We start from the raw sequence: 81,297 nt of genomic DNA, 5'->3' as shown, positions 1-81,297 counted from the left end.
ACCCAGGAGCAGACCAAGGCTCCCACCTGCACCCAGATGGGTCAGACCACCTACACCGCCACCTTCAATCCGGATTGGGCTGTGGCCCAGACCCTGACCCTGACCGATGTGGAGCCCACCGGCCACGCCTGGGCCAAGACCACCTACACCTGGGCCGAAGACGGCAGCTCCTGCACCGCCTCTCGGGTGTGCGAGAATGACGCCACCCATGAGGAGACCGCCACGGCTGTTATCACCCAGGAGCAGACCAAGGCTCCCACCTGCACCCAGGCCGGCCAGACCACCTACACCGCCACCTTCAGCGAGGATTGGGCTGCCACCCAGACCCTGACCCTGGACAATGTGGCTATGCTGCCTCACAGCTACGGTGAGACCTGGAAGTGGGATACCACCCATCATTTCCACGTCTGTGAAGGTTGCGGTGCGAAAGCCGATGCCGCCACCCACGCCTTCCAGTGGGTCACCGATTCCCAGGCAGGGAAGAAGTACCAGGAGTGTACCATCTGTGGCTACCAGCTCACCCCGGAGCCCTTGCCCACCCCCAGTGTAACTCCTGCACCCACTCCCGCCCCTACCGCTGAGCCCAAGCCTGTTCCTCCCACCGGAGATTCCCATGAAATCCTTCTGTGGGTTGCCTTGCTGGTGCTGTGTGCCGGTGTGTTGCCCATTGTGTATGTGCAAAAGCGCAAAATGAAATAATTTGCTTTCTATCCGGGATGCCACATGCATCCCGGATAGATTTTTTCAAAATTACTTGACAACCTTCCCGGGCGTTGATATAATGTCAGAGCCGCTTTGAATGGGACACAAGTGGAGTTTTCACTCCCTCCCCCGACAGCGAGCCCGTAATAAAGGAAAGGCAGGTGCAAAGTATGCACGCAATCATCGAGACCGGCGGCAAGCAGTACAAGGTGACCGAGGGCGACGTCCTCTACATCGAGAAGCTGGATGCCGAGGCCGGTAGCTCCATCACCTTCGACAAGGTTCTGGCTGTCCTGAATGGCGACAGCGCTACCTTCGGCGCTCCCGTTGTGGAGGGTGCCTCCGTCACCGCCAACGTGGTGAAGAACGGCAAGGGCAAGAAGGTGCTGGTCTTCAAGTACAAGCCCAAGAAGAACTACCGCCGTCGTCAGGGCCATCGTCAGCCCTACACCAAGGTGGAGATCACCAAGGTCAACGCCTAATTAGGAGGCGCAACATGACCACCGTCACATTCCACGAAAGCAATGGCCGCATGGATGGCGTTGTGGTGGATGGACACAGCGGTTACGCCGATGCCGGGTCCGACATCGTCTGCGCCGCCATCTCCTCCACCGTGGGGCTTCTGGAGTGCACCTTGAATGAGGTGCTGGGTCTGGGAGCACCGGTGAAGGTCAAGGAGGAGGAAGCCCACCTTTCGCTGCGGCTTCCCACCGGCCTGAGCGAGGCAAATGAGCACACCAGCCAGAATCTGATGGTTGGATTGATGGTCTATCTCCAAGCTCTGAGCCAGGAATACCCCAAAAATCTCATCGTCCTGCTGGACGATGATGACGAGGACTAAGTCCCCAATCACCTTTTAGAAAGGACGGTAACGACTTATGCTGAAGATCAACATCCAGCTCTTCGCTCACAAGAAGGGCGGCGGCTCCACCAAGAACGGCCGTGACTCCGAGTCCAAGCGCCTGGGCGTGAAGCGTGCCGACGGTCAGTTCGTTCTGGCCGGCAACATTCTGGTTCGTCAGCGCGGCAGCCACATCCACCCCGGCAACAACGTGGGTAAGGGCTCCGACGACACCCTGTTCGCCCTGGTGGACGGCAAGGTGAAGTTCGAGCGCATGGGCAAGGACCGCAAGAAGGTCTCCGTGTACGAGATCGCTCAGTAATGCTGTTAAAACGTCCCGGACATAACCCTTGTCCGGGACGTTTTTTGTAATCGATGGAAATGCGAGCAAAGAAAGCCTCGCAGAGTTCCGCCGCTGTCAGCGGCGGAATAAATTGAAATCCCGTCATTTTCACGGACATGCGCCGGGAAAATGACTCTTCTCATGGGAGATGGGCCGACTTTTCGTTAGAAATCGAGGTCCAGCTCCCATGCAAATCCGGTCGGAAAAGGCCTTCGGCCTTTTTCGGCCCATATTGAATGGAGGTGCCAACCATGGCCAATCAGTTTATTGATACCGCCCGGATTCTGGTGCGGGCCGGGGCGGGAGGCGGCGGCGCCGTGTCCTTCCACCGGGAGAAATACGTGGCCGCTGGCGGTCCCGACGGCGGCGACGGAGGACGGGGCGGCAACGTGGTGCTCACCGTAGACCCCCACATGTCCACCCTCATGGACTTCCGCTACAAGCGCAAGTATGTGGCCGAGACCGGCATGAATGGCAGCGGTAAGCGCTGCACCGGTAAGGACGGGGCAGACCTGGTCATCAAGGTGCCTCGGGGCACCGTGGTGCGGGACGCCGAGACCAAGGAGATCATCTGCGACATGTCCGACGACAAGCCCTTTGTGCTGGCAAAGGGCGGCAAGGGCGGCTGGGGCAACCAGCACTTTGCCACCCCCACCCGTCAGGTGCCCCGCTTTGCGAAAGCTGGCCTGCCGGGACAAGAGCGGGACGTGATTCTGGAGCTGAAGCTGCTGGCCGACGTGGGCCTGGTGGGCTTCCCCAACGTGGGTAAATCCACCCTTTTGAGCGTGGTCACCCGCGCCCAGCCCAAAATTGCCAACTACCACTTCACCACCCTCTTCCCCAACCTGGGCGTGGTGCCCATGGAGGAGGGCCGCTCCTTCGTGCTGGCCGACATCCCCGGCATCATCGAGGGCGCCGCCGAGGGCGCCGGCCTGGGCCACGACTTTTTGCGCCACATTGACCGCTGCCGCCTGCTGATCCACGTGGTGGATGTGTCCGGCAGCGAGGGCCGGGACCCGGTGGAGGACTTCGACACCATCTGCGCCGAGCTGGAGCAGTGGTCCCCCGAACTGGCCAGCCGCAAGATGCTGGTGGCCGCCAACAAGGTGGACGTGATGGAGGACCCCGAGCTGCTGGAGCGGCTGCGGGCCCACGTGGAGGCCAAGGGCTGCCGTCTCTTTGAGATGTCCGCCGCCACCCACCAGGGTACCCGTGAGCTGATGTACGCCGCTGCCGACGAGCTGGCCCATCTGCCCCCCATCCTGGTGTTTGAGCCCACCTATGTGGAGCGTCCCCCCGAGGTGGACACCTCCGCCCCCCTGGAGATTACCCGGGACGACGACGGCACCTGGCTGGTGGACGGGCCTTGGCTGCGTCAGCTCATGGCCAACGTCAACTTCGGCGACTACGAGAGCCGCAACTGGTTCGACAAGCGTCTGCGGGAGGCGGGCGTGTTCGAGCAGATGGAGGCCAAGGGCGTCACCGACGGCGACCTGGTGTGTCTGTACAATCTGGAATTCGAGTATCAGAAGTAAAAAAACACCCTGGAAGCTATGCTTCCAGGGTGTTTTTTCTTTTAATGGGCGTTTTCGTCGATAAATCGGGGTTCCAGCTTGGAATAGACGATTTTCTGACTGGAGTACAGGGAGAACTTTCCGCTAAGGAGGTAACTGAGGGCGCAGGCCAAGGCAAAGAAGAGCAGCCCTTCGCTGCCAAACAGCTCCACACTCAAAAAGATGCTGGCCAGGGGGCAGTTGACCACCCCGCAAAAGAGAGCGATCATGCACACCGCCGCCCCAAAGCCCGGGTCCACCCCCAGCAGGGGCGCCACAGCACAGCCGAAGGTGGCCCCCACAAAGAAGGTGGGCACAATCTCGCCCCCTCGATACCCCGCCCCCAGGGTCAGAGCAGTGAGCAGGAGTTTCAGGGCAAAGGCCCAGGGTACCCGCACGGTACCCTCCACAGCCTGGGCGATGATATGGCCACCCGCGCCATTGTAGTCGCCGCTGCCCTCCAACAGGCTCACGGCCACCACCAGCACGCCGCCCACCACCGCCCGCAGGTAGGGGTTGGGCAGATAGTGGGCATACCAGTGTCCCGTCTGGTGTACCACGGTACAAAACACCATGGCCAGCAGGGCACAGCCCACCCCCAGCGCCCCAATCTGCACCAGGGACAGCACTTCCAGCTCCGGGATGACCGCCAGGGTGTACGCCTCTGGCTCCACCCCCAGCAGCACTGTCACTCCCATGGACACCAGGGCAGTGAGCAGGCAGGGGAACAGGGCAGAGTAGTGGACAATGCCCACGCTCACCACCTCCATGGCAAACACTGTGGCGGTGAGGGGGGTGGAGAACAGGGCGGCAAACAGGCCGCTCATGCCGCACATCACTTCCACGTTCATTTCCCGCTCTCCCAGGTGCAGCCGCTGGCCCACCTGACAGGCGAGACTTCCTCCAATTTGCAGCGCGGCCCCTTCCCGGCCAGCGCTGCCGCCGGTGAGATGGGTGAGCACCGAGCCGATGAAAATCAGGGGCGCCAGCCGCAGGGGCGGCCGCTGGCCGGAGCGGACGCTGGCAATGATCTGGTTGGTGCCGCTGTCGTTTTCCATCCCCGCCCCTTGGTATAGCCCCACAATGATGAGGCCCGCCAGGGGCATACACCACAGCAGCCAGGGGAATTGCCCCCGCCATGCGGTGACCAGGGTGATGGCGTGAGAAAAGGCGGCCCCTGCCGCCCCGCACACCAGTCCCGTTGCCACCGCCAATACGCTCCAATGGACCCAGGCCCGCACCGTGGGCATAGCCCGATCCCAAAATTCCTTCCTATTTTGTGTCATATCCTCCCGCCCTTTTGACTTTGATTGGCACTTTGGATTATATTCTCCCCCCCAGAGGCTGTCAAGGGCGGGGAGAGCCGCAGCTCCCCCCGCCCCGGGTATCATCTCAATTCCGCTGTGGGTCAGCCTCCACGGGTGAAGGTCACCTGGCCCATTTCCTGCTCACTAAAGTCCATGGTCATAGAGTCCCCGTCCAGAGTATAGGGGGTGTACTGGCTGTCTCCAGGCTTGGTATCGGTGGAATCAGAGGTATACAGCTTTTCCTTGTCCGCCCGATACTGGCCCTCTGTCTTGATCTGCTCGGCCACCGTGGAGCTCAGCTGGCCCAGGCTCTCCTTCATCAAGGCGGTAAAGCTTTCCCGATCCATACCCGACTGGGCCAACGCCTCATCCACCGTCATGTTCGTAATGCCCTGGTCTTTGAGCATCTGCTCCATATAGACCATGGTAGCATCCACCGCTTTTTGAATCAGCTGGTCCACGGACTGATCCAACTTCTCCTGGTCCACCGTCAAGGTGTAGGTGTCGTCCTCCCGGAACTCCATCTCCAGGGGGATATAGAAGTTCTCCATCTCCAGCTCATCGGCAATTTCAGGAGCGGTCAGACGCATACCTTCCACAACCTGCTCCATCACATCCACCTGACCAGACCAGGTGCCCACCAATTTCTCCTTGGGGTCGCTGCTGCTGCATCCGGTCAGGGCCAGGATCAGCCCTACGGCCAGAGGCCATACCATCCATCTGTGCTTCATCTTCCATATCTCCTTTCCTTGTCCCGATTCGATGCACCTTGGCGCTATCTTTCTCTCACCATATCACACGTGTACACATCTTTCAAGCAACAGCGAAAATATTGTCCACTTTTTGTTATATTTGACGTAAACTGCGGAGTAAATTTGTCCGTCTTCCCCCATGTAATTCCCATTGCTTCCAGTTTGACCACACTTTTCCTGCCTTGTTTCCCGTCAGATACCGGCCTTTTCCCAGTTTTGTCTCCCAAAGGGTTCCCACGCGGCTGAAAACAAAGAAAGTTTGAAAAATTTTTGACAACCCCCTTCCATTTATCAGAAAGGTGATGTATAATAGCCTTGCGCAAACGCGATCATCCATATTTTATAAGGAGTGATACCAATGAGCATTAAAGTAGGTATTAACGGTTTTGGCCGCATCGGCCGAATGGTTTTCCGCGCCAGCATCAATCATCCCGAGATCGAGATCGTGGGTATCAACGATCTGTGTCCCGCTGATTACCTGGCCTATATGCTGAAGTACGACACCATGCATGGTCACTTCGAGGGCGAGGTTTCCTCCACCGAGACCGGCATCGTTGTCAACGGCAAGGAGATCCCTGTCTTCGCCGAGCGTAACCCCGCTGACATCCCCTGGGGCAAGCTGGAGGCTGAGTACGTTGTGGAGTCCACCGGCCTGTTCCTGACCAAGGAGAAGGCTCAGGCTCACATCGACGCCGGCGCCAAGAAGGTCATCATGTCCGCTCCTTCCAAGGACGACACCCCCATGTTCGTGTGCGGCGTCAACCTGGACGCTTACACCTCCGACATGACCTTCGTGTCCAACGCTTCCTGCACCACCAACTGCCTGGCCCCCATCGCCAAGGTTCTGAACGACAAGTTCGGCATCAAGGACGGCCTGATGACCACCGTGCACTCTGTCACCGCCACCCAGAAGACCGTTGACGGTCCCTCTCTGAAGGATTGGCGCGGCGGTCGTGCTGCTACCGGCAACATCATCCCCTCCTCCACTGGCGCTGCTAAGGCCGTGGGCAAGGTTATCCCCGCTCTGAACGGCAAGCTGACCGGTATGTCCATGCGTGTTCCCACCCTGGACGTGTCCGTGGTTGACCTGACTGTGAACCTGGAGAAGCCCGCCACCTACGCTGAGATCTGCGAGGCCATGAAGGCTGCTTCCGAGGGCGAGCTGAAGGGCGTTCTGGGCTACACCGACGAGGACGTGGTGTCCAGCGACTTCCTGGGCGATTCCCGCACCTCCATCTTCGATGCCAAGGCTGGTATCGCTCTGACCGACACCTTCGTGAAGGTCGTGTCCTGGTACGACAACGAGATGGGTTACTCCAACAAGGTTCTGGAGCTCATCAAGCACATGTACTCCGTGGACCACAAGTAAGAAAACCATTTCAAAAGGGACTTGGCTTACGCCAAGTCCCTTTTTTTATGCTCTCATATGAATTTCTGGAAGGCCACCCTCAGTGGATGACCTCCTCGGCAGGGATGCCTACCCGATGGTGCCGGGTGAGCAGCCAGCCGGCGGTGAGAGCGGTGAAGGGGGCCACGGTGACCAGACCGAAGGAGCCGATCACCGTCTGAATCAGCTCGGCAGCCACGTACTTGTAGTTGAGCATGTGGTCAATGGGAGTCCCCTGGGCCATAAACACCATCAGCAGGGCCACATAGCCCCCGGAATAGGCAAAGAGCAGGGTGGTAGTCATGGTCCCCATGGCGCTGCGCCCCACGTTCAGCCCCGACTTCATGGCCTCTCGCCAGCCCAGGTCCGGCCGCTTTTCCACCACCTCGTGTACCGCCGACGTGATATCCACGCTCAGGTCCATGACCGCCCCGGAGGCCCCAATGAAGATGGAGGCCATAAAGATGCGGGTGAGGTTCAGATCCTGGAACCCGGAGTACAACAGGCTCTCGGAGTAGGCCATTACCGCCCCGTGGATCTTGAACAGGTCGGTGAAGAGGATGCCCAACACACAGGTGACCAAAATCCCCAAAAAGGAGCCGGACACCGCCGCCATGCACCGCCGGTCAAAGCCGTACACCAGGGCGATGATGAGCAGGGTGAGAAACAAGGTGAGGAGCAACCCAATCCAAATGGGGTTCCACCCCTTTAGGTACAGCGGCACCAGCACCTTCCACAAGGTGAGTACCGTCAAGATAAAGGAGGCAATGGCCCGCACCCCGGTGCCTCCGGCAAAGAGAACCAGGAACACCGCAAACGCCGCCGCCAGCACCGCCTCCCAGCCCAGGCGGAAATGATCGCTCATGGTCACGTTGGTGATGGTATCCCCGTCGTGGCTGACCACCACCAACGCCTTGTCCCCAGGCTCATACACCTTGTCTTGCTCCAAAGAGCCGTTGAGCATGTTGACCCCGGTGGCGGTCTGTCCGGCAAAGGCCCCGTCCAACAGTTCCAAGGTGCATCGCTGCTCCCCGGAACGCACCAGACCGGTATCAATAATCATGGAGTTATCCACCTCCACCACTCGGGCGCTGCACCGCACCGCCTCTTGGTACAGCGCCGCCTCCTCAAACCCGGTGGGCAGGAACAAAAGCACCACAATGGCCAGCAGACACACCAGCACCGGGGCATGATAGCGAACATTTTTTCTGGGCAAAGGGGGAAGTTTCATGAATGACAGACTCCTTTTTTCTCAGATGAAGGTACAGCGCAAGCCTCCGCCACATACCGGCGGAGGCTTGCGTGTGGTTGTGGGCAGGTGGGGGAAGGCTTACTTCACGCCCACCAGAGCGGCCATCTTGTCAAAGATGTCCGTGTTGTCGTAGTAGCCGTCGAACTTCTCGGCGCCTGCGCCCTGGGCCAGCACGGCCACGGGCAGACCGGTGTGGCTATAAGAGGTGAAGCTCACGCCTGCTTTGTTGTTGATGATGTGGGTGAGGGTGACGGTGAGGGGCTCGTAGGTGCCGTAGAGCACATACTCCTCCTGCTCATACTCACTGGCTGCCACGCCGTTGATGCTCTTTTCATACGCGGCCTTCAGGGTAGCCAGCTCATAGTCGGTGAGCACCAGCTTGTCGCCCTCCTCGCCCTGAGTCTTCAGGCCGAAGAGCTGCTCCACGTCCTTCATCACGTCGTCAAAGGAGGTCTTGTTCTCCTTGTACTTGGCCACATAGTCGGTGTCAAACTTGGTGAAGGAGACCTTCTGGCTGTCCAGCAGGTCCAGATAAGTGTCGTAGTCGGTACCGGCAAAGCCGATGGTCAGACCGCCGGTCTCGTGGTCGCCGGTGACCAGGATCAGGGTCTCGTCGGCGTGATCCTTGGCAAAGTCAATGGCCACCTGCACCGCATCGGCAAAGGCCATGGTGTCGTGGATGGAGGAGGCGGCGTCGTTGGCGTGGCAGGCCCAGTCGATCTTGCCGCCCTCGCACATCATAAAGAAGCCCTCGTCGTTGTCCAACACCTCGATGCCCTTCTCCACATAGTCGGCCAGAGAGAGCATGTCGTCGGTGCGGTCCAGCTCGTAGGTCATGCCTCCGTCGCTGGTGACGTTCTCGTCCACGATGAACACCTTTTCGTTCTCGCTGGTGATGGCCTCCACCTCGGCCTTGGTGTCCGCCAGGGTGTAACCGGCGTTCTCCACCAGGTCATACAGGTTCTCCTGGTCCCCCTCGGGGCCATCGGGCTGACCGAAACCAGCGCCAGCGAAGTAGTCAAAGCCGGACTCCAGCAGGTCCAGGCCAATCTCGTAGTAGTCATTGCGGCTGGCCTGGTGGGCGTAGAAGGCGGCGGGGGTGGCGTGGTTGATGGTCACGGAAGAAATGACACCCACCTTCCAGCCCAGCTGGTCCTTCACCTTCTCGGCAATGGTCTCATAGGACTGAGAACCGGTCTCGTCCATGTTGATGGTGCCGGAATAGGTCTTATGGCCGGTGGAAATGGAAGTGGCAGTGGAAGCGGAGTCGGGGCAGAAGCTGTTGGAGTCGTAGGTCACGGCGGAACCGGACACATCAAAGTTCATGAAGTTCAGGTACTCGGGACCGTCCAGAATGGCGCCCTGGTTGTCGTCCAGGCTGGGCTCAGCCTGATGATAGTCCTCGTCTTGCAAAGCGCCCAGATAGTCGGCGGTGGACTGAATCTGAGGATAGCTCATACCGTCGCCAATGAAGAGGAACACATACTTGGGCGTGGTGCCCTCCTGGTTGACATGCTGGCTGGGCTGATTCTCGTTCTGGTTGGCGGTGGGAGCGGAGCAGCCGGCCAGAGCGCCCATCAGAGTGGCGCCGGCCAGAAGTCCGGCAGCAATTTGCTTGCGTTTCATGGTGGAGATCTTCCTTTCTCACAATCATTTCTCAATTCAAATCATGGCTATGGATGCCGAGGCTCATGATACCCAAAATGATACCGCCTCTTCCACCAGAAATCCGTAAAAATTGTGGGATTGGTTTCATTTTTCTGTAAGAGAACCGTAAAACGCCTGGACAAATCCAAAGATTTATCCAGGCGTTTCTCTATTTTTGTGGGAAATAACCACCCATATGATATGAAATGCTTATGCCAAGCTGTGCTCCTCCAACCACACCATCAGGGTGGGCTGGCCCTTCCGAATGCGGCGGGTGCGCACCTGGAACAGCACCAGGGTGAGGATAGTGAACACCACCAGCCACACCGCCAGATACGCCAAACATCCGGTGATGTCCGGGCCACCGGCAATGGCGCTGCGGAAGGCCCGCACCGTATAGGTGAAGGGCACCCAGCCGTTGAGGGCGGGGACAAAGGAGCCGGACAGCTCCAGGGGATAGGTGCCCACCGAGCCGGAGAGCTGGAGCACCATAAAGATGAGCATCAAGAAGCTGCCCACCTTGCCCAACAGGCAGGTAAAGAAGTACATCACCGACATGAAGGTCACTGCCGCCACCAGGGCCACCAGCACCGTGCGGCCCCAGTCCACCGGCTGGAAGCCGTTGAACAGGTGGAGGCTGCCCAGCATCACCAGGGCCTCCAGGATGGCCACGGTATACAGCACCGAGGCCTTGCTGCGCCACCAGGCAAAGCCGCTTTTCAGCTCGCCGCTGTACTGGGTCAGGGGGTACATCAGACTAAAGGCGATACATCCCACCCACAGGGCCACCGACATCATGTAGGGGGCCATGGCGTGGCCGTTGTTGGCCACCTGGGTGAGCTGGCTCTCCTGGGTCTCCACCGGGGCGGCCATCTGGTCGGCTACGGCGTTTCCCGTGTTGGTGTCGGCTATCTCCTGAGCACCGTCCGCCAGCTTGTCCTGGAGGGTAGCGGCTCCATCCTCCAGGGCCTTCGCCCCGTCGGTGAGGGTCTGGGCCCCCTGGTGGAGCTGTCCGGCGGCGTCCTGAATCTGACCCGCGCCCTGGTTGAGGGCGTCCATTCCTTCCGTCAGCTGGGCCTTGTTGTCCATGAGCTGGTCGGCCCCGTCCACCAAAGTCTGCGTGCCCTGGTGCAGCTTCTGGGCCCCTTGATACAGCCCGTCCACCCCCTGGGTGAGGGCGGGAAGCTGGCCCTGCATCTGGGTGACCCCCTGGGCCAACGTCTCACTGCCCTGAGCCAAGGTGTTCAACCCCTGTTGCAACTGGGCCGCGCCAGCGCGGAGAGGTGCAGTACCCTGCTCTTTCAGCTGACCAGCCCCCTGGGCGGCCTGGGTGATGCCCTGGGTGAGGGCGGGGGCCTGCTGGCTGAGCTGCTCCAGCCCCTGAGACAGCTGGGTGGCACCCTGGCTGAGCTGGCCCACTAGGGCTTGGAGCTGCTCCCCACTCACCTGGCCGCTCTGGATGGCCAGAGACAGCCCTTGCAGGCCCTGTTCCAGCTGCTTGGCCCCATCCGCCAACGCCTGGGCGTTTTGGGGCAGGGCTTGGGTCTGGCTTTGCAGCTGGTTGAGGCCCTCCAAGAGAGCATTCAGGCTCTCATCCACCTGGGCGGCTCCCTGGGCCAGGGTTCCGCTGCTGTTTGCCGCCTGTCCGGCCCCCTGAGCCAAACTCTGGGCCCCCTGGTTTAACTGCTCCACCCCCTGGGTGAGGGGCTGGGTGGCCTGCTGGAGCTGGCCCAAACCGTCCTCCAGCTGGGCAGCGCCGTCGTTGAGGGCCCCGCTGCCCTGTGCTACCTGGGTCACGCCTGCCAGATAGTCCCCCAGGCCCTGGGACAGCCGCTGAGAGCCATCCACAAAGGTGAGGGAGCTGTCCGACAGCTGCGCCAGGTAATCGGTGAGGGACTGGGCTCCCTGGGTGAGGGTGTGGGCACCGTCCGCCAGCTCTCCGCCGCCGTCGGCGGCCTGGGTCATGCCGTCCCCGATCTCGCCGATCTGTTCCAGCATGGTGGTAGCGTAGGTGCGGGTCACTTCCTCCCGCACCCCCAGCTCCATCTCCTTCATGGCGCTCTCACTGAGCTTGGAGGCGATGTAGTTGGTGCCGGGGTTGGTCTCATACTTCAGCTCCATGGTCTGGGGCTGGTCCTGGGTAATGGAAGAAGCCCGCTGGGAGAAGTCCTCCGGGATGGTGATGACCATGTAATAGGTGCCGTCCTCCAGCCCCTTCTGGGCCTCCTCCTGGCCCACAAAGTGGAAGTCCAGAGAAGGCTCCTCTTTCAGGTTATCCACCAGGGACTGGCCCACCTCATAGGTAGTGCCCTCCACCGTTACCGGCTGGTCCAAATTCACCACCGCCACCGGCAAATGCTCCACACTGCCGTAGGGGTCCCACATGGAGCCCAAAAACAGGGTGGTGTAGATGGTGGGGATGGCCACAATGGCAATCATCACCACCAACAACAAGGGGTTGTGTAGCAGCCGCTTCCATTCTTCTCGTTTCAACGTCGAACCCTTCCTTCCAGGTTGCTAGACACTATGTCTAGGAATCATCGTGGTGTTGTATTTTTTTACGAGGAGCATTATACTGGAGGGGACAGGACAACGCAACCGACAATCTGTCGTCGGTCTGTCTACTAATCAACACAGTGACGACAGATTGTCCATTGTTCAAAAAAGCTTTACAAACCAGGAGGACGGAACATGGAGCGAACACCAGACCGCCGGGTACGGCGCACCCGGGCCCTGCTGCGCCAGGGGCTGGCCCAGCTGATGGGGGAGAAGAGCGTCAACGAGGTGACGGTCACCGAGCTGGTGGATTTGGTGGACATCAACCGCTCCACCTTCTACCTCCACTACCGGGACATTCCCCACATGCTGGAGTGTGTGGAGCAGGAGTTATACGACGAAATCTTCCACGCCATGGAGGCCACCCTCACCGGACGGTTTGAGGGGGGAAACCTGGCCTTTTTGGAGGATGTGTTTGCCATTCTCTTTGCCAACCGGGACATCTGTGCCGCCCTGCTGGGCCCTCGGGGGGACATTGGCTTTCTCCACCGCATTGAGGAGATGCTCTCCCAGTACATTCTCACCCCCTTGCAGCGCACCCAGCCGGATGTGGCCTACCGCTACACCTTCTGCGTAGCCGGGGGCATGGGCCTCATCAAAGACTGGCTGTCCCGGGGCTGCCCCGAGTCGCCCCAGGACATGGCAGGCCGCACCGCCGCCCTCATCGCCGGGGTGACACACAGATAAAAAAATCCGGGAAATCTTACGATTTCCCGGATTTTTTATTTATTGGGAATTTATTCGCCAAGCACAGTGGCACAGCGAGCGCACAGCTGGTTGTGGCCGTGGTCGGTACCAATGCTGGTGTCATGGTTCCAGCAGCGGGGGCACTTGGCGCCCTCGGCCAGGGAGACGGCCACGGTGAGGCCCTCGAACTCCTCGCCCTGGTAGCCAGTGCCTTCGCCCTGGGCCACGGTGACCTGGGAGACGATGCACAGGGTGGCCAGATCGGCCTCGGAGAGGTTCATGGCCTGGAACTGCTCGAAGGCGGCAGCGGTGAAGGTGAGGGACAGAGCGGCGTCGGTGCTCTTCTTGATGCCCTGCTCGCTTCTGGCCAGCTCCAGAGCCTTGTTCACGTCGTCCCGCAGGGCGATGATGCGGTTCCACTTCTCGTCCTCGGCCTCGGTCATGGCGTAGGCGGGGTTGAGGTTGGGGATGTCGTTGAACAGCACGCACTCGGTGTCGTCGCTGTCAGCGTGGGGCATGGCACACCAGATCTCCTGGCTGGTGAAGGCCAGGATGGGGGCCAGCAGCCGGGTCATACCGTCCACGATGATATACAGGGCGGTCTGAGCGGAGCGGCGGCCTGCCTCATCACCACAGTACAGGCGGTCCTTGATGATATCCAGGTAGAAGTTGGACATCTCCACCACGCAGAAGTTGTAGATGGCACGGTAGGCGGCGTGGAACTCGTAGCGCTCATAGGCGGCGCGGCAAGCACCCACCAGGTTGTTGAACTGGTGCACGGCCCAGCGGTCCAGCTCCATCATGTTCTCCACGGCCACGGGGGCGTTGGGGTCGAAGCCGGCCAGGTTGCCCAGCATGTAGCGGGCGGTGTTGCGGATCTTCAGGTAGGCCTGGGACAGCTGCTTCAAAATCTCGGGGGAGATGCGCATGTCCTGGGTGTAGTCGGCGGAGGCCACCCACAGACGCAGCATGTCGGCGCCGTAGTCCTTGATGACCTCGTCGGGGGACACGGCATTGCCCAGAGACTTGTGCATGGCCTTGCCCTCGCCGTCCACGGTCCAGCCGTGGGTGATAATCTGCTTGTAGGGAGCCACGCCCTTGGCGGCAATGGAGGTGAGCATGGAGGACTGGAACCAACCACGGTACTGGTCGCCGCCCTCCAGGTACACGTCGGCGGGGAAGGTCAGCTCGGGACGCTCATCCAGCACAGCGGCGTGGGTGGAGCCGGAGTCGAACCACACGTCCATGATGTCGGACTCCTTGGAGAAGTGGACGCCACCGCAGTGGGGGCACTTCAGGCCCAGACCCTCCACCAGCTCGTCGGCGGTCTTTTCAAACCAGATGTTAGAGCCGTGCTCACGGAACAGCTCAGAGACACGCTGGATGGTCTCGGGGGTCACAATGTCGGCCCCGCACTGGTCGCAGTAGAAGATGGGGATGGGCACGCCCCACTTGCGCTGACGGGAGATGCACCAGTCGTTGCGCTCGCTGATCATAGAGGTCATGCGGTCCTTGCCCCAGGAGGGGTGCCAGGAGATGTGGTCGCAGCTCTCCACGGCGGTGTCCTTGATGGCGTCCACGGAGCAGAACCACTGCTCGGTGGCACGGTAGATGATGGGGTTCTTGCAGCGCCAGCAGTGGGGGTAGGAGTGGACGATGTTCTCCTTGGCCAGCAGGAAGCCCTCGGCCTCCAGGTCAGCCACCACCAGGTCGTTGCCCTTGGCGTAGAACTGGCCGTTGTACCGCTCGTCGGTCATGACGCCCTTGGCGTTGACGGGCACGGGGGTGCCGATGTGGGTCTTACCAGCCTGGTCGTAGGCCTTGCAGATGTTAAAGTCGTCGGCGCCGAAGCCGGGGGCGGTGTGGACGCAGCCGGTACCGGCGTCCAGGGTGACGTGGTCGCCGCAGAGGATGACGCTCTCCCGGTCGAAGAGGGGGTGCTTGGCGGTCATCAGCTCGAAGTCACTGCCCTTAAAGGTGGCCAGCACGGTGCAGGCAGCCTGATCCAGGCCAGCGGCCTTGCACACGGACTCCACCAGGCCCTCGGCCAGGATATACACCTCGCCGTTGGGGGCCTGGAGCAGCACGTAGTCGAAGTCGGGGTTGACGGAAATGGCATAGTTGCCGGGGATGGTCCAGGGGGTGGTGGTCCAAATGACGAAGTAGGTCTTGCTCAGGTCAGTGACGGAAGCCAGCTTGCCCTGGTCGTCCTTCACGGGGAACTTCACGAAGATGGTGGTGCAGGGGTCGTCGGCGTACTCGATCTCCGCCTCGGCCAGAGCGGTCTGGTCGTGGGGGCACCAGTACACGGGCTTCATCCCCTTGTAAATGTAGCCCTTCTCCGCCATCTTGCCGAAAATCTCCACCTGCTTGGCCTCAAACACAGGGCTAAGGGTGAGGTAGGGGTTCTCCCAGTCGCCGATGACGCCCAGGCGCTGGAACTCGCTGCGCTGGATGTCCACGAAGTTGAGGGCGAAGTCCCGGCACTTGTCCCGGAACTCGGAGTCAGTGAGCTCATCCCGCTTGATCTTCTTGTCCTTCAAAATGGCGGACTCGATGGGCAGGCCGTGGGTGTCCCAGCCGGGGACATAGGGGGCCTGGAAGCCGGTCATGTTCTTGTAGCGGATGATGATATCCTTCAAAATCTTGTTCAGGGCGGTGCCGATGTGAATGTGGCCGTTGGCGTAGGGAGGGCCGTCGTGGAGGACAAACTTGGGCTTGCCCTCGTTCTTCTTCATCAGCTTGTGATAGGTCTCCACCTCCCACTTGCCGTTAAGCAGCTCGGGCTCACGCTTGGGCAGCCCAGCCCGCATGGGGAAGTCGGTCTGGGGGAGGTGTACGGTCTTGTTGTAATCCATGGTGGGATTCCTCCTGTATTTGAGTTTTTGGGGACAAAAAACACCTTTGTCCCTCTGAAATGAGAGACAAAGGTGTGAAAAACCTCTGCGGTACCACTCTCGTTGCCTGTGCCTGCGCACAGACCCCTCGATGGGTCACATTAACGGAGACCAACCCGGCAAAGCCTACTAAGGCGCACCTTGCGCCCGTTGGGTTTGCAGCTCCCAGGTGATATTCCCCAAGGCCCGCCCTGCCGCTGTTCCACCATACCAGCAGCTCTCTGGTGGGGGGTGAGTTGGGTACTCGTCCTGTTCCACGCATTTAACCTCTATATCTTATCCAGTTGGCAGGGGTTTGTCAACTGTTTTTCCGGCAAAAATCCGGTTTGCACACTCCACAAAAAAGGCTTTTTCTTATCTTCTGGCCTCGTAGGCAAACCAGCCCTTGCGCTCCAGCTTGCGGGTAATGGTCCAGCCGTTTTGCTCCAGAGCCGCTGCCACTTCCTCCGCCCGGGAGTCAATGATGCCCGAGCACAGGAACACCCCGTCGGGGGTCAAAAAGCGATGGGCCACGGCGGACAGAGGGATGATGACATCCGCCACGATGTTGGCCAGCACCACCTGGTTCTGGCCGGGGCGCAGCTGATCGCCGAACTTCTGGTCAGCCAAGACATTGCCCGCCAGCACGGTGAGCCGGTCCTTGCCAATGCCGTTCATGGCGGCGTTTTCATAGGCCACATCCACCGCCTTGGGGTCAATGTCCACCCCCACGGCGTGCTCTGCCCCCAGTCCCAGGGCGGCAATGGCCAAAATGCCGGAGCCACAGCCCAGGTCCAGCAGCTTCTCGCCGCCGTGGATGTGGTTCTCCATGAGCTCCAGGCACAGCTGGGTGGTGGGGTGGGAGCCGGTGCCAAAGGTGAGGCCGGGGTTCAGGTACAAAGGCACCCGGCCGTCGGGGATGGGCTGACCCTTCATCCACTCGGGGACGATGTACACCCGCTGGCCTACCGGGATGGGCTGATAGTACTTCTGCCAGGAGGTGGCCCAGTCCTCCTCCCGCAGGGAGACGGTCTGGGGCTCGTACTGCTCCAGGCCCCGGAGGGCGGCTCTCATCTGGGCCTCGCCCTCTTCATTGTCCGGCACATAGAACTTCACCCGGCTGGCCCCCTTCATATGGCGGGCCAAATCCTCGTCCACATAGTCCCAATACTGGCGGTTTTGCTCCAAAAACTTGAGAAACTCTCCCTCTTCCTCCACCACCAAGCCAGTCATGCCGTTGCTGGTGAGGGTGTCGCACACCTGGTCGATGACCTTGGCGGGGACGGGGAGGGTCACTTCCAACCAACGCTCGCTCATCCTGCGTTCTCTCCTTTGCTTCTCAGTTCCCGCAGGGTGACCTCGAAGGCCTCCTGCTGGTGGGGCAGCACCGGCAGCGTCTCCGGCACCTCAGCCCCCGCACAGGTCAGAACCCGGCGCAGCACCTCATGGGCCAGGGCGGGGTTCTTCACCAGCACGGGGCCGGTGAGGTGGGTGGCCATCAGGTTGCCGCTGAGGTACCCCTCGGGGCCACGCTGGCAGTCGTTGCCGAAGCCCATTTCCAAACTCTCAAACATGGGGCTGGACACCCCGGCAGTGAGAGAGCACTTGTTCATAAAGCCCACCACAGGGGAGTATCCCGGCGGGGTGTTGGCAATCACGTCGTGGGGGGTGCGCTGGCGGGTCTCAATGGTGGTAAACTCGGTGAGACCCAGGCCTTCCCACACCTTACCCTGGGTGTCGGTGATGGACTGGCCCAGCACCTCCATGGCGTTTCCGGTAAACAGCACCACAGCGCCTCGGTCCAGGGCCCCTTTCAGCCCGTCCACCTGGGGACGCAGCACCTCCAAGGCAAACTTCTGTCCCCGCTCGGTGCCGCAGCCCATGTAGATGAGGTGAGCCTCCGACAGGTCGGGGGTCTCCCCGGCCACGATTTCCACCTCATGGCCCAACTCCTGGGCCATGCGCTGCAACATCACCAGGTTGGCGTACTCCCCATACAGGCTCATGCGCTGGGGACACAGATGCACAAATTGTAGTTTCATCCCTCTCACCCCTTACTTGTCTTCCAGTTCCACCCGGTCCAGTACCTTGTCCCGGTCGGAGAAGCAGGTGACCACGTACAAATCCTCGTCCCCACTGCCCTCCAGCAGCTCCACCGCCTGGTGGATGTTGGCCGACAGCACCAGCTTGTCCTGGGGCACCGAGGAACACTCAAAGCGCAGAGCCAGGTCGTGGACGTACCGTCCCGCCAGCACCACCCGCTGCACATGGGGGGCGGAGAGCTGGTCGAAGTCAATGTCCCACAGCCAGCTGGTCTCTCCGGTAAAATACTTGCGGGAGATGGAGTCCACCACCACCAGCACGGAACAGGGGGTGCCCAAATCCCGGATGTAGCGCAGATTGGTGTCGTAGGCCACAGAATTTTCGTGCTTACTGGTGAGCAACGTGCCCTTGTGGTGGCCCAGGGTGAAGCGCACCATGCGGCCATTCTTCAAAATGTAGTTGTTGATGACCCCGGCGGCGGTACCCTTGTCCACCCCGATCATGCGGCAGGCGGACCAGGCGGCCAGGATGTTGTACACGTTGTAAATGGAGCGGAAGGCCAGCTGAATGGGGGTGTCCCCGTCCAGCACCAGCTGTCCCGCCTCCAGGTCCAGGCCCGTCACCGCAAAGTCGGGGTGGGGCCGGTGGTGGTCGCACTGGGTGCAGTGGTAGTGGCCGATGTGGTTGTAGTGGTACAGCTCATACTCCATGGGCGCGCCGCAGGCAGGGCAGAAGGCCCCGTCGTTATACATGCCGTGGTGCTCACGGGTGGCCCCGGGCCAGGCCTCCAGCCCGAACCACTTCACCGGGTTGCCCTGGTGGGCAAAGCAAGCCACCAGGGGGTCGTCGGCGTTGAGCACCAGAGTGGTGGAGGGGTGAATGGCGGGGAGGATGGCGTCATACACCCACTGGGGGTGTCCGTTGCGGGTGAGCTGGTCCCGGTACAGGTTGGTGATGACAAAGTGGGTGGGGTGGAACCAGTGGAAGGTGTGGCGGGCGTACCGCTCGTCGCTCTCCAACAGGAGCACGTCCCCCCGCACCCGGCCAGACAGATCGCACTGGGACAGGATGAGGGTGGTGACACCTTCAATCTGGTTGGAGCCCTCGGCGTTGTACACCACGTTCTTCCCCGCGGCCTTCAAAATGGCGGCAATCATCTCCACTGTGGAGGTCTTGCCGTTGGAGCCGGTGACGGCGATGACGTAGGGGGGCAGCTTCACCCGGCCCAGCACATCGGGGCACACCTTCAGGGCAAATTGTCCCGGCAGGGAGGAGCCCCGGCCCAGCATCTTGCCCACCACGCGCATGAGTTTACACAAAATGATGGCTAAAAATCGTCTCATGGTACCAGCCTCTTTTCTCAGTTTGACGGGTTATGGCCCCGGTCCAGCCAGATCATCAAGGCGGTTAGATCCGCCGGACTCACGCCGCTGATGCGCCCCGCCTGGCCCAGGTTCAAGGGCTGAATCTGGCTCAGCTTTTGCCTGGCCTCCAGGCGCAGGCCCTGAATGGCGTTGTAGTCGGTGTCGGTGGGAATGGCCCGGCGCTCCAGCTTGGCCATGTCGGCCACCTGCCGCATCTGCCGCTCAATGTATCCCTGATATTTCACCGAGATTTCCACTTGCTGTGCAATTTCGGTGGAAATCTGGGGACGCTCCGGGTCAAAGGGGGTGAGGTCGGTGTACGTCACCCGTGGACGGCGGAGGAGATCCGCCAACCGGGCCCCGTGGGGACAGGGTGGCTCGCCCCGGGTGGCCAGCATGTCATCCAGCGCTTGGGAAGGGGCGGCTCCCGTATGTTCCAGCCGCTTGGCCTCCCGCTCCACCGCCTTGTATTTCTCCTCCACTTGCCGCATCCGCGCCTCGCTCACCAGCCCCACCCGGTGGCCCAGGTGGCACAGACGCTGGTCGGCGTTGTCCTGGCGGTGGAGCAGGCGATACTCGGTGCGGGAGGTCATCATGCGGTAGGGCTCTTCGGTGCCCTTGGTGACCAGGTCGTCAATCAAGACCCCGATGTACCCGTCTCCCCGGGTGAGAATGAGGGGCGGCTCCCCTTTCAGCTTCAATGCGGCGTTGATGCCCGCAATGAGGCCCTGGGCGGCGGCCTCCTCGTAGCCGGAGGAGCCGTTGAACTGGCCCGCGCCGTACAGCCCCGGCACCCCCTTAAACTCCAGGGTGGGCAGCAGCTGGGTGGGGTCCACGCAGTCGTACTCGATGGCGTAAGCGGGGCGGGTCATCTCCGCCTCCTCCAGCCCCGGGATGGTGTGGAGCATCTCCACCTGCACCTGCTCGGGCAGGGAGGAGGAAAAGCCCTGGATGTACAGCTCCTCGGTGTTCAGGCCCATGGGCTCAATGAACAGCTGGTGGCGGGTTTTCTCGGGGAATCGCTCCACTTTGGTCTCAATGGAGGGACAATAGCGGGGGCCTACCCCTTCAATGGTACCGTCAAACAGGGGGGATTGGTCCCAGTTGGCCCGAATGATGTCGTGGGTGTGCTCATTGGTGTAGGTGAGGTAGCACACCGCCTGGTTTTTTGGCGGCTCCTGGGTGGTAAAGGAGAAGGGCACCACTTCCTGGTCCCCCTCTTGCAGTTCCATGGGGGAGAAATCCACACTGCGGCGGTGGACCCGGGGGGGCGTGCCAGTCTTAAACCGGCGCAGGCGCAGCCCCAGCCGCTCCAGACAGCTGGACAGGGACTGGGCGGCGGCCATGCCGTCAGGCCCCGAGTCCCGCACCACAGGGCCCACAATGGTGCGTCCCTTCAAATAGGTGCCGCTGGCGATGATGGCAGCTTTCACCTCATAGGTGGCCCCGGTCTCGGTGACCACGGCAGACACCGCGCCGGTATCGTCGGTGAGAATGTCCACAATCTCCCCCTGCTTCACCCACAGGTTGGACTGGCACTCCAGGGTGTGCTTGCACACCTCCTGGTATCGCCGCCGGTCCGCCTGGGCCCGCAGAGACCACACCGCGGGGCCTTTGCCCCGGTTGAGCATCCGGTATTGGATGCAGGCGGCGTCGGCGGCTTTGGCCATTTCGCCCCCCAATGCGTCAATTTCCCGCACCAGGTGGCCCTTGCCCGTGCCGCCGATGGCGGGGTTACAGGGCATGTTGCCCACGGCGTCCAGATTGATGGTAAAGCACAGGGTGCGAAGGCCCAGCCGGGCGGCGGCGAGAGCCGCCTCGACACCGGCGTGGCCCGCCCCAATGACGGCAATATCAAATTGTCCTGCTTGATAGGGCATAAAAACAAGTCCTTTTGTGTCTATATTTCAGGGTTTGGCCACCAGTTCCACCACCGAAATCTCGGGCAGGTTGAACAGCCGGAACCCGGGGATGGGGGTGGTGTTGTTGCCCACCCCACGGGTGGCGTACAAGGTGCTCTCCCCCAGGGTGTACACCCCGGCGGTCCAGGTGGGGAAGAGGTCACCCCCCGAGCCAAACACCCCGTCGGTGAAGGGCAGGCGCACCAGCCCGCCGTGGGCGTGGCCGGACAGCACCAGGGCGTAGCCACAGGCGGCGTATCGGTCAAAGTAGTTGTTGCGGTGGGCCAGGAGCAGGGTGCACAGGCCCGGATGGTCCTGTTGAATCTCCTCATACAGCTCCTGGGGCGTCTTCTGGTCGGCGTAGCCGTTGGCATCGTCCACCCCGGCCAGCACCACCTGGTCCCCATTCCGCTCCAGCACCACGTACTGGTTGGACAGCACCGTCACCCCGTTTTCGGCCAAAAGCGCCTTGGTCTGGCGAATATCCCCCACCGCCCACTCGTGGTTTCCGGTGACGAAGTAGGTGGGGGCGATGGCGGACAGGCCCCGGGCCAGGGCGGGGAGGGTGCCCCGCTGGCTGGCCTGGTCGATGATGTCCCCGGTGAGGGCGATGAGTTCCGGGCTCTGGGCGGCAATCTGCTCCAGCAGGTCCCGGTGGTTTTCCCCGTACTGGTGGCCGTGGAGGTCGGACAGGTGCACCACCCGCATCCCCTCAAAGCCCTGGGGCAGGCCGGAGACAGGCACCTGGGTGTGGGTCACCTCCAGCCCCCAAAACTGCCAGTTGAGGAAGGCGGCGCCCCCTAAAATACACGCGGTGACCCCCAGGGCAGCGCCCAGGGCACGCAGTGGTTTTTTAATCTTCATCGTGGAGGTAGTAGGGCCGCATCAGGCTGCGGTGCTCGGTGGAGTCCTTCTGGCGGTTGGAGCGGGGCGCGGCCTCGATGGGGCGGGGCCGATCGTTGCCCCGGGAGCGGCGGCGCTTGCCGGACAGAGAGGGGGGCAGGATGGAGGGTTTCTCCCCCTTGTGCTTCTTGCCGCCCTTGCCCTCCTGGGCTTTGGGAGGCTGGGGCTCCTTCTTGGGCTTTTCCTGCTTGGGCTGCTCCTTCCGGGGTTTCTCCTGCTTGGCAGGCTGCTCCTTCCGGCCCTTGCGCTCCCGCTGCGGCCTCTCGCTGCGGGGCGGCTGGACGGGACGGCGGGGGGCCAGCAGCCGGGCAGTGGCGTCCATAATCACGTCCGAATCCAGGGGATTGGGCTTGTAGAAGTCGGTCTCGGGCATGGCGGGCTGCTGGGGCAGGGTGTCAGACAGCTTGCCCTGGCGCACGCCACGCTTGTGGTGGTGGGGCTCCTCGGGAATGGGGGCCGGGGCAGGCTGAGGGGCCTTTTCCCGGCGGGGCTTCTCCTTCCGGGGCTTTTCCTGCTTGGGCTTGTCGGCCTTGGCGGGCTTCTCCGGCTTGGGAGGCTGCTCCGCTTTGGCGGCCTTCTCTGCCTTCTGGGCCTGGGCCTCCTCCTGCCGCTGACGGCGGCGGTCCCGGGCGGCCTGACGGGCCTCGGCGTCCTCGGCGCTGATGATGCGGCCATTCTTGTCCCGCTTGGGGGCCTCCAGGTTCACCATGGGGAAGGGGTGGTCCTCCACCACGGGGATGGGACGGCCCAACAGCTTCTCAATGGCCTTCAAGTCCGACTTCTCATCGAACTGGCAGAAGGACACGGCGGTGCCGGAATGCCCCGCCCGGCCGGTGCGGCCAATGCGGTGGACATAGGTCTCGGGTACGTCAGGGAGGTTGTAGTTGAACACCCAGGACAGCTCGTCGATGTCGATGCCCCTCGCGGCGATGTCGGTGGCCACCAGCACCTGAACCTTCCCCGCCTTGAAATCGTTGAGGGCCTGGACCCGGGCGGTCTGGCTCTTGTTGCCGTGGATGGCGGCGGCGGGGATTCCCTGGGCGTTTAAGTCCTTGGCAATGCGGTTGGCCCCGTGCTTGGTGCGGCAAAACACCAGGGCAGAGGTGATGTTCCAGGTCTGAATGAGGTGGCACAGCAGCTTGGTCTTGTTGTTCTTGTCCACATAAAACAGCTTTTGACCGATGACCTCCACCGGGGAGGACACCGGGTCCACCTCCACCCGGGCGTAGTTGTGCAGCAGGGCATTGACCAGCTCCATGACCTCAGGGGGCATGGTGGCGGAGAAAAACAGGGTCTGCTTCTTCTGGGGCAGCACCTTCAAAACCCGGCGCACATCGTGGATGAAGCCCATGTCCAGCATGCGGTCGGCCTCATCCAGCACGAAAATCTCAATGTGGCTCAGGTCCACAAGCCCCTGGCCGTGGAGGTCCAGCAGGCGGCCCGGAGTGGCCACCAGAATGTCCAGGCCCTTTTTGATTTTATCCACCTGAGGCTGCTGGCCCACGCCGCCGAAGATGACGGCGCTACGCAGGGGCAGGTGCTTGCCGTAGGCCACGATGGACTCCTGGATTTGCAGGGCCAGCTCCCGGGTGGGGGTGAGGATCAGGGCGCGAATGACCCGGGGATTGGGGATTTTCTTGGACAGGCGCTGTAAAATGGGGGTGGAGAAGGCACAGGTCTTGCCAGTGCCCGTCTGGGCGCAGCCCAGCACGTCCTGTCCGGTAAGGGCGGGGGGGATGGCCCCTTGCTGGATGGGAGTGGGGGCGGTATACTCCTGCTCTGCCAGGGCCTTCAAAATGGGGTCTATGAGACCCAGTTGTTTGAAATTCATGGTATCGTTCCTTTACTGATATTGGGTCAAAGCCTGTTTCACGGCTTCCACCGTCTCCGCCAGGCTCTGGTTATGCACGGGGACGGTGAGATGGGCGCACGTCTCGTAGAGAGGGGTACGGTAGGCGTAGACGTCGGCCAGGGTCTGGCCGGGTTGGAGGGCAATGCCGCGGGTGGCCATGTTGTGGATGCGCCCTTCCACTTCCTCCAAAGTCAGCTGCAAATACACCACCGTGCCTAAATTGCGCATATGTTCGATGGCCCGCCGGCGGCAGATACAGCTGCCGCCGGGGGCAATGACGGTGTGGCGGCACTGCACCGAGGCGATGGCATCCGCCTCCGCGTCCAAAAACCAGTCCACACCATGGGTGTCCAACAGTTCTTGCAGCAGCGCCCCCTGCTGCTGCTGAAGGAGCAGATCCACATCCAAAAAGTCGTAGCCCAGGGCCTTGGCCAGCACCACGCCCACGCTGCTCTTGCCCGAACCGGGCATACCAATTAAGATGATGTTGTCCATCCTCGTCACATCCCATACGCACCCCGGTTCTCTCCTGGAAAACCGGGAAAATTTGCCCATGATAAGACAGATTATTATATCAGATTTCCAGGTCAAAAGGCAAGGGGAAAGCCCCACGGGCTTTCCCCTTGTTTCGTTCCTCTTTTTCGTCACTGTGTTGGCGCATGATAAAAATGAACCGTTTTTTGGTGGCCAAATTGAATTTCGCCAGGGTCTTAACCTGAACCACCGCAGAAAATGATAGGTCCGATTGGTTTACTCCTTCAGTTCAATGAGAACATATGCCTCGTCTGCCCGAATGGTGTGATAGAGGTTATCCACCACCACAGGCAAATCCTTCTCCGTCAGGTCCAGCTCCGTGTCCCATCCGGCCCAGGTCATGTGCTCCTCCAACCCATAAAAATAGGCAAACAGGTAGCTGTTCCACCCCACACCCCCGCCAAAGGGCACGGGCACCAGTCGCTTGAGCATCTGATAGTCTTGGGGCATGTGGTCAAAGACGGGGGCATACCCGATGGTACCGGACACCTGCACCGTTTTCCGAGTGTCTCCCTCCAGCACATGGGCCTCCGTCAGGTCGTCAATGGCCTGCTCAATGCGAAACTCGGTATAGTTCTTTTGCAGAGTCAGGGTATTGCCGTAGGTGAAGGCAAAGACAAAGAAAATCCAGGCCAATCCCACACTCACCAGCTTACACCAGTAGGCCCGCGGAGTGGTAACGGTAAACACAGCCACCAAAGCCAGCCAGACCCCGAATCCATACATGGCCCGGGGCGCATACAACGCCTCTTCCAGCACCGGGTACAGGCCAAAGCTGCACAGCAGGCCCAACCCCAGCGCCACCACGGACACCGCCGCTGCTCCCACCTTGTTGCGAGAGGAGTCCCGCACCTGCACATAGAGGAAGGCCACGCACAGCGCCAGGATCACCAGCAGCCATTCCCGACGAAAATCTGTGAAAATGAGGTGGAAATACGTACAAAAACTCTCCACAGTGTGGGGGATGAGCTGGGGCAGGGCGGGGATGCCGCCGGAGACGTACTCCTCCGTCACTCGCATGAGAAACACCCGGAACACCACCAGGCCCACACCGTACCCGGCCACAGAAAAGCCTACAAATCGGAATATATCGCCCAACTTCTCCCCATGGTGCCACCGCCGCATGGCCAGGAAGATGACAAACATGGGAAAAATCCCGGTGGCGGGCTGGTAGGTGGTACACACCACCAAAATACCTGCCACGCTCCCCAGTAGGTAGAGCCTCCAATCTTTCCGGCACAGCAGCAGCGGACACACACCCGCCAGCACGGACAGGGCCATATAGGGGGCGTCGTACTTATAGGAAAAGCACTCCAGAAAGTAGGGGGACAGGCCCATGGGCAGAACCGCCGCATACTCCCACACCGTAAGCGTCTCTCGGCCCGTCACCACCCGCACCGCCGCTACCCCTGCCACGGCCAGAATCAGGGCCGCCAGCAGCTGGGGCAGAGGGGAGATGTCGTTGAGATACCGCCCCGTGTGGAGAAAGGTGGAGAGCAAATTGGAGATGTAGCGACTGAAATTGTCCCACCCCTGATAGCCAAAGGTGATGCGCCCCATGTCGTCAATGTAGTTGAAATCCGCGCGCAGAATGGCGCTGATTCCCAAGATGTACACCAGGGCCAGCAGCCCCACCGGAAGCAGCCACATCCGCCCCTCTTGTTTCCCCCGTTGTATCATCTTTCGGCTCAGCTCCGCAAGGCTCCACTGTTTCACACAATTTCCTCCCTAACAACAAACCTTCCCTTTTGGGATGTTTTTTCATTATACCCAATTCACAGCTGTGCATCAACCTGGAATTCCCTCAACCATGAGGGGGCTTTTGCCACCATTTGCCTGGGGGCTATGGTTGAACCCGACCCTCTTTTCTGGTATAATAGCCGCAAAACGGCTATTATACCAGAATTTTAATTGCCGTTTTTCTCGCCCCTTGCGGGGCAACCGAAAAAACATGGCATAATACCATTCCGGCGTTGCCGTCATGGTATCATAAAGCTGTAACATCGTTTCCACAGGAGGACCACACACATGGCAGACAAGAAGGTGGTATTGGGGCTTTCCGGCGGGGTGGATTCCGCCGTGGCGGCCCAGCGGCTCATGGATCAGGGATATGAGGTCCACGGGCTGTATCTGGACATCGGCTTGGGCGGAGAACAGTCCGCCCGGGACAATGCCGCCAAATTGGGTATTCCCCTCACCGTGCGCTCCATCCAGCAGGAGCTGGAGGAGCATGTGTGCACCCCCTTTGCCCAGGACTACCTCTCCGGCCGCACCCCCATTCCCTGCGCGCGGTGCAACCGGGCGGTGAAGTTCCCCGCGCTCCTGGCCTTTGCCGACGAAATCGGCGCCCGGTATGTGGCCACCGGCCACTACGCCCGCATCGGCGTGGGTACCGACGGCGGCCCCATTTTGCTGCGGGGGACCTCTTCCAATGACCAGTCCTATATGCTCTCCCGGCTCACCCGGGACACCCTGGAGCGCATTGTCTTCCCCCTGGGGGACGCCCCCAAGGAGCAGACCCGGCAGGAGGCCCAGGCCTCCCAGCTGCCGGCGGCCTCCCGCCCCGACTCCATGGAGATCTGCTTCATCCCCGACGACGACTACGCCGCCTGGCTGGACGCCCGGGGCGGCACCCCCCCGCCGGGCAACTTCGTGGATGCGCAGGGCAATGTGCTGGGCACCCACAAGGGGTTTCACCACTACACCATTGGACAGCGCCGTGGGCTGGGGGTCTCCTCCTCCGGGCGGCTGTTTGTCACCGAAATCCGCCCCCACACCAATGAGGTGGTGCTCTCCCACGGGGAAGGCCTTCACGCTTCCCTGGTGCACACCGAAGATTTGAACTGGCTGGCGGAAGAGCCTCTCACCCAGCCCTTGCAGGTGGAGGTGCGGCTGCGCCACTCCCGCCACCAGGACCCCGCCACCCTCATTCCCCTGGGGGATGGCCGGGTGGACATCCACATGGAACGGCCCGCCCGAGCCCCCACCCCGGGCCAGCTGGCGGTGTTTTACCGCGGTGACCAGGTGCTGGGAAGCGGGTGGATTGTATGAAGATTTCCCCCATTTGCGGCAACACCTATGTCCTGGAGGGTCACAGCTTTACGGGGCTGTACCAGCTGGATGACCGCCGGTGCATTCTCATCGACGCCGGGGACATCACCGAGCGGCAGGACCTGATGGACACCCTGGATGGGGCGGGTCTCACCCCGGTGGGGGTGATGAGTACCCACGTGCATTTGGACCACTCCATCAACAACGCCGCCCTGCGTGCCCGGTACGGCTGCCAAGTGGCAGTGCCCGCCGGAGAGGTGGACACCTGCCGTACGATTCTGGGGCTGAAAGCCTATTTCTACACCTACTCCCCCCACATGATCCGGGACTACCAGGGGGACATGCTGTGTGACGTGGACGTCCCCATCCCCTATGAGGATGGAACCTTCCACGTTTGCGGCGTCCCCTTCCACATCCTCCACACCCCCGGTCACTCCCTGGACCATGTATGTATCACCACCCCCGATGGGGTGTGTTTTGTGGGAGATGCGGTGTTCTCCGACGAAGGGTTGGATTTAAAACTGCCCTACAGCCTGGATTGCGCCCAGATGATGGCCAGCGCCCAGCGCCTGCGGGGCACCGGTCACACCGCCTATGTCATGGCTCACCGGGGGGTACATGCCCAGGTAGAGCCCCTCATTGATGCCACCTGTGCCCTCATCCAGAGTCGGGCCGACGAGGTGGCTGCCCTGGTGGACGCCCCCATGACCCTGACCCAGCTGTGGCAAAAGGTCAACGCCCACCACACCCTGCTCTCCAGCCGGGTGGAGCGGGTGCCCCTCATGGAGCGCAACCTGCGGGGGCTGGTGGAGCTGCTCATTGACCAGGGAAAGCTGGCCTATGAAGCCCGGGATGGAATGCTGTATATCACACCCAAGGAGGAGCTATGAAACCGGATTGTCTGGTGATCTGCGGCCCCACCGCCTCAGGGAAAACCGCCCTGGCGGTGGCTCTGGCCCAGCGTTTGAACGGAGAAGTGGTGTCGGCAGACTCCATGCAGGTCTACCGGAGCATGGACATCGGCACCGCCAAACCCACCAAAGAAGAGATGCAGGGGGTGCCCCACCACATGCTGGATGTGGCAGACCCCTGGGAAAACTACTCGGTGAGCCGGTATGTCACCGACGCCATTCCCGTCATGGACGATATTCTCGCTCGGGGCAAGCTGCCCATTGTGGCGGGAGGCACAGGTCTGTACATCGACCACCTCATGGCAGGGCGGCAGTTTGCCCCCTTTGACCCCCACGCCGCCCAGGTGCGAGAGCAGCTGCAGCAGCAGGCCCGGGAAGAAGGGCTGGAGCCACTGCGGGAAAAACTGGCCCAGGTGGATCCCCAAGCCGCCCAGCGGCTGCACCCCAACGACGAAAAGCGCATCATCCGGGCCTTGGAGGTGTACCTCACCACGGGAAAGACCATCACCCAGCACAACCTGGAGTCCCAGGCCATTCCCCCCCGGTACCATCCCCTCACCATTGGGCTGGACTTTGAAGCGCGGCCCAACTTGTGGAAGCGCATCGACCAGCGGGTGGATGTGATGATGGAGCAGGGGCTGGAGGAGGAGGTGCGGCGGCTGCTGGAGAGGGGCATTCCCCCCACCTGCACCGCCATGCAGGCCATTGGCTACAAGGAAATTGCGGCCGCTTTGCAGCAGGGCCGCCCCGCATGGGAGGGAGCGGAAGAAGTGAAGCTGCGCTCCCGGCAGTACGCCAAGCGGCAGCTGACCTGGTTCCGCCGCAACCCCAACACCCACTGGATTCGCTGGGGAGAAACCCCAGATTTTTCCCACGCTGTCGACCGTTCGACAGAACTCGCCCACACCCATGGCTTACAATAACTCCACTCAGGGTCAGGCTCAGCCCGACCCCGAAAAAGAAAAGGAGTGCATAGCCATGAGTTTTACCGCAGTCGCCGTGGGCAAGCAGCCCAATGTCCAGGACAGTGTTCTGTCCACCCTTCGCCGTACCGCCGCTCGAGTCACCGTGTTTTTGGTCAACGGGTTCCAGCTGCGGGGTGTCATCACCGCCTATGACCCCTATGTGGTGGTGTTGGTCACCGACGGCAAACAGCAAGTCATTTATAAACACGCCATTTCCACCATCACACCGGAAAAAGCGGTAAATATGGAAGAATGACCCCAAGACGGGGGCGTGTTCCAACCCCATGGGAACATACCATTCCATCGGCGAGAGTAGATTGTGAGAAATTTTGTGTCAGAAACAGGCGCAGCTTTGCAGAAATACTTTGTGTATCTCGGGAAGATGCAACGCATTTCTGGCGCAAAAGAGCCATAACATGCCGCGGCCGAGGGAAAGGGCAGGTTCCCCACACAAAAGAGGAATGATTCTATGAAAGAGAGTACATTGGTCAACAAAGTCATCATCGGCGCCATGTTTGTGGCCATCATCGCCTATTTCGCCGTTTATCTGGTGCGGGGCTTTCAGGACGATCTGGTCACCACCACCGCCTACACCTATTCGGTGGACGTGGGCACCGAGGCCACCGCTTTGCTGGTGCGCAATGAACAGGTCATCTCCGCCACGGGAGAATATGTGGATATTCTCCTGGAAGAGGGGGAAAAGGTGGCCAAAGGCGGGGAAATCGCCCTGATTCACGCCAGCAAAGACTCCCTGGAGACCCGACAGACCATCCAGTCCCTGGAGGCGGAAATCCAGCAGCTGGAGTACTCTCTGTCCACGGGCACCCAGTCCACCAACTCCTCCAAGCTGGACGAGGCGGTGATCAACTCCATGGTGTCCATCCGTTCTCTGGCCGCCTCCGGCGACTTGTCCACCCTGGAGGATTCCGCGCTGCATCTGCGCACCATGGTGTTCCAGCGGGACTACAGCTACGGCAACACCGAAGCGGCCACCCAGATTCGCCAGCTCATTCAGGACAAGCAAAACCAGCTCAACACCCTCACCGCCTCTCTCAGCCAGGTCTCCCAGACCATTACCGCCCCCGTCTCCGGCTCGTTCTCCGGAGAAGTGGACGGGTATGAGAGCCTCATCACCCCCAACATGCTCTCCTCCCTCACCATCGCCCAGCTCACTGACCTGTTGGAGCAGGATGTGCCCGACCCTCAGCCCGCCTTGGGCAAGGTCATCACCGGTTCCACCTGGTATCTGGCCACTGTGGTGGATCAGCCCTCGGTGTCCGGTCTGCTGGAGGGAAAAACCTACAAAATTTCCTTCTCCAATGATTACTATGGCACCATTTCCATGAAATTGGAGCGTCTGGTGTCTGATGAGGAGCAGACCATGGCCATTTTCTCCACCAAAGAGCACTTGGCCGACACCACCCTGCTGCGGGAGCAGACGGTGGACATCATTGCCCAGCAGATTGAAGGCATCCGCATCCCTCGTCAGGCCCTGCGAGTGGTCACCGAGACGGTCACCGACGACAACGGCAACGAAAGCCAGGTCAATACATACGGGGTGTACACCGTGGTGGGCACCCAGGCCGAGTGGCAGGAGGTGCGTGTGCTCCACAGCGACGACTCCTTCTATCTGGTGGAGCCGGTGGATGACACCGCTTCCGCCCGTCTGCGTGCCGGGGACGAGATCATCCTCAACACCACCCACATTACCGACGGGATGGTGGTGCGCTCATGAGTATTTCCACAAATTTAGCCCACGTTGTGGAAAACATCCGCCGAGCTGCCTGGGAAGCCGGACGGACCCCGGAGGAGATCACCCTGGTGGCCGCCACCAAGACCCAGAGTGACGACGTGATTCGACAGGCCATCGCCGCAGGGGTGACGGTGTGCGGGGAAAACCGGGTGCAGGAGCTGCTCTCCCACTGGGAGACAGGAGCCTATGAAGGGGCTCAGGTCCACTTCATTGGCCACTTGCAGACCAACAAGGTGAAATACCTCATGGGCAAAGTGGATCTCATCCACTCCGTGTCCTCCCAAAAGCTGCTGTTGGAGATCGACAAGCAGGCGGGAAAGGCGGGACTGGTGCAGGACATTTTGCTGGAGGTAAACCTGGCCCAGGAGCCCTCCAAATCCGGCTTTTTCCTCCCCGAAGTGCTGCCCGCCGCCCAGCTGTGTACCCAGCTTTCCCATGTGCGGTTGCGGGGTCTGATGTGCATTCCCCCGGCGGTGCAGGAGCCTTCTGAAAATTTACCGTTTTTTCATAAGTTGAAGGCTCTTGCTGTTGACATAAAGGGGAAAATGGGAGATAATAAGACAGATATGACGATACTGTCCATGGGGATGAGCAACGATTACCCCGCTGCCATAGCCGCTGGCGCCACCCACGTCCGGGTTGGCACCGCCATCTTTGGCCCTCGTGCGCCCATTTCCAACTCATTTTGATACATACATATAGAAGGGAGTTCTCACCCATGAGTTTTCTGGATGAACTGAAGCGTTTGGCCCGTCCCTACGAGGACGAAGAGGATGATGAGTACGAGGAGGATTTCGCCCCCGTCAACAACACTACCACCGCCGCCCCCAGCGAGCCCACCACCCGGGTCAGCGAAGCTGAGCGCCGCAATAAAGTGGTGAACATTCATACCACCACCCAGTTGCAGGTGGTGCTGGTCAAGCCCGAGCGGTTTGAAAATGCCTCTGAAATTGCCGACCACCTGCGGGAGAAGCGCACCGTTGTGCTCAACCTGGAGCAGACCGACAAGACCGTCGCCCGCCGTCTGATTGACTTCCTCTCCGGCGTGACCTACGCCAACGAGGGCACCATCAAGAAGGTGTCCATGGCCACCTACATCATGACTCCCTACAACGTAGAGATTCTGGGTGACCTCATCGACGAGCTGGAAAACAACGGGCTGTACTTCTAAGAAATAGACAACAAAGGGGACTTGCACAATGATGACTCCGCAGGAAGTAGCCAGCCATGTCTTTGCCAAAGCAACCTTCGGCGGCTACAATATGACCATGGTGGATGAGTTTCTCGATCAGCTCACCGAGGACTATACCGCCCTTTACAACGACAACACCATCTTGAAGAATAAACTCAAGGTGCTTTCCGACTCCATCGAGGAGTACCGGGCCACCGACGTGGCCATGCGTAAGACCCTGCTGGCCGCCCAGCAGATGGCCGAGTCCATGGTCAGCGACGCGGAGAAGAAAAAGACTCAGATGGAGAAGGACGCCACCGAGTCTGCCCAGGCCCGGAAGTCTCAGCTCCAGTCTGAGATCGCCGCCGAGGAGTTCCGCCTCAAGCAGGCCCAGGAGGCCACCGCCGCCTACGTCAAGAAGCTCTACACCCTCCACCAGGAGGAGATGGAGTGTCTGGCCCGCCTGGGTCAGATGGTGCCTCCCGAGGTGCTAGAGACCGCTGCAGCGGAGGAGCCCGCAGAGGAGCCGGTGGTGGACGAGCCCACCCAGGCGGTGGACACCCAGGCCGTGGCCGCTGCCGCCGCTCAGGCGCCCGCCTATGACCCCGTGGACGATCTGGATTTGGATGCCACCCGCCGCTTTGAAGATCTTCAGTTCGGCAAGGACTACCAGATCCGCTAAATCAGGTATAAAAACCCGTGAACCGAAGGCTTAATAGTGACAAGTAACTATTTTGTCGCAGAGAACGGTGTGACCCGAAGGTCACGCCGTTTTTCTGCGTTCATAGGTTGTTTGTGTGATGATAGGCTCGGAAATAACGGGAATATCCACATCGTCCACGAAATTGAAGTAAATCTTCACTTTCTGCGTCCGCTTGCCGCCAGACTTATCCGGAGCATAAACGACGATCTTTTTGATGTACTCGTTCACGATGGTCTGTGTCAGTTCCTCCACATCCACATATTTCTGTGTCAGGGCGATAAAGGCATCCAGACCGTCATTCATTTCTTCCCGCTGTTCCACCCATTCTTCCGTTACTTCAATTTCGAGCTTTAACCGTTCCTGTTCGGCTTCATAGTCCGCAGACATCTTTCTGTATCTGTCCTGATTGAGATTTCCAAGAACATAGTCCTCGTACAGCCGGGAGATGATGACATCCAGATCGGCAAGGCGTTTCTTTGCCTGTTCCAGCTTCTTTTTGTCATCCCGGATGCTGCGCTCCTGGTCAGTCCTGCGGCATTGCAGCCATTCCTCCTGAAAACCGTCCACATCGCTTCGGATATACACATTGACTGCCCGGATGCGTTCCAGAACGATTTCACGGAGCACATCTTCCCGGATATAGTGGGCAGTACAAGTACCACGGTTGCTCTTGTAGTTGTTGCAGACGTAGTGATCCTGCTTGCCCTCAAAGCTTTTGCTTGTGGCAAAGTGGAGCTTGCCGCCGCAATCGGCACAAAACAGAAGCCCGGAGAACAATCCCTGCCGTTCCGCTTTTGCGGGGCGGCGTTTGTTTTTCCTCAGTTCCTGCACCCTGTCAAACTGTGCCTGAGATACAATCGCTTCCTGTGTGTCCGGCAGATAAAACATATTCTCCGGCTCATTAGGAATCCGCTTTTTCAGCTTGTAGGACTTGGAATAAGTCTTGAAGTTGCAGGTACAGCCTGTGTACTCCTGCCGTTCCAAAATCCCTACAATGGACTGGTTGCCCCAGTGGTACGGTCTTTCCGGCATCGGCTTTTTCTTTCGCTTGGCATACAGAGCTTTTGCGGTCAGAATCTGCTTTTCTTCCAGAATCCTTGCAATCTGCTCCGGGCCTTTGCCGTCAATGCAAAGGTCGAAGATGAGCTTGACTACCGGAGCCGCTTCTTCATCCAGAATCCAGTGATCCTTGTCCTCCGGGTCACAGCGGTATCCGTAGGGCGGTTTGCCCATGTGCTTCCCACTGGTTCCTCTCTGCCGCAAACTGACACGGACTTTCTTGCTGGTATCACGGGGATACCACTCGTTGAACAGATTACGGATTGCGGCGAAGCCCTCGCTGTCTCCCCGGTTACTGTCCACACCGTCATTTACGGCGATAAAGCGGACATCGTAGCTCGGAAAGATAATATCCGTATATTGTCCAACAGTCAGATAGTCACGACCAAATCGGCTGAGGTCTTTGACCAGCCAGCAGCCCACAAGCCCCTGCTTGACAAGTTCAAAACCTTCCTGCACACCGGGACGATTGAAGTTCGTCCCGGTATAACCGTCATCCACCAGAATTTTCAGGTTTGTATACCCGTGGTCACGGGCATATCGGGTTAAATACTCTCGCTGATTTGCGATACTGTTACTCTCTCCATCTTGGGCATCCTCATTGCTCAAACGACAGTAGAGAATGGTAATTTTCTGCTGATCCAACATAATATCCTCCTTCGGTTGTTGGTCAGCCGACAGTACCGTTGTGCATACTGGAATTATATCATGCTTTTGTGTCGCCGTCATTAACAAATCACCCCCTTGTCAGAAAAAAAGAGCCGTTTTACCTTGTCGGCAAGCGGCTCATTCCCGGCACATTCTGTTTCAATCACATACCATGTGTTCCCGATCTTGCGCTCAATGGTCTCACGGAAAGAAGACTGTGCCGCTTCCCAATGTCTGCGGCATTCTTCCAGAAAATCAATGGGTGGCTCGAAAATCGGGTCGAAGCAGGAGTAAATATCAATATAGCCAATGGCATCATTGATTTCTTCCATCGGGGCATCTTCCATAATCATCTTGTTAATTTCCTCTACGGTTTTATTCATGGGCAAAAAGTTCCTTTCTTAAATTTCCATATCCCGTCCTCGCTTGCGGGCAGGCTGCTTGTGTTCCTGTGTTTCCTTTCCTCTACTGAGGACAACATCAAGAAACGCCCGAACCCTTTCGGATGCGATTTCCAATGCATCCAGATAGGGCTGAGCTTTCTTTTTGAGTTCCAAATATTTTTCGTTCAGGGCTTCAAAGCGGCGCTTCCAAACGGATGCACTCTTTTCTGCCTGTTCGTATTTTTGCTTGTATTTCAACTTTTCCGCTTTCTCTGCGAAGCTGCTGACTGCATAATCCTTTAGGATGCGGCACTCATCCGGTGTCAGCGTGATATTGTTGCCGAATGTGGCTTTCTTGCCCATCGCTTCAATATCTTGCACTGTCAGGGCAGTTGCCCTTGCTGCCTTTGTTTCCTTTTGCAGAGCTTCCAGTTTCTTTTTTTGTTTTTCAGCGGCAACCCTGGTATTCTCCAAGGATTGTTCCGCATCGGCAACCTGTGCGGTGACTGCTTCCAACCGCTGCTGTTCTGCCTGTACCTTGAACTGCGTCACCGTCAGATGTTCCTCGGTGCTGCCACGCTCTCCACGCTCCACATCGGTATAACCGGCGTTTCGCATGAAATTAAAAAAGTCATCCTGCAACACGCTGTAGGATGACCTTAAAATCTTTTTTCCTTTTTCATTGAGTTTGGGATTGCCGTCCTCGTCAAGCACCGGCTTGGAATCCCACTTCTTACTTCGGCTGACTTGTGTGATCGTTTCCTTTACTGTTCCCCGGAGGGATTCATCCTTACACCGCTTCGACCAAAGGATCTGCTTTTCCACCACCGGGATATAAACCACGTGGAGATGGTAATGGTACACATCCTCGCCCAGAGCTTCCGACATTGCCCGGTTACGCTCATCGGCGTGCATCACAGCAGAGAGGATATACTGCTCACCGCCTACGATCTCCACGGCGGCTTTATAGGCATCGGCATAAAACTGTTTTGCAAATTCATAGCCTCCGTGGTTGTAGAAGTAAGCAGAGTTTACATCAAAAACCAACTCGCCGTATTTGATGGCATCCGGTTTCAGGCCTCTGGTGGAGATCACGCCATCCTGTTCCATTTGCTCAAACATTTTCACATAATCATCGGTGGGAGTCTTGAAGTGAACATTCAGCGGAGTGCGTTCCGGCACAATGTCTTGATTGCTGTAACTGTCCTTTTCTCGCTCATTGTGTTCCTGTATTTTTGCCACATCGTCCGGTGTCGGTAAATCCTGATTCCGGGCTACGGTGCGGTCTATTCCATCATTTCTTGCCATAGATTTTTTGTCCTTTCCTTGAGATTTGCAGACAGCGGGGAGCTACGGAGAGGCACTTTTTCAAAGTGTAATAACCCACTATAACACTTTCATCCATACGGGCTGCAAAGTGCCGTGGGCTCTCCGAGGGCTCTCCCGAGGGGGAGTGCGGTTGCTGCGGCAACCTCTGCTGACCAAGGCGAAAATGTCTGTAACTTTTCCCATGGTCAGCCCGTCTGCATGAAGCTGTTCCGGCGAACTTCCTCTTGCAGACGGTGGTAGTGAAAACCGTATCTTTCACTGCCATCCATAGGCAGCACTGCGGTGCGCCTATGGGGACGGGAGATGCGAGGGGCTGTCGCCGGGGCATCACTTCTCCCGTCTTTGCTGCCATACGATGTCGTATCCCAGCACATCGGCAAGCTCCAATACTTCCTTGTATCGGATGCTTTCCCGCTGTAATTTTGCGGACAGGTTGGAAACGCTATCGCTCCAACCGTACTCGTCCGAGAGCAGGTCAACTACTTCCTGCATAGTCATTCCGGCACGGATGATCTGTGCCTTGATTTCGTTGCGTACATTCATATTGAAAATTCCTCCATAATTTTGCTTTGCAATTCGGTACAAAGGATACTCCCCAAAGCGGAGCAGATGCACCGAACAGTGAAAATTCCGCTTTCCCCAAAATCGCTTTATTTTTGTGAGTGCGATACTCTGTCCATATAGGCATATATCCCACTTTACTGTTCCGTAGGGTTTGGTCTGGAACAGTGAAAACACCTACTGTTCCGTGAACCGGGTGCATGGTTTGGAGAAGCACGGTTTGGTGAAATGGTTTCGTCCTATGGTCAAAAACTTTGCTGTTTCCACTGCCATTGATTTTCAATGCCCGAAAACAGGTCAGTTCTGAGCGCTGATTGTTCCCATAAATAGAGAACAATGGGTAAAATGCTGCGTACATACGTACCAAAAGGAACGGCGAGAATTAGTCCTGCCATTCCTCCGGTACGTACGTACATGGCGAAACGTCGTAAAACCCGTTTATATTAGGTCGTGCCACAGCTTCCACACCCATGAATCCCCATACCCGCCGTCCAGCAGAGTTGGTGATGTTGTTGCAATGCTCCAAATTAAATTTTAGTGGTAGTATAAAAATAGTACAAAGTAAAGATGCCATGCAGACCTAAATCATGTATGATAGGAAAGATGATGAGAAGGAGGAAGTATAGGCATGGCAAAGGGTAGCAGATACGATCAACAGTTTAAAGAGAATGCAGTGAGGTATCGGTTGGATCATCCAGAACTCTCACTTCAGAAAGCAGCTGAGAATCTGGGCGTCAGTGATTCCGCTCTCAAGACATGGCTCCGAGCCGCCAGAGAGCACGAAGGGAACGTACCAACACGGGGATCTGGAAATTATTCCAGCGATGAGGCGAAAGAGATCGCCCGTCTCCAGCGGGAACTAAGGGATACAAAGGATGCACTTGAAATTCTAAAAAAAGCCATCAGTATCCTGGGAAAATGACAGAGGCTGTTTATACTGCCACAGCGGAGTATATCATAGAAATGGAGCAGCGTCCGGTGAAGCACCGTGTCTCTGTCAGCGGGGTACTGAAACAGCTTGGTGTTTCACGATCCGGTTATAATGCATGGAAAAAAAGAGGCCCGTCTGTCACGGAAAAACACCGCGGGGAGATCAAACAGAAAATCCGAAAAATCTATGAGGATTCCCACCAGAACTATGGAGCCCCGAAGATCACAATGGAATTGTGGAAAAACGGCGAAAAGATCGCAGTGAAAACTGTTGCGAATTACATGCGTCAGATGGGAATCAAAGCCCAATGGGTAAAGCCATATATACAAACAACCATAGACTCTGATTTCAGCTCGAGGCTACATAACATTCTGAATGAGCAGTTCAATCCCGATCAGCCAGATGCAGTATGGGTGTCAGATATCACTTATATCTGGACGTTTGACGGCTTTGTATACTTAACCAGCATTATGGATCTGTATTCCCGGAAAATCATCGCATGGGTCTTGAGCGAAACACTGGAAGCATCCCATGTGGTGGAATGTATCGAGAAAGCGAAGAAAATCCGCAGAATAGCACATCCGCTTATCATACATACGGACAGGGGCTGCCAGTATGTATCGGATGCATTCCGTAAAGCAACAGAGGGGATGGTAAACAGCTATTCGAAAAAAGCATATCCATGGGATAATGCGTGTATAGAATCGTTCCATGCATTACTGAAAAGGGAATGGATCAACCGCTTTAAAATTTTTAATTACCGGCATGCATATAAGCTGGTATTCGAATATATAGAAACATTTTATAACACAGTGAGGATACACAGCCATTGTGGATATCTTTCGCCAGATCAGTATGAAGAAGAATACTATGCGGTGTTAGATAAAAGAGCTGAAGCTTTAGCAGGGTAACTTAACACTAAAAAGGGCATATTTAATTTGTACTTTTTCTTGACATAGGACCACATCTTCCGGTGTTTTGGGTGCATAGCGCACTTTCCAATCCTCCAACAGATGCAGATAATCCGTCAGCACCCGGAAGCACATCATTTCATCCTCCCGGAACTGACGGATATAGGGACGCTTCGGCTTGACCATAGCTGCGGTAGTGGGCGGTTTCGGGTCAAGCCCGAAGTCCGCAGCCAGCTTTTGTGCTGCTTCATAACTGCTCAGATCGAACAGACTTGCCACAAGGTCAATTACATCTCCCTTGGCTCCGCAGCCGAAGCAGAAGAAATAATCTTCATTCAGCTTCAAGCTCGGATGCTTGTCATTGTGGAATGGGCAGCAAGCCATACCGTTGCGGTTGACTTTCAGCCCGTAGTGTTCGGCGGCTTGCTTCACGCTGATCGCCGCCTTGATGTTTTCATAGATTGTCATAGAAAAACCTCCGTTCATAATAGTCTGGAAAGCACGAAGCACCCGCCGTGATTGGCAGGTGCTTCGCTCTTTCTACTATGGTTATGACGGATTTTGAAAAAAGCAGGCTAAAAGCAGGACAACCTCATTTCAAAAAACAGGACAACTTATCTGATGATGTAGATTTCTTCACATTTGCATGGTATAATTAGAAAAGTGAAAAAACAGGACAGGAGGGCAAGCATGAATCAAGAACTGATGACATTGGATTTTTGGCAGGATACGGTCATATATGAGGGCAAAATATTTCCTATCGGTACTCTTGCCTGTGATGCGCTGAATGTTCCTGAGGATACCCTCGCAAGAATGAACGAGCAATGCGTGAAAATCAATCTGCTGCTTGGAATGTTAAACGCCGGACAGGATGCTTCTGCACTCTTTCCTATGGCAAAGGAAGCTGCGTTGACAATGGTGGATATTCTCAGTAAAACTCCGCCGTTCTCCTACATGGACATAGTAAAGCACCGGGAACGGATAGAAAAAGTCTTTACTGCTGACAATGCGCTGAAATATGTGGAGTTTGCCATAAAAGCCGTAGCCAATTCCTTGCAGTTTGAAGAAGTCCCGAACTATGCCGATGCAATCATGCTCCAACGCTATACTGCTGTATTCGGGCATCTGGCGTATTCCCTTGAAGAATATCAAACGGCAATGCTTGATTTTGCGGAAAAATCAGATGCTAACGAAGCAGACCGCACCGCAGAGGGCTTTGCAAAGATGTTCGGCAGCTATTTCCCGCCAAAGTTCTCTATCACGGAGGGCAATGCCTGGATGTCTACCCTGAACAATTCCGTTCAGTATGTATCGGTCATCCGTCCCGGTGAAAAAGTCGCAAAACTGGTCAAGCGGATGCACTATGTTTCCTTTGTGGGGATGTTCCGGTCTGATCTCTTTGAGGGTTTGTGTGTCGGTCATGCACCCAAGAAATGCAAAATCTGTGGAAAGTGGTTTCTGACCACTAACGCAAGACACACCAAATACTGCGGCGGCTATGCACCGGGGGACAAGTTGCACCGCACCTGTCGGCAGATCGGCAATCTGAAAGGCAGAGAACAGCGGGAGCTTACAGACGATCATCCGGTTATCCAGATATACGAAAAGCGGCTGAATACCATAAACCGCTATATCAAGCGTGGCAAACTGGACGATGACGTAGCGGAGATTATGAAAAAACTGGCGAAAGATAAGATGCTCCGGGCAAAAAGCAATGTCGCTTATGCCAAGGGAACTTATGAAAAAGAGATGGAACAGGCTGCTTTGAAGAAAGAAGCCCTAAAGAGAATTTGAAGTTTATGTATAGAAAGGCTGATATAATTAGATGTGGATTTATATTGTTGGAGGTGCGGTATTCTTTTTTGTAGTGTACCTTATTGTGCAGAGAATACGCTGTAGTATTGCTGAGGAAAAAAGCAAAGAAAGACTTTCCGCTTACGGGGCAGAAACAGTTAATTTAGAGTACGGAAATATAAGCTTTGTTGATAGGGGTAAAGGGGAAAGCATATTGTCCATACACGGTATTTTTGGTGGATATGACCAAGCATATGATACCTGCAAAGATTTTTCCTCTGATTATAGAATTATTGCTCCATCGAGATTTGGTTATTTAGGTAGTGATATTTTAGGAAATGGAACACCTGCAGAACAAGCAACAGCATATGTAAGTCTGTTAGATAAATTGGGGATTGAAAAAGTGTATCTGTTGGCAACATCGGCAGGTGGAAGTGTGGCTATACGTTTTGCTTTGGATTATCCAGAAAGAACAAAAGGTCTGATTTTATATTGTTCTGCTATGCCGCTTACAGAAAAGCCTGACAAATATTTAAAATATGCAGGTCCACCTCCTTTCTTATGCAATAGCTTTACAATGTTTCTTCTTAGCCCGTTATTTAAGTTGATTATGGGCATGGAACCATCTACAATTTACGATATGCTTCCTGTTGGTGATAGAAAAGATGGTGTGGTATTGGATGCTTCTGTAACCAATATTGATATGGCGAAAAAATATGAAGATTATCACATCGAAGAGTTACAAGTGCCGACATTAGTTTTTCACGCAAAAGACGATAAATTGGCAAACTATGCTGATACAGAAAAGGCAGTTAAAAGGTTTGCAAATTGTACGTTTATTTCATTTGAAAACGGCGGACATTTAATGGAAGGACATGAGAAAGAAATTAAGAAAGCTGTTTCAAATTTTACAGGAATTCAATAAATTGTAGGAGCACGAAACTTTCAGTAAGCCGGTGTGTTTAACTGTGAGACGAATTTGAATTTATAAGGAGTAATACAATGAAGAAATTGGGGAAAATTTTATTTAAGATACTTAAATGGATATTTATCATACTTGTTTGCATCTTTGTACTTTTTCTGATTGTTCGATTTATAGGGCAGAGGATTTATAGCAGTACACCTGAAGGTGGCATAAATGAAGAAATGTATGTAGATATAAATGGCACAAAACAGTGGATAAGTATTTACGGACAGGATAAGGACAATCCCGTTTTATTATATCTGCATGGCGGGCCGGGTTCGTCTACAAGTCTTTATGACTATGCTTTCACAAGAAAGTGGTCTGATGTGTATACAGTTGTTACATGGGATCAGAGAAATTGCGGAAAAAGCTACTCTTCTGAGCAAAATGATACTACACTGACCTACGACCTGATGATGAGCGATGGCGTAGAAATGACAAAATACCTCTTAGACTATCTTGGTAAGGATAAGATAACCTTGCTTGGTCATTCTTGGGGAACATATTTCGGTAGTAACCTTGTCCTTGAATATCCCGAATATTATGAATGTTATATTGGAACGGGACAACTTGTGGACTTTTATCAGAATGAAATTGCCTTTAAGGAGGAAGTACTTAAATGGGTAGAGAACGATGAAGAGGACAAACAGCTTGCTGAAAAATTAATTGTCGGCGATTTTACAGTGGAATATTTTGCTGCAAGAAATACTCTGATGGAAAGATATGGGTATGATATGATGGTTGACGGAACGGATTATAACATAATTGCAGCAGTTATATTTAATCCATACTACTCGCTTGGAGATATTTACAATAACATCACTTCTGATTACAACGTGTATTCGGAATTTTTAGGCTCAAAGGAATTTGAAAAATTCTCATTACTTGGCAAAACGGACTATGAAGTGCCTTTTTATAATATAAACGGCGATAGGGATTATCAAACGAATTTTAGCCTTGCACAGAAGTATTTTGACGAAATAAATGCTCCATACAAGCAGATGTTTATTATGAAAGACACTACACATGGATTACTTGAATCAAAATCGGAAGAATTTTCGGATATATTGCACAAAATTGCACAAGCGGAATATTAAACCGAACACTTGATTTGTATTGTAAAATTCCAGTTTTCTAAATCTTTATACGCATTGTTAAATCGGAAGGAGGTGCGCTATGCTAAGTGATTTTACATGGAATATGACCGGATACATACCAAAACACCAAGTCAATCCGCACGGTGATGGCATCATTCCCTACGTAGCAGAGCGCATCTTCCAACTGGAACCGGAGCCGCCAGCGGTGGGCAGTCTGAATGAATATATCCTGTCTGCCTTGCAGGAAAAGAATTTGGTATATTTCTCGTTCTTCCTCCACCATTATGAGCCACAGCTCAACAAGCGCATCAAATCCTTTCTTGGTGTGGATGGCGGCGATCTGTATGACACAGACCGTTTTCTGGATATAAAGCTCTCCTGCCGGGAACAAATGCTCCAAAAGCTGATGGACTATGATCCTGCCAAGGGGGCGGAGTATGCCACCTACATTTTTCCTTTCATCCGGGATGCTATACTCCGTTTCCGCATGGGCGAAGAAAAATGGTCGGTATCTTCGCTGGCCAATTATAAAATGGTGCGGTCAATGGCTTGGCTCTACCATAACACCAAGGATGCAGTCAGCGAATTTGCCAAGAAATACAACTGTGATCTTGCCCTTGCAGAAAAATACCTGAAAGTAGTCCGTGGCATCCGCAATCAGCAGCCTTTCTATGTGACAGATGAGGACGGCGAGGAAACGGGCGAGGATGTTGCCCTTGATGATACTTGGAACTATACCGACATCCTCTGGAACGGCATACAGGCAGAAAAGGTGCAGCGGGCATTTGAGAAACTGAATTACCGGGAACAGACCTTGCTTGAAAAGCGACTGGCGATCTGTATGACCTGCGGGCGTGTCGGCTCATGGAAAGGCCGTCCCACCTTTGAGGAACTGGCAGTTATGTTCGAGGGCAGCACTGCCAGCGGTGCGGAGCGAGCTTACCGGAAAGCGGTGGACAAGCTGACAGAGCTTTTGATTGCTGAAGGTGCGCTCCATGCTGTTCGGCTGAAACAGAAATCCAAGACCAAGCACAAAAAGAAAATCGCCGCCGCAATCTACGAATACCAAGCAGACTGCGACGGCGAATGGGGCGAGATTTCATTTGATTTTGGGAATGGCACAGCGGAGATCCTCCGGCTTGCCGATTGGGACACGATGAAAACAAATCGCTTTGCGAACAAGGCAATAGCCTATCTTCTGAACTGTGAGAACGAGAAACTGCCAACGGAGACAATATTTGCCTTTGAATCTTAAACATATCAAACAGAAAAAACGCTGCAATTTCCATCACGTAAGGAGAAATTTGCAGCGTTTTTTCTATTTGCGGTTTTCTTCAATCCATCTTACAGCAAAATCTACCAGATCCCGCTGTTTCATCAGACGGATTGTGCCATTACCAAGCGATGCCTTGTGGATGGGACACGCATTTTCAAAAGCAGTTCCGATCTCATTAAAATCTTCACCATCTACAAAAAGTGTTTCGTACCGCTTCCAGACACGATGACCATTTTCCATGACCGCACTATGTTCGATACTGTTATGCTTACCGGGATAATCTGCCCGGACATCTGCCAGATGCAGCGATGTATTTTTGTCATATCCCACGCCAATCAATAAAACCAGGCCATCCAATTCATATAGTTTTCCAATAGGTGAGCCGTCTCCAAAAATATTGGAAAGGTCATGGGCAGCGGTCAAGTATTCAGCATACTTTCCCCATGCAGCCACAGAGCGGGCCGGATGATCGCTCCTTAGTGCGCCTGGCCATTTTCGGAACATTTCAGCAACGGCACCCATCGTGTTTGTAGGGGTAATCTCTTTGTTATATGCTGGCCAATTATCCCGTATCAATTGCCACCAATCTTCCGGTTCCTCCCAATGAACGCCTGTAGTGGGATCAAGGTTTTTCCATGATTGCGTAGGCATCATAATCGTTCCTTCGTTACCGACTGCTTCTATAAGTGCTTCGATTACCATCTGCGCTCCGCCGCAGACAAATCCCAAACTACTCAGAGAGGTATGAACCATGATCGTTTGTCCTTTACTTACCCCAACGCTGAGCAGCGCATCTAAAATATCTTGTTTTAATACAATTTTTCTTTCCATATGATAATCCTCCATTACTTCATGACGCTTCCAACTGGTTCATCCATTTTCGTCTGCGAAATACGATCAACGAAATGCCAAAGCGAATACACTCCTCAAGTGACAGTAGAAAATATACATAAGGAATGGACAACTTCCAGACGAATGCACTTAAAAGCCCCAAAGGAACACCAAAACACCATGTACCGACCATATCAATGAACATGACATATTTTGTTCGTCCACCACTTCGGATAATTCCGCCGCCCAAAATCATATTGAGAACCTTAAACGGAACTACAATGGCATAGGCAAAGAGAATCTGCATTGTCATAGTCTTTACAGCATTATCTACCTGATAGATTCCCACATAAGCTTTGCTGGCAATCATTACAATGACAGATAGAAGTGCTGAGCCAATAGCACCGTAGAGCATCAGCTTTTTCGCTGACCAATAGGCCTCCTCGTTTTCACCACTGCCCAGGTGTTTTCCGATGATCACACTTGCCGCTTGAGACAATCCGCACAACGCACCGATCACCAATCCCTGGATGGGATTGGTCAAAGTCATAGCAGCACTGGCATCGGTACTCATGTGCCCGTAGATGGTGGCATAGACATTTTCCCCCAGACTCCACACCACCTCGCATACCAGCAAAGGCAGCAGCATAGACCAATACTGCCCCCAATTCATTCGGAGTGTTGCAGTGGGTTCTCCTTCGTTGGATTTCAAAAGGAAACCGTTTTTGGAAAGCATTAGGAGCATCAGCAGAAAATTGGCACATTGGGAAATTACTGTAGCAAATGCCGCACCACGCACACCCATGGGTGAGATCCCCAGCTTGCCGAAAATCATAATGTAATTCAAGCTGGTATTCAACAACGCTGACAGAATGCTGGCATATAGGGGAAGCCGGGGCTTTTCCAAACAACGGAACAATGTGGAAAGAAGGGTTGCTCCAGCCATAGGAACAAAAGTTCCGGAAATCAACATCAAATATTCTGCTGCCGCCTGACGGGTCTGCACATCCCTGGTATAAGCTCCCATGATCTGATTCGGAAACAGGGTGCATATTACCATAAACATTCCGGCAATGCCTGCTCCCAGCAGCAAGTTTGTAAAGAAACTCCGACGGACTTCGCTTCGGTTTTTCTGCCCCAGATACTGAGCAATCATAATTCCGGCAACAGCGCCAATGGCGGAAATCACCACAGAATAAATCGATGCAAATTTTCCTGCCAAGCCCACACCGGCCACATTGATTTCACCCAATTGTCCGATCATGATTTGATCTACCATGCTAAAAGAAGATTGCAGCATGGATTGCAATGCTACAGGAATTGCCAGGGTGCATACTGCTTTGAAAAAATGATCCTTTGTTTTCATAACACACCTCCCAATTGATTTGTTTCCATTGTAGCAACCGGGAAGTGGAATTACAAAGGTTAAGTATGTAACTATTTACAAAATACGCTTTGTAGATTTGTGCAATTTTACTTATGTTCCTTCGTGCTTCTGCGTACAACTAAAGACACTGGCAATTTCACTTCTGTGCAGATTTCTTTACCTTCTCTCAGCTCTTTCAGCTTTCTAATAGCAATTTTTGCACGCAAAGCACCATCCTGTTTTATTGTGGTCAAAGTTGGAGGGACCATTTCACACATAGGCGTATCATCAAATCCTGCCACAGAAATATCCTCTGGCACTGAAAAGCCTTGCTCAATCAGGAAATGCATCAAATCTATAGCATAGTAATCTGAAACTGCAAACACAGCGGTCACCTGTTGAAATTTCTCCAAATTTGACAGATAAAACGACCATCTCTGTTCCTTTTGCATTGGGATCAGCAAAAGATCTGCCTTACCGGGGGCAAATCCCTTGCAAAAACCGCAGAAGCGTTCCATGTCCACGCAAATGTTATTATCCGAAATGCACAGAGCTGTTTGATGCCCTAATTCACGGAAATGGCATCCCATCTGATAGCCACCTTCAAAATTATCAATCGTGATGTTGAGTATTCGCTCCGGTTTTTCGCAAAAGCCATCATAAACCGCAAAAGGGATTCGCATATGATTACGCAGGTACATATAATCCGGATCGCAAAATCCAATCACAACAATCCCATCCATATTCCACATGGAGGCAAATCGAATGATTTCCTCAGCGCATTTGGCTTTTTTTACCATCATAAACCGTCCGCTGGATTCAATTTCTGTGGAAAGGAAGTTTAAGGAGGACGCAATGAAAAAATCATCCAGCGTGTGTCCCTCATATTTTTCGTGGTCATTGACAAAGACACCGATGATTTTGGAACTATTCCGTGCAAGGAGAATCCCTGCCATACTGGGAATGTACTGACGCTCCTCCAGCAAGGCTGTTACACGCTGAACTGTCTCATCGGAAACTTTATTTGTTTTACCGTGGATCACATTCGATACCGTAGCGGTGCTTAGTCCTAATTCCTCCGCAATGTCACAAATCCGCACACGTTGTTCCATTTTTGCTTTCCCTCCCATTTAGGTGATAATCTTCTTTTATTCTATTCATTTTACGCAGATAAGTCAAAGGTTATCCGCATAACCTAAACATGAAATAAAAAAGAACCACCCATAGAAATTTTTCTTTCCATGGGTGGTGTGATTGTTAAGTATCCAAAGAATTACATTCAGTTACAGTTTTGAAATAGGTTTCGGAATCGCCATTCAAGATAAGGTCGGCATATCCAATCGGGTCATTGTAAATCAGATAGTCCAATTCTGACCGCTGATACATATTGTCGGCAATCTCATTTTCAACCGCAATCGTATCAATGGCAATCATGCTGCCATCGTTGAATTTCAATTCTACACAGCAGTTATCCATGTTGTAGGCACAAGATATTAAGGTTTTCATGGTATGTCCTCCATAATTCGTGATATAAAGAGAAAATCCCGTCTGACTTCCTGTTAGAAATCAGACGGGATTTGTCCGTATGCACCCCGGAAACCGTCAGCTAACAGTTGATAAGTAAATTAGTTCCTTATCACTGTTAAACCAAAGGTTCACGGTTTTTTTTGCCCTTTCCGCTGTTGCGCACCCAAAGACAAAAACATTCCCCAGCCCAAGACGGTCTGGGGAATGTTTTATCCGGAATGGATGTTAATGCTTGCGCTTGCGGGCCACGATCATACCGGTCAGAGCCAGCGCGCACATGCCCAGAACTCCGAACAGAGGGATCAGATTGGTGCGGTCACCAGTCTGCGTCACCCCAGGCGTCTGGGTTGCCTCGGGTTTCTGGGTGGTCTCGGGCTTCTGAGAAGCCTCGGGCTTTTGGGTCACCACCGGCTCATCGCTGGGCTGAGGCTGGTGGGTGGGTTGCGGCTTGTCTGTGGGCTGGGGCTTTTCGGTGGGCTGAGGGGTGGGCGTGGGAGTGGGGCTGGGCTGTGGAGCATCGTCCTGCTCAAACACAGCGGTAACGGTGACGTTGCCCGCAGGCATCACGAAGGAGTTGTCCGTGATGGTCACATCGTCGCTCTTCCACTCCTTGAAGTGCCAGCCTTTGGCCGCCTCTTGGGTCAGGGTGACGGTGGTACCAGCAGTGGCGGTAGTGGGAGCAGCGGAAGCGGTGCCCTCGCCCTTTACCTGGACGGTGACGGTGTGGGTCTGAGGCTCCTCAATGTCGCCATCCTTGGTGATGAGGATGTAGCTGACCAACATGTCATTGTTGGCGTTGCCGGTCTCCTTGGGGGTCAGCTTCAGCTCCACGCTGCCAGCTTGGGTGACCTCCATGGTCATCTTCCCATACTCCCCGTTTTTCACGTTCAGATTCTTTTCTGCCGAGGCCAGCTCGTTCTCCCCCTGAAGCAGCTGGATGGTGGCGTTGCGCTGATGCTGCTCCTGGTACCAGACGTTCTTGTAGCCCACATACACCTGATAGGTGCCGGGCTCCAGGTTGTCAAACTGGTAGGTCAGGGGCTTGCCACGGCCGTCGTTGGGGTCTTTGCCCTTGGTGTCGGTCATGTTGCGGATGGTGGAGTAGGCGTCCTTGCCCATGTCCTCGTGGACCTCCACCTCAGAGGCCGGGTTGGTGCAGCCCCAGCCGCTGGCCTTGTCATAGAGCTGGTCGGGGGCCTGGTTGCGCAGGGTGATGGGGTTGTACTTGAGAATCTGCTGGGCCAAGTCGGTGAAGGCGGAGGCGCCGGCGTCCACAAAGTAGACCACATTGCCGGGTACCACCGCCACGGTGGTGGCAATTTCATGGCCCGCCACGGTACCGGTGAGGGGCAGGGTGCCCACCTGGGTGGCGTCCTGAATGGCTTTGAGCTGCTCCTGGTTCCAAGTTACGTCCTGGGTGCTCTCAGCGTCGCCCTGGATGACCCGCAGTGTGGTGGGAGCGGTGAAGTCGGTACCCAGATAGCAGTGGTCGGGTAGGGGGTCCAGCACAGCAAAGTAGTCGGGATTGGCCTTGAAGTGAGCGGTGACCACAATGTCACGGGCGGGGGTCTTGTCCATCAGGCCGGGGTTGCGGGCAGCATCGGTGATGTGGGCGTCGTCCCCGTCGGTGGACCAGTGGTCAAACTCCTTGCCCTGGGGAATGTCGGCATAGAACACCACAGAGGAGCCGGCCTTGTACTTCTGGGTGGTGATGGTGCCTTTCTCGTCCAGGAAGCCGCCCACCACGGTAATGGAGTAGCCGTCCACATAGTTGGCGGTGACAGTGACGTCGGCATCGGGCATGACAAAGGTGGTGGTCTCGCTGTTGGCATTTTGGAACTTTACGTCGTCCCGGTTGGCGGACCAGTGGTCGAACATCTTGCCCTGGGGAGCCTCGCCAGCCTCCAGGGTGATGATCTGGCCTCCATATACCTGTTTTTCGGCGGTGCCAGAGCCCAACTCCAGGGTCAGGGTGTGCTTCTGGCCCTCAGTGATGGTAAAGTCCTTGGAGATGGGGTCGCCGGAGAAGGCCCCACAGAACTTCACGGTGAGGGTGCCGGTGCCGGGATTCTCATTGCTGGCATAGTCCACGGTGTAGTCCACGCCGCGGATGAGGGTCTGATCCCCCAGCTTCACTTCGGGGGCGGGACGTACGGCCTGCCCCTGGTACTGGTAGCTATCCTCCAAGGCAATGGTGACCTTCTTGCTGTCTACCACGGTGCCAGCGGTGACCCGGAACTCCGCGCCGGAACCCCAGGCATTCACGGTGTCGCCGTAGGTGCTCTTGGGCACCACCAGGATGGACTTGGCGTTGACCATCTCGCCGAAGGAGGTGGTCTTCCAGCCCTGGGTCTTGGGCCAGCTGCCGGTGCCTACACGGGTCCAGTCGCCGCTGTTGGGATCGCCGGAGAGCTGGTCGATGGTCTTGGAGCTGACATAGATTTCATGCTCGCCATAGGTGCCGTTGAAGCCCTGATTGCGAGGCAGATAGCGGATGCCGTTGATGGCGGTCTCGTCCTTGAGCTCCACCATGAACCACAGCTTGTCCATGGGGGTGTTCTTACTCCAGTCGGAATGCCAGATGGTGTTGGGATCGCCGTCCATGAGCTTGCTGCCATCCTCACCGGGATAGAAGTTGTCCACTTTTACTTTGGACAATACGTCGCGATCCAGTTCCTTGCCCTCACGGCCCAGTTTCACCACATAGTGGTACTCCTGGCCGTAGTTGTTGGCGGCGGAGACGGTGAGGGTGCCGTCCTCGTTGTAGGTGACGGTGAAGTCCTTGGTGCCGTCCACGGTGACGGTTTGGATGGACTCATTGGCGGCCAGGGTGTAGCTGGCGCCGGTCTCGCTGTTCACATCAAAGCCCGCCACGGGGTTTCCGTTGATGGAAATGCCGGTGATGGGGTAGGAGGAGGTGGGCACCTCAAAGGCCTGATTGCTCTTGTCCATCAGGTCCTGGGCCTTTTGGGTGTTCACCGGGGAGATGCGGTAGGAGTAGGAGTAGCTCTTGTCGGTGGGGAAGTAGTAGCCATTCAAAGGCTTGTGACCCATAAACGCGGTGTCGCTGACCCCGTTCTGGTACAGGTCAAGGTTCCACACAATGTCCTCCCGCTGTGGAACCTGGTTGGGATGCCGGTACTGGGCGTTGTTGTAGCTCCGGGCGTTGAGCTCCTCGGCGGTGTAGTGGGCCACGGAACTCTCCAGCAGACCGTCGCCGGTGACCAGCAGGCCCACGCCGTCGTCGTTGGTCAGAGCGGTCCAGCGCATGTCAGTGCGGTTGCCGTTGTCCTGGGGCTTGAGCATCTTCTTGCCGTCCCAGGTGGAATCCTGGCCCATGGCGTGGTTGGGATCGTACACCTTGGAGGTGTATACGCCCACGGTGGAGCCGGTTTTGCGGTCCACATAGTTCTCGTCGGGGCCGCGACCATAGAAGGTGAGGTTGTCAAACTCGCCGGAAATCATCATGCGGCCGCCAATCTTGGGCAGACCGTTGGGGGCGAAGTTGCTGGTGGGGATGAACTGGCTGAGCACCACGATCTCGCCGTTGCCGTAGATCTCGTAGGCCATCAGGGCGTTGGCGGACACCTTCATGGTGCCGCTCATGGCCATGAGCACCTTGGTCTCGTTTTTGGTCACGGCCACCTTCAGATCGGACAGGTTTTCCGCAGCGCCTGCGTTTTTCAGGTTGGCGTCCTTGCCCACGGTGGTGTCGTTGTAGGTCTCGGCACGATACAGGCTCTGCTGGGGACCCTGGGTGACAACCACCTTGCCGTCCAGCTTGTAGGACTGGATGGTGCCGTTCTTGGTGTCCAGCACGATCTCAAACTTCTGGTTCTGGTCGGTGGTGCCGGTGAGGGTGAGCTGGTCGCCCACCTGCTGGGCGGACTCGAAGGCCTTGTCGGGCACCTGGGTCTCGGCGGCAGTGCCGGTGGTGCCCAGCTGGAATTGCTCATGGGCCACCTCATGGCCAGCCTTGGCCCAGTTAGTGTCCTTCTTCAGCTCCACAGTAAGGTCCAGCAGGTAATCCCGGCCTTCCACAGCGTCAAACTGGGGCAGCGGAAGGGTGACGTCCTCCACGTGGCTGCCAGAGGTGAGGGACTTGCCGCTCATGGCAGGGGTATTCAGGTCCAGGGTGCCGGAGCCCAGCTCCTTCAGGCCGTCCTCGGTAAGCTTCCAGGTGATGCGGAATGCGTCCAGGCTGGTGTTCTCATACTCGTTGACCACCTGAATTTGCAGTTTTTCACCGGAGGTGACATTCAGGTCATCCGCATAGAAGTTCACCTGCTGGTGGACCTTCTTGGCCTCGGTCATCTTGGGGCTGGGGGTGCGGTCGGCAAAGAGCATACCGTTGCCGCAAAAGGCGTTGTCGTTGGCGTTTTTGTCGATCCAGTCGCCGCCGTAGCCCCAGAACTCGTCCTTGGTGCCGTCCTTACCCACCCGAACGGTGCGGATGGACTGGTCAATGTAGTCCCAGATAAAGCCGCCCTGAATCTTGTCATTGCTGCGAATGACGTTCCAGTGCTCCAAGGCGTTGCCGTAGGCCTGACCCATGGCATGGTTGTACTCAGAGTGAATGTAGGGCATGCGTCCGTTGTAGCTGTTGACCTCATTGGGCAGGGCATATTGGGTGGAGTGTACGTCCACAATGTTGTTTTTGCGCACGTCCACGCTCCAAGGATCCTGCCCGTTGGTCTTTACATAGCCGTGCTGGTAACCATCGCTCTCTCGCTCGTACTTGCGCAGTCGGCTGGGGTCACGGGCCAGCAGGTACATGGAGGCAACCCAGAAGCCGTAATCCTCATTGAGAGGGGCGCGACTGTATGTGGCCTCGTTGCCCAGGGACCAGATAACCACGCTGGGGTTGTTCTTGTACATCTCCAGGTTGGTGGCCACACGGTCGGTGACGGGGGCCACCCACTGGGGCATGCCGGACCCGGTGCCGGTGGGCACCTTCACCCCATTCATGGCGGCGGCATGGCTCTCCACGTTGGCCTCGGCGCACACATACAGGCCCAGCTCATCGGCCAGCTCGTACAGAGCCTTGTCGTTGGGGTAGTGGGAGGTACGGATGGCGTTGAGGTTGTACTCCTTCATCAGGGTCAGATCGGTGCGATAATCCTCAAAGGTGAGGGCATGACCGGTCTCCAGGTCGGTGTCGTGGCGGTTGACACCACGCAGCACCAGCTGTCGGCCGGTGATCTGCATCTGCTCATGGCCCTGGTTGTCGATGTCCACCTTATAGATTTCCCGGAAGCCCACCCGCTCCACCACAGACTCCATGACGTTGCCGCTGGAATCCTTCAGCTCCAGCACCAGGGAGTACAGGTTGGGGGTATCGGGGAACCATTTTGCGGGGTTCTCTACCTTCATGGTGCTGGTGACGGTGGTGCCCGCGTCCTTGAGCTTGTCCTCATAGGAGCCAGCGGGGTTCAGCTTCACGGTTTGATCGTCGGCCTTTGCCACGGTCTTGCCGGAGGGATCCACCAGGTAGGAGGAAATGGTGTACGTTCCCGCCTGCTTGTTGTGCAGGGCGCGCACGTCGGTGTCCACGGTGACGGTGACGTCGCTGTCCACGCTGGTGCGATCGTCAAACTTGGTCTTTACAAAGAAGTCCCGAATCTCCGCCTCATCCTTGGCGTACAGATATACGTCCCGGTAAATGCCGCTCTGGCGGATGAAGTCCTGGTTCTCCAGCCAGCTGCCAATGGACCAACGGAACACCTTTACGGCGATGGTGTTCTCCCCCTGCTCCAGATAGGAGGTGATGTTGAAGTCGTGGGCGGAGAAGGAGTCGGTGGAGTAGCCCACCTGCTTGCCGTTGACATACAGGTAATAGGCAGACTCCACGCTCTGGAAGGAGATGAATACCTCCCGCCCGTCCCAGTTCTCGGGCAGGGTAAAGCTGGTGCGGTAATACCCCACCGGGTTGTAGGTGGTGGGGGCGTGGGGGTTTTGATAATCGGTGGTCTCAAAGTTGCCAAACCAGGGCAACCCCTGGTTGGTGTACATGGGCTCATCGTACTTGAAGGTGCCGTTCTCGTTGCGGTAGGTCTGCCAAGCCTGGGGCACATGCTCCTTCTGGAAGGCATCCCCAGTGTAGTCCTTGACCAGATAGGCCGCGTCCACCTTCTTGGCCTCATCGGGCGTTTTGACCATAGTGAAATCCCAATCTTGGTTGGAAAGCAGCATGTAATACTGGGATGTCTCCGGACCCACCTGGTCCAGTACGGACTGCTCCGCCTTCAGCGCGGTAGCCGTGTCCTGGTAAGAGATAAACTGGCTCTTGGCCCGCTCCCGGTTGATGCCGATGACCTCACTTTGGTTATACCACTCTTCTCCCGTGAAGTTGGCTGTACCGTCCTCCTGGAAGCGAACACCGTCCTGGAAGTTCCGCTCCCGGATGCTCAGCACCTGGTCATACACGGCAGAACCGGAATACTGGGCTGCCAGAGATGGAGCCACCAGCCCTGCGGCCAGAACAGTGGCCAGAGTCGCCGAGACGGTGCGCCGCAATTTGCGTTTCATCGCCGGTTTCATATGGATGTACCTCCCTTTCATGTGCCTTGTCCTTTGGTGTTTTCATAAAATTTCACCCGATGATTTGGCACCATTTTTCACATCATATCAAATTACACCCCCATTCGCAACCCATAAAATTGTATATTTTGCTTCAATATCCTTCCATTTAACAGGGTATTTTTGGTTAAATCCATAATCCGGTGTTTTGTTGCATTTCCTATTTTTCCTAAAAAAAGAATGCAGTGGAACTCCACTGCATTCTAAGATATCTCGTTTTTGAGTTGAACAAACTGGTTACACCTGAGTCAGCAGTTGCTGGGGCTGATCCAGCACACAGGCCGCATATTCCACCGGCTGCTGCTCCACGCTGCCCCACCGGGCATAGGCAAAATCCACCCCGGCTGCCTGAGCCGCCAGGCTGTCGGAACGGGTATCCCCCACATACAGCACCTGATGGGGAGCCAGATTCAGCCGCTTCAGGCACTCCAACAGGGGGTCTGGATGGGGCTTGTGCCGGGTGGTGTCCTCCACCAGCACTGCCGTCTCCATATAGACATCCAGGCCATTGCCCACCATATCAATCTGGTACTGGGCGTGATTTTTGGAGGACACCACCGCCTGACGTACGCCCCGAGCCTGTAATCCCTCCAGGGTCTCCACAATACCGGGGTAGAGGGTGGCCCCCTCCTCGTACTCGTTGACGTAGCGCACCCACCGCTGATATGCGGTGTGCGTATCCTGCACCCCCAGCTCCTCCAAGGTTCTCATGCCGGGGTAGGCCATGTATTTCAACACGTCCTCCAGTTTGCGCTCCTCCCCCAACTCCTCCCGGATGATGCGCAGCAGGGGATATAGGTTCATATTCACTGTGTTGAGCAAGGTGCCGTCGATATCGTAGAGCACCGCTTGGTAGGTTTTCATAGGTTCCTCCTTGTAAAAAAACAGATGCAGCTGTGGGGAACTGCATCTGTTTGAAGTGATCGTTCTCAGTTGGCTGTGCCACCCTCGCCCTGGGGCTTTCTGCGGCGGTGGTGGGGGCGGCTGCGACGGCGCTTCTCGCCGGTGTTGCCCTGGCCCTCCTGCTTGTTAGGCTGCTGGGCCTTATTGGACTGTTGTGCGCCGCTCTTGTTCTGGCCCTGCTGGGGCTTGGGGCCACGGTTGGGCCGCTTGTTGCCACCCTGGGACGCACCGCCGCCAGACTTGGCCTTGGGCTTGTCCCCAGCGGTGGAAGCCGCCGGCTGCTGCTTGGGCTTGGTCTCGGGTTGGGTCTCCTTCTTGGCCCCGCCACGGCGGCGGCGAGAGCGGGAGGAGGTCTTTTTCTCCTCCTCGGGCTGGTTGACCGCCATATACTGCTCCAAGAGCGCTGCCAGACTGGAGCCCTCAGACAGCCGCCGCTCCTCCTTGGGGGGAATGTAGCGCAGCTTCTCCAGCTCCTCCTTGGGGGGCGCCACATAGTCCTCAGGCCGCTTGCCCTTGCCAGAACGCACCACCCGAATCTCGGTGGTACGGTAGGTCTTGGGCTGCTCGGTGGAGTCCTCCAGGCGCACCTTCACCTGCTCCCGCAGGAGATTGACGGCGGTGACGTTGCCCACTCCGTCGGGACACTCCACAAAGGAGTCCTGCTTGGGACAGCGCTTCATGGCGTCCTCATAGGCGTCCTGCTCATACTTCAAGCAGCACATCAGACGCCCGCAGGTGCCGGAAATCTTGGTGGGGTTCAGAGACAGGTTCTGAGTCTTGGCCATCTTGATGGACACCGGCTGGAACTCGTCCAGGAACTGGTGGCAGCAAAAGGGCTTGCCGCAGATGCCCAGGCCGCCCAGCATCCGGGCCTCGTCCCGCACACCAATTTGGCGCAGCTCGATGCGAGAGCGGAAGATGCTGGCCAGATCCTTCACCAGGGCCCGGAAGTCCACCCGGCCCTCCGAGGTGAAGAAGAAGATGATCTTGCTGCCGTCGAAGCTGTATTCCACTTCCACCAGCTTCATATCCAGGCCGTGGCGCTCCACCAGCTGCTGGCACACCTTCATGGCCTCTTTTTCCTTGCGATGGTTGTCCTTGACCTGCTTTTCGTCCTTGGCGGTGGCCACGCGCACCACAGGACGCAGGGGCTGCACCACCACGTCGTCCCGTACCATGGCGTTGGAACGGGAACAAGTGCCGTACTCCAACCCCTTTCCGGTTTCCACAATCACCCCGGTTCCCTGTGGAATCTGCAGGCCCTGTGGGTCAAAATAATACTGTTTTCCGCCCGCTTTGAAGCGGACTGCGATGATCTCTGTCATGGATGTTCCTCCGTATATCTCAGGCCCTCCAGGGGCCGTTTCAGCCGAACAGTCGGGCGCACACCCACCCCAGCACATGGCCCGCGCCGGGGTTGTACACTCCATTTTCCCGGCACTGCTTCAAAATTTGCAGCACCTTGGCCCCTCGGGCGGGGTAGTTGGACAGCTGCTGGGCCACACACCCCTCGGTGAGGGACAGAAGTTCCAACAGCTGGGCGCTTTTCGGCTTGGCCAGCTCCATTGCGGTCAACCTCTGGGCCACCTCCAGCTCCCCGCCTGTAAGCAGCAGTCGGGCCAACTCCTGGGCCTTCTCCAACTGCTGGGGGTCGGGCTGGGACTGTTCCGGCGGCAGGGCCAGGGTCTCACACCGGCTTCTCACCGTCTCCAGCAAGCGACCGGGCTGCTCCGCCAGCAGAAGAAAAGCCCCATAGGCAGGGCCGTCCTCCAAACTTTTCAGCAGGGCATTTTGGGCCGCTGGATTCAGAGCGTCGGCGGGGGAGATAATATACACCTTCCGCGCCCCCTCGTTGGGGGTCACATAGAGATCGGCCCGGAGAGCCCGGGCCTGATCCACGGTGATTTCTCGTTTATCCCCCAGGGTGGTCACCCACTGTACGTCGGGGTGGACCTCCCCTTGCACCTTCCGGCAATGCCGGCACACCCCGCAGGGGACGGGGTGCCCGGTACACAGATAAGCCGCGGCCAACGATCGGGCCAACTGGATGCGGCTGTCCTCACTGCCTCCGGTGATGAGGTAGGCGTGGGAGAGAGACTGGGGCAATTCCATCACAGCCGCTCAAACCGCTCCACATCCACCACAAACACAGTGGCGCCGCCCACGGTGACCTCCACCGGCATGGTGGGAATGTAACCGTAGGTCATCTCGGATGCGGTGGGAATGATCTGCTTGCGGCTGTGGGAGTATTCCCGGATGATGTCCATCACTGCCTGTACCTTCTCGTCCTCCACGCCGATGAGCAGCGTCACGTTGCCCGCCATCAAAAAGCCACCGGTGGTGGACAGGCGGGTGGACGAAAATCCCTTCTTGGACAGGTTCTGGGTCACGGTACCCACATCGTCATGGTTGATGATAGCAATGATCAGTTTCATAGGATCTCCCCCTTACTAGGCCAATGGTTTTGGACCACTTGGATACTACCAGTATTATATCCTATCTGGGCCAAATAGGCCAGATGTTTTTTGTCTACTTTTTCACCAGGGGCCACCACGGGGATTCCCGGCGGGTAGGGGGCCAGCTGACAGGCGCACACCCGCCCCTCTGCTCTCGCCCATTCCACCCCTTCCATGGGGGCAAACAGGGCCTGCCGGGGACTCATCACCTGGGGCGGTGGGGGCGGAGGAGGCGGCAGAGGAGAACTGCCTCCCAGCTCCACACCCTCCAGGGCGGCGGTGAGGGCGGCCACTGTTTGGGGGCCGTCGGCACAGGTGAAAATCAGCACCACATGGCCGCTGTCCGCCATCTCGTAATAGATGCCCCGCTCCATGAGGGTGCGGGCTGCTCCATAGCCGTCCCCGCACTTCAGCACCAGTCGGGTGGGGTCCAGCTCCACCCCCACCGGGCGCAGGGCGGGGTGGGTAGAGCGCAAGTTTTCCACAAGTTTCGCCGTTTCTGTGTAAGCTTGCCGCCCGTCCCTCTCCAGGTAGTCCCGCACCACGTCCAGGGCGGCCATCATCACATAGTTGGGAGAGGAGGTGCCGTAGAGGGAGGCCACCCGGCGCAGGTCGTCCCCGGTGTATCCCTGGGCCAGCAGCAGGGCGGTCTGCCCCGGGGCGGAAAGGGTCTTGTGGGCGGAGACCACCACCACGTCGGCGCTCTGATACCCAGTGTAACCCAGGAAAGGCAGGTGGGCCCCATGGGCCCCGTCCACCATCAGCTTGGCTCCGTGGCGGTGGCACACCGCGGCAATGGCAGGCAAATTCGACAACACACCGTAATAGGTGGGTGAGGTAATACAAACTGTTTTGACATTGGGGTGCTCTTGCAGCGCCCGCTCCACGTCTTGAGGCTGGATGGGGCCGGTGACCCCCTCCTCCTCCAGCCAGGGCCGGGGCAGGTAGTGGGGGGTGAGGTCCAACAGGGCCAGGGCGTTGAACACCGAGCGGTGACTGCCCCGGTCCAGGAGCACTTCGCTGCCCACCCCGGCGGTGAGGGCCAGGGCGGCGTGGATGCCCTGGGTGGAGCCGCCGGTGAGGAAGAGGCAGGCGTCCATGCCCACTTCTTTGGCCCACAGGTCTTGGGCCTCCTGGATGGGGTCCCCTTCCTCGGGGTCAAAGAGGTCGCCGGTGGCGGGGTGTTCGGTGACGTCCAGGTGAGCGGGCCAGAACTCCAGTCCCGGTGCGGGGTGGCCGTGGTGGCCGGGCATGTCCAGGCGGGTAAGGGGCTGGTGCGCTAAGATGCACAGCCGATCATATAGGGGAGTTGGCATAAAGCATCGCTTCCTTTTCACTCTTTATCAATTACCATTTCAGACTTGCCAGTCTGGCAGGGAGACGCGCTCCGCTGGGCCCCATTTCTCCACGATGAGAAATGGGGGAAAGAATCGCCTAGGGGTTGCACCCCTAGGTACCCTGCTGGGGTCAGCAGCCCTTTGGCTCTGGAACAACCCAAACCGGCCCTGGGATAAACCGATACTCTATGCCGCTATATCCGCTGCCGCTCACTGTCCCAATGTAGAAAAAATTTGCCTCAGAAGCACAGGGCCTGTCATGGGTGGTAGCTGACAGCTTGCTCCCAAGCCAGACGCTGTTGCCAAAGAAGCACCGTGGTACCACACGGAATGCTCAGCGGCAGCGGCGCAAGGAGGACAGACAATTCCACATACCTCAGCGTCGGTGGGGGATGCTCCAGCGCCATGCAAGGAGACCTCAGGGAGGTACCTAGGGGGGAACGCCCTAGGCGGGTTTTGGTGACTTTTGCCCGAACAAAAGTCACCCTGCGGAGCAAATCGAATGAGCGCGTTTTCCTGGCATAAGGGAAAAATCATGGTACAACAATGGCCTGCCGTGGATTTCCACAGCAGGCCATGAAGTTGTTGATCTCTCAGCGCTTCTGGGGGGCGTAAGCCACAACGGTGCGGCGGTTGGGCTCGGTGCCGGTGGAATAGGTGCTCACACCGGCCACGTCCTGGAGAGCGGCGTGGATGACGTGCCGCTCGTAGGCATTCATGGCCTCCAGAGTGATGTTGCGGCGGTACTTGACCACCTTGGTAGCCGTCTTGTGGGCCAGACGCTGCAGCGCCTCCTCCCGGCGGGCACGATACCCTTCCGCATCCACATGGATGCGCACCCGGTGGCTGCGACCACGGTTGACCACATAGCCGGTGAGCTGCTGGATGGCATCCAGGGTCTCGCCCCGGTGGCCAATGAGGGCGCCCATGTTCTCGCCCTCCAGCACCACCTGGTAGGTATCCTCGTTACGGGTAACCCGGGACGTGGCCTCCACGCCCATCTGGGCAAACAGGCCGGACTGGAAACGGATGATGGCCTGAGCCACGTCATCCTCCACAACTTCCTCCACGGGTGTGGAAGTCTCCACCACAGTCTCCTCCACAGCAGCCATGGCGGGGGCAGCCTGGGGCTCCTCCTCCACCACGGGGGCGGCGGGCTCAGCCACCACTTCCTCCTCGGGGGCCTCGTAGGTGAGCTTGACCTTGGCGGGCACCGAACCGATGCCCAAAAATCCGGTCTTACCCCGCTCCAAAATCTCCACGGACACATCGTCCCGGTCCAGACCCAGCTGGGCCAGACCCTTGGCAATGGCCTCGTCTTCGTTCTTGCCGGTTACTTCAATAAACTTCAGCACGACGGTGCACTCCTTCCTTAGCCCTTGGGATTGGAATCTTCGCTTTCAGGGGCGTAGGCCTCTTCGTAATCCCCGGCCTGCTCCTCCACCTCAGCGACCTGGGTGGTCTCAGGCTCCACAGGAGTGGAAACAGGGGGAACCACTTGGGTGGTGGGCTTGTCCACCACGTCCTCCTGCTCCTCCACCGGCTCCTCCACGCTCTGGTGGCTGGGGTTGGGGTCCACGTAGGGGGTGATGGGGTAGCGGTTGGGGTCGTAGGCACGGCCACGGGCATAGGTGCGCATGCCCTCACGGCTGGCGCTGACGTCCACACCCTTTTCCTTCTTCTGCATATGCTGGCCCTTCTTGGCCTTGCCGGAGGCAATGGCCTCGGCCTTGCGCTGGGCAGCCTGACGGCGGCGCTCCTTTTCGGCCTCCTTGGCCTTGAGGGCCATGGCCTCCATCTCACGCTGGGCAGCCTCGTAATCCTTCTTGAGGATCTTGCCGCAGATGACCTCCTGCACCATCATGAACAGGGAGTTGGCAATCCAGTACACGCACAAACCGGCGGGCAGGGTGAAGCCGATCCACAGAGAGATGAGGGGGCTGACGATCATCATGGAACGCATGGAGGCGTTCTGGTTGTTCTGATTGGCGTTCATCTGGTTGGTACGCTGAGACACCATCATGGACAGCAGGGACAAGCCCGCAGAGATGATGGGCAGCAGGAACAGCCCCACCTCGCTGAGGGTGATGCCGTCCTTCCAGAACATCAGGGAGGGAATCTGAGCCAGATCCAACCCCAGGAAGTTGAAGTTGATGACGAACATGCCGCCTGCGGACAGACCCGCGGCGGTGACGGCCTGCTGGGTGGCAGACAGGTTGCCGGCATTCATCTGGGCAGCCAGGGTCAGCTCGCCAAAGCCGGAACCGGCCTGGAAGCCAGCCACGCCCAGGGCGTTGGCCACGGCGGTGGTGCCAGCATCGGTCAGCCCCATCAGGTACTTCAGGGGGCGGCGGATGATGGCATACAGAGGCATCAGAATGGCCAGAGGGATGAGGGACCAACCACAGCCACCCATGGGGCTGATGTCGTTCTCCTCATAGAACTTCTGAAGCTCTCGGTTATAGCGCTCCCGGTCGTTGCCGCAGCGCTGCTGGATCTCTTTGACTTGACTGGAGACCATGGTGGTCTTGATCATGCTCTTTTTGCCCTTGAGGGACAGGGGGAAGAGGATGATTTTTACCACCAGGGTAAAGACGATCAGGGCAATACCATAGCTGTCAAACAAAATACACAGGTTTTTCAGCAGCCAACTAAAGGGCGTCATAAGGATTTGCCAGATATCCATGTGTTACCTCCTGGACAATCGAGTTTTTTTCGGTGGTACGGGGTCATAGATGAAGCCTTTTTCCTTGTGAAAAGGGTGACAGCGAAGGATTCTCCACACCGACAAAAGCCCACCCTTCACCGCCCCGTGGACCTCAATGGCCTCCAGGGCGTAGGTGGAACAGGTGGGAATAAAGCGGCAGCAGGGAGGACGGGCAGGGGAGATGTTCTTGCGGTAAAACCGCACCAGAAACAGCAAGATCTGCTTCATGACATCACTTCTCCAACAGATTCAATTTGCGGCACACCCGCAAAAAGGACTCCTCCAGCTGGCCATAATAGCTGGAACCGGCCCGGACCCGGGCCACCACCACCACATCCACGCCACGCACCAGCTCAGGCTCATGCAGCCGGTAAATTTCCCGCAGGCGGCGGCGCAGCCGATTGCGCACCACCGCATGTCCCACTTTCGTGGACACGGTGAGCCCCAGGCGGTTGGTATCCCGCCCGTTTTTGCGCACGTACAGCGCCAAACGGCTGTCGGCGGCGGTATTTCCCTTGCGGTATAGACGGCGGAACAGGTGATTTTCCTTCATAGATACCGTGTATTTCACAAAAAAACTCCCTTCATCAGGGTGGAACATCGGAATGGTGCAGATATTAGGATAGGGGCGAGGGATTACTCCCGCGCCCCAGCCTTATTCATATATTCCGATGTTGCCGCTGTTGCCACCATCAGTGGGTGAGACGGACGCGGCCCTTGGCACGACGGCGAGCCAGAACCTTGCGGCCGTTGGCAGTGGCCATGCGCTTACGGAAACCATGGACCTTGGAGCGATGACGCTTCTTGGGCTGATAGGTACGAACCATGCGGAAACACCTCCTGTACAGATTGGCAAAGCACAGCGCCTACACTGTGCCGCCCTCCACAACATCCCGCAGGGGGATGCGGTCGGTAAAATCAATGCGCTCAATAGCGCACACGAAATTATACCCAAAAACCCCACCGCTGTCAAGAAATATTACGATATTTTTTCTTTTTTTCCACCGACACAACATCTTGTGGTGGAATCATTTCCCGCCAACAACACCGGCGATGATTCCGCAATTTGTGGAAGTTTTGTTGAAAAAATTTCGCTACAATATAAAATAGAATTGCTCTTTGGAGATTTTTTTGATATAATGCATGTTACGAATCCACAATGCTCATGCTCTCCCTTTCCCCGGTGGTTGCCATCGGGGCTTTGGCGCTTTTCCCCAAAGCCTCGGCTCAACCCCCAGGGGAATGGCTTTTTGCGCCTTTGGGCGGCATTTTGTGCATGAATGTGCGCCGCTACACGCTCCGGAACTTTGGTTTCCCCTATTAGCGGCCTGTTTTTCCGCGCCCCCAGTGCGGAAGGCTGAAATACTCTCTTGTTTTCTGAGGAGGCTCACGCCATGAAATCGGCTGCTGACGTATGGGAAAAAGTCAAAACCCTGATGGAAAAAGATATGACCGCCGTGTCCATTGAGACCTGGTTTGGGGATGTGGAAGCGGTGGCTCTGGATGAAAGCGGGCTCATTTTGTGTGTCCCCACCGAGTTTAAGCGCAACATCATCCGCACCCGCTTTTTGAAGTCGGTGGAGGATGGGCTGCGGGAGCTGTTCTCCTTTGACGTGGCGGTGACCCTGATGCTGCCCGAAGAGCGGGACCAATACCGCAAGGCCGGCCCCAGCCAGCCGGGAGACCCCGCCTTCCAGGAGTACACCTTCGACCGCTTCGTGGTGGGCTCCACCAACAAGTTCGCCTTTACCGCGGCGGTGAAGGTGGCCAACGAGCCGGGCGGGGCATACAACCCCCTGTTTATCTACGGCCAATCGGGCCTGGGCAAGACCCACTTGCTCCACGCCATTGCCAACCGGGTGCGGGAAAACCACCCGGGATACCGGATCATGTACATCAAAAGCGAGGATTTCGTCAACGAGCTCATTTCCAACCTGCGCCACGGCAACGACATGCAGGGCTTCCGGGACAAGTACCGCACCGTGGACCTCTTCTTGATGGACGACGTGCAGTTCATTGCCGGCAAAGACTCCAGCGAGGAGGAGCTGTTCCACACCTTTAATACCCTCTACGAGCAGAAAAAACAGATCGTATTTACCTCCGACCGCCCGCCCCAGGAAATGCTGCGGCTGGAGCAGCGTCTGAAAACCCGCTTTGAGCAGGGCCTGCCCGCGGACATTCAGCCCCCGGACTACGAGACCCGTATGGCCATTCTGAAAAATAAGTCTCTGGAACGGGGCATCGTGCTCCCCGACCCGGTATTGTCCTATGTGGCGGAGAACATCACCTCCAACGTGCGGCAAATCGAGGGCGTGGTCAACAAGATCATGGCCTTCCAGGAGCTGATGGGCGCTCAAGTGGACGTGGAGAACACCATCCGGGCCGTGCGGGACATTTTACGGGCCAAAGAGGACTTTTTGCCCTCCGCGGAGACCATCATCCAGGAAGTAGCCCGGTTCTACGAGCTGGACAGCGACGCGCTGCGGGGCCAGAGCCAGAACAAGGAGATCACCACCGCCCGTAATGTAGCTATGTATATTATTCGTGAAATGACCCAGCTGTCCCTGGCGGAGATCGGCCAGCAGTTCGGCGGCCGTCACCACTCCACAGTCCTCAACTCCATCAACCGGGTGGAGAAGATGATGAAGGAGCAGCCCGAACTCACCGAGATCATCCGGGACATCACCAACGCCGTCAATTCTGCCTGGTAACATAAGCCCTCGGCAGAGTTTTTCCGCCCGCAGGCGGGAAAATGAATTGAAATTTTGTATTTTCCCAGGACATGAGCATGGGAAAATACACTTCTCAGCCCGCAAGCGTGCGAGCAACGTGAGTGCGACGCAGCGGGCTGCAACCCCCTCGAGAACGTGCTTACACGTTCGAGATTTTAGCTTCCACAACTTCAACCAAGTTTTCCACAATCCTGCGGACTGTGGTGTGGAAGGCTGTGGAGGTCCACCTGCCCCCTTTAGTTTCTTTTCAGGCTGTGGAAATGGTGTGGAAGTTTTCAAAACCCCAAACCCGTTGGGCGCGTAAGGGTTGTGGAGATTTCCACAGCTTCCGAAGCCCCTACTGCCTACTACGAATTTTTTAAACCTTTCCTCTCTTTTTTGGCGGGGAAACGAGAAAGGATGCACACCATGAAATTTTCTTGTGAGAAAGCCATTTTGCAATCCGCCGTTTTGATCGCAGGGCGCGTTGTCGCCACCAAAAGCACCATTTCAGCTCTGGAAGGTATTTTAGTGGAAGCCTCCGAAGATGGTCTGTGCCTGTCTGGCTACAATTTGGAAACCGGCATCATCACCCGGGTGGAAGCTCAAGTCACCCAGCCCGGTTCTCTCATTTTGTCGGCAAGATTGTTTGGCGAAATCATTCGCAAACTGCCCGATGACGTCATTACCGTCTCCACCGAGGGAAATTCCGTCCACATCACCTGTGGACCTACCTCTTTTGATATTATGGGAAGTCCCGCCGACGAGTTCCCCGAACTGCCCGCCGTGGACGACGGCAGTTCCGTCACTCTGACCCAGTCTGCCCTCCGGTCCATGCTCTCCCAGGTGCTCTTTGCCGTGAGCACCAACGAGTCCCGGCCCATCCACACCGGCGCTCTGTTTGAAGTAGAGGACACCACCCTAACTCTGGTGGCGGTGGACGGCTACCGTCTGGCTCTCCGTCGGGAACCTTTTATCCGTAAATTTGGCATGAATACCTTCTCTTTTGTGGTTCCTGGTAACGCTTTGACCGAAGTGGAGCGCATCTGCGCCGACAGCGACGAGGAGATCATCGTCACCCTGGGCGACCGGCACGTCACCTTCCAGGTGGGCCAGACCCTGCTGGTTTCCCGCCGTTTGGAGGGCGAATTCCTCAATTATCGCCAGACCATCCCCCAAAATAACCCCATTTCCCTGCATGTGGACACTTCCATGCTGCAGTTGTCCATCGACCGCGCCTCCCTCATTATTAATGATAAGCTGAAAAGCCCCCTGCGGTGCAAATTTGAGGACGGCTCCCTGGCCATCTCCTCCCGGACCGCCATTGGCTCCGCCTTTGACCGCTGCCCCATCGCCGGAAACGGCCAGGGCCTGGAGATCGGCTTCAACAACCGGTATTTAATGGAAGCGGTGAAGGCCGCCCCCGCCCAGGAGGTGCGCATGGAGCTGGGCACTCCCACCTCGCCCTGCCTGCTGCTGCCCAAGGAGGGGGAGACTGATAACTTCCTGTATATGATCCTGCCGGTGCGGCTGAAAGCTGGTGAATAAATATACACTGCATCGTGTATATTTATTTCCAACTGTCTCCCTAATCTTAGGAGGTATTTCCATGCAAAAGGATAAGATTCAAATTACCACTGAGTTCATCAAATTGGATGCACTTTTGAAGTTTGCCAACGCCGTGGCCACCGGCGGTGAGGCCAAGCAGATCGTCCAGGATGGTCTGGTGAAGGTCAACGGCGAAACCTGTACCATGCGGGGCAAGAAAATCCGCCCCGGTGACGTGGTGGAGGTGGATGGCCAGCTGGAGCTGACGGTGGAATGACCGTCCAGCATCTCACCTTAGAGCACTTTCGCAATTACACCCTCCTGGACGCTGATTTCCACCCAGGGGTCAACGTCATTGTGGGGGAGAATGCCCAGGGCAAGACCAATTTGTTGGAGGCCGTGGGGTATCTCTCCTCCGGGGGCTCCCACCGGGCGCGGAATCACCGGGAACTGGTGCAGTTTGGCGCGCCCCGGGCCCACGTGGTGGGGAAGCTGTTCAACGGTCAGCGGGAGCTGGTGCTGGACGCCCAGCTGCCCGTGGGAGGGCGTCGGAAGTTCACCTGCAACGGGGTGGGGCTGAAAACCCTGGGCGAGCTTTCGGGGCTGCTGCCCTCGGTGCTGTTTTGTCCTGAGGACTTGCATCTCATCCGGGAGGGGGCCGGGGTGCGGCGCCGGTTTTTGAACGACTGCATCTGTCAGCTGCGTCCCCGGTACGCCATGGCCCTGTCCAACTACCGCCGCCTGTGGGAGCACAAGACCCGGATTTTGCGGGACTGCGCCGAAAAACCCTCGCTGCTGGACGCGCTGGACGCCTTTTCCCAGCAGATGGCGGAGTATGGGGCCATTTTGATTCACTATCGGGCCCATTTCGTCCGCCGGCTCCAGGAGACGGCCCCCACCATCCATGCCGACTGTGCCGGAGGCGGGGAGAAGCTGGAGCTCCAATACCACACCGTGTCCACCGTCACCGACCCTCTGGCGGCCCCAAAGGTCATTTTGCACCAGCTGCTGGACCACATGGACAGCCACCGGCGGGCGGAGATTCAAAGCCGCAGCTGCCTGTCCGGGCCCCACAAGGACGATCTGGCACTGTCCATCAACGGCCAATCCGCCAAGGGCTTTGCCTCCCAGGGGCAGACCCGCACCGCTGCCCTGGCTTTGAAGCTGGCGGCCCGGGACATTATGTGGCAGGACACCGGGCAATGGCCGGTGCTGCTGCTGGACGACGTGCTCTCCGAGCTGGACCGGCGGCGGCAGGAATTTGTCCTCAACCGCATCTCCACCGGCCAGGTGTTCATCACCTGCTGCGAGGTGGAGAAAGAGGAATGGTTGCAGGAGGGCAAGGTGTTTCACATTAGCCAAGGGGCGCTGCAGGAGGAGTGAGGGCTTTTGTATCTCTACATGGGACAAGACATCATGGTGCCCTTTGACGACATCGTGGGCATCTTTGACTTGGATAACACCACCTGGTCCCACCGCACCCGGAAGTTTTTGGACCGGGCGGAGGAGGAGGGCCGGGTGATCTACGCAGGGGAGGACCTGCCCCGGGCCTTCATTTTGTGTGAGACGGAGGTGGAGGAGGAAGTGGTGTTCCTCTCCCAGCTCAGCGCCGCCACCTTAGCCAAGCGGGCCGCATCCAACCCCTGGAGCATCAAGGCCAGTGAAGAGTGAAAAAGAACGGATTTTGAGTATCATTTCTGTCCTTCGGACAGTTTTTCATAACCAAATATCATTTTGGAGGAACTAGCAATGTCAGAACATATGGAACACAGCCCCACCGCCGTGGAGCATGAGTACGGCGCATCGGAAATTCAGGTCCTGGAAGGTCTGGAAGCCGTCCGCAAGCGTCCGGGTATGTACATCGGCTCCACCTCGTCCTCGGGCCTACACCACCTGGTGTACGAGATCGTGGACAACGCCATCGACGAGGCTCTGGCCGGGTACTGCGACACCATCACCGTAGAGATTTTGGATGGGGATGTGATCCGGGTCACCGATAATGGCCGCGGCATCCCCGTGGACATCCAGCCCCAGACCGGACGGCCCGCCCTGGAAGTGGTGTACACTGTGTTGCACGCCGGCGGTAAGTTTGGCGGCGGCGGCTACAAGGTCTCCGGCGGCCTCCACGGCGTGGGCGCCAGCGTGGTCAACGCCCTGTCTGAGTGGCTGGAAGTGCGGGTGCACAAAAACGGCAACATCTATGAGATGAAGTTTTCCCGGGGCCATATCACCCAGGAAATGACCGTCATCGGCACCACCGACCACACCGGCACCGAGGTGGTATTCAAGCCCGACCCCGAGATGTTCGAGGACACCGTGTACGACTATGAGATCCTCCATAAGCGCATGCGGGAGCAGGCCTTCTTGAATGCCGGAATTCACATTCTCATGGCCGATCGCCGCGCTGGCCAGGAGCAGGAAGAGTCCATGTGCTACCAGGGCGGTATCCGGGAGTTTGTTACCTACATCAACAAGAACAAGACCGCCCTGCACGATGAGGTCATCTACATGTCCGGCACCCGGGACGACTCCATGGCGGAGATTGCCCTGCAGTACAACGACAGCTACAACGAGGTCATTGTCTCCTTTGCCAACAACGTGCACACCCCCGAGGGCGGTATGCACGAGGAGGGCTTCAAGCGCGCCCTCACCAACGTGCTCAACGCCTACGGCAAGAAGGCGGGGCTATTGAAGGGGGACGACAAGGTCTCCGGCGAGGACTGCCGCGAGGGCCTGACCTGCGTCATTTCTGTAAAACTCACTGAGGCCCAGTTCGAGGGCCAGACCAAGGCCAAGCTGGGCAACAGCGAGATCCGCACTCTGGTCAACGCCGTGGTGTCCGACAAGCTGGAGCAGTTTTTGGAGGAGAACCCCGCCGTGGGCCGTACCATCCTGGAAAAGGCCATGATGGCCAACCGGGCCCGTGAGGCTGCCCGCCGGGCTCGTGAAAACATCCGCCGCAAGAACGCCCTGGAGGGGGCCACCCTCCCCGGCAAGCTGGCCGACTGCTATGAGCGGGATCCCGCTTTGACCGAAATTTACATCGTGGAGGGTGACTCCGCTGGCGGCTCTGCCAAGCAGGGCCGAGATTCCCGCTTCCAGGCCATTCTCCCCCTGTGGGGCAAGATGCTCAACGTGGAGAAGGCCCGGGCGGACAAGGTGTACGGCAACGACAAGCTCACCCCCGTCATCACCGCCCTGGGCGCCGGTCTGGGGGACGAGTTTGACGAGGAGAAGCTGCGCTACCACAAGGTGGTCATCATGGCCGATGCCGACGTGGACGGCGCCCACATCCGTACCCTGCTTTTGACCTTCTTCTTCCGCTTCATGCGCCCCCTCATTGACCGGGGCTATGTGTACGCCGCCGTGCCTCCCCTGTACAAGCTGACCCGGGGCAAGGTGACCCGAGTGGCCTTCTCCGACCCCGAGCGAGACCAGATTTCCGCAGAGATGCGCGGGGACAACCCCAACGCCAAGGTGGACATCAGCCGCTTTAAGGGCTTGGGCGAGATGGACCCCCACGAGCTGTGGGAGACCACCATGAACCCTGAGACCCGTACCCTCAAGCGCATCACCCTGGAGGACGCCGTGCGGGCGGACGAGATTTTTACCCTGCTCATGGGCGAGAAAGTGGAGCCTCGTCGGGAATACATTGAGCGCAACGCCGACAAGGCCATGAACCTGGACTATTGAGGAGATTGCATCCATGGCAAACAAAGAAGATTACCAGAGTCGGGATATTTCCTTTCCCGACCAGAAAATTGTAGAGATCAACTTGGAACACGAGATGGAGAACGCGTACATCGAGTACGCCATGTCCGTCATCGTGGGCCGTGCCCTGCCTGACGTGCGGGACGGTTTGAAGCCGGTGCACCGCCGCATTTTGTACTCCATGTACGAGAGCGGCCTCACCAGCGACAAGCCCTTTAAGAAGTCCGCCACCTGCGTGGGCGACGTGCTGGGTAAATATCATCCCCACGGCGACGCCTCCGTGTACGACGCCATGGTGCGTCTGGCCCAGGACTTCTCCATGCGCTACCCCCTGGTGGACGGCCACGGCAACTTCGGCTCCGTGGACGGCGACCCCCCGGCCGCCTACCGTTACACCGAGGCCCGCATGTCCAAGATGTGCAACGAGATGCTGCGGGACATCGACAAGGACACCGTGGACTGGGACCCCAACTTCGACGAGTCCCTGAAAGAGCCCAAGGTGCTCCCTTCTCGCTTCCCCAACCTGCTGGTCAACGGCTCCTCCGGCATCGCCGTGGGTATGACCACCAACATCCCGCCCCACAATCTGCGGGAGGTCATTGACGCCACCATCTGCGTGCTGGACAATGAGCACGCCACCCTGGACGATCTGATGGAGCACATCAAGGGCCCCGACTTCCCCACCCGGGGCATCATCATGGGCCGTGCCGGTATCCGGGCCGCCTATGCCACCGGTAAGGGCCACCTGAAGGTGCGGGCTCGCACCGAGATGGAGGAGTTCGGCAACGGCCGCACCCGCATCATCGTCACCGAGCTGCCCTACCAGGTCAACAAGTCCCGTCTGGTGGAGAACATTGCCGAGCAGGTGAAGGACAAGCGCCTGGAGGGCATTTCCGGCCTGCGGGACGAGTCCGACGGCAAGAAGGGCATGCGCATTGTCATTGAGCTGAAAAAGGACGCCAACCCCCAGGTGACCCTGAACCGGCTGTTTGCCCAGACCCAGATGCAGACCACCTTCGGCGTGGTGCTGCTGGCTCTGGTGAACAACCAAAAGCAGCCCAAGATTCTCACCCTGCGCCAGATTCTGGACGAGTACATTTCCTTCCAGGAGGATGTGCTCACCCGGCGTACCCAGTACGATTTGAAGAAGGCCCAGGAGCGGGCTCACCTGCTGCGTGGCCTGCTCATCGCCCAGGACAACATCGACGAGGTCATTCACATCATCCGTTCCAGCTACGACGACGCCAAGGAGAAGTTGATGGAGCGCTTCGGGCTGGACGACGTACAGGCCCAGGCCATTCTGGACATGCGCCTGAAGGCTCTGCAGGGTCTGGACCGGGAGAAGCTGCAGGCGGAGTTCGACGAGCTGCAGGCCCGCATCGCCTACTACAACCAGCTGCTCTCCGACGAGACCATGCTGCGGGGCGTGCTGAAAGAGGAGCTCATCCAGATCCGGGACAAGTACGGCGACGAGCGCCGCACCGAGATCGGCTTTGCCGAGGACGACCTGGACATTGAGGACCTGATCGTGGAGGAGCAGTGCGTGTTCACCATGACTGCCAACGGCTACATCAAGCGCACCTCCGCCAGCGAGTACGCCGCCCAGGGCAAGGGCGGTATGGGTAAGAAGGGCATGGCCACCCGGGAGGAGGACTACGTGAACACCGTGTTCACCGCCTCCACCCACGACTGGATTTTGTTCTTCACCGACAAGGGCCGGGTGTTCCGCAAGAAGGGCTATCAGATCACCGAGGCGGGCCGCACCGCCCGGGGCACCAACATTGTCAACGTGCTCCAGGTGGACGGGGACGAGCGGGTCACCGAGATGATCCATACCCGGGACCTCACCGCCCAGGACCGCTATCTGGTGATGATGACCCGCAACGGCACGGTGAAGCGCATCGCCATGGACGCCCTGCGCAACCTGCGCAACAACGGCCTGCGGGTCATTACCCTGGAGGAAGGGGACGAACTCATTACCGTGCGGGAGACCGACGGCACGAGAAACATCCTCATTGCCACCCATGACGGCCAGGCCATCTGCTTTGCCGAGACCGACGTGCGTGTCATGGGCCGCACCGCCGTGGGCGTGCGGGGCATCCGCCTAAAGGAAGGGGACTACGTGGTGGGCGCTGCCCGGGCCACCCCCGGCAAGGCGGTTCTCTCCATCACCCAGAACGGCTACGGCAAGCGCACCGCCGTGGAGGAGTACCGGATCACCAACCGTGGCGGTCTGGGCATCCGCAACTACATGGTCACCGACAAGACCGGCCCTGTGGTGGGCATTAAGGTGGTGGACGGCAGCGAGGACCTGATTCTGGTCACCCAGTCCGGCACCCTCATCCGTACCGACGTGGACGGCATCCGTCTGGCTGGCCGCTCCACCCAGGGCGTCATCGTCATGCGCTTCAAGGAGGAGGGAGACCAGGTCATCGCCCTGGCCTTGGCCGACAAGGCGCCCGAGGAGAACACCCCGGATACTGACACTTCAACAACTGTGGAAAACTCTGTGGAAGCTGTGGAAGCTGAATAATAGTATTTTAAAAATAACGGAAAACCGCAAAATCTGCGGTTTTCCGTTATTTTTTTATGAACAAAAAAGTGAAACGATTTACGGTGAAAGTGTATAAATGGGGGCATGCGAAACCTATTGATTTAACACCTTAAATAGAAAACATACAAATATATTGTGCATTATGTACTTATTAAACGTTTTAAAAATAATTGAAATTATATGAATCTCATGATAGAATGGAAAAAACTTGAGAATGGGCAGGTGGTACATCAAGAGACGAGGCAAGCGCGCGACCCGGTGTGTGATACGCCCCAGGGGCGTATGGCCAAATACAAACGGAAAGGAAAGGAAGGGAACACATGATCAAAAAGGGAGAATTGTTCCGAAAAAGAATTGTCCCAATGGCATTGTCTGCCTCCATGGTGCTGTCCATGGTGGCGGTGTTGCCGGTGGAGGTCAAGGCTGAAGAGCCGGCCACGGATGACCGCATCTCCAACAAGAGCCTGACGGCGGAGATCGGCGATCTGGGTCAGATCTCACTGCTGACCATCAACAACAACCGCACCAACAGCTATGGTGAGGATGTTAACTTTGTTCTGCCCAACGACACGGCTCAGCAGAACAATGAGGCCCACCAGTGGATGGGCGAGATGATTTTCTCCTATCGTACCAGTGAGGATGGAACCTTCCCCGAGGACAACTCGGGCTTTGTGGAGGTGGACACCAACAAGACCCTGGCCGCTGGCGGCTCCACCACCTATTCCAACGCCTCCGAGAATCTGGAGAACAACCCCTACATCGACAAGGATGTCATCAGCGACAAAGAGGTGGAAGTTACCATCAAGGGCCAGAACCTGGACTCCACCGACGAGCGCACCATGAAGGGGTTCGATGTTACTTCCAACTACAATATGAACACCGAGGATGGCTCTCTGCTGTGGTCCATCACCCTGGAAAACACCAGCGATGAGTACATTGAGTTCGGCGACGTGGGCCTGCCCATGCCCTGGAACAACAAGTATGCCACCATCGACGACACCTATAACAACCGCGTCACCGTGCACACCTTTGCCGGTGCGGACAGCGGCTACGCCTATGCCATCCGGTGCAGCGGCGAGGGCAACTACATGCTGTTCACCCCTGTGGTGGAGACCGGCGCCCGCATCGAGTACATCGACCAGTGGACCGGCACCATCAACGGCGTGGTGGGCACCCGGTCCGGGGAGCTGTACCAGAACTGGACCAGCGACACCGGCGGCTGGTTCCCCGGCCTGAGTGTGTACTACATCCACTCCAAGGACATTCAGGAGACCGGCCGCGGCTACTATACCGACGCCACCAGCCTGGTACTGGAGCCCGGTGAGAGCCAGACCTATCAGTTCAAGTTCTCCGCCGTCCGGGCCGGAGACAACGACCCCCAGACCAGCGCCGAGGACCACAACAATGCCTCCAACTCCGTGGAGGAGCGAGAGAACAACATGCGCTCCATCCTGTACAACGAGGGCCTCATTGACGCTGTGGCGGTGCCTGGCTTCCAGACCGCCATTAACATGACCACCAAGCTGGACCTGCACTACGACGAGGATCTGGTCAAGGACGTGGAGGTGGATGTCCAGTGCGTCCATGAAAACGACCCCTTTGACGAGGCCCACATCCCCCAGCAGACGGAAGGGTTGGTGAACAACAACAAGGCTGTGGATTGCGCCGGCGTGGATGCGGATTCCGCCACCCTGGTGGAGACCAAGGTAGTGGACGGGGAGACCCACCACATCTATGAGCTGAAGTTTGGCTGCATCGGCAACAACAGCGTCCGGGTGGAGTACACCACTGCAGACGGGGAGCGCAAGTTCACCCAGTACGAGTTCAACGTGCTGGAGGAGCTGGACGAGATCATTAACGCCCACTCCGACTTCATGGTGGACAAGACCCAGGACACCGATCCCAACAGCCCCACCTACGGCATTTATAGTGACTGGTATATCTCCACTGAGAGCATCGACCCCACCCAGCAGACCCACTGGGGCGATGACTGGAGCCATGACAATATCAACTTCATGGCCATGAAGAACTACCTGGATCCCGACCCCAAAGAGGTGGAGTCCATGGAGACCTACTTCATCGACTTTATGTGGAACAACTACATGAAGTACACCCAGGACACCTATACCGTGGCCAACTACCTCAGCGGATCGGGCATTTACAGTGACTCCGCCTCTCCCTACACCCGTACCTTCTCCGAGGTGATGGAGGCCACCGGATTCTTCAACATGTACCGCATCGTCAAGGCCTACCCCGACCTCATTGACTATCGGGAGGATGCCCAGTGGTACCTGGAGAAGGCCGCTGGTATCTACCTCAACCGGGTGGACACCGGTGCCATCGGCTTCTACGGCGAGCAGCAGATCCCCGACATGATCGAGGCGTTGCGCACCGAGGGCATGGATGAGGAGGCCGACGCCCTGCAAGAACAGTTTGCTCTGGGCAAGGGCACCAACATGGCCCAGGCCCAGTACCCCTACGGCTCCGAGTTTGAGTACGATAACACCGGCGAAGAGGGCGCTTACGCCGCCGCCAAGGCCCTGCGGGAGTACTATCCCGACAAGGAGGGCGTAGCCGCCGCCGCTCTGGAGAACATGGAGAAGGCCGAGTGGAAGACCCGCGCCATGCGCGGCATTCAGCCCACCTGGTACCAGTATGCCGACCCCGTGTTCCGTGGCGGTGAGAGCTGGTGGAACTTCCAGTACACCGCTTCTCTGGCTGGTTACATCATGGATGACTGGCTGCGCTATGAGAATAACGGCTGGGATACCGATTCCTCCGCCTGGGCGGCCCGGCTCAACTACGCTGCCAAGCTGTCCAACTTCAACGCCGTGAACATGGGCCAGATTTCCGACCAGAGCGTGGGCAGCGTCAGCTGGCGCTACACCATGTCCAAGGGCGGCTACGGCGCTCAGAACGTCAACGACGGCGGCAGCCGCATTATGAACAACGGCTGGAACGATTTCTCCGGTGAGAGTGAAGAAGGCCTGTATGGCTCTCTGCTGAGCATCAGCGCTGACATCACCACCGACCCCATTTTCGGCCTCTACGGCTACGGTGCGGAAGTGTCCAAGAGCGGCACCCGCTACACCATCACCCCCACCGATGGCATCGGTAAGCGCATCAACTTGATTGACGAGAAGGTGTACGTGGAGCTGGTACAGGACGCCTGCACCACCGCAGTTCTGGACGGCACCGGCACCTACTTTAACCTGAACGTGAACAACACCACCGGTACCCAGCACATGCTCACCATCGAGCTCAGCGGCGCTGGCGTTACCGACGGCTATTACTCCATCCAGGTCAACGGCCAGGACAGCGGCCAGTGCTACGTCACGGGCAACCATGGCATTGCCTACGCCAACATTTCCGAGGGAGCCACCGCTGAGGTGACTATTCAGAAGATGGACGACGGCAAGAACACCGCCCCTGTCATCGAGTCTGTGGATGTGGAAGAAGAGCCTCAGGCTCTGGTGCCTTTCCGCGTGGAGTCCACCGTGTACGATGACGGCGCTCCCAACGGCACCCTGACCTACAACTGGGAGGTCACCAAGGCTCCCCAGGGCGGCGAGCTGACCTTCTCCGCCACCGATGACCCCTATGCAGAAGTGACCGCCAACCTGGACGGCGTGTACACCGTGAAGCTCTCCGTCAGAGACGGAGAGCTGTCTGCCGAGACCACCGTGGACATCCCGGTGGGAGAGGCCCCCGAAAAGACGGCCCCGGTGATTGATGAGATTTCCGCCGTGCAGCATCCCACCAACACCACCGTGGCCGAGCTGGAAGGCTCCGCCACCGGAGACTCCGTGTACAACAACGAGTTGAAGCACCAGTGGAGCGTGGTTTCCCAGCCCGAGGGCGGCAACGCCGTGCTGGCCAATGCCCACCAGCCCCAGGCCATGATGAAGGCCTATGCCCCCGGCACCTACACCCTGCGCCTGACCGTCACCGACCCCTCCTCCACCAGCTATGATGGGGACGTGTCCTCCACTAAGGATATCACCGTGGAGATGACCGGTAAGGTGGACGGCGTGGAGCGGGCCGGTACCGTGCTCACCAGCGTGGGTACTGCCCCTGAGCTGCCCAAGACCATGACCCTGATCGACGGGGAGGGCAACCAGGCTGAGCATTCTATCACTTGGGATGCAGTGAGCGAGGATTCCTACGCCCAGAAGGGCGAATTCACCGTCTCCGGTGTGGCCCAGGATGATGCTAGCCTGAAGGTGGAAGTCAACGTCATGGTGGTGGAAGGCACCGCTCAGAACGTGGCCCTCATCGGCATCCCCTCCGCCATCATCAATACCCCCCAGGATCTGGGTGGCGTGGCCGGCCTCAACGACGGCTATGATCCAGTCAGCTCCCGGGACACCAGCCACGGCGTGTGGCACAACTGGCTGGGCGATCAGAACGGCACCGCCTGGGTCCAGTATGACTGGGATTCCGAAGTGACCATCTATCAGTCCAACGCCTACTACTATACCGACGGCAACTTTGTCCCCGCGGAGGTGTGGTACGAGTATCTGGACGCCAACGGCGATTGGCGGCCTGTGGTCAACGCTCAGGGTTGCGGCAATGCCTTGAACCAGTACAACGTGACCACCTTTGACCCCGTCACCACCACTGCCATCCGCATGTGGATGAACCCCAAGACCAAGGGCTGCGGCGTCATTGAGTGGCAGGTCATGGGCTACGCCGACGGCGTGGTGGACAAGGTACAGCTGCGCCGTGTGGTGGATCAGGCCAACGGCCTGAACCTGGACCTGTTCGACCTGACCGAGCAGGAACTGGCCGACTTTGAGGCTCTGGTGGCCCAGGCCGAGGAGCTGCTGGACAACCGAGAGGCCACCCAGGAGCAGGTGGACGCCATGGCTGGTCAGCTGGCCGCTGCCATTGCCGCTCTGCCCACCGCTGACGGCAACATGGCCTACTCCGCCTCCGTATCCACCAGCTACGTCTCCGGTTGGGAGAAAGTGGAGGCCGTCAACGACGGCAAGATTCCTGCCAACTCCTTTAACCCCGCCGGTCCCCGCTATGGCTCCTGGGGCAACTCCAGTGCCTATGAGACCGTGACCTATACCTGGAACGCCCCCATCACCCTCACCGGCGCCGACATCTACTTCTGGTATGACGGCACCCAGGGCGATCCCACCAGCGGCGGCATCAAAGCCCCCAAGGAGTACTACTACGAGTATCTGGACAGCAATGGCAACTGGCAGAAGGTAGAAAACCCCTCCGCCTACACCACCAACATGGACGGATACAACAACACCACTTTTGACCCCGTCAGCACCACCTCCATCCGCATCACCATGATGAAGCAGAACAACGACGGCAACGGCGTGGGCATCATGGAGTGGAAGGTGTACAGCGAGCAGACCGAGCCTCAGCTGCCCACCTTGGATGATCTGAAGGACCTCCTCGCCCAGGTTGAGGGCGAGGACGAGAGCCTGTACACCGCCGAGAGCTGGGCCGTGTTCCAGCAGGCCTTGACGGCCGCTCAGGCCGTGGTGGACAAGGGATCCCAGGACGGTGAGGAGATCCAGAAAGCCATGAACGATCTGCGCACGGCCTGGAAGGGCCTGGAGCAGAAGCCCGCCGAGAGCGGCAACATTGCTCTGGATGCCACTGTCGACGGCATCTGCGACTACGTCAACGACCTGGGCGGTCTGGCCACCCTCAACGATGGCTATGAGCCCACCAGCTCCGGGGACCGGGATCACGGTACCTGGCACAACTGGAACCACCGCTATGACGGGGATGGCAACATCCAAAACGCCTGGCTGACCTACACCTGGGACCAGCCCATGGTTCTGGACAGCACCAGCGTGTACTACTTCACCGACGGCGGCGGCATCCGCATGCCCGAGTCTGTGACCTTCCAGTACCTGGACGAGAATGGCCAGTGGGTGGACATCACCGGCGTCACCCCCGGCTGTGAGGCCAACCAGTACAACACCACCAACCTGGGCGGCATCGTCACCACCGCCTTGCGCATGGAGATGGAGCCCCAGTTCAACGTGGCCGGGGATCCCGCCAGCGGTGTGGGCGTCATCGAGTGGCAGGTCAACGGCTCGGTGTATGTGGAAGAGCCTGAGACCGCCGACAAGACCCAGCTGGAAGCTCTGATCAACGAGGTTCTGGCCCTGAACGAGGCGGATTACACCGCTGAGAGCTGGGCGGCCCTCCAGACCGCTCTGGCGGATGCCCAGGCTGTTATGGCCGACGACACCGCCACCCAGACCCAGGTGGACGAGGCCTATCAGGCCCTGGCTGATGCCAAGAATGCCCTGGAGGAGAAGCCTGTGGTGAAGGATGCGCTGAACGCCGCCATCGCCGAGGCCGAGAAGCTCCAGGAAGAGGACTACACCGCCGAGACTTGGGCCACCTTCGCCCGTGCTCTGGCCAATGCCAAGGCTGTGGCCGAGAACGAGAAAGCCACCCAGGCTGAGGTGGATGCCGCCACCGCCGCCCTCAACGAGGCCAAGGGTGCCTTGGAGCAGGTGGAGCAGCCTCCTGTAGACCAGGCCGACAAGACCCAGCTGAAGGCCCTGCTGGATGAGGTGGGCGCTTACGCCCAGGTGGACTACACCGCCGAGACTTGGGCTGTGTTTGCCCAGGCCCTCCAGGACGCCTATCTGGTGTATCAGGATGCCAGCGCCACCCAGGCTGAGGTGGATCAGGCCCGGGATGCCCTGCAGGCCGCTGCAGACGGCCTGGAGAAGGTGCGGGCGGACGTGGATCTTTCCCAGCTGCGTCAGCTCATTGCCAAGGCCCAGAGCCTGAAGGAAGCCGATTACACCGCCGAGAGCTGGGCTATGCTGCAAGACGTCCTCCAGGATGCCATTAAAGCAGCCAACCAGCTTGATGTGACCCAGGATGTGGTGGATGCCCTGGCAGACGCCCTCCAGGGTGCCATGGACCGTCTGGAGAAGGTCAACGACACCGATGACGATACCCAGACCGGCGACCAGGATGACGAGCCCATCACGGACACCGGGGACCAGAATAACCTGACCCTGTATGTGGTGATTCTGTTGGTGGCAGCTGCCATGTGCGTGGGCGCTGTGGTGCTCCGCCGCAAGCTGCGCTTCTAATCCACACATTTCCCGCATAAAAATTCCCGCCGCGGCAAAAGGCTGCGGCGGGAATTTTGTCTGATGGGGCCTGTCATTGACAGGGGGGAGAAATTTTGATACAATCCCGCTGATTGTACCATTCTGTCAAGCATATGGGGGAAACACCGATGAAAACGGTCACGTTATATACCGATGGAGCTTGTTCCGGCAATCCCGGCCCCGGGGGCTGGGGGTGTATTTTGATGTATGGGCCCCACAAAAAGGAGCTCTCCGGCGGGGAGCGCAACACCACCAACAACCGCATGGAATTAACCGGAGTCATCCGGGGGCTCCAGGCCCTCACCGAACCCTGCATCGTGGAGTTGTACTCCGACTCCAAGTACGTCATCGACGCCCTGCAAAAGGGGTGGGCCAAAGGCTGGAAGGCCCGGGGCTGGGTGAAGGCGGACAAAAAGCCCGCCCTCAACTCCGATTTGTGGGAGATTTTGCTGGGCCTGTGCGAAAAACACACCGTCAACCTCCACTGGGTCAAGGGTCACGCCTCCAACCCCTACAACAACCGCTGTGACGAGCTGGCGGTGGGGGAGTGGAAGCGGCTGAAGGGGGAATGAGCCATGGAAATCCTGGTCACCGGGTTTGAGCCCTTCGGGGGCGAGACCACAAACCCCTCCATGGAGCTTGTAAAGGCCCTGGAGCCTCAAATCGGAGAGGCCCATATCCATACCGCCATTCTGCCGGTCACCGCCTCTGGCGGCTTACAGGCGGCTTTACAGGCCATTGAGAAAATCGGGCCGGACGCGGTGGTATGTGTGGGTCAGGCGGGGGGCCGCTGCGCCGTCACCGTGGAGCGGGTTGCGGTGAATGTGGACGACTTCTCCATCCCTGACAATGAGGGGCAGCAGCCCCGGAATGTGCCCATTGTGGAAGGGGGCCCCGATGCCTACCTGTCCACGCTCCCGCTTGAGAAGATGGTGGAGGGGATGCGGGGAGCGGGCGTGCCGGCGGCCATCTCCAACAGCGCGGGCACCTATGTATGCAACCATGTGATGTATGGGGTGGCCCATTACCTGGCCCAATATAAGCCCACAGCCAAGAGCGGTTTCATCCACATCCCGTACTTGCCCCAGCAGGTGCTGGACAAGCCGGACAAGCCCAGCATGGGGCTGGAACTGGCCCTGCGGGGGATAACAGCGGGATTGGAAGTGCTGGCAGCATCCAAATAAGCAAAACAAGGCCCGGAGCGTGTGCTCCGGGCCTGTTGTGTGTCAGAACTCTCTTTTCTCATCATATCATAAATGAAGACACCGGGCCAGACTTTTTTTCCCGCAAAGGCTGGGGTAGAATGAGGATACCAGATCATCTTTGTGAGGAGGAGGCGAGCATTATGGAGGAGAACAAGAGAGTATATCAGGTGATCATTGCCATTCTGGCGGTGGTGGCGGTGGCGCTGGCGGCAGGGAATGTGTATTTTCTCACCCGGCCCGACGAGCCGCCGGATTACCAGGTGGTCATTGGGGTGCCCAAGGGCGGTAATGCCGTGGATTTTACCCAGTCTGAGATTCTCAACCACGACGAAACGCAGACCGTGATCTTCGGACTCATTGATGCCGAGCGGATGGAGGAGTCCCTGATGCCTACGTCAGACCCGGACGCAGTGATGTACATTTCTGTGCCAGAGGATGGCATCATCTACTATCAGACCAGCATTTGGCTGAAGGAAGATGGTGTGTGGATGCGCACAGGAGATCATTTATTCCAGTATCTTCCCAACGGCTATGGTGGGGAGAAGATGGCACAAATCGTCCAGAAGCAGCTGGACCTGGGAGCAAAATCCATCGTTGAATAAAAAGCAAGGCCCGGGGCACATTGATATGCTCCCTCTATGAGAGACAGTGAAATAAAACACTGTCAATCATGGAGGGAGCATTGTCATGCCAAGGAAGCAAAAGTTAGGTGTAGAAGAAAAGATCAAGATTATACGAGA

At 57.5% G+C, this 81,297-nt stretch carries 66 protein-coding genes, 1 pseudogene and 1 other annotated feature; of the genes and pseudogenes, 32 read left to right on the top strand and 35 right to left on the bottom strand.

The window, feature by feature from the left end; translation table 11 throughout:
* The 5 genes from B5G37_RS15195 to obgE form a co-directional block, all read left to right on the top strand.
* The coding region (locus B5G37_RS15195) for a hypothetical protein (RefSeq protein WP_343229696.1) at positions 1-699 on the top strand (699 nt) is incomplete at its 5' end.
* A gap of 173 nt (positions 700-872) precedes the next feature.
* Positions 873-1,184, top strand: coding sequence for a 50S ribosomal protein L21 (rplU, locus tag B5G37_RS07580; RefSeq protein ID WP_087233272.1), 312 nt, complete (start codon positions 873-875; stop codon positions 1,182-1,184).
* Positions 1,185-1,198: 14 nt separating this feature from the next.
* Complete coding sequence (locus B5G37_RS07575) at positions 1,199-1,543, top strand: ribosomal-processing cysteine protease Prp (RefSeq protein WP_087256084.1); 345 nt, start codon at positions 1,199-1,201, stop codon at positions 1,541-1,543.
* A gap of 37 nt (positions 1,544-1,580) precedes the next feature.
* Positions 1,581-1,865 carry a 50S ribosomal protein L27 gene (gene rpmA, locus B5G37_RS07570; RefSeq protein ID WP_087256082.1) on the top strand — a complete coding sequence of 95 codons (285 nt, stop codon included), beginning with the start codon at positions 1,581-1,583 and terminating at the stop codon, positions 1,863-1,865.
* A 272-nt stretch (positions 1,866-2,137) separates the two neighbouring features.
* Complete coding sequence (gene obgE / locus B5G37_RS07565) at positions 2,138-3,421, top strand: GTPase ObgE (protein WP_087256078.1); 1,284 nt, start codon at positions 2,138-2,140, stop codon at positions 3,419-3,421.
* 41 nt (positions 3,422-3,462) lie between these two features.
* On the opposite strand, the gene B5G37_RS07560 is transcribed toward obgE, so the two are convergent.
* Positions 3,463-4,725: a chloride channel protein gene (locus B5G37_RS07560; protein WP_242962813.1), complete on the bottom strand. Its 1,263-nt coding sequence runs from the start codon at positions 4,723-4,725 to the stop codon at positions 3,463-3,465.
* Between the two features lie 122 nt (positions 4,726-4,847).
* Entirely contained in the window at positions 4,848-5,477 is a 630-nt protein-coding gene (locus B5G37_RS07555; protein ID WP_087256073.1) for a hypothetical protein, read from the bottom strand.
* Between the two features lie 379 nt (positions 5,478-5,856).
* Between B5G37_RS07555 and gap the strand changes: the two genes are divergently transcribed.
* Positions 5,857-6,867, top strand: a complete 1,011-nt coding sequence (gene gap / locus B5G37_RS07550; RefSeq protein ID WP_087256070.1) for a type I glyceraldehyde-3-phosphate dehydrogenase — start codon at positions 5,857-5,859, stop codon at positions 6,865-6,867.
* A 79-nt stretch (positions 6,868-6,946) separates the two neighbouring features.
* Here gap and B5G37_RS07545 read toward each other — a convergent pair whose 3' ends face one another.
* The 3 genes from B5G37_RS07545 to B5G37_RS07535 form a co-directional block, all read right to left on the bottom strand.
* Positions 6,947-8,116: a YibE/F family protein gene (locus B5G37_RS07545; RefSeq protein WP_087256068.1), complete on the bottom strand. Its 1,170-nt coding sequence runs from the start codon at positions 8,114-8,116 to the stop codon at positions 6,947-6,949.
* A 99-nt stretch (positions 8,117-8,215) separates the two neighbouring features.
* Positions 8,216-9,763: an alkaline phosphatase gene (locus B5G37_RS07540; RefSeq protein ID WP_087256066.1), complete on the bottom strand. Its 1,548-nt coding sequence runs from the start codon at positions 9,761-9,763 to the stop codon at positions 8,216-8,218.
* Between the two features lie 231 nt (positions 9,764-9,994).
* Positions 9,995-12,277 carry a YhgE/Pip domain-containing protein gene (locus B5G37_RS07535; RefSeq protein WP_087256064.1) on the bottom strand — a complete coding sequence of 761 codons (2,283 nt, stop codon included), beginning with the start codon at positions 12,275-12,277 and terminating at the stop codon, positions 9,995-9,997.
* A 198-nt stretch (positions 12,278-12,475) separates the two neighbouring features.
* Here B5G37_RS07535 and B5G37_RS07530 point away from each other — a divergent pair, with 198 nt between their 5' ends.
* Positions 12,476-13,027 carry a TetR/AcrR family transcriptional regulator gene (locus B5G37_RS07530; RefSeq protein WP_087256062.1) on the top strand — a complete coding sequence of 184 codons (552 nt, stop codon included), beginning with the start codon at positions 12,476-12,478 and terminating at the stop codon, positions 13,025-13,027.
* A 50-nt stretch (positions 13,028-13,077) separates the two neighbouring features.
* Here B5G37_RS07530 and ileS read toward each other — a convergent pair whose 3' ends face one another.
* The 9 genes from ileS to B5G37_RS07485 all read right to left on the bottom strand — a co-directional run bounded on the left by ileS (position 13,078) and on the right by B5G37_RS07485 (position 26,216).
* Complete coding sequence (gene ileS, locus B5G37_RS07525; protein ID WP_087256060.1) at positions 13,078-15,885, bottom strand: isoleucine--tRNA ligase; 2,808 nt, start codon at positions 15,883-15,885, stop codon at positions 13,078-13,080.
* Positions 15,886-15,944: 59 nt separating this feature from the next.
* Positions 15,945-16,190 (bottom strand) — a binding site (T-box leader).
* An 88-nt stretch (positions 16,191-16,278) separates the two neighbouring features.
* A complete protein-coding gene (gene prmA / locus B5G37_RS07520) occupies positions 16,279-17,220 on the bottom strand; it encodes a 50S ribosomal protein L11 methyltransferase (RefSeq protein WP_087256058.1) in 942 nt (313 codons plus the stop codon).
* Positions 17,217-17,945: a hypothetical protein gene (locus B5G37_RS07515; protein WP_087256056.1), complete on the bottom strand. Its 729-nt coding sequence runs from the start codon at positions 17,943-17,945 to the stop codon at positions 17,217-17,219. Before B5G37_RS07515 ends, prmA begins: the two co-directional genes overlap by 4 nt.
* Positions 17,946-17,957: 12 nt before the next feature.
* Positions 17,958-19,289 (bottom strand): MurT ligase domain-containing protein, encoded by a 1,332-nt coding sequence (locus tag B5G37_RS07510; protein ID WP_087256052.1) that lies wholly within the window; start codon positions 19,287-19,289, stop codon positions 17,958-17,960.
* A 17-nt stretch (positions 19,290-19,306) separates the two neighbouring features.
* Positions 19,307-21,190 (bottom strand): tRNA uridine-5-carboxymethylaminomethyl(34) synthesis enzyme MnmG, encoded by a 1,884-nt coding sequence (gene mnmG, locus B5G37_RS07505; protein WP_087256050.1) that lies wholly within the window; start codon positions 21,188-21,190, stop codon positions 19,307-19,309.
* Positions 21,191-21,217: 27 nt separating this feature from the next.
* Positions 21,218-22,075, bottom strand: a complete 858-nt coding sequence (locus B5G37_RS07500; protein WP_087256048.1) for a metallophosphoesterase — start codon at positions 22,073-22,075, stop codon at positions 21,218-21,220.
* A complete protein-coding gene (locus B5G37_RS07495; protein WP_087256046.1) occupies positions 22,065-23,945 on the bottom strand; it encodes a DEAD/DEAH box helicase in 1,881 nt (626 codons plus the stop codon). The genes B5G37_RS07500 and B5G37_RS07495 overlap by 11 nt, the downstream gene beginning before the upstream one ends.
* Positions 23,946-23,957: 12 nt before the next feature.
* Positions 23,958-24,461 (bottom strand): shikimate kinase, encoded by a 504-nt coding sequence (locus B5G37_RS07490; RefSeq protein ID WP_087256043.1) that lies wholly within the window; start codon positions 24,459-24,461, stop codon positions 23,958-23,960.
* A 255-nt stretch (positions 24,462-24,716) separates the two neighbouring features.
* Positions 24,717-26,216, bottom strand: coding sequence for a glucosyltransferase domain-containing protein (locus B5G37_RS07485; RefSeq protein WP_087256041.1), 1,500 nt, complete (start codon positions 26,214-26,216; stop codon positions 24,717-24,719).
* 312 nt (positions 26,217-26,528) lie between these two features.
* Here B5G37_RS07485 and mnmA point away from each other — a divergent pair, with 312 nt between their 5' ends.
* From mnmA to B5G37_RS07445, 8 genes are all read left to right on the top strand, one after another.
* Positions 26,529-27,551: a tRNA 2-thiouridine(34) synthase MnmA gene (mnmA, locus tag B5G37_RS07480; RefSeq protein ID WP_087256039.1), complete on the top strand. Its 1,023-nt coding sequence runs from the start codon at positions 26,529-26,531 to the stop codon at positions 27,549-27,551.
* Positions 27,548-28,441 (top strand): MBL fold metallo-hydrolase, encoded by an 894-nt coding sequence (locus tag B5G37_RS07475; RefSeq protein WP_087256037.1) that lies wholly within the window; start codon positions 27,548-27,550, stop codon positions 28,439-28,441. The genes mnmA and B5G37_RS07475 overlap by 4 nt, the downstream gene beginning before the upstream one ends.
* On the top strand, positions 28,438-29,385 hold the full coding sequence (gene miaA / locus B5G37_RS07470) for a tRNA (adenosine(37)-N6)-dimethylallyltransferase MiaA (protein ID WP_087256035.1): 948 nt from the start codon (positions 28,438-28,440) through the stop codon (positions 29,383-29,385). The genes B5G37_RS07475 and miaA overlap by 4 nt, the downstream gene beginning before the upstream one ends.
* Positions 29,386-29,461: 76 nt before the next feature.
* On the top strand, positions 29,462-29,683 hold the full coding sequence (gene hfq / locus B5G37_RS07465; protein ID WP_087256089.1) for an RNA chaperone Hfq: 222 nt from the start codon (positions 29,462-29,464) through the stop codon (positions 29,681-29,683).
* Between the two features lie 213 nt (positions 29,684-29,896).
* Complete coding sequence (locus B5G37_RS07460) at positions 29,897-31,162, top strand: HlyD family efflux transporter periplasmic adaptor subunit (protein WP_087256034.1); 1,266 nt, start codon at positions 29,897-29,899, stop codon at positions 31,160-31,162.
* Positions 31,159-31,869, top strand: coding sequence for a YggS family pyridoxal phosphate-dependent enzyme (locus tag B5G37_RS07455; protein WP_087256032.1), 711 nt, complete (start codon positions 31,159-31,161; stop codon positions 31,867-31,869). Before B5G37_RS07460 ends, B5G37_RS07455 begins: the two co-directional genes overlap by 4 nt.
* Before the next feature lie 29 nt (positions 31,870-31,898).
* On the top strand, positions 31,899-32,351 hold the full coding sequence (locus tag B5G37_RS07450; RefSeq protein ID WP_087256030.1) for a cell division protein SepF: 453 nt from the start codon (positions 31,899-31,901) through the stop codon (positions 32,349-32,351).
* A 28-nt stretch (positions 32,352-32,379) separates the two neighbouring features.
* Positions 32,380-33,033: a DivIVA domain-containing protein gene (locus B5G37_RS07445; RefSeq protein WP_087256028.1), complete on the top strand. Its 654-nt coding sequence runs from the start codon at positions 32,380-32,382 to the stop codon at positions 33,031-33,033.
* Positions 33,034-33,114: 81 nt separating this feature from the next.
* On the opposite strand, the gene B5G37_RS07440 is transcribed toward B5G37_RS07445, so the two are convergent.
* The 5 genes from B5G37_RS07440 to B5G37_RS15190 form a co-directional block, all read right to left on the bottom strand.
* The gene (locus B5G37_RS07440; protein WP_087256026.1) at positions 33,115-34,842 is read right to left on the bottom strand and encodes a recombinase family protein; all 1,728 of its coding nucleotides are present in this window, start codon (positions 34,840-34,842) and stop codon (positions 33,115-33,117) included.
* A complete protein-coding gene (locus B5G37_RS07435; protein ID WP_087256024.1) occupies positions 34,842-35,144 on the bottom strand; it encodes a hypothetical protein in 303 nt (100 codons plus the stop codon). The genes B5G37_RS07440 and B5G37_RS07435 overlap by 1 nt, the downstream gene beginning before the upstream one ends.
* A gap of 18 nt (positions 35,145-35,162) precedes the next feature.
* Positions 35,163-36,452: a plasmid recombination protein gene (locus B5G37_RS07430; protein ID WP_087256022.1), complete on the bottom strand. Its 1,290-nt coding sequence runs from the start codon at positions 36,450-36,452 to the stop codon at positions 35,163-35,165.
* Between the two features lie 348 nt (positions 36,453-36,800).
* A complete protein-coding gene (locus B5G37_RS07425; protein ID WP_031473406.1) occupies positions 36,801-37,016 on the bottom strand; it encodes a hypothetical protein in 216 nt (71 codons plus the stop codon).
* Between the two features lie 263 nt (positions 37,017-37,279).
* Complete coding sequence (locus B5G37_RS15190) at positions 37,280-37,450, bottom strand: hypothetical protein (protein ID WP_158099369.1); 171 nt, start codon at positions 37,448-37,450, stop codon at positions 37,280-37,282.
* A gap of 212 nt (positions 37,451-37,662) precedes the next feature.
* Between B5G37_RS15190 and B5G37_RS07415 the strand changes: the two genes are divergently transcribed.
* Complete coding sequence (locus B5G37_RS07415; protein WP_087256018.1) at positions 37,663-37,956, top strand: transposase; 294 nt, start codon at positions 37,663-37,665, stop codon at positions 37,954-37,956.
* Positions 37,957-37,997: 41 nt separating this feature from the next.
* Complete coding sequence (locus tag B5G37_RS07410; protein WP_087256086.1) at positions 37,998-38,876, top strand: IS3 family transposase; 879 nt, start codon at positions 37,998-38,000, stop codon at positions 38,874-38,876.
* 54 nt (positions 38,877-38,930) lie between these two features.
* Here B5G37_RS07410 and B5G37_RS07405 read toward each other — a convergent pair.
* A pseudogene (locus B5G37_RS07405) lies at positions 38,931-39,344 on the bottom strand (CHC2 zinc finger domain-containing protein); the annotation flags it as partial.
* Positions 39,345-39,566: 222 nt separating this feature from the next.
* Here B5G37_RS07405 and B5G37_RS07400 point away from each other — a divergent pair.
* The 4 genes from B5G37_RS07400 (at position 39,567) to B5G37_RS07385 (ending at position 43,986) form a co-directional block, all read left to right on the top strand.
* Positions 39,567-40,670, top strand: a complete 1,104-nt coding sequence (locus B5G37_RS07400) for a DUF6076 domain-containing protein (RefSeq protein ID WP_087256016.1) — start codon at positions 39,567-39,569, stop codon at positions 40,668-40,670.
* A gap of 31 nt (positions 40,671-40,701) precedes the next feature.
* Positions 40,702-41,595, top strand: a complete 894-nt coding sequence (locus B5G37_RS07395; RefSeq protein WP_087256014.1) for an alpha/beta hydrolase — start codon at positions 40,702-40,704, stop codon at positions 41,593-41,595.
* A 77-nt stretch (positions 41,596-41,672) separates the two neighbouring features.
* The gene (locus B5G37_RS07390; RefSeq protein WP_087256012.1) at positions 41,673-42,731 is read left to right on the top strand and encodes an alpha/beta hydrolase; all 1,059 of its coding nucleotides are present in this window, start codon (positions 41,673-41,675) and stop codon (positions 42,729-42,731) included.
* A 79-nt stretch (positions 42,732-42,810) separates the two neighbouring features.
* Positions 42,811-43,986: a hypothetical protein gene (locus B5G37_RS07385; RefSeq protein WP_087256010.1), complete on the top strand. Its 1,176-nt coding sequence runs from the start codon at positions 42,811-42,813 to the stop codon at positions 43,984-43,986.
* Positions 43,987-44,049: 63 nt separating this feature from the next.
* On the opposite strand, the gene B5G37_RS07380 is transcribed toward B5G37_RS07385, so the two are convergent.
* From B5G37_RS07380 to rpmH, 15 genes are all read right to left on the bottom strand, one after another.
* Positions 44,050-44,838 (bottom strand): AAC(3) family N-acetyltransferase, encoded by a 789-nt coding sequence (locus tag B5G37_RS07380; RefSeq protein WP_242962811.1) that lies wholly within the window; start codon positions 44,836-44,838, stop codon positions 44,050-44,052.
* A 19-nt stretch (positions 44,839-44,857) separates the two neighbouring features.
* Positions 44,858-46,204, bottom strand: coding sequence for an MATE family efflux transporter (locus B5G37_RS07375; RefSeq protein ID WP_087256006.1), 1,347 nt, complete (start codon positions 46,202-46,204; stop codon positions 44,858-44,860).
* A gap of 107 nt (positions 46,205-46,311) precedes the next feature.
* On the bottom strand, positions 46,312-47,316 hold the full coding sequence (locus B5G37_RS07370; RefSeq protein WP_087256005.1) for a LacI family DNA-binding transcriptional regulator: 1,005 nt from the start codon (positions 47,314-47,316) through the stop codon (positions 46,312-46,314).
* A gap of 145 nt (positions 47,317-47,461) precedes the next feature.
* Entirely contained in the window at positions 47,462-47,710 is a 249-nt protein-coding gene (locus tag B5G37_RS07365) for a DUF6061 family protein (protein WP_087256003.1), read from the bottom strand.
* 246 nt (positions 47,711-47,956) lie between these two features.
* Positions 47,957-54,271, bottom strand: a complete 6,315-nt coding sequence (locus B5G37_RS07360; RefSeq protein WP_158099368.1) for a glycoside hydrolase family 2 TIM barrel-domain containing protein — start codon at positions 54,269-54,271, stop codon at positions 47,957-47,959.
* A 276-nt stretch (positions 54,272-54,547) separates the two neighbouring features.
* Positions 54,548-55,174, bottom strand: a complete 627-nt coding sequence (locus B5G37_RS07355; RefSeq protein WP_087256000.1) for an HAD family hydrolase — start codon at positions 55,172-55,174, stop codon at positions 54,548-54,550.
* Positions 55,175-55,239: 65 nt separating this feature from the next.
* Entirely contained in the window at positions 55,240-56,538 is a 1,299-nt protein-coding gene (gene ricT, locus B5G37_RS15870) for a regulatory iron-sulfur-containing complex subunit RicT (RefSeq protein WP_087255998.1), read from the bottom strand.
* 40 nt (positions 56,539-56,578) lie between these two features.
* A complete protein-coding gene (locus tag B5G37_RS07345; protein WP_087255996.1) occupies positions 56,579-57,325 on the bottom strand; it encodes a hypothetical protein in 747 nt (248 codons plus the stop codon).
* Positions 57,325-57,648, bottom strand: a complete 324-nt coding sequence (locus B5G37_RS07340) for a cyclic-di-AMP receptor (RefSeq protein ID WP_087255994.1) — start codon at positions 57,646-57,648, stop codon at positions 57,325-57,327. The genes B5G37_RS07345 and B5G37_RS07340 overlap by 1 nt, the downstream gene beginning before the upstream one ends.
* On the bottom strand, positions 57,645-58,985 hold the full coding sequence (locus B5G37_RS07335) for an aminotransferase class V-fold PLP-dependent enzyme (RefSeq protein ID WP_087255991.1): 1,341 nt from the start codon (positions 58,983-58,985) through the stop codon (positions 57,645-57,647). The genes B5G37_RS07340 and B5G37_RS07335 overlap by 4 nt, the downstream gene beginning before the upstream one ends.
* A 614-nt stretch (positions 58,986-59,599) precedes the next feature.
* The gene (gene jag, locus B5G37_RS07330; RefSeq protein ID WP_087255989.1) at positions 59,600-60,361 is read right to left on the bottom strand and encodes an RNA-binding cell elongation regulator Jag/EloR; all 762 of its coding nucleotides are present in this window, start codon (positions 60,359-60,361) and stop codon (positions 59,600-59,602) included.
* Positions 60,362-60,378: 17 nt separating this feature from the next.
* Complete coding sequence (gene yidC, locus B5G37_RS07325; RefSeq protein WP_087255987.1) at positions 60,379-61,692, bottom strand: membrane protein insertase YidC; 1,314 nt, start codon at positions 61,690-61,692, stop codon at positions 60,379-60,381.
* Between the two features lie 3 nt (positions 61,693-61,695).
* Positions 61,696-61,941, bottom strand: coding sequence for a membrane protein insertion efficiency factor YidD (gene yidD / locus B5G37_RS07320; RefSeq protein WP_087255985.1), 246 nt, complete (start codon positions 61,939-61,941; stop codon positions 61,696-61,698).
* Between the two features lie 4 nt (positions 61,942-61,945).
* Positions 61,946-62,284 carry a ribonuclease P protein component gene (gene rnpA, locus B5G37_RS07315; RefSeq protein WP_087255983.1) on the bottom strand — a complete coding sequence of 113 codons (339 nt, stop codon included), beginning with the start codon at positions 62,282-62,284 and terminating at the stop codon, positions 61,946-61,948.
* A gap of 121 nt (positions 62,285-62,405) precedes the next feature.
* Positions 62,406-62,540: a 50S ribosomal protein L34 gene (gene rpmH / locus B5G37_RS07310; RefSeq protein ID WP_087234145.1), complete on the bottom strand. Its 135-nt coding sequence runs from the start codon at positions 62,538-62,540 to the stop codon at positions 62,406-62,408.
* A gap of 567 nt (positions 62,541-63,107) precedes the next feature.
* On the opposite strand from rpmH, the gene dnaA reads away from it, so the two are divergent.
* From dnaA to B5G37_RS07255, 11 genes are all read left to right on the top strand, one after another.
* Complete coding sequence (dnaA, locus tag B5G37_RS07305) at positions 63,108-64,424, top strand: chromosomal replication initiator protein DnaA (RefSeq protein ID WP_087255980.1); 1,317 nt, start codon at positions 63,108-63,110, stop codon at positions 64,422-64,424.
* Between the two features lie 429 nt (positions 64,425-64,853).
* Entirely contained in the window at positions 64,854-65,972 is a 1,119-nt protein-coding gene (gene dnaN / locus B5G37_RS07300) for a DNA polymerase III subunit beta (protein ID WP_087255978.1), read from the top strand.
* A 61-nt stretch (positions 65,973-66,033) separates the two neighbouring features.
* The gene (locus tag B5G37_RS07295; protein WP_087255976.1) at positions 66,034-66,249 is read left to right on the top strand and encodes an RNA-binding S4 domain-containing protein; all 216 of its coding nucleotides are present in this window, start codon (positions 66,034-66,036) and stop codon (positions 66,247-66,249) included.
* Positions 66,246-67,355, top strand: coding sequence for a DNA replication/repair protein RecF (gene recF, locus B5G37_RS07290; protein ID WP_087255974.1), 1,110 nt, complete (start codon positions 66,246-66,248; stop codon positions 67,353-67,355). The genes B5G37_RS07295 and recF overlap by 4 nt, the downstream gene beginning before the upstream one ends.
* Positions 67,356-67,361: 6 nt before the next feature.
* On the top strand, positions 67,362-67,643 hold the full coding sequence (locus B5G37_RS07285) for an extracellular matrix/biofilm biosynthesis regulator RemA family protein (RefSeq protein WP_087255972.1): 282 nt from the start codon (positions 67,362-67,364) through the stop codon (positions 67,641-67,643).
* 78 nt (positions 67,644-67,721) lie between these two features.
* Positions 67,722-69,665, top strand: coding sequence for a DNA topoisomerase (ATP-hydrolyzing) subunit B (gene gyrB, locus B5G37_RS07280; RefSeq protein ID WP_087255971.1), 1,944 nt, complete (start codon positions 67,722-67,724; stop codon positions 69,663-69,665).
* 13 nt (positions 69,666-69,678) lie between these two features.
* Positions 69,679-72,216 (top strand): DNA gyrase subunit A, encoded by a 2,538-nt coding sequence (gene gyrA / locus B5G37_RS07275; RefSeq protein ID WP_087255969.1) that lies wholly within the window; start codon positions 69,679-69,681, stop codon positions 72,214-72,216.
* A 341-nt stretch (positions 72,217-72,557) separates the two neighbouring features.
* Positions 72,558-79,331 carry a DUF5695 domain-containing protein gene (locus B5G37_RS07270; protein WP_087255966.1) on the top strand — a complete coding sequence of 2,258 codons (6,774 nt, stop codon included), beginning with the start codon at positions 72,558-72,560 and terminating at the stop codon, positions 79,329-79,331.
* A 149-nt stretch (positions 79,332-79,480) separates the two neighbouring features.
* Complete coding sequence (rnhA, locus tag B5G37_RS07265; protein WP_087255963.1) at positions 79,481-79,924, top strand: ribonuclease HI; 444 nt, start codon at positions 79,481-79,483, stop codon at positions 79,922-79,924.
* Positions 79,925-79,927: 3 nt separating this feature from the next.
* Positions 79,928-80,536: a pyroglutamyl-peptidase I gene (pcp, locus tag B5G37_RS07260; protein WP_087255959.1), complete on the top strand. Its 609-nt coding sequence runs from the start codon at positions 79,928-79,930 to the stop codon at positions 80,534-80,536.
* A gap of 161 nt (positions 80,537-80,697) precedes the next feature.
* Positions 80,698-81,159, top strand: a complete 462-nt coding sequence (locus B5G37_RS07255) for a hypothetical protein (RefSeq protein ID WP_087255956.1) — start codon at positions 80,698-80,700, stop codon at positions 81,157-81,159.
* Positions 81,160-81,297: the final 138 nt, after the last annotated feature.

This window comes from Pseudoflavonifractor sp. An85 (assembly GCF_002161235.1).
GTDB lineage: Bacteria > Bacillota > Clostridia > Oscillospirales > Oscillospiraceae > Enterenecus.
The sequence above is the reverse complement of the archived record's forward strand: the minus strand, read 5'-3'. Positions and strand labels throughout refer to the sequence as shown.

Bases quoted from the DNA above. Each gene is read 5' to 3' on its own strand.
- B5G37_RS07555 (WP_087256073.1), bottom strand. From the start codon at position 5,477: ATGAAGCACAGATGGATGGTATGGCCTCTGGCCGTAGGGCTGATCCTG.
- B5G37_RS07345 (WP_087255996.1), bottom strand. From the start codon at position 57,325: ATGGAATTGCCCCAGTCTCTCTCCCACGCCTACCTCATCACCGGAGGC.
- B5G37_RS07375 (WP_087256006.1), bottom strand. From the start codon at position 46,204: ATGAAAACAAAGGATCATTTTTTCAAAGCAGTATGCACCCTGGCAATT.
- mnmG (WP_087256050.1), bottom strand. From the start codon at position 21,190: ATGCCCTATCAAGCAGGACAATTTGATATTGCCGTCATTGGGGCGGGC.
- ricT (WP_087255998.1), bottom strand. From the start codon at position 56,538: ATGACAGAGATCATCGCAGTCCGCTTCAAAGCGGGCGGAAAACAGTAT.
- B5G37_RS07490 (WP_087256043.1), bottom strand. From the start codon at position 24,461: ATGGACAACATCATCTTAATTGGTATGCCCGGTTCGGGCAAGAGCAGC.
- B5G37_RS07495 (WP_087256046.1), bottom strand. From the start codon at position 23,945: ATGAATTTCAAACAACTGGGTCTCATAGACCCCATTTTGAAGGCCCTG.
- B5G37_RS07365 (WP_087256003.1), bottom strand. From the start codon at position 47,710: ATGAAAACCTTAATATCTTGTGCCTACAACATGGATAACTGCTGTGTA.
- B5G37_RS07425 (WP_031473406.1), bottom strand. From the start codon at position 37,016: ATGAATGTACGCAACGAAATCAAGGCACAGATCATCCGTGCCGGAATG.
- B5G37_RS07415 (WP_087256018.1), top strand. From the start codon at position 37,663: ATGGCAAAGGGTAGCAGATACGATCAACAGTTTAAAGAGAATGCAGTG.
- prmA (WP_087256058.1), bottom strand. From the start codon at position 17,220: ATGAGCGAGCGTTGGTTGGAAGTGACCCTCCCCGTCCCCGCCAAGGTC.
- recF (WP_087255974.1), top strand. From the start codon at position 66,246: ATGACCGTCCAGCATCTCACCTTAGAGCACTTTCGCAATTACACCCTC.
- gap (WP_087256070.1), top strand. From the start codon at position 5,857: ATGAGCATTAAAGTAGGTATTAACGGTTTTGGCCGCATCGGCCGAATG.
- B5G37_RS07400 (WP_087256016.1), top strand. From the start codon at position 39,567: ATGAATCAAGAACTGATGACATTGGATTTTTGGCAGGATACGGTCATA.
- B5G37_RS07370 (WP_087256005.1), bottom strand. From the start codon at position 47,316: ATGGAACAACGTGTGCGGATTTGTGACATTGCGGAGGAATTAGGACTA.
- B5G37_RS07510 (WP_087256052.1), bottom strand. From the start codon at position 19,289: ATGAGACGATTTTTAGCCATCATTTTGTGTAAACTCATGCGCGTGGTG.
- gyrA (WP_087255969.1), top strand. From the start codon at position 69,679: ATGGCAAACAAAGAAGATTACCAGAGTCGGGATATTTCCTTTCCCGAC.
- B5G37_RS07460 (WP_087256034.1), top strand. From the start codon at position 29,897: ATGAAAGAGAGTACATTGGTCAACAAAGTCATCATCGGCGCCATGTTT.
- B5G37_RS07340 (WP_087255994.1), bottom strand. From the start codon at position 57,648: ATGAAACTGATCATTGCTATCATCAACCATGACGATGTGGGTACCGTG.
- B5G37_RS15190 (WP_158099369.1), bottom strand. From the start codon at position 37,450: ATGTACGTACGTACCGGAGGAATGGCAGGACTAATTCTCGCCGTTCCT.
- dnaN (WP_087255978.1), top strand. From the start codon at position 64,854: ATGAAATTTTCTTGTGAGAAAGCCATTTTGCAATCCGCCGTTTTGATC.
- B5G37_RS07380 (WP_242962811.1), bottom strand. From the start codon at position 44,838: ATGGAAAGAAAAATTGTATTAAAACAAGATATTTTAGATGCGCTGCTC.
- B5G37_RS07560 (WP_242962813.1), bottom strand. From the start codon at position 4,725: ATGACACAAAATAGGAAGGAATTTTGGGATCGGGCTATGCCCACGGTG.
- B5G37_RS07355 (WP_087256000.1), bottom strand. From the start codon at position 55,174: ATGAAAACCTACCAAGCGGTGCTCTACGATATCGACGGCACCTTGCTC.
- B5G37_RS07295 (WP_087255976.1), top strand. From the start codon at position 66,034: ATGCAAAAGGATAAGATTCAAATTACCACTGAGTTCATCAAATTGGAT.
- B5G37_RS07410 (WP_087256086.1), top strand. From the start codon at position 37,998: ATGGAGCAGCGTCCGGTGAAGCACCGTGTCTCTGTCAGCGGGGTACTG.
- pcp (WP_087255959.1), top strand. From the start codon at position 79,928: ATGGAAATCCTGGTCACCGGGTTTGAGCCCTTCGGGGGCGAGACCACA.
- B5G37_RS07530 (WP_087256062.1), top strand. From the start codon at position 12,476: ATGGAGCGAACACCAGACCGCCGGGTACGGCGCACCCGGGCCCTGCTG.
- B5G37_RS07270 (WP_087255966.1), top strand. From the start codon at position 72,558: ATGATCAAAAAGGGAGAATTGTTCCGAAAAAGAATTGTCCCAATGGCA.
- B5G37_RS07360 (WP_158099368.1), bottom strand. From the start codon at position 54,271: ATGAAACCGGCGATGAAACGCAAATTGCGGCGCACCGTCTCGGCGACT.
- B5G37_RS07575 (WP_087256084.1), top strand. From the start codon at position 1,199: ATGACCACCGTCACATTCCACGAAAGCAATGGCCGCATGGATGGCGTT.
- miaA (WP_087256035.1), top strand. From the start codon at position 28,438: ATGAAACCGGATTGTCTGGTGATCTGCGGCCCCACCGCCTCAGGGAAA.
- yidC (WP_087255987.1), bottom strand. From the start codon at position 61,692: ATGGATATCTGGCAAATCCTTATGACGCCCTTTAGTTGGCTGCTGAAA.
- dnaA (WP_087255980.1), top strand. From the start codon at position 63,108: ATGAAATCGGCTGCTGACGTATGGGAAAAAGTCAAAACCCTGATGGAA.
- B5G37_RS07440 (WP_087256026.1), bottom strand. From the start codon at position 34,842: ATGACGGCGACACAAAAGCATGATATAATTCCAGTATGCACAACGGTA.
- B5G37_RS07515 (WP_087256056.1), bottom strand. From the start codon at position 17,945: ATGAAACTACAATTTGTGCATCTGTGTCCCCAGCGCATGAGCCTGTAT.
- rplU (WP_087233272.1), top strand. From the start codon at position 873: ATGCACGCAATCATCGAGACCGGCGGCAAGCAGTACAAGGTGACCGAG.
- B5G37_RS07475 (WP_087256037.1), top strand. From the start codon at position 27,548: ATGAAGATTTCCCCCATTTGCGGCAACACCTATGTCCTGGAGGGTCAC.
- B5G37_RS07500 (WP_087256048.1), bottom strand. From the start codon at position 22,075: ATGAAGATTAAAAAACCACTGCGTGCCCTGGGCGCTGCCCTGGGGGTC.
- B5G37_RS07435 (WP_087256024.1), bottom strand. From the start codon at position 35,144: ATGAATAAAACCGTAGAGGAAATTAACAAGATGATTATGGAAGATGCC.
- B5G37_RS07255 (WP_087255956.1), top strand. From the start codon at position 80,698: ATGGAGGAGAACAAGAGAGTATATCAGGTGATCATTGCCATTCTGGCG.
- rnhA (WP_087255963.1), top strand. From the start codon at position 79,481: ATGAAAACGGTCACGTTATATACCGATGGAGCTTGTTCCGGCAATCCC.
- ileS (WP_087256060.1), bottom strand. From the start codon at position 15,885: ATGGATTACAACAAGACCGTACACCTCCCCCAGACCGACTTCCCCATG.
- gyrB (WP_087255971.1), top strand. From the start codon at position 67,722: ATGTCAGAACATATGGAACACAGCCCCACCGCCGTGGAGCATGAGTAC.
- B5G37_RS07545 (WP_087256068.1), bottom strand. From the start codon at position 8,116: ATGAAACTTCCCCCTTTGCCCAGAAAAAATGTTCGCTATCATGCCCCG.
- B5G37_RS07540 (WP_087256066.1), bottom strand. From the start codon at position 9,763: ATGAAACGCAAGCAAATTGCTGCCGGACTTCTGGCCGGCGCCACTCTG.
- B5G37_RS07445 (WP_087256028.1), top strand. From the start codon at position 32,380: ATGATGACTCCGCAGGAAGTAGCCAGCCATGTCTTTGCCAAAGCAACC.
- B5G37_RS07385 (WP_087256010.1), top strand. From the start codon at position 42,811: ATGCTAAGTGATTTTACATGGAATATGACCGGATACATACCAAAACAC.
- B5G37_RS07430 (WP_087256022.1), bottom strand. From the start codon at position 36,452: ATGGCAAGAAATGATGGAATAGACCGCACCGTAGCCCGGAATCAGGAT.
- rpmH (WP_087234145.1), bottom strand. From the start codon at position 62,540: ATGGTTCGTACCTATCAGCCCAAGAAGCGTCATCGCTCCAAGGTCCAT.
- yidD (WP_087255985.1), bottom strand. From the start codon at position 61,941: ATGAAGCAGATCTTGCTGTTTCTGGTGCGGTTTTACCGCAAGAACATC.
- B5G37_RS07335 (WP_087255991.1), bottom strand. From the start codon at position 58,985: ATGCCAACTCCCCTATATGATCGGCTGTGCATCTTAGCGCACCAGCCC.
- obgE (WP_087256078.1), top strand. From the start codon at position 2,138: ATGGCCAATCAGTTTATTGATACCGCCCGGATTCTGGTGCGGGCCGGG.
- rpmA (WP_087256082.1), top strand. From the start codon at position 1,581: ATGCTGAAGATCAACATCCAGCTCTTCGCTCACAAGAAGGGCGGCGGC.
- B5G37_RS07455 (WP_087256032.1), top strand. From the start codon at position 31,159: ATGAGTATTTCCACAAATTTAGCCCACGTTGTGGAAAACATCCGCCGA.
- B5G37_RS07395 (WP_087256014.1), top strand. From the start codon at position 40,702: ATGTGGATTTATATTGTTGGAGGTGCGGTATTCTTTTTTGTAGTGTAC.
- B5G37_RS07390 (WP_087256012.1), top strand. From the start codon at position 41,673: ATGAAGAAATTGGGGAAAATTTTATTTAAGATACTTAAATGGATATTT.
- B5G37_RS07450 (WP_087256030.1), top strand. From the start codon at position 31,899: ATGAGTTTTCTGGATGAACTGAAGCGTTTGGCCCGTCCCTACGAGGAC.
- mnmA (WP_087256039.1), top strand. From the start codon at position 26,529: ATGGCAGACAAGAAGGTGGTATTGGGGCTTTCCGGCGGGGTGGATTCC.